General features: G+C 43.5%; 114 protein-coding genes (2 of these 114 cut by a window edge). 71 read left to right on the forward strand and 43 right to left on the reverse strand.

What is annotated here, in order from left to right; translation table 11 throughout:
* Nucleotides 1–1,012 carry the 3' portion of a PDDEXK nuclease domain-containing protein gene (locus L3V25_RS05060; protein WP_237294411.1) on the forward strand. The gene continues 41 nt to the left of window position 1, outside the view, so only the last 1,012 of its 1,053 coding nucleotides appear in the window; its start codon lies beyond the left edge, outside the window; it ends in the stop codon at nt 1,010–1,012.
* 128 nt (nt 1,013–1,140) lie between these two features.
* On the opposite strand, the gene L3V25_RS05065 is transcribed toward L3V25_RS05060, so the two are convergent.
* The 3 genes from L3V25_RS05065 to norV are packed head-to-tail and all read right to left on the reverse strand — an operon-like array spanning nt 1,141 to nt 4,089.
* The gene (locus L3V25_RS05065; RefSeq protein ID WP_237294412.1) at nt 1,141–1,308 is read right to left on the reverse strand and encodes a hypothetical protein; all 168 of its coding nucleotides are present in this window, start codon (nt 1,306–1,308) and stop codon (nt 1,141–1,143) included.
* A gap of 19 nt (nt 1,309–1,327) precedes the next feature.
* Nucleotides 1,328–2,503: an NADH:flavorubredoxin reductase NorW gene (norW, locus tag L3V25_RS05070; RefSeq protein WP_237294413.1), complete on the reverse strand. Its 1,176-nt coding sequence runs from the start codon at nt 2,501–2,503 to the stop codon at nt 1,328–1,330.
* Nucleotides 2,503–4,089, reverse strand: a complete 1,587-nt coding sequence (gene norV, locus L3V25_RS05075) for an anaerobic nitric oxide reductase flavorubredoxin (RefSeq protein WP_237294414.1) — start codon at nt 4,087–4,089, stop codon at nt 2,503–2,505. Before norV ends, norW begins: the two co-directional genes overlap by 1 nt.
* Before the next feature lie 237 nt (nt 4,090–4,326).
* On the opposite strand from norV, the gene norR reads away from it, so the two are divergent.
* The 4 genes from norR to L3V25_RS05095 all read left to right on the forward strand — a co-directional run bounded on the left by norR (nt 4,327) and on the right by L3V25_RS05095 (nt 8,656).
* Nucleotides 4,327–5,892: a nitric oxide reductase transcriptional regulator NorR gene (norR, locus tag L3V25_RS05080; protein WP_237294959.1), complete on the forward strand. Its 1,566-nt coding sequence runs from the start codon at nt 4,327–4,329 to the stop codon at nt 5,890–5,892.
* Nucleotides 5,893–5,972: 80 nt separating this feature from the next.
* A complete protein-coding gene (locus L3V25_RS05085; protein ID WP_237294415.1) occupies nt 5,973–6,350 on the forward strand; it encodes a DUF1971 domain-containing protein in 378 nt (125 codons plus the stop codon).
* 144 nt (nt 6,351–6,494) lie between these two features.
* The gene (locus L3V25_RS05090; protein WP_237294416.1) at nt 6,495–6,965 is read left to right on the forward strand and encodes a Dps family protein; all 471 of its coding nucleotides are present in this window, start codon (nt 6,495–6,497) and stop codon (nt 6,963–6,965) included.
* Between the two features lie 227 nt (nt 6,966–7,192).
* Nucleotides 7,193–8,656, forward strand: a complete 1,464-nt coding sequence (locus tag L3V25_RS05095) for a DASS family sodium-coupled anion symporter (RefSeq protein WP_237294417.1) — start codon at nt 7,193–7,195, stop codon at nt 8,654–8,656.
* Nucleotides 8,657–8,804: 148 nt separating this feature from the next.
* Here L3V25_RS05095 and L3V25_RS05100 read toward each other — a convergent pair whose 3' ends face one another.
* From L3V25_RS05100 to L3V25_RS05130, 7 genes are all read right to left on the reverse strand, one after another.
* On the reverse strand, nt 8,805–10,544 hold the full coding sequence (locus tag L3V25_RS05100; protein WP_237294418.1) for a GNAT family N-acyltransferase: 1,740 nt from the start codon (nt 10,542–10,544) through the stop codon (nt 8,805–8,807).
* A gap of 89 nt (nt 10,545–10,633) precedes the next feature.
* On the reverse strand, nt 10,634–11,098 hold the full coding sequence (locus L3V25_RS05105) for a YHS domain-containing (seleno)protein (RefSeq protein WP_237294419.1): 465 nt from the start codon (nt 11,096–11,098) through the stop codon (nt 10,634–10,636).
* Entirely contained in the window at nt 11,095–11,853 is a 759-nt protein-coding gene (locus L3V25_RS05110; RefSeq protein ID WP_237294420.1) for an NRDE family protein, read from the reverse strand. The genes L3V25_RS05105 and L3V25_RS05110 overlap by 4 nt, the downstream gene beginning before the upstream one ends.
* Nucleotides 11,854–11,886: 33 nt before the next feature.
* The gene (locus L3V25_RS05115; RefSeq protein WP_237294421.1) at nt 11,887–12,444 is read right to left on the reverse strand and encodes a DinB family protein; all 558 of its coding nucleotides are present in this window, start codon (nt 12,442–12,444) and stop codon (nt 11,887–11,889) included.
* 78 nt (nt 12,445–12,522) lie between these two features.
* On the reverse strand, nt 12,523–13,683 hold the full coding sequence (locus L3V25_RS05120) for a D-alanine--D-alanine ligase (protein WP_237294422.1): 1,161 nt from the start codon (nt 13,681–13,683) through the stop codon (nt 12,523–12,525).
* A gap of 1 nt (nt 13,684) precedes the next feature.
* Nucleotides 13,685–14,314 (reverse strand): VTT domain-containing protein, encoded by a 630-nt coding sequence (locus tag L3V25_RS05125; protein ID WP_237294423.1) that lies wholly within the window; start codon nt 14,312–14,314, stop codon nt 13,685–13,687.
* Between the two features lie 192 nt (nt 14,315–14,506).
* Entirely contained in the window at nt 14,507–14,815 is a 309-nt protein-coding gene (locus L3V25_RS05130) for a DUF4870 domain-containing protein (RefSeq protein ID WP_237294424.1), read from the reverse strand.
* A gap of 134 nt (nt 14,816–14,949) precedes the next feature.
* On the opposite strand from L3V25_RS05130, the gene uvrD reads away from it, so the two are divergent.
* The 3 genes from uvrD (at nt 14,950) to pfkA (ending at nt 19,341) form a co-directional block, all read left to right on the forward strand.
* Nucleotides 14,950–17,121, forward strand: coding sequence for a DNA helicase II (gene uvrD, locus L3V25_RS05135; protein ID WP_237294425.1), 2,172 nt, complete (start codon nt 14,950–14,952; stop codon nt 17,119–17,121).
* A 33-nt stretch (nt 17,122–17,154) separates the two neighbouring features.
* Complete coding sequence (gene fieF / locus L3V25_RS05140; protein ID WP_237294426.1) at nt 17,155–18,054, forward strand: CDF family cation-efflux transporter FieF; 900 nt, start codon at nt 17,155–17,157, stop codon at nt 18,052–18,054.
* Nucleotides 18,055–18,378: 324 nt separating this feature from the next.
* Nucleotides 18,379–19,341, forward strand: a complete 963-nt coding sequence (gene pfkA / locus L3V25_RS05145) for a 6-phosphofructokinase (RefSeq protein ID WP_237294427.1) — start codon at nt 18,379–18,381, stop codon at nt 19,339–19,341.
* A 134-nt stretch (nt 19,342–19,475) separates the two neighbouring features.
* On the opposite strand, the gene tpiA is transcribed toward pfkA, so the two are convergent.
* Entirely contained in the window at nt 19,476–20,249 is a 774-nt protein-coding gene (tpiA, locus tag L3V25_RS05150; protein ID WP_237294428.1) for a triose-phosphate isomerase, read from the reverse strand.
* A gap of 193 nt (nt 20,250–20,442) precedes the next feature.
* On the opposite strand from tpiA, the gene L3V25_RS05155 reads away from it, so the two are divergent.
* A complete protein-coding gene (locus L3V25_RS05155; RefSeq protein ID WP_237294429.1) occupies nt 20,443–20,793 on the forward strand; it encodes a 5-carboxymethyl-2-hydroxymuconate isomerase in 351 nt (116 codons plus the stop codon).
* A gap of 24 nt (nt 20,794–20,817) precedes the next feature.
* The gene (locus L3V25_RS05160) at nt 20,818–21,249 is read left to right on the forward strand and encodes a DUF805 domain-containing protein (RefSeq protein WP_237294430.1); all 432 of its coding nucleotides are present in this window, start codon (nt 20,818–20,820) and stop codon (nt 21,247–21,249) included.
* A 53-nt stretch (nt 21,250–21,302) separates the two neighbouring features.
* Here L3V25_RS05160 and L3V25_RS05165 read toward each other — a convergent pair whose 3' ends face one another.
* From L3V25_RS05165 to glpX, 3 genes are all read right to left on the reverse strand, one after another.
* Entirely contained in the window at nt 21,303–22,637 is a 1,335-nt protein-coding gene (locus L3V25_RS05165; protein WP_346656331.1) for an MATE family efflux transporter, read from the reverse strand.
* Between the two features lie 29 nt (nt 22,638–22,666).
* Nucleotides 22,667–23,293 (reverse strand): metalloregulator ArsR/SmtB family transcription factor, encoded by a 627-nt coding sequence (locus L3V25_RS05170; RefSeq protein ID WP_237294431.1) that lies wholly within the window; start codon nt 23,291–23,293, stop codon nt 22,667–22,669.
* 175 nt (nt 23,294–23,468) lie between these two features.
* Nucleotides 23,469–24,476, reverse strand: coding sequence for a class II fructose-bisphosphatase (glpX, locus tag L3V25_RS05175; RefSeq protein ID WP_237294432.1), 1,008 nt, complete (start codon nt 24,474–24,476; stop codon nt 23,469–23,471).
* Nucleotides 24,477–24,797: 321 nt separating this feature from the next.
* Here glpX and zapB point away from each other — a divergent pair, with 321 nt between their 5' ends.
* Entirely contained in the window at nt 24,798–25,040 is a 243-nt protein-coding gene (zapB, locus tag L3V25_RS05180) for a cell division protein ZapB (RefSeq protein WP_237294433.1), read from the forward strand.
* Nucleotides 25,041–25,134: 94 nt separating this feature from the next.
* Here the strand turns inward: zapB and rraA are convergent, their stop codons facing one another.
* The 7 genes from rraA to priA form a co-directional block, all read right to left on the reverse strand.
* Nucleotides 25,135–25,665 carry a ribonuclease E activity regulator RraA gene (rraA, locus tag L3V25_RS05185; protein ID WP_237294434.1) on the reverse strand — a complete coding sequence of 177 codons (531 nt, stop codon included), beginning with the start codon at nt 25,663–25,665 and terminating at the stop codon, nt 25,135–25,137.
* Between the two features lie 126 nt (nt 25,666–25,791).
* Nucleotides 25,792–26,700 (reverse strand): 1,4-dihydroxy-2-naphthoate polyprenyltransferase, encoded by a 909-nt coding sequence (locus L3V25_RS05190; protein WP_237294435.1) that lies wholly within the window; start codon nt 26,698–26,700, stop codon nt 25,792–25,794.
* Between the two features lie 106 nt (nt 26,701–26,806).
* Nucleotides 26,807–28,144 (reverse strand): HslU--HslV peptidase ATPase subunit, encoded by a 1,338-nt coding sequence (hslU, locus tag L3V25_RS05195; RefSeq protein WP_237294436.1) that lies wholly within the window; start codon nt 28,142–28,144, stop codon nt 26,807–26,809.
* Nucleotides 28,145–28,248: 104 nt separating this feature from the next.
* Complete coding sequence (gene hslV / locus L3V25_RS05200; protein WP_237294437.1) at nt 28,249–28,767, reverse strand: ATP-dependent protease subunit HslV; 519 nt, start codon at nt 28,765–28,767, stop codon at nt 28,249–28,251.
* A gap of 294 nt (nt 28,768–29,061) precedes the next feature.
* Complete coding sequence (locus L3V25_RS05205) at nt 29,062–29,640, reverse strand: SPOR domain-containing protein (RefSeq protein ID WP_237294438.1); 579 nt, start codon at nt 29,638–29,640, stop codon at nt 29,062–29,064.
* 173 nt (nt 29,641–29,813) lie between these two features.
* The gene (gene cytR, locus L3V25_RS05210) at nt 29,814–30,818 is read right to left on the reverse strand and encodes a DNA-binding transcriptional regulator CytR (protein ID WP_089124981.1); all 1,005 of its coding nucleotides are present in this window, start codon (nt 30,816–30,818) and stop codon (nt 29,814–29,816) included.
* Between the two features lie 258 nt (nt 30,819–31,076).
* Nucleotides 31,077–33,278: a primosomal protein N' gene (gene priA / locus L3V25_RS05215; RefSeq protein ID WP_237294439.1), complete on the reverse strand. Its 2,202-nt coding sequence runs from the start codon at nt 33,276–33,278 to the stop codon at nt 31,077–31,079.
* A gap of 273 nt (nt 33,279–33,551) precedes the next feature.
* Here priA and rpmE point away from each other — a divergent pair, with 273 nt between their 5' ends.
* Nucleotides 33,552–33,770: a 50S ribosomal protein L31 gene (gene rpmE, locus L3V25_RS05220; protein WP_237294440.1), complete on the forward strand. Its 219-nt coding sequence runs from the start codon at nt 33,552–33,554 to the stop codon at nt 33,768–33,770.
* 161 nt (nt 33,771–33,931) lie between these two features.
* Entirely contained in the window at nt 33,932–35,191 is a 1,260-nt protein-coding gene (locus tag L3V25_RS05225) for a malic enzyme-like NAD(P)-binding protein (RefSeq protein WP_237294441.1), read from the forward strand.
* 135 nt (nt 35,192–35,326) lie between these two features.
* Here L3V25_RS05225 and metJ read toward each other — a convergent pair whose 3' ends face one another.
* Entirely contained in the window at nt 35,327–35,644 is a 318-nt protein-coding gene (gene metJ / locus L3V25_RS05230) for a met regulon transcriptional regulator MetJ (protein ID WP_237294442.1), read from the reverse strand.
* Between the two features lie 317 nt (nt 35,645–35,961).
* On the opposite strand from metJ, the gene L3V25_RS05235 reads away from it, so the two are divergent.
* The 3 genes from L3V25_RS05235 (at nt 35,962) to metF (ending at nt 40,698) form a co-directional block, all read left to right on the forward strand.
* Entirely contained in the window at nt 35,962–37,128 is a 1,167-nt protein-coding gene (locus tag L3V25_RS05235; protein ID WP_237294443.1) for an O-succinylhomoserine (thiol)-lyase, read from the forward strand.
* Entirely contained in the window at nt 37,129–39,540 is a 2,412-nt protein-coding gene (locus L3V25_RS05240; protein ID WP_237294444.1) for a bifunctional aspartate kinase/homoserine dehydrogenase II, read from the forward strand. It abuts the gene before it with no gap.
* A 270-nt stretch (nt 39,541–39,810) separates the two neighbouring features.
* Nucleotides 39,811–40,698: a methylenetetrahydrofolate reductase gene (gene metF / locus L3V25_RS05245; protein ID WP_237294445.1), complete on the forward strand. Its 888-nt coding sequence runs from the start codon at nt 39,811–39,813 to the stop codon at nt 40,696–40,698.
* A gap of 55 nt (nt 40,699–40,753) precedes the next feature.
* Here metF and L3V25_RS05250 read toward each other — a convergent pair whose 3' ends face one another.
* The 3 genes from L3V25_RS05250 to argE all read right to left on the reverse strand — a co-directional run bounded on the left by L3V25_RS05250 (nt 40,754) and on the right by argE (nt 45,802).
* Nucleotides 40,754–41,335, reverse strand: a complete 582-nt coding sequence (locus L3V25_RS05250) for a PadR family transcriptional regulator (RefSeq protein WP_237294446.1) — start codon at nt 41,333–41,335, stop codon at nt 40,754–40,756.
* A 179-nt stretch (nt 41,336–41,514) separates the two neighbouring features.
* Nucleotides 41,515–44,145 carry a phosphoenolpyruvate carboxylase gene (gene ppc / locus L3V25_RS05255; protein ID WP_237294961.1) on the reverse strand — a complete coding sequence of 877 codons (2,631 nt, stop codon included), beginning with the start codon at nt 44,143–44,145 and terminating at the stop codon, nt 41,515–41,517.
* A gap of 502 nt (nt 44,146–44,647) precedes the next feature.
* Complete coding sequence (gene argE / locus L3V25_RS05260; protein WP_237294447.1) at nt 44,648–45,802, reverse strand: acetylornithine deacetylase; 1,155 nt, start codon at nt 45,800–45,802, stop codon at nt 44,648–44,650.
* Nucleotides 45,803–46,092: 290 nt separating this feature from the next.
* Here argE and argC point away from each other — a divergent pair, with 290 nt between their 5' ends.
* From argC to oxyR, 8 genes are all read left to right on the forward strand, one after another.
* On the forward strand, nt 46,093–47,094 hold the full coding sequence (gene argC / locus L3V25_RS05265; RefSeq protein ID WP_237294448.1) for an N-acetyl-gamma-glutamyl-phosphate reductase: 1,002 nt from the start codon (nt 46,093–46,095) through the stop codon (nt 47,092–47,094).
* Between the two features lie 5 nt (nt 47,095–47,099).
* Nucleotides 47,100–47,882, forward strand: a complete 783-nt coding sequence (argB, locus tag L3V25_RS05270; protein ID WP_237294449.1) for an acetylglutamate kinase — start codon at nt 47,100–47,102, stop codon at nt 47,880–47,882.
* An 84-nt stretch (nt 47,883–47,966) separates the two neighbouring features.
* Entirely contained in the window at nt 47,967–49,199 is a 1,233-nt protein-coding gene (locus tag L3V25_RS05275; RefSeq protein ID WP_237294450.1) for an argininosuccinate synthase, read from the forward strand.
* Between the two features lie 186 nt (nt 49,200–49,385).
* Nucleotides 49,386–51,260: an argininosuccinate lyase gene (gene argH / locus L3V25_RS05280; protein ID WP_237294451.1), complete on the forward strand. Its 1,875-nt coding sequence runs from the start codon at nt 49,386–49,388 to the stop codon at nt 51,258–51,260.
* 333 nt (nt 51,261–51,593) lie between these two features.
* Nucleotides 51,594–51,833 carry a DUF1656 domain-containing protein gene (locus tag L3V25_RS05285; protein ID WP_237294452.1) on the forward strand — a complete coding sequence of 80 codons (240 nt, stop codon included), beginning with the start codon at nt 51,594–51,596 and terminating at the stop codon, nt 51,831–51,833.
* Between the two features lie 82 nt (nt 51,834–51,915).
* Entirely contained in the window at nt 51,916–52,773 is an 858-nt protein-coding gene (locus tag L3V25_RS05290) for an HlyD family secretion protein (protein ID WP_237294453.1), read from the forward strand.
* Nucleotides 52,774–52,785: 12 nt separating this feature from the next.
* Nucleotides 52,786–54,894, forward strand: coding sequence for an FUSC family protein (locus L3V25_RS05295; protein WP_237294454.1), 2,109 nt, complete (start codon nt 52,786–52,788; stop codon nt 54,892–54,894).
* Nucleotides 54,895–55,261: 367 nt separating this feature from the next.
* A complete protein-coding gene (gene oxyR, locus L3V25_RS05300) occupies nt 55,262–56,155 on the forward strand; it encodes a DNA-binding transcriptional regulator OxyR (RefSeq protein ID WP_237294455.1) in 894 nt (297 codons plus the stop codon).
* Between the two features lie 94 nt (nt 56,156–56,249).
* Here the strand turns inward: oxyR and L3V25_RS05305 are convergent, their stop codons facing one another.
* Entirely contained in the window at nt 56,250–58,820 is a 2,571-nt protein-coding gene (locus L3V25_RS05305; RefSeq protein ID WP_237294456.1) for a PBP1A family penicillin-binding protein, read from the reverse strand.
* A 256-nt stretch (nt 58,821–59,076) separates the two neighbouring features.
* Here L3V25_RS05305 and pilM point away from each other — a divergent pair, with 256 nt between their 5' ends.
* The 12 genes from pilM (at nt 59,077) to trpS (ending at nt 71,122) form a co-directional block, all read left to right on the forward strand.
* Entirely contained in the window at nt 59,077–60,093 is a 1,017-nt protein-coding gene (gene pilM, locus L3V25_RS05310; protein ID WP_237294457.1) for a type IV pilus assembly protein PilM, read from the forward strand.
* A complete protein-coding gene (locus tag L3V25_RS05315) occupies nt 60,083–60,682 on the forward strand; it encodes a PilN domain-containing protein (RefSeq protein ID WP_237294458.1) in 600 nt (199 codons plus the stop codon). The genes pilM and L3V25_RS05315 overlap by 11 nt, the downstream gene beginning before the upstream one ends.
* The gene (pilO, locus tag L3V25_RS05320; RefSeq protein ID WP_237294459.1) at nt 60,682–61,266 is read left to right on the forward strand and encodes a type 4a pilus biogenesis protein PilO; all 585 of its coding nucleotides are present in this window, start codon (nt 60,682–60,684) and stop codon (nt 61,264–61,266) included. Before L3V25_RS05315 ends, pilO begins: the two co-directional genes overlap by 1 nt.
* On the forward strand, nt 61,266–61,772 hold the full coding sequence (locus L3V25_RS05325) for a pilus assembly protein PilP (RefSeq protein ID WP_237294962.1): 507 nt from the start codon (nt 61,266–61,268) through the stop codon (nt 61,770–61,772). The genes pilO and L3V25_RS05325 overlap by 1 nt, the downstream gene beginning before the upstream one ends.
* Nucleotides 61,773–61,809: 37 nt before the next feature.
* The gene (locus L3V25_RS05330; protein WP_237294460.1) at nt 61,810–63,612 is read left to right on the forward strand and encodes a type IV pilus secretin PilQ family protein; all 1,803 of its coding nucleotides are present in this window, start codon (nt 61,810–61,812) and stop codon (nt 63,610–63,612) included.
* Between the two features lie 241 nt (nt 63,613–63,853).
* A complete protein-coding gene (gene aroK, locus L3V25_RS05335) occupies nt 63,854–64,372 on the forward strand; it encodes a shikimate kinase AroK (RefSeq protein WP_089124957.1) in 519 nt (172 codons plus the stop codon).
* A 24-nt stretch (nt 64,373–64,396) separates the two neighbouring features.
* Nucleotides 64,397–65,479, forward strand: coding sequence for a 3-dehydroquinate synthase (gene aroB / locus L3V25_RS05340; RefSeq protein WP_237294461.1), 1,083 nt, complete (start codon nt 64,397–64,399; stop codon nt 65,477–65,479).
* 238 nt (nt 65,480–65,717) lie between these two features.
* Nucleotides 65,718–67,154, forward strand: coding sequence for an AAA family ATPase (locus tag L3V25_RS05345; protein WP_237294462.1), 1,437 nt, complete (start codon nt 65,718–65,720; stop codon nt 67,152–67,154).
* A 96-nt stretch (nt 67,155–67,250) separates the two neighbouring features.
* Nucleotides 67,251–68,072: a Dam family site-specific DNA-(adenine-N6)-methyltransferase gene (locus tag L3V25_RS05350; protein WP_237294463.1), complete on the forward strand. Its 822-nt coding sequence runs from the start codon at nt 67,251–67,253 to the stop codon at nt 68,070–68,072.
* Between the two features lie 390 nt (nt 68,073–68,462).
* Complete coding sequence (rpe, locus tag L3V25_RS05355; RefSeq protein WP_237294464.1) at nt 68,463–69,134, forward strand: ribulose-phosphate 3-epimerase; 672 nt, start codon at nt 68,463–68,465, stop codon at nt 69,132–69,134.
* A gap of 93 nt (nt 69,135–69,227) precedes the next feature.
* Entirely contained in the window at nt 69,228–69,926 is a 699-nt protein-coding gene (locus L3V25_RS05360) for a phosphoglycolate phosphatase (RefSeq protein WP_237294465.1), read from the forward strand.
* 179 nt (nt 69,927–70,105) lie between these two features.
* Nucleotides 70,106–71,122: a tryptophan--tRNA ligase gene (trpS, locus tag L3V25_RS05365; RefSeq protein WP_237294466.1), complete on the forward strand. Its 1,017-nt coding sequence runs from the start codon at nt 70,106–70,108 to the stop codon at nt 71,120–71,122.
* A gap of 82 nt (nt 71,123–71,204) precedes the next feature.
* Here the strand turns inward: trpS and L3V25_RS05370 are convergent, their stop codons facing one another.
* Entirely contained in the window at nt 71,205–72,776 is a 1,572-nt protein-coding gene (locus L3V25_RS05370; protein ID WP_237294467.1) for a long-chain fatty acid--CoA ligase, read from the reverse strand.
* A 347-nt stretch (nt 72,777–73,123) separates the two neighbouring features.
* On the opposite strand from L3V25_RS05370, the gene L3V25_RS05375 reads away from it, so the two are divergent.
* The 4 genes from L3V25_RS05375 to L3V25_RS05390 all read left to right on the forward strand — a co-directional run bounded on the left by L3V25_RS05375 (nt 73,124) and on the right by L3V25_RS05390 (nt 77,203).
* Nucleotides 73,124–73,702, forward strand: coding sequence for an aminodeoxychorismate/anthranilate synthase component II (locus tag L3V25_RS05375; protein ID WP_237294468.1), 579 nt, complete (start codon nt 73,124–73,126; stop codon nt 73,700–73,702).
* 222 nt (nt 73,703–73,924) lie between these two features.
* Nucleotides 73,925–75,136, forward strand: a complete 1,212-nt coding sequence (locus L3V25_RS05380; protein ID WP_237294469.1) for an aspartate aminotransferase family protein — start codon at nt 73,925–73,927, stop codon at nt 75,134–75,136.
* A 134-nt stretch (nt 75,137–75,270) separates the two neighbouring features.
* On the forward strand, nt 75,271–76,299 hold the full coding sequence (astA, locus tag L3V25_RS05385) for an arginine N-succinyltransferase (protein WP_237294470.1): 1,029 nt from the start codon (nt 75,271–75,273) through the stop codon (nt 76,297–76,299).
* A gap of 106 nt (nt 76,300–76,405) precedes the next feature.
* Nucleotides 76,406–77,203, forward strand: a complete 798-nt coding sequence (locus L3V25_RS05390; protein ID WP_237294471.1) for a DUF1338 domain-containing protein — start codon at nt 76,406–76,408, stop codon at nt 77,201–77,203.
* 72 nt (nt 77,204–77,275) lie between these two features.
* Here L3V25_RS05390 and spoT read toward each other — a convergent pair whose 3' ends face one another.
* From spoT to L3V25_RS05430, 8 genes are all read right to left on the reverse strand, one after another.
* On the reverse strand, nt 77,276–79,417 hold the full coding sequence (gene spoT, locus L3V25_RS05395) for a bifunctional GTP diphosphokinase/guanosine-3',5'-bis pyrophosphate 3'-pyrophosphohydrolase (protein ID WP_237294472.1): 2,142 nt from the start codon (nt 79,415–79,417) through the stop codon (nt 77,276–77,278).
* Nucleotides 79,418–79,442: 25 nt separating this feature from the next.
* Entirely contained in the window at nt 79,443–79,715 is a 273-nt protein-coding gene (gene rpoZ / locus L3V25_RS05400; protein WP_027696467.1) for a DNA-directed RNA polymerase subunit omega, read from the reverse strand.
* 122 nt (nt 79,716–79,837) lie between these two features.
* A complete protein-coding gene (gene gmk, locus L3V25_RS05405) occupies nt 79,838–80,461 on the reverse strand; it encodes a guanylate kinase (protein ID WP_237294963.1) in 624 nt (207 codons plus the stop codon).
* A 213-nt stretch (nt 80,462–80,674) separates the two neighbouring features.
* On the reverse strand, nt 80,675–82,030 hold the full coding sequence (locus L3V25_RS05410; RefSeq protein WP_237294473.1) for a Na+/H+ antiporter NhaC family protein: 1,356 nt from the start codon (nt 82,028–82,030) through the stop codon (nt 80,675–80,677).
* A gap of 236 nt (nt 82,031–82,266) precedes the next feature.
* A complete protein-coding gene (locus L3V25_RS05415) occupies nt 82,267–83,007 on the reverse strand; it encodes a DsbA family protein (RefSeq protein WP_237294474.1) in 741 nt (246 codons plus the stop codon).
* A gap of 46 nt (nt 83,008–83,053) precedes the next feature.
* Entirely contained in the window at nt 83,054–83,548 is a 495-nt protein-coding gene (locus L3V25_RS05420; protein WP_237294475.1) for a protein disulfide oxidoreductase, read from the reverse strand.
* Nucleotides 83,545–85,665 (reverse strand): protein-disulfide reductase DsbD domain-containing protein, encoded by a 2,121-nt coding sequence (locus L3V25_RS05425; protein ID WP_237294476.1) that lies wholly within the window; start codon nt 85,663–85,665, stop codon nt 83,545–83,547. Before L3V25_RS05425 ends, L3V25_RS05420 begins: the two co-directional genes overlap by 4 nt.
* Nucleotides 85,666–85,742: 77 nt before the next feature.
* A complete protein-coding gene (locus tag L3V25_RS05430; RefSeq protein ID WP_237294477.1) occupies nt 85,743–86,147 on the reverse strand; it encodes a hypothetical protein in 405 nt (134 codons plus the stop codon).
* A 228-nt stretch (nt 86,148–86,375) separates the two neighbouring features.
* On the opposite strand from L3V25_RS05430, the gene rhuM reads away from it, so the two are divergent.
* A complete protein-coding gene (rhuM, locus tag L3V25_RS05435; protein ID WP_237294478.1) occupies nt 86,376–87,401 on the forward strand; it encodes a RhuM family protein in 1,026 nt (341 codons plus the stop codon).
* Nucleotides 87,402–87,482: 81 nt separating this feature from the next.
* Here the strand turns inward: rhuM and L3V25_RS05440 are convergent, their stop codons facing one another.
* Nucleotides 87,483–88,349 carry a YicC/YloC family endoribonuclease gene (locus L3V25_RS05440; protein ID WP_237294479.1) on the reverse strand — a complete coding sequence of 289 codons (867 nt, stop codon included), beginning with the start codon at nt 88,347–88,349 and terminating at the stop codon, nt 87,483–87,485.
* Between the two features lie 175 nt (nt 88,350–88,524).
* Between L3V25_RS05440 and rph the strand changes: the two genes are divergently transcribed.
* The 3 genes from rph to L3V25_RS05455 all read left to right on the forward strand — a co-directional run bounded on the left by rph (nt 88,525) and on the right by L3V25_RS05455 (nt 91,485).
* Nucleotides 88,525–89,253 carry a ribonuclease PH gene (gene rph, locus L3V25_RS05445; protein WP_237294480.1) on the forward strand — a complete coding sequence of 243 codons (729 nt, stop codon included), beginning with the start codon at nt 88,525–88,527 and terminating at the stop codon, nt 89,251–89,253.
* 158 nt (nt 89,254–89,411) lie between these two features.
* A complete protein-coding gene (gene pyrE / locus L3V25_RS05450) occupies nt 89,412–90,053 on the forward strand; it encodes an orotate phosphoribosyltransferase (RefSeq protein ID WP_086960370.1) in 642 nt (213 codons plus the stop codon).
* 226 nt (nt 90,054–90,279) lie between these two features.
* Nucleotides 90,280–91,485, forward strand: coding sequence for an aromatic amino acid transport family protein (locus L3V25_RS05455; RefSeq protein ID WP_237294481.1), 1,206 nt, complete (start codon nt 90,280–90,282; stop codon nt 91,483–91,485).
* A 193-nt stretch (nt 91,486–91,678) separates the two neighbouring features.
* Here L3V25_RS05455 and crp read toward each other — a convergent pair whose 3' ends face one another.
* The 6 genes from crp to L3V25_RS05485 form a co-directional block, all read right to left on the reverse strand.
* Nucleotides 91,679–92,311: a cAMP-activated global transcriptional regulator CRP gene (crp, locus tag L3V25_RS05460; RefSeq protein ID WP_017025416.1), complete on the reverse strand. Its 633-nt coding sequence runs from the start codon at nt 92,309–92,311 to the stop codon at nt 91,679–91,681.
* A 241-nt stretch (nt 92,312–92,552) separates the two neighbouring features.
* A complete protein-coding gene (locus L3V25_RS05465; protein ID WP_237294482.1) occupies nt 92,553–93,422 on the reverse strand; it encodes a phosphoribulokinase in 870 nt (289 codons plus the stop codon).
* Between the two features lie 81 nt (nt 93,423–93,503).
* Nucleotides 93,504–93,719 (reverse strand): YheU family protein, encoded by a 216-nt coding sequence (locus tag L3V25_RS05470; protein ID WP_089124935.1) that lies wholly within the window; start codon nt 93,717–93,719, stop codon nt 93,504–93,506.
* A gap of 26 nt (nt 93,720–93,745) precedes the next feature.
* Nucleotides 93,746–94,729 carry a DUF3187 family protein gene (locus tag L3V25_RS05475; RefSeq protein WP_237294483.1) on the reverse strand — a complete coding sequence of 328 codons (984 nt, stop codon included), beginning with the start codon at nt 94,727–94,729 and terminating at the stop codon, nt 93,746–93,748.
* A 14-nt stretch (nt 94,730–94,743) separates the two neighbouring features.
* The gene (locus L3V25_RS05480) at nt 94,744–95,205 is read right to left on the reverse strand and encodes a TIGR02444 family protein (protein WP_237294484.1); all 462 of its coding nucleotides are present in this window, start codon (nt 95,203–95,205) and stop codon (nt 94,744–94,746) included.
* Nucleotides 95,205–97,112 carry an ABC transporter ATP-binding protein gene (locus L3V25_RS05485; protein WP_237294485.1) on the reverse strand — a complete coding sequence of 636 codons (1,908 nt, stop codon included), beginning with the start codon at nt 97,110–97,112 and terminating at the stop codon, nt 95,205–95,207. The genes L3V25_RS05480 and L3V25_RS05485 overlap by 1 nt, the downstream gene beginning before the upstream one ends.
* 192 nt (nt 97,113–97,304) lie before the next feature.
* Here L3V25_RS05485 and kefG point away from each other — a divergent pair, with 192 nt between their 5' ends.
* From kefG to slyD, 4 genes are all read left to right on the forward strand, one after another.
* The gene (gene kefG, locus L3V25_RS05490) at nt 97,305–97,901 is read left to right on the forward strand and encodes a glutathione-regulated potassium-efflux system ancillary protein KefG (protein WP_237294486.1); all 597 of its coding nucleotides are present in this window, start codon (nt 97,305–97,307) and stop codon (nt 97,899–97,901) included.
* Between the two features lie 14 nt (nt 97,902–97,915).
* Nucleotides 97,916–99,706 carry a glutathione-regulated potassium-efflux system protein KefB gene (kefB, locus tag L3V25_RS05495; protein WP_237294487.1) on the forward strand — a complete coding sequence of 597 codons (1,791 nt, stop codon included), beginning with the start codon at nt 97,916–97,918 and terminating at the stop codon, nt 99,704–99,706.
* A gap of 29 nt (nt 99,707–99,735) precedes the next feature.
* Nucleotides 99,736–99,972 carry a YheV family putative zinc ribbon protein gene (locus L3V25_RS05500; RefSeq protein WP_237294488.1) on the forward strand — a complete coding sequence of 79 codons (237 nt, stop codon included), beginning with the start codon at nt 99,736–99,738 and terminating at the stop codon, nt 99,970–99,972.
* Nucleotides 99,973–100,116: 144 nt separating this feature from the next.
* Nucleotides 100,117–100,683 carry a peptidylprolyl isomerase gene (gene slyD, locus L3V25_RS05505; RefSeq protein WP_237294489.1) on the forward strand — a complete coding sequence of 189 codons (567 nt, stop codon included), beginning with the start codon at nt 100,117–100,119 and terminating at the stop codon, nt 100,681–100,683.
* 89 nt (nt 100,684–100,772) lie between these two features.
* Here the strand turns inward: slyD and L3V25_RS05510 are convergent, their stop codons facing one another.
* Nucleotides 100,773–101,003 (reverse strand): SlyX family protein, encoded by a 231-nt coding sequence (locus L3V25_RS05510; protein WP_237294490.1) that lies wholly within the window; start codon nt 101,001–101,003, stop codon nt 100,773–100,775.
* A gap of 342 nt (nt 101,004–101,345) precedes the next feature.
* Between L3V25_RS05510 and fkpA the strand changes: the two genes are divergently transcribed.
* The 23 genes from fkpA to rplE form a co-directional block, all read left to right on the forward strand.
* The gene (gene fkpA, locus L3V25_RS05515; protein WP_237294491.1) at nt 101,346–102,143 is read left to right on the forward strand and encodes an FKBP-type peptidyl-prolyl cis-trans isomerase; all 798 of its coding nucleotides are present in this window, start codon (nt 101,346–101,348) and stop codon (nt 102,141–102,143) included.
* Nucleotides 102,144–102,348: 205 nt separating this feature from the next.
* Nucleotides 102,349–103,071 carry a transcriptional regulator gene (locus L3V25_RS05520; protein WP_089125045.1) on the forward strand — a complete coding sequence of 241 codons (723 nt, stop codon included), beginning with the start codon at nt 102,349–102,351 and terminating at the stop codon, nt 103,069–103,071.
* Between the two features lie 29 nt (nt 103,072–103,100).
* The gene (gene tusD, locus L3V25_RS05525; protein ID WP_237294964.1) at nt 103,101–103,487 is read left to right on the forward strand and encodes a sulfurtransferase complex subunit TusD; all 387 of its coding nucleotides are present in this window, start codon (nt 103,101–103,103) and stop codon (nt 103,485–103,487) included.
* Nucleotides 103,487–103,840 carry a sulfurtransferase complex subunit TusC gene (gene tusC, locus L3V25_RS05530; protein ID WP_237294492.1) on the forward strand — a complete coding sequence of 118 codons (354 nt, stop codon included), beginning with the start codon at nt 103,487–103,489 and terminating at the stop codon, nt 103,838–103,840. The genes tusD and tusC overlap by 1 nt, the downstream gene beginning before the upstream one ends.
* A 14-nt stretch (nt 103,841–103,854) precedes the next feature.
* Nucleotides 103,855–104,136 (forward strand): sulfurtransferase complex subunit TusB, encoded by a 282-nt coding sequence (gene tusB, locus L3V25_RS05535; protein WP_237294493.1) that lies wholly within the window; start codon nt 103,855–103,857, stop codon nt 104,134–104,136.
* Nucleotides 104,137–104,323: 187 nt separating this feature from the next.
* On the forward strand, nt 104,324–104,698 hold the full coding sequence (gene rpsL, locus L3V25_RS05540) for a 30S ribosomal protein S12 (protein WP_004399892.1): 375 nt from the start codon (nt 104,324–104,326) through the stop codon (nt 104,696–104,698).
* A 113-nt stretch (nt 104,699–104,811) separates the two neighbouring features.
* Complete coding sequence (gene rpsG, locus L3V25_RS05545; protein WP_045957025.1) at nt 104,812–105,282, forward strand: 30S ribosomal protein S7; 471 nt, start codon at nt 104,812–104,814, stop codon at nt 105,280–105,282.
* Between the two features lie 168 nt (nt 105,283–105,450).
* On the forward strand, nt 105,451–107,547 hold the full coding sequence (gene fusA / locus L3V25_RS05550) for an elongation factor G (RefSeq protein ID WP_237294494.1): 2,097 nt from the start codon (nt 105,451–105,453) through the stop codon (nt 107,545–107,547).
* Nucleotides 107,548–107,697: 150 nt separating this feature from the next.
* Nucleotides 107,698–108,882, forward strand: coding sequence for an elongation factor Tu (gene tuf, locus L3V25_RS05555; RefSeq protein ID WP_119297235.1), 1,185 nt, complete (start codon nt 107,698–107,700; stop codon nt 108,880–108,882).
* A gap of 495 nt (nt 108,883–109,377) precedes the next feature.
* Complete coding sequence (gene rpsJ, locus L3V25_RS05560) at nt 109,378–109,689, forward strand: 30S ribosomal protein S10 (protein ID WP_017026395.1); 312 nt, start codon at nt 109,378–109,380, stop codon at nt 109,687–109,689.
* Nucleotides 109,690–109,702: 13 nt separating this feature from the next.
* Complete coding sequence (rplC, locus tag L3V25_RS05565) at nt 109,703–110,332, forward strand: 50S ribosomal protein L3 (protein ID WP_027697927.1); 630 nt, start codon at nt 109,703–109,705, stop codon at nt 110,330–110,332.
* A gap of 16 nt (nt 110,333–110,348) precedes the next feature.
* Entirely contained in the window at nt 110,349–110,951 is a 603-nt protein-coding gene (rplD, locus tag L3V25_RS05570) for a 50S ribosomal protein L4 (RefSeq protein ID WP_237294495.1), read from the forward strand.
* Nucleotides 110,948–111,250, forward strand: a complete 303-nt coding sequence (gene rplW / locus L3V25_RS05575; RefSeq protein ID WP_027697925.1) for a 50S ribosomal protein L23 — start codon at nt 110,948–110,950, stop codon at nt 111,248–111,250. Before rplD ends, rplW begins: the two co-directional genes overlap by 4 nt.
* 15 nt (nt 111,251–111,265) lie before the next feature.
* Nucleotides 111,266–112,090, forward strand: a complete 825-nt coding sequence (rplB, locus tag L3V25_RS05580) for a 50S ribosomal protein L2 (RefSeq protein WP_017026391.1) — start codon at nt 111,266–111,268, stop codon at nt 112,088–112,090.
* 19 nt (nt 112,091–112,109) lie between these two features.
* Nucleotides 112,110–112,388 carry a 30S ribosomal protein S19 gene (gene rpsS / locus L3V25_RS05585; protein WP_004398469.1) on the forward strand — a complete coding sequence of 93 codons (279 nt, stop codon included), beginning with the start codon at nt 112,110–112,112 and terminating at the stop codon, nt 112,386–112,388.
* 10 nt (nt 112,389–112,398) lie between these two features.
* Nucleotides 112,399–112,731, forward strand: coding sequence for a 50S ribosomal protein L22 (rplV, locus tag L3V25_RS05590; RefSeq protein WP_027697924.1), 333 nt, complete (start codon nt 112,399–112,401; stop codon nt 112,729–112,731).
* Nucleotides 112,732–112,751: 20 nt separating this feature from the next.
* The gene (gene rpsC / locus L3V25_RS05595; RefSeq protein ID WP_017026389.1) at nt 112,752–113,453 is read left to right on the forward strand and encodes a 30S ribosomal protein S3; all 702 of its coding nucleotides are present in this window, start codon (nt 112,752–112,754) and stop codon (nt 113,451–113,453) included.
* An 11-nt stretch (nt 113,454–113,464) separates the two neighbouring features.
* Nucleotides 113,465–113,875, forward strand: a complete 411-nt coding sequence (gene rplP / locus L3V25_RS05600; protein WP_027697923.1) for a 50S ribosomal protein L16 — start codon at nt 113,465–113,467, stop codon at nt 113,873–113,875.
* The gene (gene rpmC, locus L3V25_RS05605) at nt 113,875–114,066 is read left to right on the forward strand and encodes a 50S ribosomal protein L29 (protein WP_017026387.1); all 192 of its coding nucleotides are present in this window, start codon (nt 113,875–113,877) and stop codon (nt 114,064–114,066) included. The genes rplP and rpmC overlap by 1 nt, the downstream gene beginning before the upstream one ends.
* Nucleotides 114,066–114,320, forward strand: a complete 255-nt coding sequence (rpsQ, locus tag L3V25_RS05610; RefSeq protein ID WP_237294496.1) for a 30S ribosomal protein S17 — start codon at nt 114,066–114,068, stop codon at nt 114,318–114,320. Before rpmC ends, rpsQ begins: the two co-directional genes overlap by 1 nt.
* Nucleotides 114,321–114,485: 165 nt before the next feature.
* On the forward strand, nt 114,486–114,857 hold the full coding sequence (gene rplN / locus L3V25_RS05615; RefSeq protein WP_017026385.1) for a 50S ribosomal protein L14: 372 nt from the start codon (nt 114,486–114,488) through the stop codon (nt 114,855–114,857).
* Between the two features lie 14 nt (nt 114,858–114,871).
* Nucleotides 114,872–115,186, forward strand: a complete 315-nt coding sequence (gene rplX / locus L3V25_RS05620; protein ID WP_027697921.1) for a 50S ribosomal protein L24 — start codon at nt 114,872–114,874, stop codon at nt 115,184–115,186.
* 14 nt (nt 115,187–115,200) lie between these two features.
* A protein-coding gene (rplE, locus tag L3V25_RS05625) for a 50S ribosomal protein L5 (protein WP_027697920.1) crosses the window boundary here: on the forward strand, nt 115,201–115,343 show its 5' portion. It continues 397 nt past the right edge of the window; the window shows 143 of its 540 coding nt (coding positions 1–143); the start codon lies at nt 115,201–115,203; its stop codon lies beyond the right edge, outside the window.

Here is a 115,343-nt window from a genome sequence, read left to right on the forward strand (position 1 = left end):
CAATATTCGTGAGTTGCTTAATCAAGGCCGCAAACAAGCGGTTCAGGCAGTCAACACCGCTATGGTACAGACCTATTGGGAGATTGGTCGTTTGATCGTCGAAGATGAGCAGCAAGGTGAGGCTCGTGCTGAATACGGTAAAGCGGTATTAAAAACACTTTCCACATCACTGGCGGCAGAGTTTGGTAAGGGTTTTTCAGTTCGTAACCTACGAAATATGAGACGCTTCTTTCAATGTTTTCCAAATCGGCAGACACTGTCTGCCAAATTAAGTTGGTCACATTATAGTAAGCTCATCACCATTGAAAATGACCAAGCACGCCTTTGGTATCTTAAAGAATCTGTAGAGCAAAATTGGAGTGTTCGAGCACTCGAGCGGCAAGTGGGTAGTCTTTACTACGAACGTTTATTAGCAACGCAATCAGGCAGGCACGATATAAAACCAGTGCTTGATGAAGCCCACCAAAAAACAGCAGAGTTAGCGGTAAGCCCTAAAGACTATTTACGTGACCCGTACATTTTAGACTTTCTAGGTCTACCAAGTGAGGGGTTGCAAGAAAGCGAGCTTGAACAAGCCCTCATTGATAACCTCCAAAAATTCTTACTGGAACTCGGTAAAGGGTTTGCCTTTGTTGAGCGTCAGCAGCGTATTAGTACCGATGATGGTGACTATTACATTGATCTGGTGTTTTACAATTTCCATCTGAAATGCTTCCTGTTAATTGATCTGAAAATGCACAAATTAACTCATCAAGATGTTGGGCAAATGGATATGTACGTGCGCATGTATGAAGAGAAAAGACGTAGACAAGATGACAACCCAACCATAGGTTTAATTTTGTGTACCGAAAGCAATCATACTGTCGCTAAATACTCAGTATTAAACGATAGTGAACATTTGTTTGCCTCTAAGTACATGATGGAACTACCAAGTGAAGAAGAGTTACGGGAGCAGCTTGAAAAAGAACGTCAGCATTTGCTCGATCAAAACCAAAATCGTTCAAAGCCATAGTCGCTAAAGGTAGTAATCATTCAAGCAATAAGGGGTAGGATAGATTCAGCCCTGATATTTCCGAACGATGTGAATACGATACAACATAAATTGACTGCTTATGCTGTATCGCGATAGTAAAAAAATACTTACTTGGTTGTTATTTGATAATACTCACAAGCTAGCTCATGGTGGAGTGGGGAGGATTCGAGTTCGCACTCTCTTGGCTTATGCAGCGTTCGGCGGCTCACCATGTTCACTGACCATTTAGCCCATGATGTTTGCAGTTCATTGATATAATGATTTATCAGTTTCATATCTCCTCCCTCGCTCTACCTACACTAATGCTGGTAATGTTTTGAGCATTTTCAACGCATTACTCATGTGGTTTTGTGTGGTGACAAAGCCCACTAGTTCATCATTGTCATCAAATGCACGGGCGGTGATGCCTTCCTGATCTAATTCAATCGACCACTTTGGTACGGATTGACCAGTTTGCCCGGCTAATTGAATAGGCAAATTAGGCGTTTTTACTTTTATCAGCATGGCCGGCAATTTTAACGTTGCGGCTGGGCCTGCTGTTTGTAATAAGCTATTGGATTGTAATAAGACTTTAGCTAATACGTTGGCGCTTAATAAGGTTGGCTGTAGATATGAGAGGACTTTGTTCTCAATTTGAGCACAATCACCAAGTGCATAGATATTAGAATCAGATGTTTGTAATTGACGATTGACTACGATGCCTTTATCTACCGTTAAACCAGTCTGTTGTGCTAGTTGGATATTGGGCTTGAGTCCTGAAGCTGAAATAACACTATCGACAAGAAATTGTTCACCAGAATTGAGAATAACCTCTATGCCAAACTCCGTTTGTTCGAGTGCTTGCACGGTATTATTTAAATGTAACTTCACGCCACCTTGGATTAACTTTTTCTGTAACGGCGCAGAAATAGCGTCTGGTAACATGGTTTGCATGACGCTGTCGCAAGGGTCAACAACCGACACGGTTTTACCTGATGTTGAAAGATCCATCGCCAGTTCAGTGCCAATTAAGCCCGCACCAATAATGAGTACATGCTCTGCTTGGTCCAGTTTATGCTGCGCTGCTTGATACTCGATACGGCTATTGAGTGTTATCACCTCTTTAACCGCTGAGCCATTCATCGCTGGAATGAAAGTTGAAGCGCCGGTCGCCAAGACCAGTTTGGAATAGCTAAGCACATCCCCTTTGGTTGTTGTTACGTTTTGTGCATGGCGATCAATCGTTTCCACTTTGGTTTGGGTATAGATTGTGATCTCATTATCTTGAGCGAAGCTATTTGCAGCTTGGCGGATAAGCGCATCGGCATTGTGTTTGTTGGTAAATACATGACTAAGATCGGGCTTATTGTAGTCATGCCCATCATCAGCGGTAATCACTGTAATTGGGGTTTGTTTATCTGAACGGCGTAATGCCTTCACTAATTGATAGGCAGCGAAACCACTGCCTATGATCATAATTGGATTACTCATTACGCCACCTGAGATTGGTTATCTTTGTCGATATTGTTGCCTAATGTGCTGGCGCAAGGTTCAAACACTTCTTTACCAATACCACATTCAGGGCATAAGAAGTCTTCAGGTACTTGTCCCCAAGCGGTTCCAGGTTCAACGCCTTGGTTGGGCTCACCGAGTTCAGGCTCATAGATCCATTGGCAAACGGTGCATAACATCGCTTGCTGATCTTCGGCTGACGAATTTGTGCAATTCACTGACTCGACAGTAGTCGGTTCGATTGCAGGCTCATTTGTAGCTTCAATCACATTGGCAGCTTGAGTAGGATTAACCGGTTGAGCAACCGCTTTATTTGTCATGATATTGGTGACGTTCTTAGGCGCAGAATGACTCACATTGGATAGATCATGCAGTGCCCATTCTTTTGCTATTTGACGGCCATAATCACGACACTCTTTCATAGCTTTGCCATCAGGGCGCCATTTGGTTTTCTTGCTAATTGCGGTTTCAAAGCCACAGTCCATCAAGCGGGTGTGGATACGGTCAACTGCACCGCCATTCCAGCCATAGCTACCAAATGCCGCCGCTTTTTTATTCTTAAAGCGTAATCCTGTGATTTCTTCTAGCATGCCAGCGACTTTAGGCATCATGACGTTGTTCATGGTAGAAGAGCCAACCAAGATACCTTTTGAACGGAATACATTAGATAAGATTTCATTTTTATCGTGCAAAGAGACGTTAAACACTTTCACCGCCACATTCGGATCTACATCATTAATGCCTTGAGCAATAGCATCAGCCATCATGCGTGTGTTGTTCGACATTGAGTCATAAAATAAAGTGATGCGATCTTCCTGATAGTTATCAGCCCACTCTAGGTATTGGTGAATAATTTGAGTTGGGTTATCGCGCCATACAATACCGTGAGCGGTTGCGATCATATCAACGGGTAGCTCTAGGCTAAGCACCTCTTTGATTTTAGAGGTCACTAATGGGCTAAATGGTGTCAGAATGTTGGCGTAATAACGTAAACATTGCTCATAAAGCTCAACCTGATCGACTTCATCATTAAATAGATGTTCATCACAGTAGTGCTGACCAAATGCATCGTTACTAAATAGCACGGCATCTCCGGTCATATAAGTCATCATGCTATCTGGCCAATGCAGCATTGGAGATTCGACAAATACAAGTGCTTTGCCATTGCCTAAATCGATGCTGTCTCCGGTTTTAACTACATTAAAGTTCCAATCAGGCTGGTGGTGGTGACCGGTAATCGAATCAACGGCATTCTCAGTACAATAAATTGGCGTGTTAGGGATTTTGGCTAATAGCGCGCCTAAAGCCCCGGCATGATCTTCTTCAGCATGGTTGATAACGATGTAGTCAATCTGGTTAAGATCAATTTCCATTTCTAAGTTTTGGACAAACTGCTGGCTAAAACGATGATCGACGGTATCGATTAAAACGGTTTTTTCTTCTTTAATTAGGTAGCTGTTATAACTGGTGCCACGTGTGATTTTATATTCTGTACCATGGAAATTTTGTACTTCCCAATCACGTTGGCCAACCCAGTGGATATTATTTTTAACATGAATAGACATAAAACGACTCCTAAGTATGAATTCTAAATTTGGATAAAAAGTAAATGAATAAATTTCTTACTCATACTAATGCAGCATGCGTGCCAACTTTTAAATGCATTACTTTTCAAGTGTTTATGTTTTTAAGGTTGTTTTCATTGTCATAATGACAGTATTTGTTTTGTGTCAAAAAGACATTTTATGTGTCATATTGACATGGCGATTAAAGAAAGTAAGAAAATTAAAGAGAGCAGGCAAATGCAGAAGTTTCATTCACAAATAACGCAACTCGCGCTTGATTTGACGCTAGGAATTTCCAATCAAGACCGTTTTGATCGTCTTCTAGAAGTATTAAGGAATATTTTAAATTGTGATGCAGCGGCATTGCTTGCTTATCGAAATCAACAGTTTGTGCCATTAGCGATTGATGGTTTATATGATGAGGTGATGGGGCGACGATTTAATCTTGATGAACATCCTCGTTTAGAAGCGATTGCACGAGCGGGGGATGTGGTTCGTTTTCCTGCCGATAGTGATATTGCTGACCCTTATGATGGGCTGATCCCAAATAAAGGGGATAAGTTACACGTCCATGCCTGTGTTGGATTACCGCTAATTGCACATGGCCATTTGATTGGGGCGCTGACGATTGATGGTTTTGATGCTCATCAGTTTGACACTTTCACTGATGGTGACTTACGAACCATTAGTGCGCTGGCAGCCGCGAGCTTACATACCTCCTTATTAGTGAAGCAATTGGAATCACAGGTGGTGAATACCAGTGATGCGGATTCTCATATCACCAAAGAAATGAATTTAACTGAGGAGATGGTTGGTCAGTCGGGCGCGATGATGGATTTAAGGATGCAGATCCAAGCGGTGGCGAATACCGACCTCTCGGTTTTGATTATGGGAGAAACGGGGGTTGGTAAAGAGCTTGTCGCGACCGCTATTCATAATCAATCGAATCGTGCCAAGCAAAATTTGGTGTATTTAAACTGTGCGGCTTTACCTGAATCAGTGGCGGAAAGTGAGTTGTTTGGCCATGTAAAAGGGGCCTTTACTGGCGCGATTAGTCACCGTAAAGGCAAGTTTGAATTAGCCGATAATGGCACGCTATTTTTAGATGAGGTGGGGGAGTTGCCTTTAGGACTGCAATCCAAATTATTGCGAGTATTGCAATATGGCGATTTGCAGCGAGTCGGCGATGACAGTGTGCTTAAAGTGAATACCCGCATTGTGGCAGCAACCAATCGAGACTTGCATCAAGATGTAGTGAACGGCAAGTTTCGGGCGGATTTATATCACCGCTTGAGTGTTTTTCCTATCCATGTTCCGGCGCTTAGAGAGCGAACTGGGGATATTACCTTGTTGAGTGGCTTTTTTATTGAAAAGTGCAAACACAAACTGAATTTGAATCACCTAAGTATCTCCCCTGCGGCTTTGCAGTTATTGGGGCAATATAGTTGGCCGGGTAATATTCGTCAGCTTGAGCATGCTATCCACCGTGCGGCCGTATTAGCAAAAACAGAAAATAATCAGTCTAGCCCGATTAGTTTACAGCCTCATCATTTTGAATTGATACAAGCAGAATCCACCTCACCACAAGGTATTGAAAATCAAAATCAGCTAGCGGATACCGTTAATTCTGATATAGCTAAGGACTACACCTTGGGTCTAAAAGCAGTGACTGAAACATTTCAAGCGCAAGTGATCATGGATGCACTAAACAATAATCAGCAGAACTGGTCAGCTACGGCTCGTGAGTTGAAAATAGACAGTGGTAATTTGCATCGACTAGCCAGGCGCCTAGGATTAAAGTGATAGTATTGCCATACTCAATAAAATACGTTCACTAAACTGCGATACCTACCATGATATTAATAGGTACCTAAGGGGAATATATGAGCCATTTAGTCATTCCAAAACATTGGAAAATCCGACGTTCTACTCACTTTTTTACTAAAGATAATATACCTAAAGCGTTACTGACTCATCACAATACCGCAGAAGGTGTGTTTGGGCAGATCTGTGTCATGCAAGGAACGGTTACTTTCTATGGGTTTGCAAATGAAGAAGCCACTGAGCCAGAACAAGTGGTGGTGATTAATGCCGGTTCGTTTGCCACAAGTCCACCTCAATATTGGCATCGTGTTGAACTCAGTGATGATGCTCAATTTAATATTAATTTTTGGGCTGAAGAAGAAACTGGTAATAAAGCTATGTTTAAAAGCTCAAGAATTCATAGCAAACCAATCGATGGGTTATTAGATAGTGAGTAGGTGGTTTAATCATTTCTGAATAGTTAATAGTTTATACCTATCAAATCGATATATTCAATCCATTAGCCCTTATTAACTGTGAGGGATATTCTATATCCATAGCAAAGTTAATGTTAATCACTACTCACGACAAGAGAGGCGATAATGGAAAAGAATATGATTGGTTTGAACAAACAACAAACGGCAACATTGGTGGATGATCTCAACCAACTATTGGCAGATTACCAAATTCTCTATACCAATGTACGTGGTTATCACTGGAACATTAAAGGTCGTGATTTCTTTGAATTACATGCAAAATTTGAAGAGATTTATAACGACTTGGTTGTGAAAGTCGATGAAATTGCTGAGCGTATTTTGACACTAGGTGGAACGCCGGTTCATGCTTTCTCTCGTTATTTAGAGATGTCAGATCTGGAAGAAACCTTGAATGTATCGAATGGTACTGAAGCGGTGGGCAATATTTTATCGGCTTACCGAGTACTCCTGACTAAGCAGCGTCAAATTGTGAAAACCGCTGCTGATGTTGACGATGAAGGTACCGTTTCATTGATGAGTGACTATATCAGTCAACAAGAAAAAGAAAGCTGGATGCTGAACGCTTACCTTCAATAACAACAGATAAGCGACAATAAATGAATGGGAGCCCAAGTTTGAATACTTGGGCTTTTTTTGTATGTAAATTAACCACAACAAAAGAAAGGTTAAAGTGATCACATTTATGAAACAATAAGTTACACCTTGATCACGAACTGTTATTTTCGGGGTTCTCTTTCAACAAGATATGATTTAAAACAGCAGCATAATCAGTTGTATAAAACGCATCATAAGGTGACGAAGTTATGTCAGTATTAACAAAAGAAGAATCAATCCCTGGCGGTTCGCGTTATGTAGGTTTAATTCTCGGTCCTTTAGTTCTTATTTTAACGCTTATCTTTCCCGCACCATTTGAAGGTTTAACCGAACCTGCTTGGCGTATGATTGGCTTAGCGACTTTTATGGCTATTTGGTGGGTAACCGAAGCCGCGCCAATTCCAGTTACGTCATTTTTACCGATTATTCTCTCTCCGTTACTCGGTACGGCGGATATTAAAACCGCCACCGCAGCCTATGCCAATCCATTAATTTTCTTATTCTTGGGCGGCTTTATGCTGTCGATTGCGATGGAAAAATGGAACCTGCATAAACGTGTTGCCTTGATTGCGATGTTAGCGGTGGGCAATAAGCCGGCGTCTCAAGTCGGCGGGTTAATGTTGGTGACGGCTTTTCTTTCGATGTGGATGAGTAACACCGCGACTGCGGTGATGATGCTGCCTATTGGTATGTCGATTATCGGTATGGTGTGCGGCGAAAAAGGCGATAAAAACCCTCAGTTTGCTAGTGCCTTATTATTGGGTATCGCGTACTCCGCTAGTATTGGCGGGCTTGCCACTTTAATCGGTACACCGCCGAATGCTTTGCTTGCTGCATATTTATCGAGCTCTTATCAAATTGAACTAGGGTTTGGTCGTTGGATGATGGTCGGTTTACCACTGACGATTGTGATGTTAACACTCGCTTGGGTATGGCTCACTAAGGTGTCTTATAAGCTACCGAATGAACAAACCGGTGATGCGCGTGGTTTATTGAAAGAGCAATTGCATTCTCTAGGTAAGCTAAGCAAAGGTGAAAAATGGGTTGCGGTAATCTTTGTTGGTGCGGCGGTTAGTTGGATTATTCGTCCACTGCTTGCGAAATGGACTGGTTTGCCAATTAACGATACCAGCATCGCGATTTTTGCTGCTCTATTGTTGTTCGTGATCCCAGTGAACGTGAAAAAACAAGAGTTTGTTCTCGATTGGGAAAGCACGAAGAAACTACCTTGGGGCGTACTATTACTGTTTGGTGGTGGTTTAAGTTTAGCGGCGCAGATTAAATCGTCTGGTTTAGCGGACTTTATCGGCGATAGCTTAGGTGCAACGAGCGGCATGCCGATTATTGTGGTGATGTTAATTGTCACCGCGGCAATAATCTTCTTAACCGAAGTCACCAGTAATACCGCCACGGCAGCAGGCTTCCTACCGTTACTAGGTCCAATTGCCATTGCGATGGGGGAAGGCCCGATGATGCTAGCCATCCCCGCAGCACTGGCCGCGAGTTGCGCCTTTATGATGCCAGTGGCCACACCACCAAACAGCATCGTATTTGCTTCCGGTCAGCTTAAAATCAAAGAGATGATCCGTGCGGGCTTTGCGTTGAATATCATGGGTATATTTATTATTACCGCATTGAGTTACACACTGGCCGCTTGGGTGTTTGGGATGTAGGGAAACGTTGCTCGAGCGCTTTGCTTCTTGGGCGCTACGCTGCTCGTAACTCGATGATGCTGTAGTGATTTAACTAAGCCGATAAATGTCATTGTTATCGGCTTTTGTCTTTTCCAAGAAACGAGCGACGAGAAACGGAGTGCTCGAGTTACGCCTTATGTTTTTTCAAATACCCCGCGCTTTCCTCTTTCCCCATATATTTCGCCAAAGTACGCTGTGGCACTTTACGTAGATCAACCACAATTAAGCCATCAAGTGCATCATTAAAGTCTTTGTCGACATTAAAGCTGATCAACTTGCCATTTAGGTTGAGGTATTGTTTTAGCAATACGGGAATGCTTTTTTGCCCTAAACGAGTGAGGATTTTAGAGAGGAGTTGAATATCTGCGAGTGACGACAACATGTCAGCTCGCCAAAAGCTTTTCTTACTTTTTTTAAGTGGGTTACTGGCTTTGACTAGTGTAGCGTTGTCTTTATCGAAATGATGCATCTCAAGAGTCGATACCATTAATTCACGTGCTGTGGGGCTGTATTCACTACTAATGCTTACCGGGCCAAATAAGTGAGTATATTGTGGATTGCGGTAGGCGTAAGTGGCAATGCCTTTCCACAATAACAGTAATGCAGTCAGACTACGTTGGTAGGGTAAGTCGATCACTGAGCGGCCCATTTCAATCGCGTGACCAAATTGATGGATCAGGGTTTCATCAAATTGGAATAGGGTGCGAGAGTATAAACCTTTGACGCCTTTATTTTTCAGTATGCGGTCGGTTAATCCTAGTCGATACGCGCCGACTAATCGCTGGGCCTCGTTATCCCAAATGAATAGGTGTTGGTAGTAGTGGTCAAATTCATCTAGGTCACATTCTTTGCCTGTGCCCTCATTAACTAGGCGAAAGTTCGCTTCCCTAATTCGACCAATTTCCAAGACGATGTTTGGGATTTCTTCAAACTCGGCACAATAAACATCAAAGTTTTTAAAGTTTAATAAGTGGGCTGACTTTGGTAGTCCGTGAATATCTGAGATCAATCGATCCTGTAAGATCGGCGCGATCACCGGTGTTTGATGAGGCAAACTAGGGGCTTGATGTTCAGCTCTAGGCGCGAGTAAGTATGTATTTAATCTTAGATAATCAACGATATCTTGCTCGCTCGATAAGCTATCAATTTCTTTTCGATCAATCAGATCACCAATTGCAATATCGATCATTTGATTGGTTTTATTCAGCATTTCGCGGCCTAGCATGGCAGTTCGCAAGTAGGGATGAACCATGCCCGCCCAATAAAAAGATTTACTATTGTGGCCATTGATATGCATGGCAAGCGCGTTGGCATTACTACGTTTGATCAATTTGGCGACTGAACGACTCCAAGGTTTGTCATTGAGTTGACCTTGTTCGTCAAAGCTTGAGACTTCTCCGGCAGGAAATACCAATAATACGCCATCATTATGTAGGTGTTTCAAGCCTTCACGTAGTGCTTTGATATTGGCACTAACGGCATTTTTTCCTTCAAATACATCGACACTAATAAAGAGTGGCGCGAGTTCCGGCAATCTCTTTAAAAATTGATTGGCCAGTACTTTTACATCAGGGCGAACTTGCAACAACATTTCTGCCAGTATCACGCCTTCCACTGCGCCGAGTGGGTGATTGGCGACGATCACTAAAGGCCCTGTCGCCGGAATATTACTAAGGTGACCAGAGGCAACCTGATATTGCACGCCGAGCTTTTCTAAGGTGTGGCGTAAGAAGCTTTTAGTGTCGAGATCTCTTGGCAATTCTTGATAGTAGGTATCTAAAGTGTGCAGTCCAGTGACTCTTTCTGCCGCGCGCTCGAGTAGGCGAAAAGGGGTCACGCTGGGTAAACGAAAAGGACTAGTTTGCATATTGAGCTCCTAGATAACGACTATCTGTTCCATGATTGAGATAATTTACTGGTTAGATCTTGCAGTTTTTTTACAGCGTATCCCTTTGATTAATCCAAAATGGTCGGCCAGTTTTGATCGGCGGCTTTGATGAAGCTGTCTTTTTTAGGTAGCCAAGTATCTTGCACGCTTTGGTCGTAGTTGATGTATAGCTTTCCTTGATGGATAGTCCATTGGTGTGGATCGCCCGGTGCCAATTGATTTTTTTCACCGACCGCCCAAGCGCAGTAACCGCCGTATTGAGGCGCGTATTTCTCAGGATCATCGGTAAACATGTCGAGATGTTCTTTGCTGGTAAACCACCATTCTGCACCTTGGTATTTCGCTTTAAAGTTACTTGAGCCTTCCACCGCTTTACCTTCGGTAAAGTAGGCCACCGTGTCATAGCCTTCGAGCGCTTTATTGCTGAAAAAGCCAGTATAAATTGGGTCACTTGCGGCGATTGCTTGAGTGCTAAACAAAGCCTGGCAAGCGAGTAATAGAGCAAATGTTAGCGTTTTCCAATAAGCTTTCATGCTGGTATCTCCGTCTTTATGATTCTTGGTTCTGTCAGACTATGTATCGCTTGAGACTGACATGGTGAACCGGGTTGGTAATCCATGGTGATGCGGTTAGCTTCGACATGGATCATGGTTAAGCTGACGGTTTGGGCGTCATCACGATGCATGCATACCGAGTGCGCGCCTGCTTGTGGCGAATGGCTCTTATGGTAGTCCCGCAATTGATTGAAGCTAGGCTGCGTCTGATGCTTAATTTGATGTTTGGCTTGATGGTTGAAGTGTGCCACTCGCGCAGCTTGCACTTGCTCAAATTCAAACGAAGATGAGGTGATCGGGCTCGATTGCTCGCGCTGTAACACTTCAATTCCATCCCAGATAATCGCGGGTATCTGGCAATTTGGTGTCAGCTTTTCAGGATCAAAAATTAATAAGCTAAATGGTGGGTAGTCGCTCCAATTGATGGTGGTTAATTGCTCAACGACTTGTGCGTAATTTTGACAATAAGCCAATTGGCGCACCAGTTGTCCACGGCTTTGTTTGGCTGAATTTGGGGTTTGTCCTTGATAAAAATTCAGTAAGCACAGGCTTAAACCGTAATTATTGATGGCCACCCAAGTGCCTTGTCCATCTGGGTCGATAGGCATTAACGCCACGCTATCTTGTTTGCTGAAAGCTTGAGGCGGTAGTGCGATGGAACGAGTTTTCTGTTCATCACGATTAAACAGTATTTGATAGCCACTCGATGTGACTCGCCAAGTTAAGGTACACATTAGCTTAGTCTCCTCATTAGCCTAAACTCCTCATTAACATAGACTCCTTAAATAACTGGCGGTCGCTGGCGCATAAGAAAAAATGTCGTCGGTTTGAATCTGGCAAGCTTCGGCGTTGACTCTCATTACCGAAAAGTGGTGCGTAGTATGGCTCGACACAAACAGCAACTCTCGCTCTAGACTAGAAGCCATCTGACATATTTGTTGTTGATAAATCGAGGTTTCACTTTTGATGGTGACCGGCGTTGTTAAGTCTTGTTCGTCTAGCGCGAGCAACCAACGCTTAATTGCCTGTAACTCATCAATCCCTACCTCTCGCTGAGTTTCAACTAAGGCCCCACGACGACGTTGATCGTAATCGATAACCCCTTGCTGTTGTTGATAGTTCATCAGGGCAAAGTACATATCATTAATATGGCGTAAGTGAGCCCCTATGCTGCTTTGCACATAAGGCGTGGCGATATAGATATATTGAGCGTTATCAAGTTGGCCAAGTAGCTGCAGAGCTTGCTCAATCCCTTCAAGGTTGGCACTCACTAATGGATGGTGAGCATTGTGATTGTCTGGTGATGCTGCCATAGATGTCGACATTCCTTACCTTCTTACTCTCTGTAAAGTGTTTAAGCTGGGTGTGCTTAAAGCCCTTGATTCGTTTTTTAATCCGTTTTTTTAATCAGTAGCTGGGTAGTGTTTAATCAATTGTTTTTCTTGCTTTAACGCGCGGAACAATTCGCGAAACGTAGGCACTTTATGTCCGGCTTTTCGTTGCAGTGCGCCAATTTCATATAAGCAGCGGTATTGATAAAGCAAGGTAGAAAAAATCTCTTTGAGTGGAGTGTTACTGTCCCAAATGTGTCCGGCTTCGCTGCTCGCGCCATTCATTTCTAAAATATCGAAATCCTTGCCTTGCATCAGCGAGTCAATGTCTTTGAATTTCACATCCAAACGACCAAAGTGATAGCCGGGGTAGTCATCAAAAATCTGGTCTAATTTTTCAGCGAGCGCATCGGTAATATAAGCGTTGCCATTTTTGAAAATGCAGCCACGACTATGGCTACCGGCAAAGGCGAGTTGGAAAGGTTTGCCATGATCCAAAACCTGTTCGAGCTGATCTTGATGGCGAGGTAGATATAAATGCGCAAGCTGACTGGCGCGTGGATCCTGTTCAATCAATTGACGCAGAGTGTGCTTTCCGGTGCCGACTACTACTGGTGAATATTTAAGGGTAATAGAAAATACTTTGCCTTTGGCTTGGTTGGGGTAGCGGATATAAAACAGCCCAGCTTCGGCTTGATAAAGGGATTTTTTTTGCAGCATGTAGCGAGCATGATCTGGGAAAGAGGCGATGTATTGTTGAAGCTCTTGATCGGATTCCACCAATTGTACGCCGACCCCACGGCAACCTTGATCTGGCTTGGCAACCACTGGGTAGTCTAACCCTGCGTTAATCATGGCTTGTTTGGCTTCTAGCCATTGCGCTGATAAGGATGAACGCTCTGATTCGGCTTGCTTGGTTAAGGTAACAAAAGGCGGGATCCATTGTTTGGCGTAATCGCCCGCCAGTTCTAAAATCTCTTGTTTCGATTCACCGACCATACCGCTGAGTTTGATGTGTGGGTTGGCGACTAAAGGCAGACGAAAATCACGATATTTCACTCCATACCATAAGCTTTGTAAAACCACTGGTGTATAGAAAAACCAAGTTGGCCAAAACTCAAATCGAGAAACCGCCTTACCCGAATCATCCATTGTCGGCATGCCTTGATTGGGTAACGCTGGTGATGGCTGCCTAGTTAATGTCTCAGTTCGATCTTCAGGAGTTGCGTACATATTAAAGTTTCCCTTTTGAAATGCGATGGGATTGAGAGAGTTCGGACAGGCTGCGATTTGAGCCTTGTTTATTACGAAATTGCTTATTGCGATGAAATGAGCGTCCCGCAATACGGTTTACTCCCCACAATAAAATTAATGCGATTGGGCCAAGCAACCATTTCAGTGGATGTTGTTGTAAATATTCGGTGCTACCGACTTGGTAAATGATGCCGAAGACTAACGCTGTCCATGCGGCCGTCGCCAATAACACCGCAATCAAGAATTGATGGAATGGAATGCGAAAGTAACCACATAAAGTAAAGCTGACACTACGTAGGCCGGGAATAAAACGTATGATGACAATGTTGATAATGGCGTGATGTTTTAATCGGCGTCTGGCTTGACGTAATAATGGCATACCCAATAGACGGTAGCGCAGAGCACGCCAACGTCTAGCCCATACTCCAAAGGCATACAACAACGCATCTCCACTGGCGATACCTACAAAGATGGCCAATAACGCCGCTTCAAAAGACATCGAACCTTGGCTTGCCATTACCGCGGCAGTGACAATCGCCAGGTCTTCTAACAAATACGACAACAACACGATGCCAATAAAGGCCATCCATGTATTTTGTTGTATTAGCATTATGTAGTCTTCCATTCGCACCACGTACCTAGTCTGTTTGCTTAATAAAACATCACTAATAAAGAACCCATGACGCGCATTTAAATTTCAATTTTGTTCTGTGAATTTGTTAATGCGCTGAATTTTTTAAAATATTTTATGGTTGCACCTGCCTTGATTATTGAGGATTTAAGCTGCAAAACGATGACAGGGTTATTTAATCAGTCGTAGATTAATCGGCACTTGGTAAGCTTTGCCTTTTAAGCAAGAAGCCATGCCGAGTAAGCAGAAAACCAAATGAATGGCACCGAGCAGAGTGAACAGAAGTTTGCTACCAATAAATGATGCTGCGATAACCGCTAGCCACAATGTAATCCCCCAATTGAGGGCTTCTTTGGCTTGTTGCTTGATGAAGGCATCTTCCCGTTTGAAGATTAAGAAAAGTACCCCAGATAATATGCTAAAAAATACGCTCAGCAGCCAAACGATAGCGGCAGTCACCATAGATTTATTCGCTTTCATAGGATTTCCTTTTATCCAAAGGCTATTTTTAGTGTAGTTGCCAATGGTAAGAATGAAACCTCGTCATACCCCCTAATATCCTGTGATAAGTTGGTGTATACTCGCTTTTATGTATAAATAACCAGTAGATAACGATGGATCCTTCTTTATTACTCGACGGTCTTAATGACAGACAACGTGAAGCGGTAGCCGCTCCATTGGAAAACTTACTCGTATTGGCGGGCGCAGGCAGTGGTAAAACCCGCGTGTTGGTCCATCGAATTGCTTGGTTATTATCGGTAGAACAAGCATCGCCGTTTTCGATCATGTCGGTGACCTTTACCAATAAAGCGGCTAAAGAAATGCGCGGCCGAATTGAAGAGCTGATGATGGGTACATCGTCGGGCATGTGGAATGGTACTTTCCACGGTATTTGTCACCGTATTCTGCGCGCTCATTATATGGATGCGAAGTTACCGGAAGATTTTCAGATCTTAGATTCGGAAGATCAAATTCGCCTGTTGCGCCGTTTGATCAAAGCGCAAAACCTCGATGAAAAACAATTTCCTGCCAAGCAAGCCAGCTGGTGGATCAACGGTAAGAAAGATGAAGGTTTACGCCCGAGTCATATCGATACTTATCACGACCCAGTTGCCAAAACTTATCTGCAAATTTATCAAGCGTACCAAGAGGCTTGTGACCGTGCCGGTCTAGTCGATTTTGCCGAAATCTTACTGCGTTGCCATGAATTACTGCGTGATAAAGTGCATGTTAGAGAGCATTATCAAGCGCGCTTTAAGCACATTTTGGTCGACGAATTTCAAGATACCAACAACATTCAATACGCTTGGCTACGCATGATGGCTGGGGCGGATTCGCATGTGATGATTGTCGGCGATGATGATCAGTCAATCTATGGCTGGCGTGGCGCGCAAATCGAAAATATTCAAAAGTTTTTACGTGAATTTCCCGGCGCACATACCATTCGCTTGGAGCAAAATTACCGCTCGACCAAAAACATCCTGAATGCTGCCAATGAGCTTATTAGCAATAATACTGAGCGCATGGGCAAAGATTTATGGACCGATGGTAATGACGGTGAGCCGATCTCTTTGTATTCGGCTTATAACGATTTAGATGAAGCGCGCTTTGCGGTTAATAAAATTAAAGAATGGCACGAAAAGGGTACGCCTCTAGTCGATTGTGCCATGTTGTATCGTAACAACGCCCAGTCTCGTGTATTGGAAGAAGCGTTAATTCAAGCGCGCCTGCCGTATCGTATTTATGGCGGTATGCGCTTCTTCGAACGTCAAGAAATCAAAGATGCCTTGAGTTATTTACGTTTGATGAACAATCGCAATGATGATGCCGCGTTTGAGCGTATTGTGAATACTCCCACTCGTGGACTCGGCGATAAAACCTTAGAAACCATTCGTATGACGGCGCGTGATCGTGGCACTACCTTATGGCACGCCGGCGTTCAATTAATTGATGAAAAAGTATTATCTGGCCGTGCGGCTAGCGCGTTTAGCCGTTTTATTGAGTTAATCAATGCGATGGAAGATGACACCTTTGATTTAGCACTACATGAGCAATTTGACCATGCGATTAAATCCTCCGGTCTATTTAGCATGTATGAAATGGAAAAAGGCGAGAAATCCAAAGCACGTATTGAGAACTTGGAAGAATTGGTCACAGCAGCGCGTCAGTTTGAAAAGCCGGAAGAAGCCGATGATATGAGTATGTTGTCAGCATTCTTATCGCACGCTGCACTAGAAGCCGGTGAAGGACAAGCGGATGAGTTTACCGATGCCGTACAGTTAATGACGCTGCACAGTGCCAAAGGTTTGGAGTTCCCATTAGTGTTTATGGTGGGCGTTGAAGAGGGCATGTTCCCTAATCAAATGTCGGCCGAAGATGCCGCGCGTTTAGAAGAAGAGCGTCGCTTGTGTTATGTCGGCATGACGCGCGCAATGCAAAAACTTTATATAACTTACGCCGAAATGCGCCGAGTGTATGGTCAAGATAAGTACCATAAGCCATCGCGTTTTATTCGTGAAATTCCAGAAAGCTGTGTTGAAGAAGTCCGCATGAAAGCGCAAGTGAGTCGCCCGGCGACCTCGGGTCGATTTGGCGCAACCGCGGTCAAAGAAAACTTTAACAGCACCGGCTATTCATTAGGTCAGCGAGTGAAACACGCCAAATTTGGCGAAGGTACCATCATCAATTTTGAAGGCAGCGGCGCACAAAGCCGAGTACAAGTGGCCTTTAATGGTGAAGGTATTAAGTGGTTAGTTACCGAGTATGCTCGTTTAGAGACGCTTTAGTAGATGCATCAAAAATAGGTTGCTTAAACAGACATGGATAAAACGTATTCTAAATTAGTCAACTCTGCCGCGTGGGCAGCCATGGTGATCGCGACTATTTTGCTACTGGTGAAATTGGTGGCGTGGTGGCAAACCAACTCAGTGAGCCTATTGGCTTCATTGGTTGATTCATTATTAGATATGGCCGCTTCACTGACTAACTTATTGGTGGTGCGTTATGCGACTCAACCGGCGGATGACGAGCATCAATTTGGTCATGGTAAGGCAGAGTCATTAGCCGCATTGGCACAAGCGATGTTTATCTCCGGTTCAGCGTGTTTCTTATTGTTGAACGGGGTCGACCGTTTTTTCCGTCCGCAAGAATTAGTCTCGCCAGAGCTTGGGGTATGGGTCAGTGGTTTTGCTATCTTGTTAACTTCAGGGCTAGTGCTGTTTCAAAAACACGTAGTACGCAAAACCGGTAGTCAGGCAATTGCTGCCGACTCATTGCATTATCAAACCGACTTATTTATGAATATCGCGATCATGATTGCGCTGGTATTAAGTTGGTATGGCTTAAAACAAGCCGATGCGGTGTTTGCCGTGGGGATTGGTTTGTACATTCTGTATAGCGCTTATCAAATGGCGCAAGAGGCGGTGCAATCATTACTGGATCGTCAGTTACCGGAAGAAGAAGTCCAAGCGATTCATCTGGCTTGTGTGTCAGTAGAAGGGGTACTAGGCGCGCATGATCTACGTACGCGTATGTCAGGGCCGGTACGCTTTATTCAAGTGCATATTGAGCTTGATGATAACTTACCTCTGGTTGAAGCGCATCGCATCTCAGATGAAGTAGAAGGTAAATTAGAAACATTATTTCCTCATTCAGATGTACTTATTCACCAAGATCCAATATCAGTGGTTCCTGACGCAAAATATCAGCCGTTAAATTAGCCGAAATGCGGTGAATAACATAAAATTATGTGACTTAGCTCATTATTATTGAGACAATTTAATGGTTAATGTCTATCTTATAGGCAGATAAAAAACAGTTGATAGTGATATGAATCAACATCACTAAGCGTCAAGCTTGTATATTATGCTTAGTATTTATTGAGTTGTGTTGTCGTTAACACGTATTGCTTGAGAGTCGAGCAATCGTGAGTTAACGAAGATTTGGATTGAGTCACACCGAAAAGTATTAGGCTAGAAAAAAACATAGCCAGTTTGTGTGACTGAATAGAAGAATTTGTTTTTTTACTTTTTTAGAGGGTGATCATGGTTAAGAAGATCGGTGTTTTAACAAGTGGTGGCGATGCACCAGGCATGAACGCAGCAATTCGTGGTGTAGTACGTACTGCGCTAAGTAAAGGTATTGAAGTTTGTGGTATTTACGATGGCTACCTTGGTCTTTATGAAGGTCGTATCGAAAACCTAGATCGTTCAAGCGTTTCTGATGTGATTAACCGTGGTGGTACTTTCCTAGGTTCTGCACGCTTCCCTGAGTTTAAAGAAGTGGCAGTTCGTGAAAAAGCGATTGAAAACCTAAAAGCACACGGCATTGAAGCGCTAGTGGTTATCGGTGGTGACGGCTCTTACATGGGTGCGAAAAAACTGACTGAAATGGGTTACCCATGTATTGGTCTACCAGGCACAATCGATAACGATATTGCTGGTACTGACTACACCATTGGTTACTTAACGGCATTAAATACTGTTATTGATGCGATTGACCGTTTACGTGATACCTCTACATCACACCAACGTATTTCGATTGTAGAAATCATGGGTCGTCACTGTGGTGATTTGACTTTGATGTCTGCCATTGCCGGTGGTTGTGAGTACATCATCACTCCTGAGAATAATTTAGACAAACCAGCATTAATTCAAAACATCAAAGATGGTATTGCGAAAGGTAAAAAGCACGCGATTATTGCTTTAACTGAATTGCAAATGAATGCTGATGAGTTAGCGAAAGATATCGAAAAAGCAACAGGTCGTGAGACTCGTGCAACGGTACTTGGCCACATTCAACGTGGTGGTCGCCCAACAGCATTTGACCGTGTTCTGGCTTCTCGCATGGGTAATTATGCGGTTCACCTATTGGTCGAAGGCCATGGTGGTCGTTGTGTTGGTATCCAAAAAGAAGATCTTGTTCATCACGATATTATCGATGCGATTGAAAACATGAAACGTCCAGTTCGTACTGATCTTTATAAAGTTGCTGAAGAATTATTCTAATTCGTTAGTAATAATTTGATTGATAAAACCGTTGGCGAAAGTCAGCGGTTTTTTTATGCTCTCGAAACTCGAAAAACGAAACAAAAAAAGGCTGGCACTTAGGCCAACCTTTGGTGTTTTTTAGCTAGAAGCGATTATGCTTTTTTTGCTTCAGCAGCGGCTTTAGCGATAGCGGCAAAGCTTTTCGCGTCAAGTGCTGCACCACCAACTAGAGCACCGTCGATGTCTGGTTGTGCAAAGTAAGCTGCTGCGTTTTCTGGTTTAACAGAACCGCCGTATTGGATCACAACGTTTTTCGCAACTGCTTCTGATTTCTCAGCAATGTGAGCACGGATTTGAGCATGGGTGCGTTGTGCATCATCAGCTGTTGCTGCTTTACCAGTACCGATAGCCCAGATTGGTTCGTAAGCGATGATTGCGCCTTCAAGAGCATCAACACCTAGAAGGTTGATTACTGCGTCGATTTGACGAGCACATACTGCAACAGTTTCGCCAGCTTCGTTTTGTGCTTCAGATTCACCGATGCAAAGAACAGGTGTTAGACCGTTCTCTTTTAGGAAAGCGAATTTCTTAGCAACAAACTCGTCTGATTCGTTGTGGTATTCACGACGCTCAGAGTGACCGATGATGATGTGAGAAGCACCGAATTCTTTCAACATAGCTGGAGACATGTCACCAGTGAAAGCACCGCTGTTGTTCAGGTCAGTGTTTTGAGCACCAAGAATGATCGCGCTACCCGCGTCAGTTAGTGTACGCTCAGCAAGATCGATGAATAGTGCTGGTGGCGCTACTGCAACGTCGACGCCTGTTACGCCTTCAAGTTCAGCATTTAGACCAGTTAGCAAATCAACAACCATTTCTTTGCTGCCGTTTAGTTTCCAGTTACCCATAACTACAGGATGACGCATAGGATGATCTCCATTTAATTTAAGTGTCGAAATATTTTAACTACCAAAGAATATAACAGAATAATGTGATGAGATCATGATTCTCATCATGTCAAAACGATCAATAATGATAGTCTAGCTCACCAATGCTTTCTATGAGAGCTAACTATCAAAAATAGAGTAATTTGAGCGGTTATTAATTTAAGGAATTTACATGCCAAATGTTGTGATGGAATACTCTCATTCAATTGAAGAGCGAGCGAATGTGCAAGCACTATTGGAAGATCTACACCAAGTGACCATTAAAAGCGGTTTATTTGAGGCTAGGGATGTAAAATCGAGAACTTTAAGAACCCATCACTGGCTGATCGGAGATTTGGATGACAGCGTTGGTTTTATTCATGTTACGGTTGAATTGCTGGATGGGCGTAGTGATGAACAAAAACGAGCGTTATCAGAAGCCTTGATGCAAGCGTTACAAAATAAGGCGGCTTTTGTGGCTAGTTTAACGGTGAATATTCGCGATATGGATCGTAGTTGCTTTCAAAAAGTGACTAATTTTTAATTAATTTCAAAGGTTATTGTAGTTATGACAATCAAACATTGGCTTCTTTCTTTCCAAGGTCGTATTGGACGCCAGCGTTTTTGGATGTGGAATTTATTTTACTACCTAGTGATGCTCGCTATTATTGGCATTGCGGCACAAAATCTATTTGGTAGTTTTACCGGCGTGGCGATTTTTATTATGAGCGCCGCTCTACTGGTGCCAGATCTAGCGGTAACCGCAAAGCGTTGGCATGACCGCAATAAATCGAACTGGTGGCTGTTGATGCATGTGCCTTTGATTGCTGGCCGTTTAATGGCACCAATTGGTGGTGCTGAAACCCTTGAGCCATCAATGATGCAAACGTCGGTATCGATAGTGGCAATTGTTTGTGGTGTTTGGATGCTAGTTGAATGTGGCCTGCTAAAAGGAACTCAAGGTGATAATCGCTACGGGCCTGAGCCGACAAAGAGTTAATCTCACTTTTAAGCTCAAATACTTTACCATTCAGTTATTACCTACAGCTCGGCTTATTCGCTTGAGCTGTGGGTAATTTGCTTAAAGCTTTTACGAAAAATCAGCCAAGCATTCAACCCTGCCAATAAGTTCCCCAACAAAGCACCGATAAATAAGCCTTCAATGCCTCCGAGCTGTGCACCTAGCCATAAGCAAGGCAAGAAGAAGACAAATAAGCGCAGCGCCGAAATCCATAACGCAGAATAAGAACGACCAATCGCGTTAGATATCGACACCATCAACATACACACACCTAACGAACCAAGACTTAACGGCACGATAGTAAGATGCCAATGCAAAATATGGGTCACCTGTTGATCGCTGGTCATTAAATTCGCTAAACCATTGGCGGCCAAAAAGGTGATAAGCGCGATGGCTAATTGGAATATTAAGATAAAGCGAATCGCAATTGTGGTGAGTTTTTTAATATCGTCATATTGCTTCGCACCTAGTAGCCTACCAACCATAGGTGGCATCGACATAGTCAGTGCTAACACGCCAACGATGGCGAAAAACTCATAACGAGAGCCGATTGCCCATGCTGCGACCGCGGTAGTACCAAAGCTGGCTAATAACTTAGTGGCAAGCATCGAGGATACGGGTGGCAGTAGTTGGCTTACCATTGCCGGCCCCATAATGTTAGTGAGCGAGCCAATACTGCGACGAATATTTAAGTCGCTCCAGTCAAATTCAATCCAACCTTTGGCCCACACTTTGGGCATCACCACGATCAAACCAATCGAAAAAGAGAGCAATGTTGCAATCGCAGCCCCATTGATTCCGAGATCGAAAGTAAAGATGAATAGAGGGTCGAGTGCCATATTGAGCAGACTGGTCACCATCATCATACTACCCGGCAAAATCGTATTGCCGTTAGCGCGACATAAGCTATAAAAGAAATACAGCAAGGCGCCACACCACGCGCTGAGAAGCCAATAAATCCAGTAACTATTTACGATAGGGTGAATGGTCTCAGGGGCACTTAATAAGTCGAGAATGGGATTACGTAAGCCGTAAATAATTAAGGAAAATAAGGCGATACCTACGCTGCCGATAGTGACGACTAGCCCGCCTAACTGTTTAGCATAGCGAAAATTATTTTGCCCGAGCGCTTTTGAAATCACAGCGGTAGTGGCGATCCCTAACCCCACTTGTAAGCCAATAATGACCATTTGGATTGGTTGGGTGAAGCCTTGTGCTGCCAGCGGTAAAACCCCCAACTGACCGATAAAAGCACTATCGACCAATTGAAAGCTCATAAGCGAGAGCACGCCAAATAGCATCGGCCAGGTTTGCTGAAATAGTTGACGAGCAAGCGAAGGAGTCGGTGATGAAGTCACGAAAATAATGTTCCTAATTAAGGCGTTTAATGATGAGGTTAATCACCCTTGAGTGGGGTAATCAGATAACAGCAACGGTGCGATCCGGCAATAATATGCTCTTGGCGAACCACTTTACACTCGTTTTCTAATAAGGCTTGGAAGATATTAAGCTCCGACTGACACAGCGCTGGGCATTGTTTCGCGGTATGGCAAATTGGGCAATGGTTTTCAATCAGTTGATATCCAGCTTCTGTAGTTTCAAGCTCCGCCATGTAGCCTTCTTGCTCTCGTAATTGAACTAAAGTTTGCAGCTTTTGTTCGGTACTAGAGCATTGGGATAAATCTTGCTGATAGCGCTGGAGAATTTTTTCTTCTCGCTGGGCGGTGACTTTTTCAATCCCTTGTGGACCATAAGCTTGACCAATCGCGCTGATGATATCAATACTCAGATCTTGGTGGCGATCGATAAATTGATCATGACCTTTTTGAGTTAAAGACCAGTGACGGGCAGGGCGCCCTACTTTGACTTTGATATCAGAGTAGTTCAATAAGCCTTCATCTTCTAACGCTTGTAGGTGTTGGCGCGCACCCATGCTGGTGATCGACAGTTCATCGGCCAGTTGGCGTGCGGTAATTTTTCCTTCACGCTTTATTTTGTGGAGAATTTTATCGCTGCTTTTCATTAATTGCCTTTGGGGGCTGTGTATTGCGCCGCGTTCTTGAAGTCACTTGGCTATATGATGGCGCAAAAATTAAATAAAGCAAATGCTTAACATATTCAGGAAGTCATTTGTGAAGGCAATAAAAAACGCAACCCGAAAGCTGCGTTTATAAGCTACATGAACAGTTAGATTTGAATTATAAGATGTGCTGTCTTACTTCGTCATCTTTACGCTCAAGGTAGTGAATCGACTTGATGCGACGAATAGTTCGGCTCTTACCACGAATCACTAAGGTTTCTGTGGTCGCGATGTTACCGCTACGAGTGATGCCTTCAAGTAGGTCACCTTTGGTAATGCCGGTTGCCGCAAAGACCACGTTATCGCTACGCGCCATATCATCCATTTTTAAGATAACGTTGGCTTGTACGCCCATTTCAGCGCAGCGTTGTAATTCTAATTCACCGTGAGTACGGTTTTCTGGCGTATCGCCTTTTACTTCATGACGAGGTAATAGACGACCTTGCATGTCACCATCGAGTGCACGAATAACAGCAGCCGATACCACACCTTCTGGCGCGCCACCGATGCAGTACATCATGTCGACTTCGCTATCTGGCATACACGTTAAAATAGACGCGGCAACATCACCATCCGGCACGGCAAATACGCGTGCACCCATTTGTTGAATTTTAGCGATAATCTCGTCATGGCGAGGTTTGGCTAAAGTGATAACCGTTAATTCATTAAGTGGCTTATTAAGTGCTTTTGCCACATTTAGAATGTTATCTTCTACCGATTTAGAAAGATCCAGACAACCTTTTGCACCAGGGCCAACTACAAGTTTTTCCATGTACATGTCGGGTGCTTTTAGGAAGCTACCTTTTTCGCCGGCTGCCAGTACCGCTAACGCATTCGACTGGCCCATTGCGGTCATGCGAGTGCCTTCAATTGGGTCAACGGCGATATCTACCGCATCGCCACCTAGGCCAACTTGCTCACCGATATAAAGCATAGGCGCTTCATCAATTTCACCTTCACCGATAACAATTTCACCGCTGATTTCTGTGTCATTCAGTAGGGTACGCATTACGGCTACTGCAGCGCCATCGGCTGCGTTCTTATCGCCTCGGCCTAACCATTTATATCCGGCAAGCGCAGCACCTTCTGTAACTCGAGAAAATGCCAATGCTAAATCGCGTTTCATACTGACTCCAAATAAAACAAAGGGAAGAAAATTATGCGGCGCATTTTATCACAGCCAGAACGGTAACGTTTGCTTTTTTGGTTGAATCATTATCAAGCCTAGTTATAGAGGCAGTCATAGAGCCCAGTAAAGGGAGTGAATATGCGGGCTAATGTCATAATTGAGTTAGCTTTGCTGTTTTTTTGCGCAACCGAACAAAAATAGTTAAATAAGACGGTGGCGCTTACAACGAAGCTGAGTAGAATGAGGGTAACAAACGTGATAGGGCGTGACCTTGAGTTAGCTTTATTGCTCACCATGATCATTTAATAGGTATCAGAGATGTCTTTCGAAGTATTAGAACAGCTAGAATCAAAAATTCAAACCGCGGTAGATACTATTGCATTATTACAAATGGAAGTTGAAGAGCTTAAAGAAAAGAATGAGCAGTTGGCTTCAGAAGCTGGTCAACTACGTGAAGGTCGTGAAGAGTTAGAGCAACAAACTCAAGCGATGCGCCAAGAGCAACAAGCATGGCAAGAACGCATCCGTAACCTACTTGGTAAAATGGATGACGTTGAATAATTGATACTATTATCGTTTTAGATAGCAGTATAGAAACAAAAAAACAGAGCCGATTGAGCTCTGTTTTTGTTTGTGAGTACCCGATGTGTTGAGATTAATCGTTTAAAGGCTCAACGTCGTCTAGCTCTTCATCTAATTCTAGATCAACATCTAGCGGTTCTTGAGAAATGATCACACCAGTATTGTCGGCATAAAGGTAATCTTCTGGTAAGAAGGTCACCCCACCAAAGTTTACCGGTACATCCACTTCACCGATGTTGTTTTGAGTCGCTCCCACTGGAATCGCTGCAATGGCTTGAATGCCAATTTCCATTTCTTCTAAATCATCAATTTCACGAACACAGCCGTAAATCACTAGGCCTTCCCAGTCATTTTCTTCTGCTAACGCTGCAATCTCTGCATCAATCAGTGCGCGACGTAATGAACCGCCCCCATCAATTAATAACACTCGACCAGTACCATCTTCTTGTAAAATAGAGCGAATAATGCCGTTATCTTCAAAGCATTTCACTGTAGTTAGTTGGCCTGCGAATGAGGTTAAGCCACCAAAATTACTGAACATAGGCTCAACAACATCAACTTGGTCTTGGTAAATATCACACAGTGCAGAGGTATTATATTCCATAGTGGTTTTCTCTTTGCTTGCGGGGGATGTTTAGGAGTATATCGCTACATTATGGCTTTGCAATGACAAAGGACAATTTCCTGAAAAGACTTTGATCTTATCAGGATAATCGTCCAGATCAGGAGGTTATTGGCCTACAACCATAACAATTGAAAATACGATATTGGTGATAAAAGCGCATTTCACCATATCCGGCAACATAGGCACAAATTGCTTAGCTTGCTGAATATTCCAGATGGTTTTGCCGTGTTTGACTATCAGCAATAGTGGTAACAGCATAAAAATATTGAGCCAGATCGGTTGAGTGTGCATGACTAGGTAAATTGCCATAGTAAGCCAACCGAAAGCCAATAAGCCTAGGTGATAACATTTGGCTTTTTCAATGCCGATACGAACCACTAGAGTGCGTTTGTTGCTTACCGTGTCATTTTCTACATCACGCATATTGTTGATATTCAATACACCCATAGAGAACAAACCAGAGCCAATTGCAGGCAGTAGCAAGGCTGGTTTAACCGTACCGGTATGCAAGAAGTAGGTACCTAAAATGGCTAATAAACCAAAGAAGATAAATACCGAAATATCACCAAGACCGATGTAGCCATAAGGCTTGCTGCCCATGGTGTAGGCGATGGAGCTAATAATCGACAGTAAGCCTAAAAAGATGAAAGCCATAATACTGGTTGGGCTCTGTAAGGCATAAAACACCAAGGCCAAGCCGCTAACAATAATAAAAACAATATTAAGCGCGATGGCTTTTTTCATTCCCGCTTGGGTGATCATGCCTTGTTGCATACCGCGAATCGGGCCAATACGGTTTTCATTATCGGTGCCTTGGGCTGCATCACCGTAGTCATTAGCAAGGTTAGATAAAATTTGCAGTAGGGTTGCCGTGAGTAATGCCAAAAGAGAAATCGCAAGAGAAAAATGGTGGTCGGCATAAGCAAGGCTACTTCCTGTTGCAATCGCAGCGATAGCAAGCAGTAAGGTTTTGGGTCTAGCGGCATCAAGCCAAATAGCAAAGGATGATTTCATAGTCTTATACAGTTAAGGTGAGTGTTCCAATTATATCAAGTAGTTGTCACAAATAACAAAAGCCCGCAATGGTGCGAGCTTTTGGTTTGTTTTATTTAAGACTAGTTTACAGGATAAAGCGACTTAAATCTTCATCTGCAACAAATTCACCTAAGCGTTGTTTGACGTAATCACCATCAATTGAGATCTTCATCCCAGGGTTATCGGTAGCATCAAATGAAATATCATCCATTAAACGCTCCATCACCGTATGCAAACGACGAGCACCGATGTTTTCAGTGGTTTCGTTGACTTGCCATGCCGCTTCAGCAATTTGAGTAATCCCGTCTTCGGTAAATTCAATTTCAACATTTTCCGTTGCCATTAATGCGCAGTATTGCTCAGTTAATGACGCATTTGGTTCAGTCAAAATACGCTTAAAGTCATGGCTGCTTAGTGCTTCTAATTCAACACGAATTGGCAAGCGGCCTTGTAATTCAGGGATTAAATCTGAAGGGCGAGCCACTTGGAAAGCGCCTGATGCCACAAACAAAATATGATCAGTACGAACCATACCGTGTTTAGTTGAAACCGTGCTGCCTTCGACGAGTGGAAGTAGGTCACGCTGTACCCCTTCACGAGATACATCACCGCCGCCACTTTGATCAGCACGTTTACAAATCTTATCGATCTCATCAATGAACACGATACCGTTGTTTTCAACGTTGAAAATCGCTTGTTCTTTGAGATCTTCTTGATTAACCAGCTTGGCCGCTTCTTCTTCCGTTAATGCTTTGAAGGCATCTTTAATCTTCATCTTGCGGCTTTTCTTAGTATCGCCAGCAAGGTTTTGGAACATGCCTTGAAGTTGATTAGTCATTTCTTCCATGCCAGGAGGCGCCATGATTTCCACGCCCATTTGTGGCGCTGCCACATCAACATCAATTTCTTTATCGTCTAATTGGCCTTCACGTAGTTTTTTACGGAATACTTGGCGAGTATTAGAGGTACTTTCTTGTGACTTCTCATCTTGTCCCCAACCTTCGCGAGGTGGTGGCAGTAAGGCATCAAGAATACGCTCTTCCGCTTGTTCTTCGGCGCGGAATTGTACTTTTTCCATTTCACGTTGGTGAGTCAGTTTGATCGAAACATCCGTGAGATCGCGAATGATAGATTCGACTTCTTTACCCACATAACCCACTTCGGTGAATTTGGTGGCTTCTACTTTAATGAATGGCGCATGAGCTAATTTCGCTAAGCGGCGAGCAATTTCTGTTTTACCTACACCGGTTGGACCGATCATTAAAATGTTTTTTGGGGTCACTTCAGCGCGTAGATTTTCATCCAGTTGCATGCGACGCCAGCGGTTACGCAGTGCAATGGCTACCGCACGTTTCGCTTTATCTTGACCAATAATGTGTTGATTGAGTTCATGAACAATTTCACGAGGTGTCATCTCAGACATAACGTTATCCTTTTACCCTATAAGTGAGCCATGAGTGTCAGTCATGGGTGGTAAATCTTTTATGGCCTTGAGCTCGAGCGCGAAATACAAAGGCCAAGAGAGATTTATAATTCTTCGATGGTGTGGTGATGGTTGGTAAACACACAAATATCGCCAGCAATAGTTAATGCTTTTTCAGCGATGTCGCGCGCTTCAAGGTCGGTGTTTTCAAGTAGAGCGGTTGCCGCTGCTTGAGCAAAGTTTCCGCCAGAACCAATTGCGATTAAATCATTTTCAGGCTGAACCACATCGCCATTACCTGTGATGATCAAAGATGCGGTCTCATCAGCGACCGCCAATAATGCTTCTAGCTTACGTAGCGCACGATCACTACGCCAATCTTTAGCCAGCTCTACAGCCGCTTTGGTTAGGTGACCTTGGTGCATTTCTAGCTTACGTTCAAAACGTTCAAAAAGCGTGAATGCATCAGCGGTACCGCCAGCAAATCCTGCTAACACTTTATCATTGTATAAACGGCGAACTTTTTTCGCGTTGCCTTTCATGACAGTGTTGCCTAATGAAACTTGGCCATCACCAGCGATGACGACTTTATTGTTGCGGCGTACAGATACAATAGTAGTCACGAGAAACCTCTTAGTTATTCTGCTGTTTTAACAGATATGAGGTTAGGACAAAAAGAATTCAAGAGAAAGGGGAATAAAATGTCGAGGAGTCGTTAAGAATATAGGAAGCTTTTAAGGAAAGTATTTGCTGCTCACTAAAGCAGAACCGAGATGCGAGGACGCTGCGCTCGGGAGCCGAAAAGAACGCTTGACGCCAATAAGGCAGCGCTCAAAAATTCTCGGCTCTCGGCTCTCGGCTCTCGGCTCTCGGCTCTCGGCTCTCGGCTCTCGGCTCTCGGCTCTCGGCTCTCGGCTTTACTGCAACGTATCCTTCATGATAATACAAGGCTCAATTTTAGCGCGCTGTAGTACGTGCTGCTCTTTTACTGCATCACGTTTAAAGGTATATGGGCCAAGAATAATGCGGTACCAGCTACTACCTTCTAGCTTAACTACTTTACTGCTTAAGCCTTGGAACGCGATGTTAGCTTTGCGCTGCTCGGCTTGAGATGACGTTTTGTAAGCGCCACATTGCATGATGTATGGAATCTTAGGTACTTCAACTTCTTTAGCTTGAACTTCAATTTCACGCTTCGGTAAGCTTTCCATGTAATCCCATTTCTCTTGTGGTGGCGGTGGGATCACTTCGGTGTTTTTCGGTTTTGGTGCTACATTCACTGGCACGTTATTGGTTGCCGGAGCGGCTGGCTCTGGATCATTACTTAGCACTGACAATAAATAGATCAATCCAGCGAGTAGAAGCACGGCAATAATCGCGGCTTTCCACGGAATAGCACGAGGTGCCGGCTTCTTTTTTTGAGCCGGTCTTCTTTGGTTTCTATTGTTTTTCTTATTTGGAGTTGGACTCTTTCTTACGTAATCTCGGTTAGCCACGGTATTTTCAATAACTCAATAGAATAAAAAAGGAGCTACATGTTAATGCAGTTTTTTAACCAATACTATTATTAATCCTGTAAGAAGATAGCCACGGCCTTAGTTGCTGAATCAGCAGCGCGGTTGGTGATGTGGATTTACCTCGCTGCTGTTCCAATTACGCGACTCTAATTTTAACTTCTTGGTGGCGCGGCACTATTTCGGACGACAAGGTTAGCTTCAAGTAATCGTGAACCTGCACGAACCTCTCTGCCTTTTAATATCTCTAATAACATTAGCATCGATTGTTTGCCGATCTCATAACGGGGTTGAGCAATAGTGGTGAGCGGCGGATCGCAGTATTGAGAGAATTGGATATCGTCAAAGCCAACAATCGAAAGGTCTTGTGGCACTCGGAAGCCTTGTTTTTTCGCTTGTTGAATAGCGCCGATAGCCATGCTGTCATTGTGACAAAAAATCGCAGTCGGAGGCTCTGGCAGCGAAAGTAATTTATTGGCAGCAGTGACACCTGATTCTAATGTGAAGTCGCCATGAACTTGGTAGTTAGGATTCATCTCGATTCCGGCACGACGTAGGGCTTGTTGAAAACCTTGATGGCGGAATTGGCAAAGTGAAGCTTCAGCAGGGCCAGACATTTCAGCGACTTTCTTATGACCCATTTGAGTAAGGTAGTTCACTACATCAAACGCAGCCGTTAAGTTGTCGATATGTACGGTTGGTAACTCTAATTCTGGGGCATACTCACAAGCCATCACTAAAGGAGGGAGATTTTTTTGCTCAGGTTTACTGACATCAAAAGGAACATCTGTGCCGAGCAGCAACATACCATCGGCTTGCTTGGTGAATACCAGATTCACAAAACTGCTTTCACGTTTGAGTTGCTGGCCACTGTCACCGAGTAGGACTAAGTAATTATGTTCCGCTGCGGTATCTTCTATGCCACGAATGATTTCGGTGAAGTAGGGATCACAAATATCCGGCACAATTACAATAATGGTTTTAGATTCATTACGTCGTAGGTTTCGTGCTAAAGAATTGGGTGAATAACCTGATTCTAATACCGCATCTTCGACACGTTTGCGTGTTGCATTGGAGACTTTCTCAGGGTTCATTAGCGCACGGGAGACCGTTGCTGTTGATACTCCGGCTAGTTGGGCAACCTCCTTCATTGTCGCCATAAGTTTTCCTCTCTTTCACTTTTTTATACCCAAAATGGGTAAGCCAAAAACGCTTATATCAAAAACAATGAGCATATAAGCAAAATGTGAGGAGTCATCCTAAGTTAGGTTTTATTCCTCAGCAATAACGACTTCTTAATGTTATCCAAACATTTTATGTTCTAAATTAGTTGGTTAATAGGTCGCGTATGATAAATCTTACATTATGTTGGTGATATGCATCACAGAGAATGGTTTTACTTTTCTGTGTTTACTCACTTAACTTAAATCTTGTGGCTCGATATCCATATTCCAGCGCACTTTTTTGGCGAGTGGCAATAATTGAATCGCAGGTTTAGATGAACCAATAAGACGCTGCATTTGACTACGCGTCGTCACTTGTAGCATCAGTTGCCAGCGATACTTACCAGCACGTTTAGCCAGCGGGGCAGGCATTGGACCCAGTACCATGCATTGCTCATCATAAAGCGGGTTGGCTTCAATAGTGTGGCGTATTTGACGTAAAAAGGCCTCAACATCTTCATTATTGTTGCCTTCTGCGCGAAATAGCGTCAAAAAGCTATACGGTGGCAGCTGCGCCATTTTGCGTTCTTGCAACGCGGTTTGAGCAAAGTGTTGGTAGTCTTTATGCAGCAGTGATTGCAATAACGCATGCTCAGGATGGTGAGTTTGCAATAACACTTCTCCGGGTTTACTGGCGCGCCCTGAACGGCCTGCCACCTGAATAAATAATTGGGCAAGGCGCTCTGATGCTCGGAAGTCACTACTATAAAGCGAGCCATCAACATCCAATAATCCCACTAGGGTAACATCGGGAAAATGGTGACCTTTGGCTAGCATTTGTGTGCCAATGAGGATTTGATATTCACCATTACGAATCGATTCTAGCGCGCTTTCTAGACTACCTTTGCGACGAGTACTATCACGGTCAATTCGAATGGTTTTAAATTCAGGGAACAGTAATTCTAATTGCTTTTCGAGTTGCTCAGTGCCTACGCCAACCGAAACCAGTTGAGTGGATCCACAACCTTGGCATTGCTGAATCACTGGGCGTTGTGAGCCACAATGGTGACAGCGAATTTCTTGACTACCTTGGTGGAAGGTGTAGTAAGCATCGCAACGTTTACATTCGGCCAACCAGCCACATTCATGACACATTAATGCTGGGGAGAACCCACGGCGGTTTAAAAACAGCATCACCTGATTGCCGGCATTAAGATGACGTCGCATTTGAGCGATTAATGGTGCCGACAAACCGCCTTCTAAATACAAACCTTTAATATCCAGAACATGATGTTTGGCAGGCTGTGCATTACCAGCGCGCTTGCTTAACGATAAGTAATGGTATTTACCGGTTTTGGCATTATGTAAGGTTTCTAATGCTGGCGTGGCTGAGCCAAGTACGACTGGGAAGTTTTCTTTGTGGCCGCGCATGACTGCCACATCACGAGCGTGGTAGCGCAAGGTATCTTGTTGCTTATAAGAGGCATCATGCTCTTCATCGACAATAATGATCCCGAGATTGGCAAATGGGGTAAATAATGCCGATCGTGTGCCAATAATAATGCCCGCTTGTTTGTCGCGCGCGGAAAGCCATGCATTTAAACGTTCAGTATCATTTAAGCCCGAGTGCATCACTTCAACCGGCACATTAAAGCGGCGTTTGAAACGGTTAATGGTTTGTGGCGTTAAGCCTATTTCCGGCACTAGCACTAATGCTTGTTTACCTTGTTCAAGCACAGGTTTGATAATGCTTAAATAGACTTCGGTTTTACCTGAGCCGGTTACCCCATCAATTAAAAAACAGCCAAATCCCGGATGGTTATTAATACTGGCCACCGCAATGGCTTGTTCTTCATTTAAGTGCGGCTTGTGTTGCTCGTTTTCTAATTGTGTCGGCCATTTGGGTTGAGCGGGCTGAGTGTGTTTTGCTTCAATCCAGCCTTTATCTTGCAGCGTTTTTAGCGTGGCACTGCTAATTTCCTCATCGATCATTGCTTGATGGGGAAGCGGGCCGTGATCTAGCATGCGTACCACTTTGGCTTGCAAATGCGCGCGACCAAACCCTGCGGCTAATTGGTTTTTGCCTGCTTCGGTAATGTGCCACTCTTTGAGGCTAGTAAAATCAGCCTGCTTACCTTTTTTAAGTAATGACGGCAAAGCCATTGCTAGGGTGTCGCCAAGTGGATATTGATAAAACTGACTACACCAATGCAATAGTTGATAGAGTGACTTTGGCCAGACAGGCTTGGCATCTAAGCAGGCCTTAATCGGTTTTAATTGCTCAACCGGAAAATCAGAATGATCGACAATTCCCACCACAATACCAATTAAGGTTTGGCGGCCGAAAGGCACAGAAACGCGGCCACCAATCACGGGAAATAAATAATTAGGAATAAGGTAGTCAAAGCACTTATCTAAAGGAACAGGTAGGGCAACTTGAGCAATATTTGGCTGCATAAGTAAGAAAATTGTCCTTGAGACAGTAGGGTAAGACAAACGAAAGGCTATGATAAAACAGTCGTTATCGATATAAAACTGAAATATTGTAGAAAAAGGGAGCAAATGTGTTGATCGATGGGGCTGGATTCACTATTATACTGCGCCTCTAACGATGTATATTTTTACATCATTTTTTAGTAACAACGTATGGTGTCTGACTGCTTCGATACTCGCAAGAGAAATTTGAAGTAAGAATCGGATAGCGATACGGACCAATAAAAGGTTTGTCCTATGAAAACTGGTATCCACCCAGAATACAAAGCTGTAAACGCAACTTGTTCTTGCGGTAACTCTTTTGAGTTCAACTCTACGCTAGCAAAAGAATCTATCCACCTAGACGTATGTGACAAATGTCACCCGTTCTACACTGGTAAGCAACGTATCGTTGATACAGGCGGCCGTGTTGATCGCTTCAACAAGCGTTTTGGTGCACTTAGCAGCAAAAAATAATCTTCCGCTAAACTATTTTAGTGAAAGACAGAATTTGAAAGGGATGCTTCGGCGTCCCTTTTTTATTGTCTTAAATTAACGATATTGACTACCAAGTTAACTTTTGATCCTTTAAAATTACTCTCCCCCCTACTAAATAGAATAATTAGGAAACCCTCACTATGTCTGATGATCAGCAACAAAATGATTTTCGCCAAAAAGCACTGGATTACCACGCTCAACCTACTGCAGGTAAAATTGCCATTGCTTTAACTAAACCAGCCGATACGGCGGAAGATCTAGCTTTGGCTTATAGCCCGGGCGTTGCTGAACCGGTACGTGAAATCGCCTTAAACCCTGATAATGCTTATAAATATACTGCCAAAGGCAATACGGTTGCGGTTATTTCAAATGGTACGGCTATTTTAGGTCTAGGTAACTTAGGTCCATTGGCATCAAAACCTGTGATGGAAGGTAAAGCATTATTATTTAAGCGCTTTGCTGGCTTAGATTCGATTGATATTCAAGTAAAGCACCGCACTATCGATGAGTTTGTCGATACAGTTGCTAACATCGCGGATACTTTTGGTGGCATTAACTTAGAAGATATTAAAGCGCCAGATTGTTTTGAGATTGAGCGCCAGTTAATTGAGCGTTGTGATGTGCCGGTTTTCCACGATGACCAACACGGTACGGCGATTGTTACTGCCGCGGGCATGCTAAATGCCATTGAGCTACAAGGCAAAAAACTGTCTGAGTGTAAAATTGTTTGTCTAGGCGCTGGGGCTGCAGCCGTTGCCTGTATGGAGCTATTAATCAAATGTGGCGCATTACGTGAAAAAATCTACATGCTAGATCGTAAAGGCGTGATTCATACTCGTCGTGATGACTTGAATGAATACAAGCAATTGTTTGCCAACAACACAGACATGCGTACCTTGGAAGATGTGATTGCAGGGGCGGACTTATTCTTAGGGGTTTCTGGTCCAAATCTTCTACCACCAGAAGCACTAGTATTAATGGCTGATAAGCCTGTGGTATTTGCTTGTTCAAACCCAGATCCAGAAATTAAACCTGAACTAGCGGCAAAAGTACGTAATGATTTAATTATGGGTACTGGCCGTAGTGATTATCCGAACCAAGTAAACAACGTTATTTGTTTCCCATTCATTTTCCGCGGCGCATTAGATGTTCGTGCCAGTGAAATTAATACTGAAATGAAATTAGCGGCAGTGGAAGCGATTCGTCAATTAGCCAAACAAGAAGTGCCAGCAGAAGTTCTAAAAGCCGCTGGCGTTGAGTCATTATCATTTGGCCCAGACTACATCATTCCAAAACCAATGGACCCACGTCTGCTTTCTGAAGTAGCAGGCGCAGTCGCTCGCGCAGCAGTGGAGTCGGGCGTTGCTCGTATTGAATTGCCAGAGCAGTATAATAAATAAGGTTTCTAGGACGCGAGTTCCTAGTTTCTAGAAAAAGCAAAAGCTCGATCGCTGTATACGATCGAGCTTTTTTATGTTCGCTGTTTATTTAAGGCTTTAACCTAGGGACTAGGAACTCGTACCTAGAAACTGCTCTTAATCATCAAACGCTTCGAATTCAATACCCATTTCGGTCATTAAGCGTTTTACTTCTGCCGGAATGTCATCTGGGCGATCTTTACGTAAATCTTCATCAGTTGGTAAAGGTTGGCCAGTATAAGCATGTAAGAATGCTTCACACAGTAGTTCACTGTTGGTCGCATGGCGCAAGTTGTTGACTTGGCGGCGAGTGCGTTCATCGGTTAATACTTTAAGAACTTTTAATGGGATAGAAACCGTGATCTTTTTAACTTGCTCACTTTTCTTTCCATGCTCTGCATATGGGCTAATGTACTCACCGTTCCAATCTGCCATCACGCACCTTCGTTGTTTAATATCTGTAATTTTAGTGGCTAAGTGCTAATTTTAGGGGCATTTACTGCCGAAAGTAAAGACATTTAGATGGCTGGAAGTCTTGACGTCCTACCCAGCGAGGGATAAAGTACCGCTATATCTTATTTTCAGCCATGACATTGTAGGTGGATTTACATACTTAGGTATATGATCCTGACTACTTTAAGCAGTAAATAGTGTCAGTTTTTTAAATTGCGTTTGTGCAAATAGCGCTTTGGAAAGATTTTAGTATAGTGGTTCTATATTGATTGCGATTGCAAAAGGAAAGGAATACGCCAATGAGTTCAAGAAAGCCAGCAACTGTCGCCGTTCGTACCGGTATTGAATCAGATAGCCAATATCATGCGGTGGTTCCACCGATTTATTTATCGACCAACTATGGCTTTCCGGCTTTTGGTGAAGTGCCTAAGTATGACTACACTCGCTCTGGCAATCCTAACCGTGGTTTGCTTGAGCAAGCGTTATCTGAGCTTGAAGAAGGTGCAGGAGCGGTGATCACTAACTGTGGTACTTCTGCACTGAATTTATGGGTATCGGCTTTTATTGGCCCCGATGATCTGATTATTGCTCCGCATGACTGTTATGGCGGCACTTACCGCTTATTTAATACTCGAGCACAAAAAGGCGATTTTAAAGTTCAGTTTGTTGACCAATCCAATCAAGCGGAATTTGATGCCGCTATCGCGAAAAAGCCAAAACTGATTTTATTAGAAACGCCATCCAATCCATTAGTACGTGTGGTCGATATTGCTAAAGCCTGTGCAAAAGCTAAGCAAGTAGGCGCATTAGTGGCGGTTGATAACACCTTCCTGACACCGGTATACCAAAAACCATTAACCTTGGGCGCAGATTTTGTTATTCACTCCACGACTAAATACATCAATGGCCATTCCGATGTAATCGGTGGCGTGATTATTTCGAAAGACCCTGAGCATGTAGAAACGCTTTCATGGTGGGGTAACTGCATTGGCGCAACCGGCACACCGTTTGATAGCTACATGACATTACGTGGTTTAAGAACCTTAGCAGCGCGTATGCGAGTACATGAAGAAAGTGCACAAGACTTATTGGCCTACCTACAAGAGCAACCATTAGTCGGCACTATTTATCACCCGAGCCTACCGGAGCATCCGGGGCACGATATTGCCAAAGCTCAGCAAAGTGGGTTTGGCTCTATGCTGAGCTTTGAAATCAATGGCAGCATGGAACAGTTAAAGACCTTTGTTGGTCAATTAGAATTATTCTCTCTGGCTGAATCGTTAGGCGGAGTAGAGAGCTTGATGTGTCACCCATCATCGATGACCCATCGAGCGATGTCAGATGAAGCACAAGCAGAAGCGGGAATTTCACCGTTATTACTGCGTGTTTCTGTTGGATTAGAAGATAGTCAGGATTTAATCGCTGATTTAGAGCAAGCTTTCAAAAAAGCACAAGAGGTAGCGTAAATGACATCTGCTCGTCAGTTACACAAATTTGGTGGTAGCAGTCTGGCCAATCCAGAGTGCTACAAACGAGTCGCCAACATCTTAAAAGAATATTCATCTCCAGCTGATTTAGTTGTGGTATCGGCTGCCGGTAGTACGACTAACCGATTAATCGAGTGGATTGCTGCGCTAGAAAAAGATGGCCGTATTGCGCATGAAATATTGCAGGAATTACGTCAATTCCAAATTAATCTCATCGATGAGCTGCTGCCAGAAGAAAAAGCGCAGCCATTGCTTGATCTTGTGAATCAAGAGTTTATGGCATTGGGTGAGATTAATGGCCCTGTGACGGAAGTCATGCGAGCTAGCATTCTCGGCCACGGTGAAGTTTGGTCATCTCGTTTATTAGCCGCGTTACTGTCTCATCTTAATATGGAAGCGGTGCAGCTTGATTCGCGTGATTTCTTACGAGCTGAGCGTGGCGCACAACCCGAAGTGGATCGTGGTCGCTCGTTGCCTCTTCTAAAAGAAAAATTAGCTCAACACGGAAAGCTACGTGTGGTGATCACTGGTTTCATGGCTCGTAATGATGTAGGTGAAACCGTACTGCTTGGCCGTAATGGTTCCGACTACTCTGCTACCGTGATTGGCGCATTAGCTGAAGCATCTCGAGTCACGATTTGGAGCGATGTGGCGGGTGTATATAGCGCCGACCCTCGTAAGGTCACAGATGCTTGTTTGCTGCCTTTGCTTCGTTTAGATGAAGCTAGTGAATTGGCCCGTTTAGCCGCGCCAGTATTACACAGCCGTACCTTGCAGCCAGTTGCTCAAAGCGCCATGGATTTAAGCCTACGTTGTAGTTATCAACCGGAATCTGGCTCTACCCGTATTGAGCGAGTATTGGCATCAGGCCGTGGGGCGAAAATCATTACTTCGCTTGATGAAGTACTACTGATTCAAATTCACTTTGGTGCTGGGCATGATTTTACCCGTTTAGAATCAGACTTAATGCGTTCGTTAACACGAGCACAATTGCAGCCATTGGCGATGCAGTCTCAGCCAGATCAAGGTTTAGTGTCTTTAGCGTATACCGCTGAAATTGCCGCAAGCGCGATGACTTATTTACAAGACACCGCAGTCGGTGCAGAAATCAAATTGCGCGAAGGTTATTCGATGGTCGCAGCGGTTGGCGCTGGGGTAACGATTAACCCAAATCATTGTTATGGTTTCTACCAGCAACTAAAAAATGCACCAGTAGAGTTTATTTCTGAAGCCGATTCTGGTTTAAGCCTAGTGGCCATTTTACGTAAAACTAATGTTGCTGAGCTGGTGGTTGGTGTTCACTCTCAACTATTCCAAGCACAGAAACGAGTGGCGATTGCCTTATGTGGTAAAGGTAATATCGGTTCAAGCTGGTTGGAATTATTTACCGAGCAAAAAGCGGAACTCGAAAAGCGTCGCGGCATGAGTTTTGATTTAGTTGCGGTAGTCGATAGCCAAACCTATTGGCTGGATTTAAATGGTATCGATCCTACTCAAGCATTAACTCGCTTTGAAGATGAGTCGGTGGCGAATGATGGTCAAGCTTGGTTGCATACCTTAGCGCATCAAACCGATTATCATGAAGTAGTGGTAATGGATGTAACTGCTAGTGCTGAACTGGCAAGTCAATACGAAGCGATTGCCGAGCATGGTATGCATCTGATTTGTGCCAATAAAGTCGCCGGTTCTGCTTCAACGCAAGACTACCAACGTGTAGTCAATGCCTTTGATAAAACTGGTCGCCATTGGTTGTATAACGCGACGGTAGGTGCAGGTTTACCGGTTAACTATGCGATTCGAGACTTACGTAATAGTGGTGATCAAATTACCGCGGTATCGGGCATCTTCTCGGGCACATTATCTTGGTTATTCCAACAGTTTGATGGCTCAGTACCTTTCACTGATTTAGTGGATTTAGCCTGGCAACAAGGCTTAACAGAACCAGACCCTCGTTCAGACCTCGATGGTTCGGATGTGATGCGTAAGCTAGTGATTGTGGCGCGTGAATCGGGATTAGAAATTGAACCTGAAAGTGTTAAAGTAGAATCACTGGTTCCTGATGAGTTAAAAGATCTTTCAACTGATGACTTTTTTGATAAAGGGAAAGTGTTGAATGAGCTGTTATCTGAGCGTTTAGCTAAAGCTCAGAAACAAGGTAAAGTGTTGCGTTATATTGCTCGCTTATCTCGTGATGGCAAAGCCACGGTTGGCGTCGAAGCGTTATCTCCCGATCATGCATTAGCTAACTTACTACCTTGCGATAACGTATTTGCGATTGAAAGTAAGTGGTACAAAGATAACCCGCTAGTGATTAAAGGCCCAGGTGCTGGAAGAGAAGTCACCGCAGGCGCATTGCAATCGGATCTAAATCGTTTATCTAATTTGATTTAGTCGCTGGGTATAACACTATTAAATCAATAACCTATTAATGCCACTTCAGTAATGAGGTGGCATTTTTTGTATTTGAGAGTTATTCAGCATTATTATGAAGAAAATTCATGATAATAGGATTGACTTTATATCCTATTCAATTCATTCTGTAGACATATAGACGTCTAAATGACTTCGCTAGTTTTTAATTTAGGTACGATAGAGATAAGGATGCTTTTCAGATTCGTACTTTTTAGGTGAGTTAAGTGGCTTGTCCACAGGGAGTAAAACATGAGTTATTCACACGCAGGCCATATTGATGCGCTAAACCATAATATTGCTGATCTAGAAGGCAAGATTAATGTTTCTTTTGAATTTTTCCCACCAAGCAGTGAGAAAATGGAAGAAACTCTGTGGAATTCAATTCACCGCTTAAAGACCCTCCAACCTAAATTTGTTTCAGTAACATACGGTGCCAACTCTGGTGAGCGAGACCGTACTCACTCGATCATTAAAGAAATTAAAGATCAAACCGGCTTAATTGCCGCGCCGCACTTAACTTGTATTGATGCTTCTCGTGATGAACTAAAAGAGATTGCGCAAGATTACTGGAATAACGGCATTCGCGATATCGTTGCTCTGCGTGGTGATTTACCGCCAAATGGTGGCAAGCCGGATATGTATGCGTCGGATTTAGTCGAATTACTGAAAGGCGTGGCTGATTTTGATATTTCAGTGGCCGCTTACCCAGAAATTCACCCAGAAGCGAAAAATGCTCAAGCGGATTTAATTAACTTAAAGCGTAAAGTTGATGCCGGGGCGAACCGCGCGATCACGCAGTTTTTCTTTGATGTAGAAAGCTACCTACGTTTTCGTGACCGTTGTGTAACGGCAGGCATTGATGTGGAAATTATTCCAGGCATTCTACCGGTTTCGAACTATAAGCAAGCGAAGCGTTTTGCGGATATGACTAATGTACGCATTCCAAGCTGGATGGCGAAGCAATATGAAGGGCTAGATGATGATCCGGTGACTCGTCAAATGGTCGGTGCTAGTCAGGCGATTGATATGGTAAGAACGCTCAGCCGTGAAGGGGTGAAAGATTTCCACTTCTATACCCTAAACCGCTCTGAAATGACCTATGCGCTTTGCCACACACTCGGTGTACGTCCGCGCTAATTGTTCTTATCTGTTTCAACGCATTAAGATATAAACCACAAAGGCTTACTGACTTTCAGTAAGCCTTTTTGTTATCTGTTGGTTCGATAGTATTAGAAGTTGGAAAGGTTTCGAGCTGTTGCTTTACTTCGCTTGCCCATTCAATCCAAGTTTGTCTCTCCAAAATATTACGTCTTAAAATTAAGTGCTCTAACTTGGCATGCGGCTCAAGGGATTCTGGGTTGTGGTAAAACTGGCTTTCGAGTTGCTGATAATGCTGCAACAAGCTTTGCGCTTCAGGGAGCAGAACATCTAATTGCTGAATAAAGCTGTCTACTGATTCAACGCTGCAAGCCATTAATTTAGCCGAGAACTCATCACGAGTCGCGGTATAAGGGGTAGGTTGATTAAACCAAGCGGTTAATTTTGAGCGCCCTAATGGCAAGATGGTATAGATTTTCTTATCAGGCTTGCCGACTTGAAGGTGAAGCTCTGATGTTACCCATTCTAGCTGAGTCATTTTGGCTAGCTCACGATACACCTGCTGGTGGCTAGCTTTCCAAAAGTGTCCAACGTTATGAGAAAACGCTTTGCTGATGTCGTAACCGGTCGCCGGCTCTCGACTTAAGATAGTTAAAATAACGTAGGGCAGTGACATGTCAGCTTCTAAGTTTACTAAGTAGATAACCAAGATAGCGTAATTTCATTCATTTATGTACTGATGAAAAAATTAATCTTATTTAAGGTGAAGTGACACAAAAAGAGAAGCCGCACTTAATTATTAAGCGCGGCTTCTTAAATTGAAACACGATTTAGTGGCTAAACTAGTGTCAGCGATTAACCCGTGTTACGCATACCTGCTGCGATACCAGCAATCGTTAGCATTAACGCTTCTTCTAGTTCAGAAGATGGGTTGTCGCTTTGACGAGTACGGTATAGCAACTCAGCTTGTAGCATGTTCAATGGCTCAACGTAGATGTTACGTAGGCGGATTGACTCTAAGCCCCAAGGGTCGCTTTGCATCAGGTTCTCGTTATTTTCAACGTTTAGAACCGTCACGATATCTTTTTGCAACTGCTCACGTAGACGCTCACCAAGAGGCCATAATGACTCATTGGTTAGGCGCTGATCGTAGTAGCGTGAAATATCAATATTACACTTCGAGTACACCATCTCTAACATACCAAGGCGTGTTGAGAAGAATGGCCATTCACGACACATGTCTTCAAGCATTGGCTGGTGGCCTTGCTCAATCGCATGTTGAATCGCTTCACCGGCACCTAGCCACGCAGGTAGTACTAAGCGGTTTTGGCTCCACGAGAAAATCCATGGAATCGCACGTAAGCTTTCAACGCCGCCATTTGGATTACGTTTTGATGGACGTGAACCTAAAGGCAGTTTACCCAGTTCGAGCTCAGGTGTTGCTGCGCGGAAATAAGGAACAAAATCCGGTTCGCCACGAACCACCGAGCGATAAGCTTCACAAGAAACATCTGAAAGCGTATGCATCATTTCACGCCACTCTTGCTTAGGCTCAGGAGGCGGAAGTAGGTTTGCTTCTAAGATTGCGCTGGCGTATAGGTTAAAGCTGTTCACCGCCACATCAGGCAAGCCTAGTTTAAAGCGGATCATCTCACCTTGTTCAGTTACGCGTAAGCCACCTTTTAAGCTGCGAGGCGGTTGAGAAAGTAGTGCGGCATGCGCTGGTGCGCCACCACGACCAACCGTACCACCACGACCGTGGAATAGCGTTAAGTCGATGCCTTCTGCATCTGAAACTTTAACCAGTTTATCCATCGCATCGTATTGTGCCCAACCTGCTGCCATTACACCGGCATCTTTAGCTGAATCCGAGTAACCAATCATCACCATTTGGTGGTTATTGATAAAGTTACGATACCAATCGAGTGAGAACAATTGCTTCATTACCGCTTCAGAATTGTTCAAGTCATCTAAGGTTTCGAATAATGGACAAACATCCATGCGGAATTTGCAGCCCGCTTCTTGCAAGATGAGGTGAACAGCTAGTACATCTGATGCGGTACGTGCCATCGAAATAACATAAGCGCCAAATGCTTCACGAGGGTGCTCTGCCATGACGCGGCAAGTATCGAGCACTTCTTGTACTTCTGGTGAAGGCTCCCAATTACGCGGCAATAGTGGGCGTTTTGAGCTAAGTTCTTTAATTAAGAATTCAACTTTTTCCTCTTCCGTCCATTGGTCGTACTCACCAATTTCTAAGAAGCGTGTCATTTCAGTGATCACATCTGAGTGACGAGTACTTTCTTGACGAATATCCAAACGGACTAGGTGAATACCAAAGGCTTTCACACGACGTAAAGAATCGAGTAGTGAGCCTTCTGCGATGATGCTCATGCCACATTCGTGTAGCGATTGGTAACATGCGAGTAGTGGGTCCCAAAGCTGCTCAACTCGTTCTAGAATTGGCAGATTAGGCACTTCAGTACCATTGATGCGTGCATCTAATACGGTACAAGTATTGTTTAATAGAGTACGTAAGCGCTTCAGAATTGCACGGTATGGTTCATGCTCTTCGCCAGATAATTCACGTACCGTATCGTTACAAGCGGTCATTGACAGCTCGGTAATCAACTCTTGAATATCGGTTAGATATAAATCAGCGGCTTTCCAGCGAGACAATAGCAATACTTCAGCAGTGATTGGGTGAGTAACATTTGGGTTACCATCACGGTCACCGCCCATCCAAGATGAAAAATGTACAGGGCTAGCATCAATAGGAAGCGCTTCTCCGGTGAAGTTTTTCACACGGTCATTGAATTCACGTAAGAACTCAGGCACGGCTTGCCATAATGAGTTTTCAACAACGGCAAAGCCCCATTTTGCTTCATCGAGCGGGGTTGGGCGTTGCTGACGAATAACATCAGAGTGCCAAGATTGCGCAATCAAACCTTCTAGGCGACGCTCGGCTTTCAGACGTTCGCGAGTAGAAAGATCACCATGTTCTAATTGCGATAAGCACTTATTAATTTTGACCAATTTGTTGATCATAGTGCGGCGAGCAATCTCTGTCGGGTGGGCGGTTAGCACCAATTCGATATTCAGTTCTTTGATTGCTTGTGCAGCGTCTTCTTTGCTGATGTCATTAGACGCTAACTTACCAAATAAAGTGTTGATCGCATCAGGTTCACATACTTGTTCTTCACAGTGGCGAGAAATAGTATGAAATTGCTCTGCAATATTGGTTAAGTTAAGAAATTGGCTGAAAGCATGTGCAACAGGCGTGAGTTGTTCGTTAGGTAGGTTTTTGATTTCTTCGATTAAGCTTTCGCGGTCTTCCTGACTACCAGCGCGTGCTGATTTGGAAAGCTTACGAATGGTTTCAACTTTATCAAGAATAGCATCACCATGAGCTTCTTGAATGGTTGCGCCGAGTAAGTCTCCGAGCATGCGAACATTGCCCGTTAAAGCGGCATATTTTTCATTCATCGTCGTTTCACCTTGTAATTTAATTACATCCATTTAATTCTTTATACTCATCACAACATGAGTCTGTCGCCTAAGTTTGTATAGGAAAAGCTTGATAACAAAGCATGAAGTTGTTGTTAGTAGTTGTTCTACCTACAAAATTCATTACACCGTTAGCGAGGTTTTCAACAAGCTATGGAGATTCGTTGCTCGTTGCGATTAGTATAATCACTACAATCTATCGAAAATATTTGCACTGAGTCAAATATTTGCCGCCTTCATGAAAAAATAATACAAATATCATTGACCTAAATCAGTTATCAATGAATGAGTAAAGCGAGTTTGATTGCAGTGTGAAACCTTTGTTACTTATACCATATTTGATTTTTTCGGCCGCATCCCAATGGTTTGAATGCGGCATGATTCATTATTTCAACTTGTCAGATTGTATCCAATTTACTCTAGGTACTTATTTTCTCAAAGCAGCTGCTTATGCAAATACCTGTCTATTTAAAACACCTTTCTATTGAAAACAATAATGACGCATCGACTTGGATAAAATATTAATCGTCGGGTCGATAAACTCAAATGCTAAGAATTCATCCGGCTGGTGGGCTTGGTCAATGGAACCCGGCCCCATGACCAATGTTGGGCAAACTTCTTGTAAGAAAGGTGCTTCAGTACAGTAGTTGACCGTTTCTGACGGCATTTGAGTCAGCTCTTCCATACTCTTGATGAAAGGGTGGTCATGTTGGCATTCATAACCAGGAATTGGTTCGTGCAATGGTTTGATTTCAATGCGCTCTGGCCACTTGGCTTGTACTTCTTTCAGTGCCGCTTGCAACATGTTATTCAAACCATCTAGGCTGATCCCCGGTAGTGGGCGAACATCATAATGCAATTCACAACAACCACAGATACGGTTAGCACTGTCGCCACCATGAATATGACCGAGGTTTAGAGTTGGAGTTGGAATTTCAAAGCCCGGGTGGTGATATTCTTTTATTAGCTGGTTACGTAGCTGCATTAATGCAAACAGTACCTCGTGCATAATTTCAATTGCATTCACGCCGAGAGCCGGATTGGATGAGTGTCCAGAGTGACCGGTAACGCGAATTGCATTGGCGACATGGCCTTTATGTCCGCGAATTGGTTTAAGGCTGGTTGGTTCACCAATGATGCAATAGTCCGGCTTATACGGCGCGTCGCCATTTAAGCATGATTCTGTAAAGTGGCGAGCACCCAACATGCTAGTTTCTTCATCGCAGGTTGCCAGAATATAAAGCGGTTTGGTTTGGTTTGCCCAATCGACTTTTTTGACCGCTTCAATAATAAAGGCGAAAAAACCTTTCATATCGGCAGTGCCTAATCCGTAGAATCGATTGTTATGTTCGGTTAGGGCGTGTGGATCAAAGTTCCAGCGGCCTTCATCAAAAGGCACGGTATCAGAGTGACCAGACAGCAATAGCCCACCTTCACCTTGGCCTTTTTTGGCGATCAAGTTGTGTTTGCCCGGCGCAACTTCAATCACCTCAACGGCAAAGTCGAGATCTTTTAACCATTGCGCGAGCTTGGCGATCACTTCGGTATTCCCTTCATCCCAAGTGGGGTCGGTAGCACTAATTGAAGAGGTAGAGATCAATCCGCGATAAACATCTAAAAATTGAGGTGTGCCCATAAAAACTCCATTTCGTGTGATGGCTTTGCCTGTATGCTAATGATAAAAGCCATTGTGGTTGATAACCGGGCTATTGACAAGAAGCTTATAAAACGATAAAACACATATTAAATCATTATTTGTGAATAAAAAATCAAATAATAAGGTTTTTTTAGAGTGGATAGTCATATTTTTGCGCTTGATAAAGATTTGTTTTCAGCATGAAATGTCTCAATGACGTCACGAATTCCACTTAAACAAATATAAATATCGCGCAAAGCAAACAGCACAAAACAAACGGATAGGTGAGTATGCTAAAAACAGTCATTATTGGAGCAAGTGGTTACACCGGTGCAGAGTTGGCCTTGATGGTCGACAAGCATCCTGAACTGACTTTATCTGGTTTATATGTATCAGAAAATAGTGTCGATGCTGGCAAACCTATTTCTCAATTACATGGCAAATTACATGGACTGATTGATCTTGCTGTGCAACCGCTAACCTCACCTCAAGACGTCGCGCAACAATGTGATGTGGTTTTCCTTGCCACTGCTCACGAAGTTAGTCACGACCTCGCGCCGACTTTTCTTGCTAATGATTGTGTTGTTTTGGATTTATCCGGTGCGTACCGAGTTAAAGCTGATGGTTTTTATCCTCAATATTATGGCTTTGAACATACAGAATCTCAGTGGCTGGACCAAGCGGCTTACGGCTTAGCAGAATGGAATGCTTCTCAAGTTGAACAAGCGCAATTAATTGCCGTTCCTGGCTGCTACCCAACGGCATCTCAACTGGCGATTAAACCGCTTATCGAATCACAACTTCTCGATTTAAACCAATGGCCAGTCATTAATGCCACTAGTGGCGTGACAGGAGCGGGCCGTAAAGCCTCCATGACCAACAGCTTTTGCGAAGTTAGCTTACAACCTTATGGTGTATTCACTCACCGTCACCAACCTGAAATCGCCTCTCATTTAGGTCGTGATGTAATCTTTACCCCGCATCTTGGCAATTTTAAGCGTGGTATTTTAGCCACTATTACCATGAAGTTAGCCTCTGATGTGACTGACGAGCAAATTGAACAAGCCTTTGAACAAGCTTACCAAGGCAAGCCTGCGGTTCGTTTACTTTCTGATATTCCTCGTTTGCAAAATGTCGAAAACACGCCGTTTTGTGATATTGGTTGGAAGCGTCAAGGTCAGCATCTTATTGTGGTTTCAGCGATTGATAACCTATTGAAAGGCGCATCAAGCCAAGCGATGCAATGTTTGAATATTCGTTTCGGTTTCCCTGAAATGACGGCTTTAGTGTAAGGATAATGACCATGGCTCCTTTAGTGATCAAATTAGGTGGCGCGGTATTATCCGATTTGGATACCTTAGCTCAATTATTTGGTGCAATTCAGCAATATCAAAACGAAGCACAACGTCAAATCGTCATCGTACATGGTGGTGGCTATTTGGTAGATGAGTTGATGGCAAAGTTGCAGTTTGAAACAGTAAAAAAGGATGGCTTACGAGTCACACCTTTTGAGCAAATTGATTATATCGCAGGGGCGCTAGCGGGGACGGCGAATAAGCTGTTGCAAGGGCAAGCGATGAAACTTGGCCTGAATACCGTTGGCCTGAGTCTTGCGGATGGCGGTTTATGTAAAGTGACTCAGTTATCCGATGAACTCGGTGCAGTCGGTGAAGCATCAGCCGGCGATGGCACTGTGTTGAAATCAATATTAGCAACCAATGTGTTGCCTATTATTAGTTCAATTGGTATTACTGTTGAAGGTCAGTTGATGAATGTTAATGCTGACCAAGCGGCGGTTGCGGTCGCCACTTCATTGGGAGCAGAGTTGGCTCTACTTTCTGATGTTGCAGGCGTACTCGATGCGGATAAGCAACTTATTGCACAACTAGACCAATCACAAGTTGATCAACTGATTGAACAGCAAGTGATCACCGATGGCATGATAGTAAAAGTGCAAGCGGCATTAGAAGCGGCCAATCAACTAGGTCGAGCGATTGAAGTGGCAGGTTGGAAAAGTCCTGAAAAGCTAACCCAACTTTTTGCTGGTCAAAGCATAGGAACACGTTTCTTGCCTCAATGAGGGGAGAAGCAAAATAAATTATCCACGGAATTCACCCAAACATGATTCCAGGGAAGGCTATAAAATAAATTTTGGAGAAGTAACATGGCTAAATTAAGCGTCGATAAAGCAAGTATCAACAAAGTAGTTGTCGCATATTCGGGTGGGTTAGATACCTCAGTGATCATTCCATGGTTAAAAGAAAACTACGATTGTGAAGTAGTGGCGTTTGTGGCCGATGTGGGTCAAGGTGATGAAGAGTTAGTCGGCATTGAAGAAAAAGCCATCGCATCAGGGGCATCAGAATGCTACATCGCTGACCTGAAAGAAGAGATGGTTGCTGATTACATCTACCCAACCCTAAAAACTGGTGCTTATTATGAAGGTAAATACCTACTAGGTACTTCAATGGCACGTCCAATCATTGCAAAAGCGCAAGTAGAAGTGGCGCGTAAAGTCGGCGCAGATGCGTTATGTCACGGCTGTACGGGTAAAGGTAATGACCAAGTTCGTTTTGAAGGTGCGTTTGCAGCACTCGCCCCAGACCTACATGTGATTGCACCTTGGCGTGAGTGGGATCTTGTAAGCCGTGAAGAATGTTTAGACTACCTAGCTGAGCGTAATATTCCTTGTACCGCTTCTCTAACCAAAATCTATTCACGTGATGCTAACGCATGGCACATTTCAACCGAAGGTGGCGTGCTAGAAGATACTTGGAATGCACCAAATGACGATTGCTGGGCATGGACAGTGGATCCTGAACAAGCACCAGACCAGGCAGAATACGTAACCCTAAAAGTTGAAAAAGGCGCAGTCGTTGAAGTCGACGGCCAAGCACTTTCTCCTTACCAAGCTCTAGTTGCGCTAAACGAGAAAGGCGTGAAGCACGGCGTTGGTCGTATTGATATCGTTGAAAACCGTCTAGTCGGCATGAAATCTCGTGGCTGTTATGAAACTCCAGGAGGCACTATCATGATGGAAGCGCTTCGTGCGGTTGAGCAATTAGTATTGGATAAAGCGTCTTTTGAATTCCGTGAAGAGCTGGCAGTAAAAGCGTCTCATCTTGTTTATGATGGTCGTTGGTTTACTCCACTGTGTAAATCACTATTAGCGGCAACTGAAGAGTTAGCGCAAGATGTGAATGGTGAAGTGGTGATCAAGCTTTATAAAGGTCATGCAATCGTGACTCAGAAACGTTCTGATAACAGCTTGTACTCTGAAGAATTTGCCACCTTTGGTGATGACGAAGTTTACGACCAAAGCCACGCAGGCGGATTCATCCGTTTATATTCACTATCAAGTCGCATTCGTGCGCTGAATGAAGCGAAGAAGAAATAAATACGAATATCGTAACTCGAATGCTCGTGACTCGGAAAAGAAACGCCTAGTGACGAGCATTTAGAGGTTCATAGTAAAATTAAATATAATAATAAATCATGGATAATCGAGAAGCGAAGCGCTCTAGTAACGAGTAACCTAGTGTTCGAAAATCGATAAATACAATGGATTAGCAGGAGATTCACAATGGCATTATGGGGCGGAAGATTTACCCAAGCGGCAGACACTCGGTTTAAGCAGTTCAATGATTCATTGCGCTTTGACTACCGATTGGCTGAGCAAGACATTGTGGGGTCGATTGCTTGGTCTAAATCTTTGTTATCGGTTGGCGTCTTAACTGAACAAGAGCAGCAGAAATTAGAATTGGCTTTGAATGAACTCAAACTTGCGGTAATGGAAGATCCTGAGCAGATTTTAAAGTCGGATGCGGAAGATATTCATAGCTGGGTTGAAACGCAACTAATTAGCCGTGTCGGGGATTTAGGCAAAAAGCTACATACTGGCCGTTCGCGTAATGACCAAGTGGCCACCGATTTAAAGCTTTGGTGTCGCCAACAAGGCCATCAACTATTAATGGCGCTCGATCGCCTGCAATCACAAATGGTTTCGGTTGCTCGTGAACATCAAGCGACGGTACTTCCTGGTTATACGCACTTGCAACGAGCTCAACCTGTGACATTTGCGCACTGGTGTTTGGCGTATGTTGAAATGCTTGAGCGTGATTATTCTCGTTTAGACGATGCGATTAAGCGTCTTGATACTTGTCCATTAGGTTCCGGTGCTTTAGCGGGTACAGCTTATCCTATGGATCGTGAGCAATTGGCTCATAATCTTGGTTTCCAACGCGCCACTCGTAACAGCTTGGATTCGGTGTCGGATCGTGACCATGTGATGGAACTGATGTCGATTGCTTCGATTTCGATGTTGCACCTGTCACGTCTTGCTGAAGATATGATTTTCTACAACTCAGGTGAGTCTGGTTTTATTGAATTGGCCGATACCGTGACTTCCGGTTCATCATTAATGCCGCAAAAGAAAAACCCAGATGCGCTTGAGTTAATCCGTGGTAAAACCGGCCGTGTTTATGGTTCGCTTGCCGCCATGATGATGACAGTCAAAGCACTACCATTGGCTTATAACAAAGACATGCAAGAAGACAAGGAAGGGCTGTTTGATGCGCTTGATACTTGGAATGATTGCATGGAAATGGCTGCATTGTGTTTCGATGGTATTAAAGTTAATGGTGAACGTACGCTAGAAGCCGCCAAGCAAGGTTATGCAAACTCAACTGAGCTTGCTGACTACTTAGTTGCAAAAGGTATCCCATTCCGTGAAGCGCACCATATTGTCGGTGTTGCGGTTGTCAGTGCGATTGAACAATCTTGCGCACTCGAAGAGCTATCACTTGAGCAGCTTAAAGCCTTCTCACCTGTGATTGAATCGGATGTGTATGACATTCTTACCATTGAATCTTGCCTAGAAAAACGTTCAGCGTTGGGCGGCGTATCACCGAAACAAGTGAATTATGCGGTGACTCAAGCGCAGAAACGTTTGGATGAGCGTGATAATTCTGGTGTGACGGTTCGCGCGGCACGTCTAACCGATATTGATGCACTTGAAGGCATGGTGGCGTATTGGGCAGGCTTAGGGGAGAACTTACCTCGTAGTCGTAATGAATTGATTCGTGATATTGGCTCGTTTGCGGTGTCTGAGCATCATGGTGAAGTCACCGGTTGTGCGTCTTTATATGTTTACGATTCCGGTTTAGCGGAGATTCGTTCACTAGGTATTGAAGCCGGTTGGCAAGGGCAAGGCCAAGGCGCAGCGATTATCAAACACTTGGTAGATAAAGCGCGTCAAATGGCGATCAAAAAGGTATTCGTGTTAACTCGAGTACCTGAGTTCTTTATGAAGCAAGACTTCATTCCAACTTCGAAAACATTGTTACCGGAAAAAGTATTAAAAGACTGTGACCAATGTCCTCGTCAACATGCTTGTGATGAAGTGGCACTAGAGATTAACTTGAATGAACAAGTGATCATGAAGGTAAGTGTTGCTTAGAAACAAACAATAAACTGTAGTTTTAATACACAGATCTGACTGTTTTTTGCACTAAATCTGTGTGGGTTATGTAAAAAAACAACTAACCCTTGTTTGGTCTTTGGCGTATAATCGACCCCAAGCTAGTTTATCTGCTTGGGGTTGTTTGTACTTTATGTAAACACTTTTCTAATTATCCCCTACTAATTTATGAACTAGTCGCCATACTATTTCTCTTCTGGCATCTAATCGCTTAAACGCTAATATCATAAAAGGACATTATGTTTGCGTTCACTCTATGGTGAAACGTTGGCGTACTCGATTTTATGGTTATGACTTTTCAAAGGTGTGCGTTTGAACGTTGAATTTCTTCAAGTAGGTCTTCCTATCTCCGATTTAATCGTCGGGGCTTCACTGTATTTTCCGCCAATATTTAAAGCCTTTTTACTGGGTATGTTGTTGTGGGGAGTGATTCATCGGTTATTAAGAAACTGGATGTATTCTGGTGAGGTCTGGCACCCAACGTTAATGGATCTATCCTTATTTGTGTTATCCGTCTTCGTCGCTTTAATCCTGATCATGCGGCTGACATGATTGGTATATAAAGAATACGGGTAGTGCTTAGTAATTTTATCTAGAACTCTAATCAAAAAAGGTCAATCGACCTAGGTAATGTATGAAATTTAAAACGTTAAGATATTTTTCAACTGTTGCTGTGTTTGCCGTAGCCTTGTGTGCTGCTTGGTGGATGTGGAACTACTATATGCAATCACCTTGGACTCGTGATGGTAAGATCCGTGCTGATGTAGTGGATATTGCTTCTAGCGTCAATGGTACTGTGGCTTCGTTGCATGTTGAAGATAATCAGTTTGTCAAAAAAGGCGACTTGCTGATGACCATCGACCCGGAACCTTTTCTGATTGAAATTGATGAAAAAACAGCGGCGTTAGAGACAGCGCAAGCCAATGCAGAAAATGCTCAGCGTGAGTACACTCGCCGCCGTAATATGAAACAAAGCACTATTTCTAAAGAAGAATTAGAGTCAGCCGAAAGCAACGCCAAAGCAACTGCAGCGCAATACAAATCGGCTCAAGCGGCACTAGCCAAAGCAGAGTGGAAATTAAGAGAAACCAAAGTATATGCACCGGTTGATGGCTATATTAGTCACTTAAAAGTGCGTAAAGGCCGCTATGCCATTTTAGGTATTCCTTTGATTGGTCTTATTGATGCTAATTCATTTTACGTTCAAGGTTACTTTGAAGAAACCAAGCTCAAGCATATTCAAGAAGGCAGCCAAGCAGATATTACTTTATTCTCTTCAAATCAAAAATTAACCGGAAAAGTGGAAAGCATTGGTCGTGGTATTGTCGATCAAAGTGAAGCCGCTTCGCCTGAACTTCTTGCCAATATCAAGCCAAACGTACCTTGGGTACAGCTCGCTCAACGTGTTCCCGTGCGTATTAAGCTGACCGATCTACCAAAAGATCTACGCTTAATTGCCGGTACGACTTGTAGCATTTCAATTCATTATTAATTTGAGTGAATTATGAGCTTTCATTGGTTAGATTGGTCACAAACCCCATGGGGAAAGGCAACGGCTCCTCAATGGCGATATGCGATTCGTAATGCGCTGGCATTAACGCTGGCTTTATATGTGGCGTTTGTGCTCGATCTTGAGCAGCCATATTGGGCATTAACCTCTGCGGCAGTCGTGAGCTTTCCAACTTTTGGTAGTGTGATCAGTAAAAGTTTGGGGCGGATATTTGGGAGTTTATTAGGGGCTTTTGCGACCTATCATATCGTTGGTCATACTTTAAATGATCCCTGGCTATTCACTTTCTACATGTCACTGTGGATGGCTATCTGTACCTATATAGCCAGTCATTATGAAAACAATGTGTCTTATGCTTTTCAGTTAGCAGGCTACACAGCGGCCATTATTGGCTATACCACGGTTAACAGCACCGATACTCATATGCTGTTTGAAATTACTCAGGCGCGTGTGTGTGAAGTGGTTGTCGGTATTTTGTGTAGCGGCGTGATGATGATGATCTTGCCGAGTACTTCCGACGGTGTGACATTAATTAGTACCTTGCGGCAGATGCAGTCTCAGCTATTAGAGCACTTTGAATTATTGTCTCACCCGGAGTCTTATCACCCGGATGCTCATAATAAAGATCTCCATGACAAGATCCGCCTTTCTCATGAGACAGTGATTGGTAAAATTCTCTCCATGAACTTATTGCGTGTGCAAGCTTATTGGAGCCATTACCAATTACGTTACCAAGACAGCTACCTTAATCATTTATTGCAGCAACAACTGCAGATGACCAGTCATATTTCTAGCTTGCGTCGAATGCTGGTGAATTGGCCGAATCCGCCCGAAAATCTGTCGAGTGTTTTGCTAGAGATCCAGCAAGGTTTACAGTCTGGTCTGCTAAACCAATACAGCCTAGCGCAGAAATTAGCGTTAATTAAACCCACGCGTGACGATGATTTTCGTCATCATGCCTTCTGGGTTCGCTTGTGTCAGTTTTGTAAGTTGTATCTACGTTGTGCCGATACCTTACATTCAATTGAAAATATGTCTCCTGGCCATCAGCGCTCTTTAGGGGTAGTCCCGAAACGAAGCCGAATTCGTCGTCATACCGATAATACCGAAGCTTTATACAACGGGTTGCGTACTTTTGTATGTTTGGTTACCTGTAGCTGGTTTTGGATTAACTCTCAATGGGATATGGGGGCAGGAGCGGCGACTCTAGCCGCAGTGAGTTGTTTATTAAACTCTACCAGCCCAGCGCCTATGGTCGCGATCACTACCATGTTCCGTTCGGTGCTATGGCTATGCGTGGCGGTATTTATTTTGAAATTTGGTATTTTATTGCAAATTAGCACCTTTGGGCCATTCGCCATCTTATTGATCCTGACTGTCATCACCATGGAGTTAAAAAAGCTTCAATCGGTTAGAAATGCAGGTTTGTGGGGGATCTTGATTGTGTTTATGGGGACCTTTATTGCGATCACTAACCCGCCGACGTATGACTATCAAAGCTTTGTGAACACTTGCGTCAGTATGATTGTTGGGATCTTATTCTCAGCGGTGGCATTTCATGTCTTTAAGCCAAGCTCAGACCGTCGTAAAGGCTTGCGTATTGCCAAATCATTAAGACGTGATGTACTGACTCAGTTAAGTTCTCGCTCAGGGATGGATCACTATGAATTTGAATCTTTGGTGTATAACCGAGTTAACCGTTTGAGCCAAAGTAAAGACCAATGTACTCGCTTAGGCTTATTGCGCTTGGGAGTCGTGACATTGAACTGTCAGCATGCCGTTTATCAACTAAAAACAATGCACTCAGCAAAAGCGGCTGAAACATTGCAAATGGTTGAAAGCAACCTATATCAAGTCTATAAATCGATGAAGATAAAGCAGGCTTGGTTTATCGCTCATAATTGGGAGTTCCACTATTCCCATGATGAAGTGCAATTGCAGCAATCACTCAATTCATTAATGCAATTAAGTGAATCATTAGCAAGCGAAGGACAAATAGCATTATCTGGTGTGGTTTGGCGTTTGTATTGTAGTTTGCTGCAATTACAACAAGTGAATGTGGCCGATGATGGAAAAAGTTTGGAACTTAAGACTCAATCGTGAGTCTCAATAGATACCACTGCTTTTTCTTAATTTGAATCCTGTGATTAAAATTTAAGATGACCCCGCTTCGGATTAGAATGCGGGGTTTTTTGTTTTTTAATCATTTATATTTTTACCAATCAGCGTTCTTCGACCAGTCCTGTTTGAGATCGTCATTTGAAAAGTAGCAAGCGGCATGCCATCCATCTTGGATTCTAGATATCTGTTTGATTAAATTTTTCATTACTTACCTCGAAAAAAAAGAGGCCAAAGGGGTAGCCTCAAAGTAGTGAAGTGCGGTTGTCGGGGTTATTATCATCAAAAATCTTTGATAGCCCCAATCGTTTAGTGCTATTGTTTTGATAGTTTTTTACTATGGAGTTGTTGTGTGAATATCCGTGATTTTGAATATTTAGTTGCACTAGCGGAACATAAACATTTTCGTAAAGCGGCGGAAGCCTGCTTTGTTAGTCAGCCGACGCTGAGTGGCCAAATTAGAAAAATGGAAGATGAGCTAGGAACGTCGTTACTTGAACGTAGTAGTCGCCGAGTCCTATTTACCGATTCTGGTTTGCAGTTGGTGTCTCAAGCCAAGCGCGTGCTAGCAGAGGTGAAGACTTTTATTGATATGGCCAGTTTGCAAGGTAAGGAAATGAGTGGGCCGCTGCATATTGGCTTTATTCCAACGATAGGTCCTTATTTGTTGCCACGCATCATTCAGCCGTTAAAAAAGGCTTTTCCCGATCTCGAATTATTTTTGCATGAAGCTCAAACCAATCAATTAGTCAGACAGTTAGAAGAAGGGCGTTTAGATTGTATCGTGCTTGCTTCGGTGGCGGAGACTCAGCCTTTTATTGAGCTAGATATACTTGATGAACCACTCATGATGGCGGTGCCTGAAGCGCACCCATGGGCTGAAAAGACAGAGTTAGAAATGGAGCAATTAAAAGGCCATACCGTACTCTCTCTTGGTGATGGTCATTGCTTACGCGATCAAGCTTTAGGTTTTTGTTTTGCTGCGGGCGCTAATGATGATGATCGTTTTAAAGCGACCAGTTTAGAAACCTTGCGAAACATGGTCGCAGCGGGTGGTGGCGTGACTTTATTGCCACAATTATCCGTTCCTAAAGAAAAGATTAAAGACGGCGTGTGTTATTTAAAAGCGATTAACCCTACGCCTAGTCGTAAAGTAGTGCTGGCTTATCGACCGGGTTCGCCATTAAGAAAGCGTTTTGAGCAGCTTGCTGAATTTATCTCGAAGACGGTTAATCTCAACGATTAATAGAACATAAACGAAACAAAAAAGAGGCCATCGAATATCGATGGCCTCTTTGTTATGTAGACTTTTTGCTATTTAGAATCGTTTAAAGCAAGACTTAGAATAAGCTATCGCCATCTTCATCTTCAGAATAGAGATCGGTACCTTGATCTTCTACTACTGATTCGGTTGGCTGAGTACCCGCTTCAAAGTATTCCCACATTGAAGAATCATCATTTTTATCGGTGAGTAAGCCACTGTCGCGGTCAATACGCACACGAATGATTCCTGGTGGTAGTTGTTTTTCTTGCTCAGGTACATCTTTCAGGGCAATTTTCATAAACTCAACCCAAGCTGGCTGAGCGGTTGTTGCGCCTGATTCGCCACCGTTATATTGCTCTTTGCGATCAAAGTTTGCGTTAGCGGCGGTATAACCAAGTGGACGGTTAGCACCATCAAAACCAACCCAAGTACTGGCAACAATGCCCGGAGCGTAGCCGTTATACCAAGTATCGACTGAGTCGTTGGTGGTACCGGTTTTACCACCGATATCGCGGCGTTTTAATGCTTGTCCACGCCAACCTGTACCGTTCCAGCCAGTGCCGTTACTCCAAACACCGCCACCCCAAATGTTGCTGTACATCATTTCACGCACGAGGAATGCAGTTTGTGGTGAGATGACTTTTTCAGCGTATTTAGGTTGTTCTTCGGTGCCTTGGTCATCGATCACAACAGGCTCATGTGAACAGTTTCTTTCACATACTTTAGTTGGGTTTGAACGGAAAACCAAATCACCGTATGGGCTGTTAACGTGATCAATATAGTAAGGTTCTACGTAGTAACCGCCATTGGCAAATACTGCAATACCTTGTGCCATTTTGATTGGCGTTAAGCTACCCGCACCCAGTGCGATAGTTTCTGAATGCGGCAGTTTTTCCGGATCGAAACCAAAGCGAGGTAGGTAGTCTAGTACATCATCTAGGCCAACACGGCGTAGTGTGCGTACTGCCATTACGTTTTTCGATTGGGCTAAACCACGACGTAACATGGTTGGGCCTAAATACACCGGTGGTGAGTTCTTCGGACGCCATGCAGTGCCTTGACCTTCATCCCATTGGTTAATCGGTGCATCGTTAATTAAGGTGGCTAAGGTTAAGCCTTTATCTATTGCAGATGAGTAGATGAAAGGTTTAATACTTGAACCTACTTGACGCTCTGCCATTGTGGCACGGTCAAATTTACTGTGCACAAAGTTAAAACCACCAACCAATGATAGTACTGCGCCGTCATCAGGGTTTAATGCGACAAAAGCAGTATTCACAATTGGCACTTGGCTTAGCTGCCAGGTGGAGTTAGCAATTGGATCAACGATTTCTTCTTCTTCGGCATTTGCTTGTTGGTCTAAAGCATTTTCCGTTTCTTCTGCCGCTGGTTTTTCTTCTAAAACGCCCATTGGACGAACCCAGATCTGCTGACCGATTTCTAGCATGTCAGCCGCTTTAGATGGCGCTGGGCCTTGGCGTTTATCGTTATAGTATTTACGCGCCCATTTCAAACCGTCCCATTCAATGGTTTGTTCACCACGGTTTTTGATGTACACGGTAGCAGAGCGTTGAGAAATACCCGTCACTAGAGCAGGGTGGATCAAACCAAACGTTGGCTTGCCTTTTAGGTACTTATCCATTTGCTCTTGAGTAAAGGCGGTTTCTTGTGGTTTCCAAGCCACGGCTTCAGCACCACGGTAGCCATGACGCTCGTCATAGTTAAGTAGGTTACCAATCGCGGCTTGGTTAGCAGCTTCTTGCAAGTTAGATTTCACCGTAGTGTAAACCTGCATACCTGAGCTATAAGCTTCTTCACCGTAACGTTTTACTGCCCAACCACGTGCTAATTCAGCAACATAAGGGGCATTCACTTCAATATGTGCACCGTGATATTTACCATCAATCGGTTCTGCATCAGCAGCATCAAACTCTTCTTGAGTGATGTACTTCTCTTCTAGCATACGAAGCAATACAACATGACGACGAGTCTTGGCACGATCAATCGAGTAGATAGGGTTCATGGTCGATGGCGCTTTAGGAAGACCAGCAATAATTGCCATCTCACCTAAGGTTAAGTCTTTCGGTTCTTTACCAAAATAACTTAAAGACGCAGCACCTACACCATAAGAGCGGTATCCCAAATAAATTTTGTTGAGGTACAACTCTAGGATTTCTTGTTTATTCAGAACTTGCTCAATGTGAATCGCGATAAAAATCTCTTTGATTTTACGCATGATCTTTTTGTCATTCGACAAGAAGAAGTTACGCGCAAGCTGCTGAGTAATGGTACTCGCACCTTGTTTCGCTGAGCCTGAAATTGCCACTACGACTGCGGCACGCACAATACCAATTGGGTCAATACCATAGTGTTGGTAATAGCGGCTATCTTCCGTTGCGATGAAGGCTTCTTGCATTTGCAGCGGAATATCATCGAGCTTAAGAGGGATGCGTCGTTTTTCACCAAACTGAGCAATTAGCTTTCCATCTTGGCTATAGACTTGCATTGGGGTTTGCAGTTGTACGTTCTTCAAAGTTGCAACGTCTGGGAGCTGAGGTTTTAGGTAGTAATAGAACCCAAAAATTGTTGTCACTCCAAGAATCATGCAAACAAATGAAAAAATGAGCAATGGCTTTATGAACTTCACCGGATATTCCCTGATTGAGTAAGGATGTGTCGATATAAACACCTGTACAGTAGGTGCACATATTAGCATATCGCTAAAAAAATGCGTTCTTAACTTTTTATTTTAATAAGTGATGTCATTTCAATAAGGGATGTTATTTCCATCAATGATTTGAATTTTAGTAAATCGGCTTATCGGTTTATTAAGTAGTTAAGTGCGCTTATTTATTCATCCAACCTTTGTTGAGGAGCGATTCCTCTAGCTGGAGCCTAGCAATATGGGTAAATCTTTCGTCACGGGCATCGATATTGGTCACCATAGTATTAAAGCTGTGGTTATGAAACCCGCTGGAGAACTGTTTGAACTGGTGAGTTACAAAGAAGTGCCAGCAACGGAGGCTATTTTTTCAGATAACCATACCTTTGATCATCAAGAGATTGTCAAAAAATTAAAAGAGTTAAAAAAACAGCTGCCAATGATGGCCAGAAATGTTGTGTTATCCGTGCCAGACAATGCGGTAATCAGTAAAGTTCTGCATATTGATAGCGAACTAGAAGAACGAGAAAAAGAATTTGCTATCTACCAAGTGTTTGGTCAGCAATCGCCCTTTCCGGTAGAAGATTTAAGCTTAGATTATGTCAAAGTGGAATCGGATACCTTAAAGCGAGCACCTACTTCGACCTATCAAGTTTATGCCACTCGTAAAGAAGTGATAGAAAGTCGCATGGATGCGGTAAAAAAATCCGGCTTCAAACCAATTGTGATGGACATCCAAGCCCATGGCCTGCTTCGAGTATGGCAATTGGCGACTCAAGTTGACCCGACAAAGCAAAGTTGGTTGTTAGTTGATATTGGCCATAGTCAAACTTCACTGTGTATTGCGCCGAATAATCGCCCTGCTTATTACAAAGATATTCCTTTTGGTACGCAAAACATCAAGCCTTCTCCGGCATTAACCCTCGATAGTGACTCACCAAGCGTTGAGCTGAATCAGCAAGATGAATTTATTGCCGAATTAGCGGAGCGTTTAACTCGTCAGCTTAGTATGTACGGCTCGGTTAACCAGCAGCAAAAAATTGAAGGGATTTGGTTAACTGGTGGTGGCGCAACCTTAGCAGCGATTGATGAGTATTTATCAGAAAAGCTCGACCTTGCTGTTGAAGTACTTGATCCATTAAAGCTGCTGCAAGGCAAAGTGAAAAATAATATTCAATCAGAAGCATGCACCTTTAGCGTGGCGGCTGGATTAGCCATTCGCGGCATTCAATGGCAAGGAGGAAAGCATGTTGCATGATATTAACCTGCTGCCATGGCGTGAAGAAAAGCGTCAGCAATATAAGCAACGCTTCTATGGAATGGTGGTTTTAGGGATCTTGGCCGCATTGATGCTGCAATGGTTTGCCAGCTTATATATCGATCATTTAAAAGATCAGCAAAAGAGTCGTAATCAACAACTACAAACTTATATCAGCAAACTTGATAAAGAATTAGTCAACTTAAAAGAAATTGAAGCCAAACATAAGTCGATATTAACGCGTTTAAGGTTGGTTGAGTCGCTGCAAAATGAGCGTAATAAAACCACTGATTTTATGAACCTTATGCCGGAGTTAGTTCCAGAGGGCGTCTATGTCGACAAAATTAAAATGAGTGGCAGAGAAGTAGAGATGGCAGGGGTGAGTGATAGCACCGCTCGTCTGGCGACCATGTTGGATAATTTCGAAAACTCTACCTGGCTCGTTGATGTGGAAATGCATTCCATTATTTCTGGCAAGGTATTGTTTGGTAAAAAGTTTCAAAGTTTTAAATTGTCATTTCGCTTTGAAGAAGAACAACCGGAACAAGCGAACGATGGGCAGACTATTGCTAAACAAGGAGGTCAGTAATGGTCGATTTTCGAGAACTTGATTTTGAAGATATGCCGGAATGGCCATTACTTCCTCAGTTATTAGCGATTGGCGCATTGGTGATCGTGCTGCAAGTTGTTGGCGCTTGGTTTTATTTATCGCCACAGCAAGATGAGCTTGAGCAGATTCGTCAACAAGAGGTCACGTTAAAAAGTTCTATTCGCATCAAAGCCGCCAAAGTGGCAGCACTACCGCAGCTACAAGCGCAGCTCGATGAATTGAATACTCGCTATCAATATTTATTAAAGCAGTTGCCGGTTCAAAAAGAGCTCGCGAGCATGCTGTCTTCAGTGAACGATATTGGTATTAAAAATGATTTGAGTTTTACCCGTGTTGATTGGGGCGAAAAGCAAGTACAGGAGTTCTTATATCGTCTGCCACTGAATATTGAGCTTACCGGTGCTTATAACGATATCGCTCAGTTCTCTGAAGCCGTTGCTAAATTGCCACGGATTATCAGTTTACACAATGTGGAGTGGCAACGCGTGAGTCAAGAAAGTAGTACGTTGCACTTCCGTGTTCGTGCTTATACCTACCAGTTTAAGCCGGAGGATGGTCAATGATGAAGCCAAGTTTGACGATGCTTTCTGCATTGGTACTAGTCGGTTGTCAGCAATCCAATGATTCGATCCCTAATTTTATTTCTCAAGTGGAAAATCAATCACGTAAAGAAATTGCCCAGCTGGAGCCGGAGAAACCGTTTAAAGCATCGCAATATAGCGGTATGAGTTTACGAGCACCTTTTAGCTTACCTGCTGTTGCGGTGGCCAATCAGCCTCGAACGAAGCAAGACTGCTGGCAACCGGGGTTACGTAGCAAAACGGGCCAGCTTGAACAGTATCCGTTAGAGCAATTACACCTTCGAGGGGTAATGGGTAGTAAAGATGATATTTCTGGTTTAGTGCAAACGCCGAAAGGCACTTTAGTGAAGGTTCAACCTGGAGAATATGTTGGGTTGAATAACGGCAAGGTGGCTCAAGTGACCCCGAAATTTATTTTAATCAAAGAGACACTCCCAGATGGATTGGGGTGTTGGCAGCAGCGAAACGTTAAGTTAGCGCTGAAGTAATCACAACGACGTGAAGATAATAATTGAGTATTAAATTATGCATAAAGGATTAACGCTGACAGCTTGGACTCGCCAATTCACTTTGATGTCGACCATTGCTTGTACACTTCTTTCAGGACCAACTGCCGTTGCTGCGACAACCTCTTCTAAGACTTCTAGCTCGGCGACACAATCAGAGCAAGGGTTGAGTAATAAATTTGTTGGCCTCGACTTTCGTTTAAATAAAGAAAAAGAAGGGGTGATTGTCGTCAAGTTAGGCTCTTCTGCCTCAGCGGTAGATATTAAGAAAAACCCTCAAGGTTTAGCCATTGATTTAATTCATACTCAAGTCAGCGATGATGATTTGTATGTGATCGACGTGAAAGACTTCTCTACGGCAGTCAAAACCGTTGAGGTATTTCGAGAGGAACCGAACACCCGTCTACAAGCTTTAATTTCTGGTGACTTTACCTATGACTATCGTTTGAAAGGTAAGAATTTAGAAATTATCGTGACAGAAGTGAAGGCTAAACCTAGGTCGGTAGCAGCCAAACAAACAACGGCCTTAGATAAAGAAAACAAAGTCATTTCGATTAACTTTCAAGATATTCCAGTGCGGAACGTATTACAGTTAATCGCTGATTATAACGGTTTTAACCTCGTGGTTTCAGACTCAGTGACTGGCAACTTAACACTTCGCCTAGATGGCGTACCTTGGCAGCAAGTGCTGGATATCATCCTGCAAGTGAAAGGCTTAGATAAAAGGGTCGAAGGTAATGTTGTTTTAGTGGCGCCAAAAGCCGAATTGGATGCCCAGCAAAAGCAACGTTTAGAGCAGGCTCGTATGGAAGAAGAACTTGGCGATTTAAGCTCTGAGTTGATTCAAGTTAATTTTGCTAAAGCCTCGGATATCGCTGGGTTAATTGGTGGTGAAGGTGAGCTCAGCATGTTGTCGAGCCGCGGTAATATCACAGTCGATGAGCGAACAAACTCATTACTCATCCGCGATCTGCCAAATAATATCGACATCATTAAAGGCATTGTTGAATCATTAGATATTCCGGTTAAGCAAGTGCAAATTGAAGCACGTATCGTGACGGTCAATGAAGGTAATATGCAAGATCTAGGGGTTCGCTGGGGGATTGCGGAAACCAATGGCTCTTTTTCAACAGGCGGCTCAATAGAAAGTACTGTTGGTCAAGCTGGTATTGCTAATGGTGGTAATGGTATTGATTTTACTGGTAATGGTGATAGTACTGTCGGTATTGAAGATTTCCTTAATGTTAACTTAGCCGCGACTAGCTCTAATGCATCGAGCATTGCTTTTCAGGTGGCAAAGTTAGGCTCTGATACTTTGTTGGATTTAGAGTTATCGGCATTACAAGCTGAATCAAAAGCAGAAATTATCTCGAGTCCTCGTTTGATTACTACCAATAAACAACCCGCTTATATTGAGCAAGGTACCGAAATTCCTTATTTAGAGGCGGCATCAAGTGGCGCGACTTCAGTCAGCTTTAAAAAAGCGGTATTAAGCTTGAAAGTAACACCGCAAATTACACCGGATAATCGCTTAGTACTTGATTTAAGTGTGACTCAGGATAGACCTGGGGCGGTGGTGAAAACTGGTGACGGTGAAGCGGTGGCTATTGATACTCAGCGCATCGGTACTCAGGTATTAGTTGATAATGGTGAGACGGTAGTGCTTGGTGGTATTTACCAACATTCTGTGCAAACCAGTGTCGATAAAGTGCCACTATTGGGAGATATCCCATATTTAGGAGCACTATTCCGCCGTAGTTATGAGAATCATGGCAAAAGTGAGTTATTGATTTTCGTGACACCAAAAGTAGTCTTACAGTAGTGAGGTCGGTGCTTTGCAAGCGATCTGGTTCATTAAAGAATCAAGATAAATGCATTGTAAGCAAAATTAAAGTTGCATTAGTGGCACCATACTTAGATAATTTCGGGTCTGATCACGAATTATCTGTGAGGAATTAGGTGCCACAATGATATCTAATGAGGCTTTTGCACGCATAAAGCAAACCTCATAATAGAATATCGGATGGCAATTTCATTAAATTAACGTTGAATTACTGCTAAACATGGCCGAAAAACGCAATATTTTTCTTGTTGGCCCAATGGGTGCCGGCAAAAGTACAATTGGTAGACATCTAGCTCAACAGCTGCACATGGAGTTCTTAGATTCTGATACGGTTATTGAACAAAGAACTGGTGCAGATATCAGTTGGGTATTTGATGTTGAAGGTGAAGAAGGTTTCCGCGTTCGCGAAGAAGCTGTCATCGATGACTTAACTCAAGAGCAAGGTATCGTACTGGCAACAGGCGGTGGCTCAATTAAGAGCAAAGATAATCGTAATTACTTATCTGCACGAGGCATTGTGGTTTACCTTGAAACGACAATTGAAAAGCAATTGGCTCGTACTAATCGCGATAAAAAACGCCCTTTATTACAAACGGGTGAGCCGCGTGAAGTATTAGAAGCTCTAGCTGCTGAACGCAATCCTCTATATGAAGAAATCGCTGATTATACTGTGCGCACTGATGATCAAAGCGCTAAAGTAGTGGCTAATCTTATTGTAAAAATGCTAGAAGAAAACTAGCCGATAGCTTAGGAGACCCAAACCATGGAACGGATTAATGTGGATCTTGCTGAGCGAAGCTATCCTATCTCTATTGGCGCTGGATTGTTAACCAATCCAGCGCTTTTCTCACATTTAAAAGCCAATCAAAAAGTGGTCGTGATCAGTAATGACACGGTTGCGCCTCTGTACGCTGATCGTTTAATTCAAACATTGACCAGCCTGCAATGCCAAGTTGATTTATTAACTCTGCCAGATGGCGAGCAATATAAATCGTTGGAAACCTTTAATACCGTTATGAGTTTTCTGCTTGAAGGTAACTACAGCCGTGATGTTGTACTAGTGGCGCTTGGTGGTGGTGTGATTGGTGATTTAGTTGGCTTTGCTGCTGCTTGTTATCAGCGTGGCGTTGACTTTATTCAGGTGCCAACCACATTGTTGTCACAGGTTGATTCATCTGTTGGTGGAAAAACTGCGGTTAATCATCCACTCGGTAAAAATATGATTGGGGCTTTTTACCAGCCGAAATCAGTGATTATTGATACCGATTGTTTGGATACTTTACCTGAGCGTGAGTTTGCTGCAGGTATGGCCGAGGTGATTAAATACGGCATTATCATTGATGGTGATTTCTTCACTTGGCTTGAACAGAATATGGCCAAGTTAGTCGCGTTGGATAATCAAGCTTTGTGCTATGCGATTGCACGTTGCTGCCAAATTAAAGCTGATGTGGTTGCGGCTGATGAAAAAGAATCCGGTGTACGTGCTTTGCTTAACCTTGGTCATACTTATGGCCACGCGATTGAAGCTGAAATGGGGTACGGCAACTGGCTACATGGTGAGGCGGTTGCTGCTGGCACCATGATGGCGGCTCATACGGCTTTGCTTCGAGGGCTAATGAGTTCAGAGCAAGTTGAACGAATTCAGCGTATTTTGGTCGAAGCTAAGCTTCCTATACACACTCCAGAGACTATGACTTATGAGCATTTTATTAAACATATGATGCGAGATAAGAAGGTTTTAGCCGGTCAATTGCGTTTAATTTTGCCGACTGGAATAGGTTCATCGGAAGTGTTAGGAAATACTGATGAAGCCATAATCAGACAAGCAATTGAAGCTTGCCGATAGCGCCATATTTAAATGAATATAATGCCACATATTAGATGGCAAATAATTTGGGAATCAACGTAGTAGAACCTCTATTGCGTTGATTTTCCTGTTTATAATACTGAAAATGATATTAATCATGGCAGTTGGGTAGTTTTTCCATAAACTATTCATTTATTGTGTTTTTTTTTGACATTTTTTATTTGATAGCGTGCTATTTATAGAGCATTCCTATTTTGACGTATTTAAGAGGCTAGTAATGAGCATGACTCATGATGGTGCACATATGGTGCAATTAGAATCGCAAACTGACATTCTTGATGGTTTGCAAATGTTTACTCGCCTTGATTCTAACGTAATCTACGTTGAGGGAGAGAAAGGTTCTGGTAAATCGTGGCTTGCACAACGCTTCCTTAATACCGATAAAAAAATTCAAACATTATCTTTTCTAATTTGTTTACCGACTCAAACGGCGGAGCAACAACGTAGCGTACTTCTCGGTCAGCTGTTGTCGGATAGTTTTTGTACTGGCGAAGAAACCTTACTTGAGAGCTTATCGGTATTTCGCAAAGACCAAGACTGCAAGGCGACGATTATTGTTGATGACGCAAACTTGTTAGCGGAACACTTACTCGATGAGCTGGCACAGCTAGTATTGGCTGCACAACAAAATCCATTATGGCAAATCAGTGTTATCTTGTTTACAAAACCTAACGAGATTGATGAGTCATCATTAAATACCGATCCGAAACCAGAATTTAAGCGTTTAACGATCTCTCCGTTAACCGATAGCGAAGCGACGGATTTTATCGATCAATTCGTTATCCCAGTCGCCCATATTGACTCTGACAAGAAAAAACAAGCCATTCATCGCGCTGCTCAATCTGTCGTTAAATACCCAGCTAACTTATTAGCATTATCTGAATCGCATAAAAAACCGGTGGTATGTTGGGTTAAGCGTTCGTTGATTGCCTTAATTATTATTTTGTTGGCTCTAGGTGGTTGGTCTTGGTGGACCAGTTATCAGGCTCGAGTTCAAGATCAGCAAACGGAAACGGATGTCATTGAACAAAATGAAGTTAAGCAAGATGCGGCAGATACACTTCCAAATCAAGTTAGTTCAGCAACGGATACCACATCAGGTGCGCAATCGACATTAGATGCCGAACAACCTCAAGAAGACGATACGCTACCGCAGGCGGTGACGGATAAAACGTTAACCGTAGGCGATGAGTCTGATTCTGAACAAAAACGTGTGGTGGTGCCTTCAAAGGTTGTCGATGCATTGCTGGATGGCGACTCACCGAAAGATGCCAAAGTGTCTAATGATGAAGTGACATCCGCTCAAGCTTCATCGGTTCAAAATACGGGAAGTTCATTGAAAGATGATCAGCTTACGTTAGCCGATGATGCGTTATTAGCATTACCTGCTGAGCGTTATACCTTGCAATTAGCGGCAGTCACTAAGCAAGAAGAAGCGGTTAACTTTATTAAGATGTATGACCTAGATGGTCAAGTTCGAGTTTACCGCACGCTACGTAATCAGCAATCTTGGTATATCGTGACTTACCAAGACTTTGCTAGCATCAAGGAAACCCGAGATGCGGCTCAAGAACTATCATTAGCGCTACAAAAAGAACAACCATGGCCTAAATCGATAGCGCAAGTTCATCAAGAAATTGAACGAGCGAAATAGCGCAGACCCTAGCGCGGAAATATGTTACATTCCTCAGCCCATCAACAATTTCGATGGGTTGGTGAAAACACTTGTGGTCGGTGAGTAGTAAAATAAATGAAGAAGCAGCGAGCTTTCCTCAAATGGGCAGGCGGTAAATACGGTTTAGTTGAAGACATTCAACGTCACCTACCAGAAGGTAGAAAGCTAGTTGAACCTTTCGTCGGAGCGGGTTCGGTATTTTTGAATACCGACTATGACCAATATCTATTGGCCGATATCAATCCAGACTTAATTAATCTGTATAACTTATTAAAACAGCAACCTGACTTGTTTATTCAAGAGGCACAGCGTTTTTTCACACCTGAATATAACCGCAAAGAAGTCTACCTAGGCGTACGCGCTGACTTTAACCAGAGCCAAGATACTTTTTTCCGCTCTCTTGCTTTCCTATATATGAATCGATTCGGTTTTAATGGTTTATGCCGTTACAACAAAAAAGGTGGCTTTAATGTGCCTTTTGGTTCTTATAAAAAACCTTACTTCCCTGAAAATGAAATGCTGAACTTTGCTGAAAAAGCCAAGAAGGCGACATTTGTGTGTGAAGGCTACCCACAGACGTTTGCCCGAGCGCGCAAAGGTTGTGTGGTGTATTGCGACCCTCCTTATGCTCCATTAGCTCAAGCGAGTAACTTTACTTCTTACGCTGGTAATGGCTTTTCATTAGACGACCAAGCAGAATTAGCCAGTATTGCCGAGCACACCGCCGTGCAACGCGATATCCCAGTACTGATTTCCAATCACGATACCGCATTAACTCGCCGCCTATATAAAGGTGCTCAGTTGAACGTAGTGAAAGTAAAACGCACCATCAGTCGCAATGGCGCAGGCCGTAACAAGGTTGATGAGTTATTGGCGCTGTTTGAAGCGAAGGGGTAGTTTCGGTACTCGGATTCTCGGTCGTTTCACTTCTCGTTGCTCGAAATTTGTTGTGGGTGACGTGTAGCGTGTAACGAGGAAAAGCGTGGTAACCTGTTGTTAACTCGCGACACAGAATGAAGTATTCACGCCTCTCGCTACAGCCTTTTCGTTTCTTTTTTTCTCTTACTGCTCTTTCTCTCAACTCGAAACACAGTGTTCACGTATCTAGTCACTTCTTTCTGTGTCTTTGCCGAGTTACGAGCAGCGAAGCGCCCGAGCCACGAAACTCGCTCAATAATACCGTGACCATCAACTCGTAAACTACCTCTCATCTTGTATATAAACGTTTGCTTGGGTAAACTTGCGCCAATTTCATCCCATTGATTTAGGCCATACTCGGAGTTAGCCATGAAAGACTTTCTGATCGCACCATCCATCCTCTCTGCTGATTTTGCTCGTTTAGGCGAAGATGTCGAAAGAGTATTAGCCGCGGGTGCTGATGTTGTTCACTTTGATGTGATGGACAATCACTATGTGCCTAACCTGACTTTTGGCGCGCCAATCTGTAAAGCGTTGCGTGACTACGGGATTACTGCGCCGATTGATGTTCACTTAATGGTAAAACCTGTCGATAGCATCGTGCCTGAGTTTGCAAAAGCGGGCGCATCGATGATCACTTTCCACATTGAAGCTTCTGAGCACGTTGACCGTACTTTGCAATTAATCAAAGAACACGGTTGTCAGGCAGGGGTAGTGTTTAACCCAGCAACGCCGCTTCATCACCTAGATTACATCATGGATAAAGTCGATATGATTTTGTTGATGTCAGTAAACCCAGGCTTTGGTGGTCAATCTTTCATTCCATCTACGTTAGATAAGTTACGTGAAGTACGTAAGCGTATTGATGCAAGTGGCCGTAATATCCGTCTTGAAATTGATGGTGGTGTGAAAGTGGATAATATCCGTGAAATCGCTGAAGCGGGTGCAGATATGTTCGTGGCAGGCTCGGCAATTTTCAATCAACCTGATTATAAAGAAGTGATTGATCAGATGCGCGAAGAACTTGCGAAAGCAAAATAACGCTAAATGCCCCTAGGTAACTAGTGGTCGATATCAAAAGAGGCTTGAGATACACTCAAGCCTCTTTTTTGTTTGAATGGAAGTGTGTTGTAAATGGAAGCTGTGAAGACCCTACAAGATATTCAATTAATCGCATTTGATTTAGATGGCACTTTACTTGATAGCGTACCTGATCTGGCGGTTGCCGCCGATCAAGCCGTACAAAGCTTAGGTTTTCCATCGGTAACCGAAGAACAAGTTCGAGATTGGGTTGGTAATGGCGCAGACATACTGATTGGTCGCGCGCTAAGTCAGAATATTAAAGTTGATCCATCATTAGATGCGGATTTGCTGAAACAAGCGCGTGTGCGTTTTGATGAGTATTATCACCAAGGTGGTCATCGATTAAGTCATTTATATTCTAATGTAACATCGACATTGAAGGCCTTGCATCAAGCTGGCTATAAAATGGCGATTGTCACCAATAAGCCTTCCGCTTTTGTGCCAGATATTTTGCAGCAGCATGGCATTGCCGATCTGTTTGTCGATGTGATTGGTGGTGATGACTTCCCCAATAAAAAGCCAGATCCGATGGCGCTAAACTGGTTATTAGAAAAGCATCAAGTCAGCGCACAGCAAATGCTGATGGTCGGCGATTCAAAAAATGATGTATTAGCTGCGCAAAATGCCGGTTGTCATAGTTTTGCACTGACTTATGGCTACAACCACGGTGAGCCAATTTCTGACTCAGCCCCAGACTACGTTGCAGATAATATTGCTGAGATGCTAGATGTGCTGAGTGTTTCTCAATAATTGTGGTTATTCGAACAATTAGTCCGATAAAACGCTAGTCAAACCGAGCTAGATCAGTAAACTGAAATGCCTGTTTATCTTTCATTTAATTTGAATGCAAAGAGACAGGCATTATTTTTAATTTCAGCCCAGTATTCGATGATGAGTATTAATAGGGGCGACAGTAAGGGAAAAGAAACATGAGCAAACCCATAGTATTAAGTGGTGTTCAACCATCTGGTGAACTGAGTATTGGTAACTACTTGGGTGCTCTACGTCAATGGCAACAAATGCAAGATGACTATGATTGCCAGTACTGCGTTGTTGACCTTCATGCAGTTACGGTTCGTCAAGATCCTAAAGCTCTGTATGAAGCGACATTAGATGCATTAGCAGTTTGTCTTGCGGTTGGTGTTGATCCTAAGAAGAGCACGTTATTCGTTCAGTCACATGTACCGGAACATGCTCAACTAGGTTGGCTTCTTAACTGTTATACCCAAATGGGCGAATTGAATCGTATGACTCAGTTCAAGGATAAATCACAGCGTTACGCTAATGATGTCAACGCTGGGCTTTTTGCCTACCCAGTATTAATGGCGGCGGATATTTTGCTGTACGGTGCTCACCAAGTACCGGTCGGTAACGATCAGAAGCAGCACCTAGAGCTAGCCCGTGATATCGCGACTCGCTTTAATAATGTGTATAGCCCTGAAAATCCAATTTTCCAAATTCCAGAGCCATACATTCCACAAGTGAATGCTCGCGTAATGAGCTTGCAAGATGCGACTAAGAAAATGTCTAAATCGGACGATAACCGTAAAAACGTTATTACCATTTTAGAAGATCCAAAGTCGATTCTGAAAAAGATCAATAAAGCGCAAACCGATGCTGAAACGCCACCACGCATCGCGCATGATGTGGAAAATAAAGCAGGCATTTCAAACTTGATGGGACTGTACTCGGCAGCAACGGGTAAATCTTATCAAGAAATTGAAGCGCAATATGCTGGCGTTGAAATGTACGGCCCATTTAAGAAAGATGTGGGTGAAGCGATTGTTGCGATGCTTGAGCCGATTCAATCTGAATACAAGCGTATCCGTGAAGACCGCGCTTATATGGATCAAGTGATGAAAATCGGTGCTGAAAAAGCCTCAGCAAAAGCTGCAGTGACGTTAGCGAAAGCTTACCAAGCAGTAGGGTTTGTGCCTCGCGGCTAAATTCGATATTAGGTCTAGAGATAAAAACCGCTGGAGTTGATACTTTCAGCGGTTTTTTTGTTTTTATGACTTTTGGTCTTTCCTATGAGGTACGTAATTCTCGACGCAGCACTTTACCAACCGTTGATTTTGGTAGCTCCTCAAGGAACAAAATCTTACGCGGGATCTTATAGGCCGCTAAATTTTCACGGCAATAAGCCTCAATGTCTTTTTCTGTCAGTTCGCTGTCTGGTGTGGTGACTATGTGAGCGACAACTTTTTCTCCAGTTTTTTCATCTTCAGCTCCAACAATGGCGGCTTCAATGATCTCTGGGTGCTGACACAAAACTTCTTCAATTTCATTTGGATAAACATTAAAGCCCGAGACGATGATCATATCTTTCATTCGGTCGACGATTTGAATCGCGCCGTTTGGCAGAATAAGTCCAACATCTCCCGTTAGAAAGTAGCCATTAATAATGCTCTTTTCGGTATCTTCAGGGCGATTCCAATAACCTTTCATTACCTGTGGGCCTTTAATGACTAATTCACCGACTTCGCCTTGCGGTAAAGGTTGATTGTCTTCATTCCACACTTGTATATCGGTATCGCAAAGAGGCGTGCCCACACTACCAGGTTGCTGCTGGCCAAATTCATTTAATGTGAGAACTGGGGAAGTTTCAGACAAGCCCCAACCTTCGGTGATGGTGCAACCGGTGACGTCTTTCCATAAATTAAAGGTGGAACTATTTAACGCTGAGCCACCAGATATCGTTAGTTTAAAGTTTGAAAAATCTAAATCTTTAAATTCAGGGTGTTGGCATAAACCGACAAAGAGGGTGTTGATGCCGGACATGCCAATAAATGGCGTCGATTTTAGTGTCTCAACAAAGCCGGCAATGTCTCGTGGGTTTGGAATTAAAGTATTGGTTACGCCCAAACCAAATAGCGCGACCATATTTACGGTAAATGCATAAATATGGTAAAGCGGCAGCGGACAAATAAAGCTGCCACCGTCTAGTGGAGGGAGTTGCTCTAGTCGCTGTGCCATTTGAGATGCGTTGGTTAATATATTGGCATGGGTAAGGCTGGCACCTTTTGCGACACCAGTTGTGCCCCCTGTATATTGCAATACCGCAATATCATCCGGCTTAGCTTGAAGAGGTAGTCGCTCAGGTAGTGATTTCCCTTGCTCAAGCAGCGACATTAAGTCGAAGTATTGATGGGTTGATTCGGCCACTTTTAGTAAATCGGCCGCTTTGGTGACAATCACTTGTTCGATGCCAATTTTATCTTTAATCGCTTCATATTTTGGCAGTAAATCTTCGAGAATAATTAATGCCTTGGCACCAGAATCATTAAACTGATGATGCATTTCTCTTGGGGTATATAAAGGATTGGTGTTGACGATAATTAAACCCGCTTTAAGTGCACCGTAAGCGACAATCGGATATTGAGTTAAATTGGGCAATTGGATCGCAATGCGATCACCGGCCTGTAGGCCACTTTGGTGCTGTATCCACTGGGCAAAGTAGGTAGAAAGTTGCTCAATTTCAGCATAACTATGGCTTTTTCCTAAGCACTGGTAAGCTTGTTTGTCTGGTGCACTTAAGCAAGTGCTTTCAATAAATTGAACAAGATTTTGGTGTTGTAAAATAGATTGCCAGTTGCTCATTGACGCCTTCCTTACTGAGGGTATTTAGACCACTTACTTATTTAGACTAGTATATACCCGTCGTGCTTGAAGCAGCAGATTTGTTGACGATGTTTATTCGCTTCACTGCAACTCCAATGACTTTGGATACAATTGATTACGTATTATTAACATATTTATCACTAAGTATTGGGTTAGAGATAAAAATAATGTGGAGTTAAACACGTGTTTGAAGAAAAATGATGGTGTTTTTATGAACGAAATCATCTTGTAGTGGGGAAAATTATTAACTTTCTAGTGTGAGAAGCTTGCCTTTATTTGTCGCTATTGCAGAATAGCCACTTCTAATTTGGTATTAAGAACTCAAGATGCTGCTGATTATTGATAATTACGATTCCTTTACCTACAACCTCTACCAATACTTTTGTGAGTTAGGGGCTAAGGTACAAGTAATACGTAACGACGAAATTGATATCGCCGGTATTGAAGCGCTTAACCCTAGCCACTTAGTGATCTCTCCGGGACCATGTACCCCCAATGAAGCGGGGATCTCTCTACAAGCCATTCAACATTTTGCAGGTAAGTTGCCAATATTAGGCGTTTGCCTAGGCCATCAAGCGATCGCACAAGCGTTTGGTGGTGAGGTGGTAAGAGCAAGACAAGTGATGCATGGCAAAACCTCGCCGATCGTTCATACCGGACAAAGCGTGTTTCGTGATTTACCCAATCCTTTAACCGTAACTCGTTATCACTCTTTAGTAGTTGAAACGACCAGCTTGCCTGAGTGCTTCGAATTGACCGCATGGACCACATTAGCCAATGGTGAGCTCGATGAAATCATGGGTTACCAGCATAAAAGCTTGCCGATAGAAGCGGTGCAGTTTCACCCTGAGTCGATTAAGACCGAAGGCGGCCATCAAATTTTAGCTAATTTCCTTCAGCGATAAATCCTGCCTAAAAGTTACAAAAACGTTAATTGTTCCACAACCTTGCGATTTAGATTTTATCCTATTCTAGAATTCCACTATCCTCTAAAGTATATACCTGATCAGCTGTTCAGGAATGTTCTTGTTTGAATAAATATTTATAATAATTAAATAAAAAGTCATTGATGCGTTTCATCTAGTTAGCTAGATTAGTAGTAGGTGAATAAACGAAGAGGATTAGGGATGTCAGTCGATACGCAAGTGCAAAGAAGTTGGTTTGAAGATGTGATGGTACCTTGTTACAACCCGATGGAAATGATTCCAGTGCGCGGGCAAGGTTCTGTGGTTTGGGATCAACAAGGAAAAGAATACATCGATTTCGCTGGTGGTATTGCGGTGAGTTGTCTTGGTCATTGTCATCCGGTGATGGTTGAAGCATTAACAGAGCAAGCCAATAAAATTTGGCATTTAAGCAATGTCATGACTAATGAGCCTGCATTACGTTTAGCTAAGAAACTGACGGAAATTAGTTTTGCTGAAAAAGTGTTTTTTGCCAACTCTGGCGCAGAAGCGAATGAAGCTGCATTAAAACTGGCTCGCCGTTGGGCAAAAGAAACCCATGGCGAAGAAAAAAGTGAAATCATCGCCTTTACCCAAGGTTTTCATGGCCGTACCTTCTTCACGGTAACCGTTGGTGGTCAGCCAGCCTATTCCGATGGCTTTGGCCCTAAGCCGGGCGGTATTACCCATATTCCTTATAACGATCTTGAAGCATTAAAAGCACACTTATCGGATAAAACCTGTGCCGTGATGATGGAACCTCTACAAGGTGAAGGTGGGGTCGTTTCTCCGGATCCTGAGTTTGTACAAGCGGTGAGAGATCTTTGCGATCAACACCATGCGTTATTGATCTTTGATGAAGTACAAACGGGTAACGGTAGAACCGGTCACTTCTATGCTTATCAAGAACTTGGCGTGACACCAGATATTCTATCTACCGCAAAATCGCTTGGCGGTGGTTTCCCAATTGGCGCAATGCTTACGACTACTGAATTAGCCCAACATATGAAGGCGGGTGTTCATGGCTCAACCTATGGCGGCAATCCATTAGCGTGTGCGGTTGCTGAAGCGGTCGTTAATCACATTAGTCAGCCATCAGTGCTACAAGGCGTTGCTGAGCGTGAGCAATGGTTAAAACAAGGTCTATCGGCATTAAACGATAAGTACGGTTTATTTGCAGATATTCGTGGTAAAGGTTTACTGATCGGTGCCGAACTTAATAATGAGTGGAAAGGCCGAGCGCGCGATATTTTAGTAGCGGCAGGTCAACACGGCTTATTGCTGTTAGTGGCTGGTGCTAACGTGGTGCGTTTTACGCCGTCTTTAGTGATCACCCAAAAAGAAATTGAGCAAGGTTTGGAGAAACTCGATCAAGCGATCGCCTCACTGGTTTAATCGTCTTTCGACCACTTAACTTCTACCATTCATCTACTAGGGCAGCTCAGGTTGCCCTATGATTTATTATGACTCTTATACTCAGGTGACTTTATATTCTAAAAGAGTCACCCTGAATTAAAGGAGGAGGCAATATGATCATCGTTCGCCCGATTCAATTGTCTGATTACGATGCGCTGTATCGCTGCGCCGAAGAGTCTGGCCATGGTTTTACTTCACTACCGCTTAATCAAGAGATCCTGACTCGCCGTATTGAAAATTCACAGCAAAGCTTTTTAAAGCCCTCACAAGACGGTCAATTTACCCGCCAAGATGAAAGTTATCTTATGGTGGCAGTTGATAGTGAAAGCAATGAAATTATTGGCACCACTGGCATTGAAGCATCGATTGGCTGGGATGTGCCGGCTTATAGTTATCACATTAGTAAGGTCGTTCACAGTTCAAACCGACTGAAAGTGCGCAATGAAGTACAGGTACTGACCTTAGGTAATAACTACACCGGCAGCAGCGAACTCTGTACTTTATTTTTACGCCCAGAGTACCGCCAAGGTCTTAATGGTCGATTATTATCGAAGTGTCGCTTTCTGATGCTGGCACAATTCCCCGAACGCTTTTCTGACACCATTATTGCTGAAATGCGTGGTGTGAGTGATGAACAAGGTAATTCTCCTTTTTGGCAGTGGCTCAAACAGCATTTTTTCTCGATTGATTTCACCTTGGCCGATTACTTAACTGGCATTGGTAGTAAAGGTTTTATCGCCGACTTAATGCCTAAGCTGCCGATTTATGTCAACTTACTCAGCCCTGAAGCGCAAGCAGTGATAGGTAAGGTTCATCAGCAAACCGCTCCGGCATTAAAGTTGCTGGAACGTGAAGGGTTTTCTTGCCGTGGTTATGTCGATATCTTCGATGCAGGACCTACCGTTGAATGCGATCGTGAGCGTATTCATTCGGTGCAGCAATCGCTTCTCACCAAAGTAGAAGTGCGTGCTCACTCTTCTTCACAGCAGTACCTTATCGCTAATACGAAACTACAAGACTTTAGAGCGACACTCGCGAAAGCCGCTTACGATTCTGAGCGCAATACGATGTATCTTGCACCAGATGTGGCAGAACTATTATTGGTAGAAACCGGCGATAGCTTAAGAGTATTAGCTCAATAATAACCGCTGGGCTTTGTGAGTTTTTTGAAAGATATTAATACGTTAAATAATAGACGCTAGAACTTGAACTATAGTTAATTGAGTTATGTTTATTGGAGAGGAAGCCATGGTAACGGTCGAACAATTATTTGAGCAACTTTGGCAAGACTACGCCAAACGCTTGTGTCCTTCGGCATCAAAAGTTCAAAAGCTATTGAGCCAAAAAAGCGATAAATTAATCAATGACCATATTGCGTTGCGAACCTTTGCAGGCAGTAAACTAGGTTTGCCTCAACTGGCTAAGCATTTTGTGCAGCTTGGCTATCAACCTGCCGGAGAGTACCATTTTGAAACGAAAAAGTTGTACGCCCAGCACTATCAACATCCCGATCCTTTGTTCCCAAAAGTGTTTATTAGCGAATTATGTTTAGACCAATGTTCAGACACGCTTAACCAAATCGTCAATAAACTGCTTCATGATCTACCAAATCAATATAGTGACGATGCGAGATTCTTATCTCAAGGGCGGCCTTGGCGTGTCAGCAAAGAGGATTATCAAACTCTAGCGCAAGAAAGTGAGTACGCCGCTTGGGTTGCTGCCCATGGCTTTGGGGCGAACCACTTTACCGTGAGCGTTAATCATCTAGCGGGTTTTCTCGACCTTGAACAAGTGAATGATTTCTTAGTGTGGCATAACTTTGAAATGAATCATGCTGGTGGCGATATTAAAGGCAGTAAAGAGGTAGGCTTACAGCAGTCGTCTACTTTAGCGGATAAAGTCAAAGTTGAATTTATCGATGGTGAGTTGGAGATCCCTGGTGGATTTTATGAATTTGCTAAGCGCTTTGAAAAAGAAGATGGAGAGTTGTATCAAGGGTTTGTTACTGCTTCCGCGGATAAGATTTTTGAAAGTACTAATATGTAAAATATGAAGTTATATACTCGTTTCCTGTTACTCGAAAAATTAATCTTTTTCGAGTAACAGGGAACGTGATCTCTAGTTACGCGCTCGACGAACTCTTAATGCATGCGGCATCACACGGATACGTCGCATAATTTCAGCAAGATGCACACGGTCTTTGGCGGTCAATAATAACGTGATGGTATACAAGCGACCATCACGTTCTTCTGTGGCAATGCCATGAATATTCGAACCAGTAGAAGATACCACATTAGTCAAATCCGCTAGCGCACCTTGACGGTTTTGCATGTCGACTTTTAACTCAGTAATGAATTCTTGTTCAAAATCTTTTGACCACTCAACTGCCATATAGCGTTCTGGCTCTTTTTGATAGCCACGAACATTCGGACAAGTTTCACGGTGGATCACTAAGCCACGGCCCGGTGAAACATGCGCAATAATGTGATCATCTGGAATCGGGTGACAGCATTTCGCGTAAGTCAGCAAGATACCTTCAGCGCCACGAATCGGCAGTTTCTTTTTCTTCGAATGACTCTCAGAGTTGGCTTCATCTTCAGAAACAGGTAGTTCGGTTAACTCATCGGCATCACCGAGTAAGCGGCGTGCAATCACGATACTCATCAGCTCACCTAAACCAATCGCTGCCAATAACTCATCGAGTGTTTTCAGTTTAAGATCGGAAAGTACGTGAGTAATGTTGCCTTCGCTAATGTCGCTGATAGACAGATCACCTAGTGCGTGATTTAACAAGCGACGACCTAGTGCCACCGATTCATCACGACGCATGGTCTTCAATACTTGGCGTATCTTAGTGCGAGCGCGAGAAGTCACCACATAGTTGAGCCATGCCGCATTCGGACGAGCGCCCGGCGCACTGATGATTTCAATGGTTTGGCCATTTTTCAGTGCTTTGCTCAGTGGGTACGGATTACGATCAACGCGCGCACCTACACAAGTGTTACCAACATCAGTGTGTACTGCATAGGCAAAATCAACTGCGGTTGCGCCTGCCGGCAATTCAATGATGCGACCTTTTGGCGTAAACACAAAAATCTCATCAGGGAATAAATCGGACTTAACGTGCTCGATAAACTCAAATGAGTTACCCGCACTTTGTTGTAATTCAAGTAGGCTTTGCATCCAACGCTGCGCTTTAATTTGCGCGGTAGTGCCGGAGCTATCGCCATTGGCTTTGTATGACCAGTGTGCCGCGACACCTTTGTCAGCCATTTGATCCATATCTTCAGTACGAATCTGCACTTCAACCGGTACCCCGTGTGGGCCTACCATTGAAGTATGTAAAGATTGATAGCCATTGGCTTTTGGTACCGCAATGTAGTCTTTCATGCGGCCAGGGCGTGGCTTATACAGGTTATGTACCTGACCTAATACTCGATAGCAAGTGTCTGCGGTATCGACAATCACGCGGAAAGCATAGATATCCATAATGGTATGGAAACGCTGCTCTTTGGTGCGCATTTTATTGTAAATAGAGTAAAGGTTTTTTTCTCGACCGAGTACGCGAACTTGCAAACCAGCTTCTTGTAAGCGGCCTTCAATTTCACTGTGAATACGTTGGATCATTTCTTTACGATTGCCACGCGCGGCTTTGACGACTTCTTTTAAGACGCGGTAGCGATTAGGGTACAAAGCTTCAAAACCGAGTTCTTCAAGTTCAGTTTTTATATTGTGGATACCTAAACGGTGGGCAAGGGGAGAGAAAATTTCAACCGTCTCACGTGCGATACGGCGACGTTTATCTGGGCGTAATGCGCCAAGGGTGCGCATATTGTGGGTGCGGTCAGCCAGCTTAATTAAAATCACGCGAATGTCTTGCACCATGGCTAAGATCATTTTGCGGAAGTTTTCAGCTTGAGCTTCTTTGCGATCGCGGAATTTGAGTTTATCGAGCTTAGAGACACCATCGACTAATTCAGCCACGGTTTCACCAAATTGAGCAGCAAGCTCTTCTTTAGTGACTTCGGTATCTTCAATCACATCATGCAATAACGCCGCCATTAAGGTTTCGTTATCAAGGTGCATTTCCGCCAGAATACGGGCGACCGCAACGGGGTGAATGATGTAAGGTTCGCCGCTTGAACGACTTTGACCTTCATGAGCCTCTTTTGCAACCAAAAAGGCTTCACGCAGAGTCTCAATTTGAGACTCTGGCAAATATTCTTGGGCAACGGCCTTTAAACTTTCAAATAAGTACAATTGTTATACGCCCAGAATAGAGAGATTAACGGTGGTGAACGATGCTGCTTACTGCTGCTAATTCTGCCGCGTCTTGCTCTTGTTGTTCTTGGCGCTCACGTGCGTCTAGTACTTCTTTAGTGATCAAGCCTTCTTCGATTTCGCGTAGTGCGATAACGGTAGTCTTATCATTTTCTTCAGGAACCAATGCATCTTTGTTGCCAGTTTGCATTTGACGAGCGCGGCGAGCCGCAATTAGGACTAGGTCGAAACGATTACCGACTTTTTCAACAGCGTCTTGGACAGTTACGCGTGCCATGGTTGACTCCAATTAGTGAATTTTATTTAGAATGACGGGAAATTATACAGCCTTACTGCTAGAGATTCTAGCAATAAGATGGCTGGGTAATTATTTGTGTATTTTGAGAGAAAAACTCTCGATTATTCAGCCAGTAAGGCTTTCAACATGCCGTTATATTTAACCGCTTGTTTGTCGTGTCTTAGACGCTCAGCACGAATAATGGCTTTAAAGTCCATTAACGCGGCGTCAAAGTCATCATTGATGATCAGATAATCATATTCATCATAATGAGAAATTTCAGATTTTGCTTTGCTCATGCGACCGGCGATCACTTCTTCGCTATCTTGACCACGAGTATTTAAACGGCGCTCTAATTCACCATTTGACGGCGGCAAAATAAAGATACCTTTGGCGTGTGGCATTTGAGTGCGAATTTGACGCGCGCCTTGCCAATCGATATCTAAGAAAATATCGATGCCTTTATTTAGGTTTTCTTCAATCCACACACGAGAAGTGCCGTAATAATTACCAAACACTTCAGCATGCTCAAGAAATACGCCTTGTTCCATTAACTCAACAAAGTGCTGCTTTTCAACAAAGTGATAATGAACGCCATCTTCTTCACCCGGACGTTTTTCACGTGTGGTATGTGAAATAGAGACTTTCATTGCGTAGTTAGGGTTTCTTTCTAACATTGCAGAGATGAGGCTAGATTTACCCGCACCACTCGGTGCAGAAACAATATAAAGGGTACCTTTACCGATCATTATTCATTCACTTTTGTTGAGGTTTATCGTTACCATTTTAGTCAACTCGGCGATTTAGCCAAAGCATTAAAAACAATAAGGATAAAAAAGGGGAGCGAAGAGTAGCATAAGGGATAGGGAATTTGAATCGATAAGCGCCTGCTTTGCAGATAAAATTAAAGCCACTTGGGTATAAACACAAGTGGCTTTAACCAGTATGACAGAGACGTTTTAAGCGTGACGGTTTTTCACAAATACCGCAATGATCGCGCAAGCCGCCAAAATAAAGCAGTAGAAAGAGTTCGAGACAATTTCTAGCGGCGATAATTGAAATACCGAGCCGAGTAATAAGATCTGTGCGCCATAAGGTAAAAGACCTTGCGTGACACAAGAGAAAATATCCAACAAACTTGCCGAGCGTTTGGCGCTTACGCCATTTTGGTCTGATAATTCACGCGCCACACTGCCAGAAACGATGATGGCTACCGTATTGTTAGCAGTACAGAAGTTGGTGAGAGACACTAGAATGGCAATGCCCAGCTCACTGGCTCTTGAGTTGGCTTTGGCAGAATGTTTTGCGCCGAACTGATGAATGATACGGCTTACTAGTTGTGTCAAAAAGGCTAAACCACCTTGCTGGCGCATTAGTTCACTTAGGCCACCAATTAACATCGATAATAAGAAGATTTCTTGCATGTTACCAAAGCCAGCATAGATATCTTTGCCGAGTTGACCGAATGCGTAATCTGGCACTGAATATAAGCTCACCGCACCGGCGAGAATAATGCCCAAGCTTAACACCACAAACACGTTCAGACCTGAAACCGCTAAAACCAAAATGGTGAGATAAGGTAGGATTTTCAGCCATTCAATATCACCTGTTGCTGGCGTTTGAGTGGCGGTGCTGCTTAAAGCAAAAATGACAATGGCGATTAACGCTGCTGGAATGGCGATTTTGACGTTTTCACGGAATTTATCTTTCATCTCACAACCCTGTGAGCGTGTTGCGGCAATGGTGGTATCAGAGATAATCGATAAGTTATCACCAAACATCGCGCCACTTAATACCACACCAGCAGTTAGTGGCATGCTCATGCCTGCGGATTGCGCGATGCCGACTGCCACTGGCGCAACGGCAGCAATGGTGCCCATCGACGTACCCATCGCAGTGGCAATAAAGGCCGAGATTAAAAAGATGCCCGGTAAGATCATGCTGGTTGGCAGCAAAGATAAACCAAGGTTCACCGTGGCATCTACCCCACCAGAGGCTTTAGCAACCGCGGCAAAAGCGCCTGCAAGCAAGTAGATCATACACATGGCAATGATGTCTTGATGACCGACACCATTTAAAAACTGCTCAATCGCTTTATTTATTTTTTCTTTGCTTAATAGAATCGCCACCACAATGGCTGGCAATGTCGCTATCGGAGCAGGTAGTTGATAAAACGCAAAATCAACGCCTTGAATGGTTAAGTAGGTACCGACGCCAATGAATAATGTCAGGAAGACACCGAGAGGTAATAGTGCCAATGCGGAGGGTGCCGGACGATGAGATGGAACTGATTTTGATGATTCAGGGGCAGACATAACACACCAGTATTAATAAAGATCGATTAATGAAGATCGAAAACAAAATAGGCCGCGCAGAGTAAAGCTTGTACAGCGAGATGTCAACGTCTAGACGTCTAAATGTCTGTTGTAACTATTTCTGAATTGAGTTTGAAATAGGAAGCTAAAACCAAAAAGGCGACTGGATAGCCGCCTTGTTTTACAGATAGTGGGCTTAACGAGTAATAGACTCTTCTAGTTATCCGCAGCAGAGGTTATTTAGCCAATTGCGCTTGGATAATCGGCTCTAGTTTTTCAATTGGTAAATATCCCGGGATCACTTCATCGCCAATTAACATTGCAGGTGTACCTTGTAAGCCAAGTTGAGCAAACAGTTGGTAGTTCTTGGTCACTTGCTGTTGCGTTTTCTCGATCGCTTCTAGTAGCTCTCGGGTATCAGTTTTCTTCGCCACTTGAAGTAGTGACGCAGGATTGTGACTACCCGGCTTTTTGACTAATAACTCACTGACTTCGGCAAACTTGCTTGCTTTATTCTGCCAAGTGTTTAGCGCATAAGTCGCCGAGTTTTGCTCACTATTGATTTCTTTTAGTGGTACTAAAATATCCACGATTTTGAGTTCTGGATACTTCTCCGCTAATTGTTGTAATACTGGCGTGAGTTTTTTACACCAAGGGCAGCTGTAGTCAGTAAAAAAGGCAATCGTCAGTTTTGGGTCTTTCGCGCCATAAGACGGTTGGTCCGGGTTGTTGTAGATATAGTCATTATTTTGCTGTAGTACCGCATCAAATTGGTTTTGCTGATGGACATAACGTTGCAAGCTTTCGTGTAAGCCATCTACTACCTGAGGATTGTCACGCAGCAGTTGATCGATTTCATTAATTTTCTGCTCAGTCTCTTGTGGTAGTGTTGCCGCTTGTAGTGTGGTTGTTGTTAAGCTCATCATGAGTAGGCTAACCCAAATTAAAGCGTGTTGTTTGATAGTTGTTGTCATCATATTTCCTAAAAAGAGTTCTTAAATAACTGGCTAGAAAGCGGTTGGCTTAACTCATCCATAGTCGAGCAAGTAAACCGATTGGCGAGGTAAAGCCGGTGGTGATGTGTTTGATTTCACCATTGCGCACGATAAAAATTGTCGGGGTAACATTGACTCCCCATTGCTGGCCGATTTGGCTGCGTGGATCGTTAATGTTGGCAAAGCCCAATTGTTTATATTCAAAGTAGCGTTGCAGCTTGTGGGATTCACCGGATGACAAGGAAACGCCGACAGTAGGGTAGTAATCACTTACCCAGTTAACACTTGGCGTAACGAATTGACACACCGAACACCAACTAGCCCAGAAGTACACCACCACTGGTTGTTCTTGGCTTAGTGCCTCAATATCGACCCATTGTTGATTGATATCTTGCGCCTTGAGGTTGAAACTGGCTTGTGTTGGTACCGACTGGCTACGCCACAGATCGACCGCAACGGATACCACAACCAGCAAGACTAGGTACTTGAATACCCCAATTAGTTTTGATTTTATCGACTTCATTGAACCCCTCCTGATGCCTTTTCGATGGCTTGCATAACATCATTACTGGAGTAGATCACCGGCAGTGCAATACCTTGTGGCGCTTGGGGGCCATAGACAATATTAAACGGTACACCAAAGCGATTATAGGATTGTAAGTATTCACTCACTTGCGGGTTAGGTACTGTCCAATCACCTTGCATGCGTACAATCTTGTCTTGTTGCAATGCGTCATAAACCGGTTGTTGCAGCAGTACGCCGATCTTGTTGGCTTTACAGGTTATGCACCAATCTGCCGTCACATCGACAAACACGGTATTACCTGCCGCGACTTGTTGCTGGATCAGCTGAGTATCTAGCGGCTGCCAGCTTAGCTCGGCCGGTAATGGTGAACGCCAATAATCCGCGGTTAGAGTCGCAATGAATAAGATCACCGATGAAGCAATTAAAGCGATACAGCTGGTGATCGCTACCGCGCGTCCTCCAAATACTTGAACGCTACGCCAAATCAGAACCACTAAACCGAAAGCACTGATTGCCCATAACAATCCGGTCGATAGATGGGAAGAGAGCAAGCTAATCAGCCACACACAAGTCGCCAGCATCATCAAACCAAAAATGATTTTAAGGCGATTCATCCATTTACCCGGCTTTGGCAGTTTTAAGGCAAGTGAAGGACGCAGTGCCACCAGCAACCAAGGTAGTGCCATGCCGATGCCTAGTCCGGTAAAAATCAGAAATAAAGTCGCCCAAGAAGCGCCAAGTGCAAATGCTACAGCAGTGCCAAGAAACGGCGCAGAGCAAGGCGTGGCCAGTAAAGTGGCAAACATCCCTTGAATAAAGTGACCCGAGTGTTTGTTACTTCCCTTGGTAGCCATCCAGGTACTCATCGATGAAGGTAAACGCAATTCAAATAAGCCCAGCATATTGGCGCCAAAAATTGCCGTCACCAATACCATCAAGCCAAGAAAGCCTGCGCTTTGAAATTGAATCCCCCAACCAATCGATTGACCAGACCATTTGAGTATCGCCAAGCTGGCGGCAATTAACCAAAATGAGCAGATAATACCCGCTGCAGAGGCTAAAAATTGCATCCTAACCTGTGATTTTTGTTGGCGTTCAGCGCTTAATACTGAGGTAAGTTTCATGCCTAACACAGGAAGTACACACGGCATCACATTAAGAATTAAGCCACCCAGCAAAGCAAATGCAAACATGGTTAATAATGATGAACGGGTACTTGCCTCGCTGACACTACCATCGGTTAAAGCAATGGTTTGTTCGGCAATAAATTGCTTATCGACGATGGTGACTTGTACAGATTCCCCGCTCAAATCCGGCTCGCCTAACCAGTTAGACACATCAAACCAAGCGGTTAACTGATTGCCATCAATCGAAAGCCTAGGATGAGAAAAGCTGCTGTCTGCGACATTTTCTGCCTTTCCATCAATAAACAAATCCGGCTGCTGCCAACCTTGTTGACTGGTGAGGGTGACTTGCAGCTTATTGCTGGTCGCATCCCATTTTGCTTGGGTATCTGCCAGCATTGAGGAAGCTTGCGGCACTAAACTCATTGCTTGAGCATAACGACGCATGGCATCCGGATCGGCTTTTAACTCCGATGGTGTGAAATTTAGCTCTAACGGATAGTCAGTGATCACGCACACGGTTGAGCAAGACGATAAGCTTAAACTGGCCTTAAAGTTGACCGGCTGGTGGCGATCTTCGATTTTGATTGAAAGTGGAAATACCACATCATGCTTATAGCCTAAGGTTTCAATGCCTAACACATCGAAGCGCTGCGGATAAGGCCATTGCCAATCAACATTATTAATATTGCTAGAGGTTTGCCAATTAAGCTCTGGTGACACGCCACCTTCGCCCGGAGAGCGCCAATAAGTTTTCCACTCATCGGCGAGTTTGACTTCAATAAAACCGGCAGCGTTATTGTTGGCATCAACCTGTCCGGTTAACACAAATTGCACCTCAACCGGAGGATGTTGTTCGGCCTTTATCCAACCGGTTGTCAGCGGCGCGGCGGTGACATAATTGCTGAATAATACGAATAGCCCTAATAGCCCCAAACTTAATTTGGCAAGCTTAGGCTGAAGGCGTGTGAATACAGTAAAAAGTTGCATTGGTATTCCTAAAATGAAAATAACAAAACCTGCTCTCTTAATAAAAGAGAGTGATGATAAGAGTTAGTCGTTATTACTCATTCTTGGAAAGTACAAAGCTCTAAGTGACGTCGCCGTTTAGGGACGGGAGGTTTATGAAATATTCGATGGGATGTGAGGCTAAACCACAGGAACGCAGCAATCATTAAGCTCGGTAGTAGGCTAGTTATCACCACACTATCGAGTTGGTGAAAATGAAATTGCAGCAGCTTTTCTGATAAGTGGCATTCGCTCACTCCATCCGATTTAGCCTTATTCTCAATATTATTATCAGCAAATGAAGTGAAATTTGGAGCGACACTACTCGATTGAGAAGCCGACACTGAGCAAGCCGCCGACAACACATTCATATTTTTCATCAGGCACACTAAAACCACCCACAGCACAAGAATTAGCGCCCAGCGAGTTGAGTTAGCAGTACGAAGATGATGCAGTGTTTTCAAACCGTGCCTTTGTGAATGATGTTATCTAGCTACTAGAAAGACAGATGATGATGCTTTGAGTTTCAATCGGCACCTGTTTGATTGTAACTAGGTGTGAATAGGAAGTGAAAAGTGCGTCTTAGTAATATTGGTAAATAGGTGAGGCTAAAATACTTTTCTTGCTTACGTAACTACCATACGATGGGGTGAGATAAGTAAGCCCTAGCAATGATACATAAGGTCAATTGAATGACAGATAATATCCCTCAAGCTCCACAAGGAGAGTTTATTCTTTTCACTAGTGTGGATGGTCAAACTCGTGTTGAGTGTCGTTTTGAATCCGATACATTATGGCTATCTCAAGCCATGATTGGTGAGTTGTATGGGAAAGCCAAATCAACCATTAGTGAGCATATAAAAAATATCTTTACTGAAGGTGAGTTGGACGAAAATTCAGTTGTTCGGTTATACCGAACAACTGCCTCGGACGGGAAGTCGTACAATGTACAATATTTCAGCCTGCCTTTGGTTATCGCAGTAGGCTACAGGGTTCGTTCACAACGTGGTACGCAGTTTCGTCAATGGGCGACAGGGGTATTGAAGGAATACCTTATTAAAGGCTTCGTAATGGATGACGAACGCTTGAAGAATCCACCAGTTGGCTCATCTGCTGTTCCTGATTACTTTGATGAAATGCTGGAACGCATTCGCGATATTAGAGCCAGCGAACGACGAGTTTATCTGAGGGTGAAGGAGATCTTCACTATGGCGGCGGACTATGAGCCATCCAATCAGGAGACTAACCGCTTCTTTCAAATCATACAAAATAAGCTGCATTATGCTTCTACTAAGATGACCGCTGCCGAGCTTATCGCTAGTCGTGTGGATGCTAATAAACCAGATATGGGTCTAACCAGTTATAAAGGTGATGAAGTTCGCAAGACAGACATAACTATTGCCAAAAACTATTTGTACGAAGATGAAATTAAAGAGCTGAATCGCATAGTAAATATGTGGCTTGATTTTGCTGAAGACCAAGCGCTTCGTCGTAAGCAGGTGTTTTTACAAGATTGGGCTGAAAAGCTTGATCAATTTTTAAGCTTCAATGATCGTGAGGTTTTAAGTGGTGCAGGGAGCGTTTCTAAAAAGGCCGCAGATGATAAAGCCAAATTAGAATTTGATCATTTTGCAGAGCAACGACGCCGTTTGAAGGAAGCCGAAGGTAGAAAAGTCAATATAGCAGCACTCAAAGCGATAATTAAAAAAGATAAGTAAACGTTAAAGATAATTCATTAAAAAAGCCCTGCATTTATAATGAAAAACAGGGCTCTAAGCGTCTTTTAGAACAGAATCAATCTATTCAATATTCTGAATCTGTTCTCTCATCTGCTCAATTAACACTTTCAACTCAACACCAGAAGCCGTCACATCTGTACTAATTGACTTAGACGCTAGTGTATTCGCTTCACGGTTGAATTCTTGCATCATGAAATCGAGTTTACGGCCACAAGCGCCGCCTTTTTTCATAATGTTGTTGGCTTCTTTGACGTGTGAATCTAGGCGATCGAGCTCTTCGGCTACGTCTGATTTTTGTGCCAGTAAGATAAGTTCTTGTTCTACGCGTGAGCTGTCTAGTTCGATCTTAGCTTCTTCAAATTTATTCAGTAGGCGATCGCGTTGCCATTGTAGGATCTCTGGCATGCGAGCGCGTACTTTGGCGGCTTCTGCGGTGATCGCTTCTAGACGTTGGTCGATCAGTGCTTTCATATTGGCACCTTCACGGCCACGCGCTTCGATGAAATCAGTCATCGCATCTTCAAATGCTTCAAGTAATTCTTTTTGAATCGCATCCATATCTTGCTCTGGTGCTTCCATTACACCCGGCCAGTTCATCACTTGGAATGGGTTAATGCGAGAGTCTTCACCAGTTAGAGACATGATTTGGTTTGCCGCTTGAATCACTTGCTTAGCAAGATCTTCATTAATATTAAGAGCACTTTGCGCTTTGGTATTGGCTTCAAAACGTAGGTGACATTCTACTTTACCGCGGGCTAAACGCTTACGAAAACGCTCACGTAAGATTGGCTCTAAACCACGAAATTGTTCTGGTAGACGGAAGTAAGTTTCTAAGTAGCGTTGGTTTACACTGCGGATTTCCCACACTGCGTTGCCCCAATCAGATTTGATTTCTTTACGGGCATAGGCGGTCATGCTGTAGATCATTGGAGATTACCTAATCTAAATTGTGTGATGATTTTTCTGTGGTGAATATTATCACAGTCTAGGACAAGGTGGTTTGTTTAATCCAAGCGGTTCTATTAATCGTCGTTAAGATCGCTTTTTGACGACAAGATCGTTATAATCTCGCCCAATTCTATCGCTAATCAGGTATTTCTTTATGTCTTCAACTTTACGCCCAAACTCACGCGCAGCTGATCAAGTTCGTCCGATTAAAATGACTCGTAACTATACGGCTTATGCTGAAGGTTCAGTATTGGTTGAGTTTGGTAACACCAAAGTATTGTGTAATGCCAGTGTTGAAGAAAAAGTACCAGGTTGGTTAAAAGGTCGTGGTAAAGGTTGGGTAACTGCTGAATACGGTATGTTGCCACGTGCAACCCATACTCGTAACCGTCGTGAAGCGGCAAGCGGTAAACAAGGCGGTCGTACTATGGAAATCCAACGTTTAATCGCGCGTAGTTTACGTGCGGTTGTCGATTTGGATGTACTAGGCGAAATGATGATCACGGTTGATTGTGACGTGATCCAAGCCGATGGCGGTACGCGTACTGCTTCTATCTCGGGTGCAAGTGTGGCACTGGCAGATGCAATCCAATCATTAATGGCTTCAGGTAAATTGAAGAAGAACCCGATGAAAGGCCATGTAGCCGCGGTTTCAGTTGGCATTTTAGGTGAGCACGCCTTATGTGATTTAGAGTATGTGGAAGATTCTGCTGCCGATACTGATATGAATGTGGTGATGACCGAAGAAGGTAAGATGATTGAAGTTCAAGGCACAGCAGAGGGCGAAGCGTTCTCCCGCCAAGAATTGAATCAGTTATTAGATTTAGCCGAGAAAGGCATTAACGATATTATCGCAGTCCAGAAAGCCACTCTGGCGGAATAAATAATAATACGTGACTCGGAAAAAACGTAACTCGTTTCTCGGAAAAGCTCATCGTTTAATGGGTATCTTCTTTTTCGAGTAACGAGAAGCAAAGCGCTCTAGCTACGATGTTCCGAAATCAAAAAACTATATCACCAACACGATAGTCGAGATATTTTATGAAAGCATATCAACGTGAATTTATTGAGTTTGCCCTTGAGAAACAAGTTCTTAAATTTGGCGAATTCACATTAAAGTCTGGCCGTACTAGTCCGTATTTCTTTAATGCGGGTTTGTTTAATACCGGACGTGATCTTGCACGCCTAGGTCGTTTTTATGCCGCAGCTTTGGCTGATTCTGGTATTGAGTTTGATGTGCTATTTGGCCCTGCGTACAAAGGGATTCCAATTGCAACGACTACAGCGGTTGCGCTTGCTGATCATCACGATATTGATACGCCATATTGCTTTAACCGTAAAGAAGCGAAAGATCATGGTGAAGGCGGTAATTTAGTGGGTAATCCATTAGAAGGTCGTATTATGCTGGTGGACGATGTGATCACAGCCGGTACCGCGATTCGTGAATCAATGGAAATCATTAAAGCTAATGGTGCTGATTTGGCTGGTGTTTTAGTGGCGATTGATCGTCAAGAAAAAGGCAAAGGTGAATTATCTGCGATTCAAGAAGTCGAGCGTGACTTTGGCTGCGCAGTGATTTCGATTATCAGCCTAGGTGATCTAGTGACTTACCTTGAAGAGCAAGGTAATAACGAAGCGCAACTTGAATCGGTAAAAGCTTACCGCGCACAATACGGTATCTAATTTGTCTTGATATCGACAAACCGCATTTCAATGAACCCAGAGTGAGAGATTACTCTGGGTTTATTTTTATTTACAGTGTGTAATTATATTTTTACACCATAATAAAAGTCCGTTTTGAGTCAATATTGTCGAATGTTTAATCGATATTTTGAACTATCACCTCGATTTACTTCTGATAAGTGGTAATGTGTCAGCTTATTCTTCCAATAAATAAAAGAAAAAGCAGATGAGCAGTTCAAAGATTCTAGGCAGTACTTTGATTATTGCTGGCACCACGATTGGCGCTGGCATGTTGGCATTACCTATTGCTTCCGCAGGGTTAGGTTTCAGCACTTCTTTAATCATCATGATTGGTATGTGGGCGCTGATGGCCTATACCGCATTGCTGATGTTAGAGCTACATCAACATGCTGATTACGATGCCACCCTACACACTTTAGCTAAACAGTTTTTGGGTGACAAAGGTAAATGGATCGCGACGTTTGCCATGCTGTTTCTTTTCTATGCGCTATGTGCCGCCTACATCGCTGGTGGTGGTGGTCAGTTTAATGAGAAATTACATAACTGGTTTGCCATTGATGTTTCCAATGGTATCGGTACGCTGATTTTCACTATTATCATTGCAGCGATTGTGACGTTTGGTACTCAGTCAGTAGATCGAGTAAACCGCGTACTATTCACCTGTAAATTGATTGCGATGGCGGTCATGCTGTTCTTCTTAACGCCGAATATTCAATCGGTTCATCTACTTAATATGCCATTAGAAAAAGGCTTGATTGTTGCTGCATTGCCAGTGATTTTCACTTCTTTTGGTTTCCACGGTAGTATTCCGGCGGTAGTGCGTTATTTGAATCTTGATATGAAAGCCTTGAAGAAGGTCATGGTTTTCGGCTCGTTACTGCCGTTAGTAGTTTACATCTTATGGCAATTGGCCACGCTCGGTGTGGTTGATCAAGCAACTTTATCTCAAGCGGGTGATGTGACAGCCTTAGTCGGTACTTTATCGCAAGTGATTCATAGCTCAGCCATTTCGCAAGTGGTCTCCGTATTTGCCGACTTAGCATTAATCACTTCTTTCTTAGGTGTGAGTTTAGGATTATTTGAGTTCTTAGGTGACAGCTTAAATAAAAACCAAAGCAAAGGCGGCCGTGTTGGTATCGCGTTAGTGACTTTTGTTCCACCACTGTGTTTTGCGTTATTTTACCCGCAAGGTTTTATCATGGCTCTAGGCTATGCAGCGATTGCCTTAGCGGTTTTAGCCATCTTACTACCGGTTGCTATGGTGATGCGTTCTCGCGCACTCAACCAAGATAAGCAGGACTTCACCGTCTCTGGTGGTACACCAGCATTGATGGTAACGCTAGCGGCAGGTGTGGTGATTATTGTCGTGCAGGTGATGATTAGTCTTGGAGTGTTGCCGGCGATAGGGTAGCTTCGATACTCGTGTCTAGGGCGCTGCGCTTCTCGAAGCTAGGAACAGCAAAATTTCGGCTCTCGGCTCTTATCTTTTCCGAGCCACAAGCAGCGTAGCGCTCGAATAACGAAACTCGAATACTAAAAAAGCCACTGAACTTACCATTCAGTGGCTTTTAATTTTTTTACTCTACTAAACGCGATGTTGAATCTTAACGTGTTCCGTAGACTACGATAGTTTTACCGTGAGCAGAAATTAGGTTTTGCTCTTCTAGCATCTTCAAGATACGACCAACGGTTTCACGTGAACAGCCAACAATCTGACCGATCTCTTGACGAGTGATCTTGATTTGCATGCCGTCTGGGTGCGTCATTGCATCTGGTTGTTTTGCTAGGTTTAGTAGCGTTTGAGCGATACGACCAGTTACGTCTAGGAATGCTAAGTCACCAACTTTTTGGCTAGTGATTTGCAGACGTTTTGCCATTTGGGCAGAAAGGCGCATCAAAATATCTGGGTTAACTTGGATAAGTTGACGGAATTTCTTGAATGAGATTTCTGCAACTTCACAAGGAGATTTTGCACGAACCCAAGCGGTACGTTCTTGGTCTTCTTCAAAAAGACCTAATTCACCAATGAAGTCACCTTGGTTCAAGTAAGACAAGATCATCTCTTTGCCTTCTTCATCCTTGATTAATACTGCCACAGACCCTTTAACAATGTAATACAGAGTTTCGGCTTTCTCACCAGCGTGAATCAAAGTACTTTTTGAAGGGTACTTATGGATATGACAGTGAGATAGAAACCACTCTAATGTTGGATCTGTTTGAGGTTTACCTAGAACCATAATTTGTTACTTCCTCTACAAGGCTTGCTCAGTTTTGAGTCATTCATCCTGAGACCGGCTAAACTGGTCAAATAGAATAGGTGTTAATTGTTATTGCTGCAAGTTGTGTTGCAGTTGTGCATTTATACTACCCCTTTCTAGACCGGATTTCTTGACTTTGATCTGCTAACTATGGGGTTTTTCACTATTAAATTGTGTTCAAGGTCACAGACTAGGCACTAAGTGTGTTCTGAGTAACACTTTAGGCGATTTTGCCTGTTTCGATTAGCTGATGGAGTAGTGGTTGAATGATCAATTCCATCGCAAAACTCATCTTGCCACCAGGCACTACAAGGGTGTTATGACGCGACATGAATGAGCCTTCAATCATTGACAGCAGATATGGAAAGTCGACGTTTTTAATCCCACGCAAGCGAATCACCACAAAACTTTCATCCAAACTTGGTATGCCTTTGGCATTAAGTGGATTTGAAGTATCGACGGTAGGGACGCGCTGGAAGTTGATGTGAGTACGAGAAAATTGCGGCGTGATGTAATTTAAGTAGTCATCCATTGAGCGAACAATCGAATCCATCACCGCTTCTCGTGAGTGGCCACGGTCGCGAGTATCTCGGACGAACTTTTGAATCCATTCAAGGTTTACAATCGGCACCATGCCAATCAAAAAATCGACATGTTTGGAGACATTGACATCACCATCGACCACACCACCATGTAAGCCTTCATAAAACAATACATCAGTATTCTCTGGTAGCTCTTGCCATGGGGTGAAGGTGCCGGGCATTTGATTGTAAGGTACGGCTTCATCAAAACTATGCAAATAACGACGAACTTGGCCGCTGCCATTTTTACCGTATTGATTAAAGAATTCAGACAAAGCGGGGAAGTCATTGGCTTCTGGGCCAAAGTAACTGATGTGTTTACCTTGCTCTTTGGCTTTGCGGATCGCAACGTCCATTTCGGGGCGAGTGTAGCGATGGAAGCTATCGCCTTCTACCCAAGACGCTTTAATGTCCATCATATTGAACATTTTTCGGAAGGTTTCTGAAGTGGTGGTAGTACCCGCACCTGAAGAACCCGTTACCGCAATAATGGGATGTTTTGCCGACATGATAATCCTTTCTTTCGACTTATATTTTGAATGACAGTGTAGAGGAATGACTGGCAAGAATAAATAGGGGGCGTATTGAGCCTAATTCAATTCATTGATCGGTTTGATATCAACGCTTTCATGCAGCTCTGAAAAAACAATAGCCACACTGCCAGATTTTAGTTGTCCTTTGACTTGTTTTATCTTGGTCTCAAGTGAGGTTTCTTGCATACCGTAGTCGGTGCCCTCACGTAAGATAAACTCTTTTATGAGGTTCTCTAAGGTGTCGGGATCGATGTCTTGCCATGGAATGATCATTGATGTGGCCTTTAATTATTTGAATGCTAAAAACGTTGACGATAGCCAAGGGTCAGTGAGAAGTCAGCGGAATTATCGCTGTTGATGACATTTTCAGTAAAGGAGAACTCAACCGCTGCAAACCCTAAGTTATAACGATAACCGATAATCGGTTCAAAGCTAACCATGCTCAATTCATTCTCATCGTTATGAGTCGCGCCTTGTTGCATTCTAAATTCCGCTAAAATGGAATGTCGTTCATTGAATAGGTATTGATAGCTGATGCTACCATTGGTGGTGAATTCACGTAAGCTAAATAGATCAATACCATCGGTATCATGATGAACAAAGTTGACACTGGTATAAAAACGGTTGGCATCGGTTAAGTAAAACGAGTAGTTCAGTTGAATGGCTTGCTCAAAAGAAGATTGAGCGAAGTCACCATTAAATACCTTGTTGTAGTACAGCGCGCCCCCGAGTGATAGGGCTTGGCGTTTTGTCGAAAATACGGTTTTTTCAACATACAGGTTCAATGCATTATTTAATGTATCGCCCTGAAAGTCTTCCAGAGTACTGCCGTTTTTTTTGTTTTGAATGTAGAAACGGTCATTATCGACATCGTGTCGCCCGTTATCATCTAATCCGAGCGCATCATGAAACCCATTAACCAAACCATCAAGTTTGTTATTGCCGGCAAAGCGATATAAATAGTTAACGTCGACTTTCCAGTCATCGGCAGGGGCGTAGATAAAACCGACATTGACATCATTTTGGTAGTAGTCAGCGATGTAATCGGCTCCGTCAGCCCATACGCTGGATACTGTGCCTTGGCCATACACTTCAATCGTGCCTTTATTCCAACCAAAAGCATCACGGGTTTTCAGTGATAATCCCATCGCTTGAATGGGTGCTTGGGTTAAGGTTAATAGCGGTCCAAAGTCAGTATAATCTTCCGTGGTTGAGCTTGTCGCATGAGCTTGCAGTGCTAATAAACTGGATAGCATTAAGGTGGAATATTTTACCAGAGACATGGTTTTGGATGCCTTTACTTTTCAGTGTTATAAAAAACTTGAGATAACCGTTGAGCGCCAACTTTTTGACAATAGATATGGGTCATTGGTTGGCCTGTTCTTGGGGTTAAATCAAGCAGGTTAATACAATGCACCAAATCAGCTTGTTGCTGACGTTCTAATTGTAATTCAAATTGTAGCGATTCACGGTAAAGCGTATCCGGTAAATGAGGTTTCACTTTTCGTCGGTAGTCACGAAATTGTTGTAATAAGAGTTCGGTTCGCTCAATCGCACTATCTAATTGTAGCCACTGTTCTTCAGTTAGGCTTAACTCGTGTTCATCAAGCCATTTTAATAACAAGACTAGGTTGACCTTACCTTTATACCTATTTTGTAGCACTAGACAGGCTTCTTTAATTTCTCGCACACCATAATGCTGCAAACTAAATTGCCATAAGCGTTCGAAGGTTAAAGGTAAAGGTCTATATTGGCTCATTATTGATTAAGCGCTTCCAGTTCTTCTTGTAGTGCCATCCATTCCATTTCAACCTCTTCTAATTGAGATTTACTATTGGCTTGTAGCGTTAATACTTGGGTAAGTTTAGCCTTGTTTTCATCTTGGTAGAGTGACACATCGCCAAGTTGTTGTTCGGCATCGGCTAATTGCTCGCCTAGTTTGTCCATTTTCGTTTCGAGTTGTGTCAGCTTTTTGCGAATTGGTGCAGTTTGTTTGCGTAATTCAGCTTCTAGGCGTTTTTGTTCTTTACGTGCCGCGGCGCTATTTTGACTAGGCTCTGAGCTTGTCTCTGGCTGTGCATCTTTCTTATCTTGTTTTTGTTGCTCGGTCAGCCATTTGTAGTAATCCGCTAAGTCACCATCAAAAGGCACGACCTGTTTGGCATCGACAAGGTATAAATCGTCGGTGGTGGCACGCAGTAAGTAACGGTCGTGACTGACAATCACCATTGCCCCTTCAAAGGTTTGCAACGCCATAGTTAATGCTTGACGCATATCCAGATCAAGGTGGTTAGTCGGTTCATCGAGTAATAGTAAGTTCGGCTTTTGCCACACTACTAAGGCTAGAACGAGGCGAGCTTTTTCGCCACCAGAGAACGGTGCGACTTTATCGAGAGCTTTCTCGCCGACAAATCCAAAGCTACCTAGGTAGTCTCGTAATTGTTGTTCAGTATGATTCGGTGCAATTTGCATCATGTGTTGCAAAGGCGTTTCTTCAGGATGCAGAGTTTCTAATTGATGCTGAGCGAAGTAGCCGATTTTCACTCCTTGCGAGTAGGTTAAATCTCCGCTTTGTGGGGTGAGCTCGCCAGACAGCAATTTAATTAAGGTTGATTTACCTGCACCATTGCGACCTAGTAAGCCGATACGACTACCCGGGACGAGGTTTAAGCGAATGTGTTCTAGAATTAAGTTATCGCCGTAGCCTGCAGAGACTTGGTCCATCATCATGATTGGATTGGGCAGTGCGGCAGGCTCTCTAAATTCAAAGCTAAATGGGTTATCAAATTGCGCCGGCAAGACTTTCTCCATTTTCTCTAAGGCTTTAATTCGGCTTTGTGCCTGACGCGCTTTAGATGCTTTGTAACGGAAGCGGTCAATATAGCTTTGCATGTGCGACATTTGCTTTTGCTGCTTGGTATACATGGCTTGTTGCTGCATTAACTTTTGTGCACGCTGGGTTTCAAATGACGAGTAGTTGCCGGTGTATTCGTTGAGCAACTGGTTTTCCACATGAATGATGCGTCCTACGATAGGGTCGAGGAAATCACGGTCATGCGAGATTAAGATTAAGGTGCCAGGGTAGTTCTGTAGCCATTTTTCAAGCCAAAGTACTGCATCGAGATCTAAGTGGTTGGTTGGTTCATCGAGTAGTAATAAATCGGAACGACACAATAGAGCTTGAGCAAGGTTTAAACGCATACGCCAACCACCAGAGAACTGGGTGAGGTTCCATTGCATTTGATCTTGGCTAAAGCCTAAACCGTTTAATAATTCTGCGGCGCGGGATTTAATAGTGTAGCCACCAACGGTTTCTAACTTGCCGTGTAATTCCGCCACAAGGGTGCCATTGTCGGCTTGTTCTGCCGCGGCGAGATCTTGCTCTAATTGACGATATTCACGGTCGCCATCAATCACATACTCTAAAGCGGCGCGTTCTAGTGCTGGTGTTTCTTGAGCAACCCAAGCTAGTTCCCAATGGGCTGGCATTTGAAAGTTACCCGCATCAATTGATAATTCATTTTTCAGTAAGGCGAATAGCGTGGATTTACCACAACCATTTTTACCGACTAGGCCAACTTTATCGCCCGGGTGAATGGTCGCTGAAGCTTGTTCTAAAAGTGGTTTACCACCACGCAGCAATTGAATATCTGAAAATGTAATCATAGGAGTCTTATTTTAGGCATGAAAATGAGAAAATGCAGCGGCTTGAATATTAGGCGTTTCAAGGATAAATGTCGATTATTATACGATTTACGATATGATGATTAACAATCTTTGTCACAAAGACCTTAGGTGGTGAAAAGTGACAAAAGCGTGCACCTTTTGGTGTTAATAAAGGAATGTCAGGGGGCAAGGATGTCAGACATAAGCCAACATACTACTACATCCATCAACGATGACGAGCAAAGCATACAACAACCTCGCGTGCTGGTCATTTATGCGCATCCCGATCCTGATAATTCGATCGCCAACCAAGTTTTACTCAAAGCTGCGCAAGGGCTACCTCATGTGACGGTACACGATCTGTATGCCCATTATCCCGACTTTTTTATTGATGTTGCCGCAGAGCACAGATTGTTACTTGAACATGATGTGATTGTCTTTCAGCACCCCTTGTTTATGTATTCTTGCCCAGCTTTGATGAAAGAGTGGATGGATACGGTACTCGGCAAAGGCTTCGCATTCGGAAAAGGTCGCGCACTTAAAGATAAACACTGGCGGAGTGTGGTGACGACGGGTGGCTCTAAAGAAGCTTTCTCGGCTCATGGTTATAACCAATATCCTTTGGAACAAATTTTGCAGCCTTTTGAGTTGACCGCCAAGCTATGTCAAATGCATTGGCTTGAGCCTTTGGTTTTATATTGGGCAAGGAATGTTGAGCAAGCGGTACGCATTGAGCATGCACAGGCTTACCGCTCTTGGTTATTGCACCCACTTGAAAGTAGTAAATAGTACAGGGAAGAATTATGGCATCGACAATTGATTTTTTAGAAAGTGGCGTAGTGTTTCTAGCCGCTGCTGTGGTTGCTGTCCCTTTAGCGCAACGTTTAGGTTTAGGCTCAGTATTAGGCTATTTGCTGGCGGGTATTGTGATTGGCCCATGGGGGCTTGGCCTGATTAGCGACGTGGATAGCGTGATGCACTTTTCCGAACTCGGAGTGGTGTTATTGCTGTTTTTGATTGGTCTTGAGCTAAACCCCAAAAAACTCTGGCAAATGCGCATGCCGATTCTAGGTTTAGGTGGCGCGCAGGTGGTAGTGACAACCCTAGTGATTTCGATGATCGCCAATGCTTTTGGTGTGAGTTGGCAAAATAGCTTAGTGATCGGCATGGGGTTAGCGCTTTCTTCGACCGCAATCGCATTACGGGTTATTGAAGAACAAGGGTTAGCAGGAACGGAAACCGGGCAGTCTGGTTTTTCAGTGTTGCTTTTCCAAGATATTGCGGTCATTCCAATGCTGGCGGTATTACCATTATTAGCCGGTAATGTCGGCGGCGACTGGTTAGATGCGGTTTGGATGATTGGTGGGGTAGTCGGCTTATTAGTCGGTGGTCACTATCTATTACGACCAATTTTCCGCTATGTGGTGATGAGCCGAGTTCGCGAGTTATTTACGGTAGCAGCCTTGCTATTGGTGATTGGTATTTCGGTGATCATGCAGCAGCTTGGTTTATCTATGGCATTAGGCACATTCTTGGCCGGCGTGTTATTGGCAGAAAGTGAATATCGCCATGAATTAGAAAGTGCCATTGAACCATTTAAAGGGCTGTTGCTTGGCTTGTTCTTTATGTCGGTGGGCATGGCGGTTAACCTTGAACTGCTAACGCTTTATCCGATTAAAATTCTGGCCGCAGTAGTGGCATTGGTATCGATTAAAGGTTTTATTCTTTATCTACTCGCTCGTCTTATGGGCACTCGGGCAAAAGCACGTAGTCGTATGGCGGCAATTTTAAGCCAGGGCGGTGAGTTTGCTTTCGTCTTATTTACCGCTGCAAAAGGTCACGGCTTGCTCGGAGTGGAGATGAGCTCGTTTCTGCTAGTAGTAGTGAGCTTATCTATGATGACCACACCTTTGATATTACTTGCTCAGCAAAAATGGTTTGACCGCACCATTAACGTTAGCGATAACATGCAATCGGATGTGGTAGATGAAGAGCCGAAAGTCATCATTGCTGGCTTCGGGCGTTTTGGCCAAGTGGTAGGGCGTTTATTGTATGCCAATAAGATCCGTATCACGGTATTAGAAAGTGATGCCAGCCAAATTCAACTTTTACGTAAATTTGGCTACAAAGTGTATTACGGTGACGCCACTCAGCTTGATTTGTTGCGAGCCGCTGGCGCTGAAAAAGCCAAAGCCATCGCCATTTGTACCGATTCGCCGGATGAAGTATTAAAGATCGCGGAGTTGTGTAAACAGCATTTTCCGCATTTAAAAATTCTTGCGCGTGCACGTAGTCGGGTTGAGGCTTACCAATTGATGAATATTGGTGTGACATTATTTTCGCGCGAAACTTTCTTAGGCGCTCTTGATTTAGGACGACAAGTGTTAACTCAATTGGGCATGCACCCTTATCAAGCCAAGCGTGCAGAAGCGCATTTTAGAAAACTCGATACCACGATGCTAAAAGAGTTATTGCCTTTGCATATGGAAGATAAAGATATGGGTATTCGAGCTAAAGAAGCGCGCAAAGAGCTAGAAGAGATTTTTGACCGAGAGATGGAAAGCGATCGTCAGACTCAACAGCACTGGGACTAGCTCAACTCAAGTTATCAAATAGGATAGGTATGAAAACCAAGAAGAGATTTATTGCTGGCGCTAACTGCCCAAACTGCAAACAAAGCGATAGTTTACGAGTATGGGAAGAAAACCAAATTGAAGTGGTTGAGTGTGTGGAATGTGATTATGTGGAACAAAAGACACCACAAGCGGTAGAAACCAGTTCGGCTAACACTAGCTCCAATTCACCTAGTACCAGTTTGCCTAGTTCAGAACAATTAATTGGTATTTTTAAGCCAGAATAATGTTTGCTAAGCGCAAGATATTCATCAGGTTTGTAAAATAATCCTGGATTAGCGATTGAAATCTGTCTGGCTTATCCCCATTATCTTGCACATAGAGATTAAGTGCTCACACATTCTCACGCTTAATCTGAATTTGGAGCGAATATGAAAATTGAAAAGAACGTTGTTGTTAGCTTGGCATACCAAGTGAAAGTAGAAGACGGTGTAGTAGTAGACCAATCAACGGTTGAAGCGCCACTAGACTACCTACACGGTCACAACAACCTAATTACAGGTCTAGAAAAAGAGCTAGAAGGTAAAGTTGCTGGTGATAAATTCTCTACAACTATTGCTCCAGAAGACGCTTACGGTGAGCACAACGAAGGTCTAGTTCAACGTGTTCCTGCTAACGTATTCCACGGTGTAGATGAAATCGAAGTGGGCATGCGTTTCCTAGCGGATACCGACCAAGGTCAGATCCCAGTAGAAATCACAGAAGTTGATGGCGATGAAGTTGTGGTTGACGGTAACCACATGCTTGCAGGTCAAACATTAACGTTTGATGTTGAAGTTGTTGCAGTACGTGAAGCAACAGAAGAAGAAGTGGCTCACGGCCATGTACATCAAGCGGGTGGTCATCACCACGATCACGATGGCGACTGCTGTGGCCATGATCATGAAGAGAAAAAAGAAGGTTGTGATGGAAATGGCGGCTGTGGCTGCTCTCACTAATCTTTAAAAAAAACGCCAGCGTCTAACGTTGGCGTTTTTGATTATAGAAAGCAATTTTTTCTAGAAACAAATAAAAACAACAATGTGAATTAGTAATGCGGCGGTGGTGTTTCTTCCGATGCATCGGCCAAGTTTGAAGCATCCAAGTTTTTGACTTTTCCGACGACAAATTTCATTTGATCTTGCATGCGAGTAATCAACAATTGCTGTTGGCTCAAAGCATCGTTAAGTTCATTGATGGTTTGTTCTTGGAAAGCGACCTGACACTCGAGATCATCAATTCGTTGTTTTAATTCGTTTTCAAGATTATCTGAATGCATTTTATTCACTGTTAAGTTATTAAATCGACTGTACCCAAATTATACCTGAAAGATGTCACACTGTAGATCATTGATTGAGCCGTGGTATCGCGTAAATAATGTCACTTAAGTCGTGTTTTATTGAAACACAAAGTAATAAGCGGATTATTTTTATGGGTTAAGGCGGAACTTTGCTAAAAAAATACGGTCAGTTAACAATAGCTTAAATTAAGCACGTGATAGTGTTAATGTAGATCAATCGCACCTAGAGTGACTAGATATAGAACTCGAACGTTCTAACACATTGATAGAATAAATTTTTATACATCATAACGATGGTTTTCCATCATGCTGGAGAAGTTAATGAAACCGATTTTTAAAGTATCGTTGCTTGCAGCCACTGTTCTACTTGCAGTAGGTTGTCAGAAAGAAGAATCAAAAGATGCACAAACAACAGCAAAAGCTGAGCAGACACAATCTGCAGCTGCATCAACACTGTATAAAACTGATGATGAGAAAGCGGCATACGCAATCGGTGTTTCTTTTGCTAACTACCTAAATACTAGCATTGAGAAACCAGCAGAAATCGGTATCAACCTAGATAAAGATATCGTCTTAAAAGGTATCGAAGACGTATTTGCTCAAAAAGCAGGTATGACAGAAGAAGAAACGCATCAAGCACTACAAGCGCTAGATAAACGTGTTTCTGAAAAGATGCAAGCGCAAGCCGCTGAGAAATCTGCTGCAGCTAAAAAAGCGGGTGATGATTTCCGTGCAGAGTTCGCGAAAGAAGATGGCGTGAAGAAAACTGAATCAGGCATTCTTTACAAAGTTGAAAAAGAAGGCGAAGGCATTTCACCAAAAGCAACTGATACTGTAGTAGTGAACTACGAAGGTACTTTGGTTGACGGCACTAAGTTTGACAGCTCATACGATCGTAAAGAGCCTGCAACTTTCCCTCTTAACCGTGTTATCCCAGGTTGGACTGAATCAGTACAGCTAATGAAAGTGGGTTCTAAATATAAAGTTGTGATCCCGCCAGAGCTTGCTTACGGTGAGCAAGACACACCAACCATTCCTGCTAACTCAACATTAGTGTTTGAAATTGAGTTAATGTCAGTGAAATCAGCGGAAGCACCAGAGGCACCTGCTGCAAATTAATTGAACTAGATAGTTTAATTGAGGCTCATCAATACGATGGGCCTTTTTTTGTTTTGAACGTTTGAAAATACGCCCCATAATTTGTTCTAAATCATCATATTGAAGTTAGAGCCGTGCCTCTTTCAAATTTTCTGATAAACTTACGTTAATTTGTTTAATTGTTCGACAGTTTTAATAACGATTTTCTATCGGAGTAGAGGTGAGTGTGAGTCAGTCTGAAGTGGTACATTCGGAAGCATTGTTAGAAATGGAATCTGTCCATGTTATGCCCTTTACAGAGCACGATAAGATCATTTTGCATTCTTATGAAGCGGTAGTCGATGGTCTTGCTAGCTTGATCGGTAACTATTGTGAAATCGTGTTGCACTCGTTAGAGGACTTGAATACCTCGGCAGTAAAAATTGCTAATGGTGAAAATACCGGTCGTCAAGTCGGGTCTCCGATTACGGATCTAGCGTTAAAAATGCTAAAAGATATCGAAGGTTCGCAGCGTAATTTCTCTCGCTCTTACTTTACCCGTGCCAAAGGCGGTGTATTGATGAAGTCGATCACCATTGCGATCCGTAATGGTGAGCAGCGAGTGATTGGATTACTGTGTATCAATATCAATTTAGATGCGCCATTTTCTCAAGTGTTACACGCCTTTATGCCTACCGCAGAAGCTGAAGAAGCGGCTTCATCGGTTAACTTTGCTAGTGATGTTGAAGAGCTGGTGGATCAAACGGTTGAGCGCACTATTGAAGAAATCAATGCTGATAAGTCGGTATCAAACAATACCAAAAACCGCCAAATCGTGATGGATCTTTATGATAAAGGGATCTTCGATATCAAAGATGCGATCAATCGGGTAGCCGATCGTTTAAATATTTCGAAACACACGGTTTATTTATATATTCGCCAGCGCAAAATTGAGGACGGCGAAAAGTGAGTCAAGGTTTATCCTCGCCAGAAAAAGTGCTGACTTATAGTTTGTTAGTGAATGGCTCGGTCTATGGTAGTCAATCTGCGCTTAATGCTTATCAGTTTGCTTGCGCTTTGATTGAAAGAGGGCACCAGTTAGTCAGTGTGTTTTTCTATCAAGATGGGGTTCATAATGCTTCTAGCTTGGTTGTGCCTGCGAATGATGAATTTGATCTAGTCAAAGCTTGGCAGCAATTGAGTGAACAGCATGAGGTGCGTTTGGAGTCTTGTGTTGCAGCTTCATTGCGCCGCGGCATTCTAGATAGTAATGAAGCCGAAACGCATGAGCGAGATAGCAGTAATGTGGCTCAAGGTTTTGAATTGGCTGGACTAGGTGGGCTTGCTGAAGCCATGTTAGTACAAGATAGGGTGGTACAGTTTTAATGCGCTTAGGTTTTGTATTTCGCTCTCACCCTCATACGAGCGCAAAAGGCAGAGAAGGGCTGGATGCATTGTTAGCCGCTTCGGCTTACTGTGAAGATATTGATGTGTTTTTTATCGGCGCAGGGGTGACGCAGTTGCTTCCAGCGCAACAGCCGGAAAGCATTTTGTCTAGAGATCATATTTCAGCTTTTAAATTGTTGGATTTATACGAGATTGATAACATTTATACCTGCCAATCATCATTAAATGACTACCACATAAACTCAGACGACTTGCTGATTGAAAATAGCGCATTAAGCCAAGCTGAAATGGTAGAAAAACTCCAACAGTGCCAAAAGGTCCTGACATTTTAATAGGGCAAATAGACATGCTACATATTATAAAGAGCCAATCAGGACTGACAGATGCGATCAATTTGATCCAACCTGATGATGCTGTATTAATCGTTGAAGATGCTGTTTATGCTCTTTTTCGCCAATCAAGTCCATTAATTGGATTGAAAGATCAAAAAGATCGTTGCTGGGTGTTACAAGAGGATCTTGCGGCGCGTGGTTTGGTTGATTCAGCAAGTGTTTATGCTCAGTTAACTGATTTTAAAGGCTTTGTTTATCTTACCGAACAGCACACTCAATCAATAACTTGGGATTAATCTCAGTATTATTGACACTTTTCTTATTGCCAGAGAAAAAAACTCGGCAGCACGATTGTATATTTCTTGACACATCCCCCCTTGATGAATAAAATTTCGCGTCCTTATTTCTCGCTACATGCAAATGTTGCTTGGAATTAGGATTAGATTTTTCACAAGCTTATTTTCGTAAATCAGGAGCTATTTAATGGCAACTATTAACCAGTTGGTACGCAAGCCACGTGCAAAGCAAGTTGTTAAAAGCAACGTGCCTGCGCTAGAAGCGTGTCCACAAAAACGTGGTGTATGTACTCGCGTATATACTACTACTCCTAAGAAACCGAACTCAGCATTACGTAAAGTATGTCGTGTTCGTTTAACTAACGGCTTTGAAGTTACTTCATACATCGGCGGTGAAGGTCACAACCTTCAAGAGCACAGCGTTGTTCTAATCCGTGGTGGTCGTGTTAAAGATTTACCAGGTGTGCGTTACCACACCGTTCGCGGCGCTCTTGACTGTGCTGGCGTAAACGACCGTAAACAAGGTCGTTCTAAGTATGGTGTTAAACGTCCTAAGTCTTAATAGCTTTCTGTTTTAACAGAAAAGCGTTAAGTAAGGCCAAACACTAAAATTATATAATTTTGATGAAACTGAAAAGTTTTGGATAACCTGAAGAAGACAACGGAGAAACATCCATGCCACGTCGTCGCGTAATAGGCCAGCGTAAGATCCTTCCAGATCCTAAATTCAAATCTGAATTGCTGGCGAAATTTGTAAACATCCTTATGGTTGATGGTAAGAAATCAACTGCTGAAAAAATTGTTTACACTGCACTAGATACTATGGCTGAGAAATCTGGTAAAGATCACTTAGCTGTATTTGAAGAAGCTCTTGAAAATGTTCGTCCAGCGGTAGAAGTTAAATCTCGCCGTGTGGGTGGTTCAACTTACCAAGTACCTGTAGAAGTTCGTCCGGTTCGCCGTAACGCTCTTGCTATGCGTTGGTTGGTTGAAGCTGCGCGTAAGCGTGGTGAAAAATCTATGGCACAACGTCTTGCAGCTGAAATGCTAGACGCGTCAGAAAACAAAGGTACTGCTGTTAAGAAACGTGAAGACGTTCACCGTATGGCAGACGCGAACAAAGCGTTCGCACATTACCGCTGGTAATGTCTTTATAGTACTGCAAGGTTCCTTGCAGTACTTCTTTAGTTCCTATGCTTATGCTAGGAACTATTGTTATATCTAGAGCAAGAAAATATTAGTAAAGCAACGCTTTAACCGATATCTAAACTAGATATAGCAATAGTCCCTAAGTCTCTAATAAGAGGATTCACCGTGGCTCGTAAAACTCCTATTGAGCGCTACCGTAATATCGGTATCTGTGCGCATGTTGATGCAGGAAAAACAACCACAACTGAGCGTATTCTGTTCTACACAGGCCTTTCTCATAAAATTGGCGAAGTTCACGATGGTGCAGCAACCATGGACTGGATGGAGCAAGAACAAGAACGCGGCATTACGATCACTTCAGCAGCAACTACGACGTTTTGGCGTGGTATGGAAGCTCAGTTTGCAGATCACCGTATCAATATTATCGACACCCCTGGACACGTTGACTTTACAATTGAAGTGGAACGTTCTCTACGTGTACTTGATGGTGCGGTTGTTGTGTTCTGTGGCTCATCTGGTGTTGAACCCCAGTCAGAGACAGTATGGCGTCAAGCGGACAAATATCACGTACCTCGTTTGGTATTCGTGAATAAAATGGACCGTACAGGCGCAGACTTCTTGCGTGTAGTTGAACAGATCAAAGATCGTCTAGGCGCAACGCCTGTTCCTATTCAATTGAATATTGGTGCTGAAGAAAACTTCAAAGGCGTTGTTGATCTTATTAAGATGAAAGCTCTTAACTGGAATGACGCTGACCAAGGCATGACTTTCACGTACGAAGATATTCCAGCAGATATGCAAGAAATTGCCGAAGAATATCGTACAGAACTTGTTGAAGCGGCAGCAGAAGCAAATGAAGAGCTAATGGATAAGTACCTTGAAGAAGGTGAACTGACAGAAGCTGAAATCAAACAAGGTCTTCGTACTCGTACCCTTAATAATGAAATAGTATTAGCGACTTGCGGTAGTGCATTTAAAAATAAAGGTGTACAAGCTGTTTTAGATGCGGTGGTTGACTTCCTTCCTTCTCCAATCGATGTTCCTGCAATTAAAGGTATCGATGAAGACGAAAATGAAGTAGAGCGCCACGCAGACGACAATGAACCGTTCTCAGCGCTAGCATTTAAGGTTGCAACAGACCCATTTGTTGGTACTTTAACTTTCATCCGTGTTTACTCAGGGATTGTTGAAAGCGGTAAAACGGCTTACAACTCTGTGAAAAAACAACGTGAACGCTTAGGTCGCATTGTTCAAATGCATTCAAATAAGCGTGAAGAAGTGAAAGAAGTACGAGCGGGTGATATTGCAGCCATCATTGGTCTTAAAGATGTGACGACAGGTGAAACACTGTGTGACCAGAACCATAAAATTGTTCTTGAACGCATGGAGTTTCCAGATCCAGTTATTCAGATCGTTGTAGAGCCAAGCTCTCAAGCTGATCAAGATAAGATGACTATCGCTCTCGGTAAACTAGCAGCGGAAGACCCATCATTTCGCGTTGATATGGATGCGGAAACTGGCCAGACTCTGATTTCAGGTATGGGCGAACTACACTTAGATATCATCGTTGATCGTATGAAGCGTGAATTTAACGTGAATTGCAACGTTGGTAATCCACAAGTAGCTTACCGTGAAACAATTCGTGGTACGGCGAAAGCGGAAGGTAAATTTATCCGTGAGTACGGTGGTAAGGGGCAATACGGTCACGTATGGCTGAAACTTGAACCATCAGAACCTGGCGAAGGCTTTGTCTTCGTAGATGAAATTGCCAATGGTATTGTGCCGAAAGAGTTTGTCACTTCAATCGCGAAAGGGGTTGAAGAGCAGATGAATAATGGTGTACTTGCTGGCTATCCTGTTTTGGATGTCAAAGCTACACTATTTGATGGTTCTTACCATGAAACAGATTCAAGTGAGATGGCGTTTACAATCGCCGCCTCGATGGCTTTCAAAACGGGTGCACTTCAAGCGCAACCTGTTTTGCTTGAGCCTATGATGAAAGTTGAAGTAACTACTCCAGAAGACTGGATGGGTGACGTCGTTGGCGATATTAACCGTCGTCGAGGCATCATTGAAGGTATGGACGAGGGGACAGCTGGCCTGAAGATAATTCGTGCACAAGTTCCGTTGTCCGTCATGTTCGGTTACGCAACTGATTTACGTTCTGCGACACAAGGTCGTGCTTCTTACTCCATGGAGTTTAGTGAGTACGCTGAAGTGCCTAACAATGTTGCAAAAGCAATCATTGCAGAACGCGGTTAAGGTTGATTTGGCGATGAGTTTAATCACTGATCGCCTTATTAAACAATGAATCTATTGCGTTGATGAAAATTGACGCATAAAATAGCAAATTCTGGCGCGTTTTGACGCAAACTTTGTCAAAGCGAATCATAACTAGGAAGGAACACGATTGTGTCTAAAGAAAAATTTGAACGTACGAAACCGCACGTAAACGTTGGTACTATCGGCCACGTTGACCACGGTAAAACAACTCTTACTGCTGCTATCTGTACTACACTTGCAAAAGTGTACGGCGGTGTAGCTAAAGACTTCGCATCTATCGATAACGCTCCAGAAGAGCGCGAGCGTGGTATCACAATCGCAACTTCTCACGTTGAGTACGATACTCCAGCACGTCACTACGCACACGTAGACTGCCCAGGACACGCCGATTATGTTAAAAACATGATCACTGGTGCTGCGCAAATGGACGGCGGTATCCTAGTAGTAGCTGCGACTGATGGTCCAATGCCACAAACACGTGAGCACATCCTACTTGGTCGTCAGGTTGGTATCCCTTACATCATCGTATTCATGAACAAATGTGACATGGTTGATGATGAAGAGCTTCTAGAGCTAGTAGAAATGGAAGTTCGTGAACTTCTTTCTGAGTACGACTTCCCAGGTGATGATCTACCAGTAATTCAAGGTTCAGCTCTTGGCGCACTAAACGGCGAGAAAGAGTGGGAAGACAAAATCGTTGAGCTTGCAGAAGCACTAGATTCTTACATTCCTGAGCCAGAGCGTGCAGTAGACCAACCGTTCCTACTACCAATTGAAGACGTATTCTCAATTCAAGGTCGTGGTACTGTTGTAACTGGTCGTATCGAGCGCGGTATCCTACGCGTAGGTGACGAAGTAGAAATCGTTGGTATCAAAGACACTACAGTAACGACATGTACTGGTGTTGAAATGTTCCGTAAACTGCTTGACGAAGGTCGTGCAGGTGAGAACGTTGGTGCACTTCTACGTGGTACTAAGCGTGATGACGTTGAACGTGGTCAAGTATTGGCTGCTAAAGGTTCAATCAACCCACACACAACTTTCGAATCAGAAGTATACGTACTTTCGAAAGATGAAGGTGGTCGTCACACTCCATTCTTCAAAGGTTATCGTCCACAGTTCTACTTCCGTACAACTGACGTAACTGGCGACATTCAACTACCTGAAGGTGTTGAAATGGTAATGCCTGGTGATAACGTACAAATGACAGTTACTCTAATCGCACCAATCGCGATGGACGAAGGTCTACGTTTCGCTATCCGTGAAGGTGGCCGTACAGTTGGTGCTGGTGTTGTAGCGAAAATCATCGCTTAATATCAGACTCAAATCTGTATGAAAAAGGGGGAGCTTCGGCTTCCCTTTTTGTTGCCTACTGTAAAATGAAGAAATAAAATCATCTCGTATCTCGTATCTCGTATCTCGTATCTCGTATCTCGTATCTCGTATCTCGTATTATCTTTTTGCGATTAATTTTCGAACACCACTTGCATCCCATTATGTGATCTGTATAATGCACGGCTCTGGTTTAGCCAGTTGTGAACCAATGAGCAGCGAGGATTCGCGTTAGCACTCTTAATTCTTCAGGAATTATTCGGTGACTAGCCATAATGTATACTCAGCTTATGTTCGCAGTTAATAAAATTAGTCGTCTAGTTATCTAGAAATAGTTAAATAGTTTCTGATGAAATTAACTGACAATGTACCCAATAAGGGCACTACGGTTTCACATAAATCAATCGGCATTCCTGCGAATTTACGCAGTTGAGTGGCGATATTGTTTGTGTAATTAATTAATTGGAGCTCTGTCTCATGCAGAACCAACGTATTCGTATCCGCCTAAAGGCTTTCGATTATCGTCTAATCGATCAGTCCACTGCGGAAATCGTTGAAACAGCAAAGCGCACCGGCGCACAGGTTCGTGGTCCTATTCCACTACCTACTCGTAAAGAGCGTTTCACTGTTCTTGTTTCTCCTCACGTCAACAAAGACGCACGTGACCAGTACGAAATTCGTACTCACAAGCGTTTAATCGACATCGTTGAGCCAACAGATAAAACTGTTGATGCATTGATGCGTTTAGATCTTGCTGCTGGCGTTGATGTTCAAATCAGCCTAGGTTAAGGGAGAAGAAATAATGATTGGTCTAGTCGGTCGTAAAGTGGGTATGACCCGCGTATTTACCGAAGAAGGCGTTTCTATCCCTGTAACAGTTGTTGAGGTTGAAGCTAACCGTGTTTCTCAAGTGCGTACACTTGAAACTGATGGTTATGCAGCAATCCAAGTAACTGCAGGTGCTAAGAAAGCCAACCGTGTATCTAAGCCTGAAGCTGGTCACTTTGCGAAAGCAGGTGTTGAAGCAGGCCGCGGTCTTTGGGAATTCCGTTTAGAAAACGGTGAAGAGTTTGAAGTTGGCGCTGAGCTAAACGTAGAACTTTTCAATGAAATCAAAAAAGTAGACGTTACTGGTACATCTAAAGGTAAGGGCTTCCAAGGCGCTGTTAAGCGTTGGAACTTCCGTACTCAAGATATGACTCACGGTAACTCTTTGTCTCACCGTGCTCCGGGTTCAATTGGCCAATGTCAAACTCCAGGTCGCGTGTTTAAAGGCAAAAAAATGGCTGGTCACATGGGTGCTGAGCGTGTAACGACTCAAAACCTAGAGATCGTACGTGTTGACGCTGAGCGCAATCTGCTTCTTATTAAAGGTGCAGTACCTGGTGCTATCGGTGGCAACGTAATCGTAAAACCAGCTGTTAAAGCATAACGTCTAGGAGTAAGTAATGGAATTGATGGTTAAAGGTGCTGATGCACTAACTGTTTCCGAGACTACTTTCGGACGTGAGTTTAACGAAGCTCTTGTACACCAAGTAGTTGTTGCATATGCAGCAGGTGCTCGTCAAGGTACTCGTGCTCAAAAGACTCGTTCTGAAGTATCTGGTGGCGGCGCTAAACCATGGCGTCAAAAAGGTACTGGCCGTGCGCGTGCTGGTACAATCCGTAGCCCAATCTGGCGTACAGGTGGTGTTACTTTTGCTGCGAAACCACAAAATCACAGCCAAAAAGTAAACAAAAAAATGTACCGTGGTGCTATGAAAAGCATTCTTTCTGAATTAGTTCGTCAAGAGCGTTTAATCGTTGTTGATAACTTCTCAGTTGAAGCGCCAAAAACTAAAGACCTAGTTGCTAAGCTTAAAGATCTTGAGCTAAACGATGTATTAATCGTAACTAGCGAAGTAGACGAGAATCTATTCTTAGCTGCTCGTAACCTATACAAAGTTGATGCACGTGACGTAGCTGGTATTGATCCAGTAAGTCTAATCGCATTTAACAAGGTTCTAATGACTGCTGACGCAGTTAAGCAAGTTGAGGAGATGCTGGCATGATCAGTGAAGAGCGTCTACTAAAAGTTCTACGTGCTCCGCACATCTCTGAAAAAGCGACAATGGCTGCTGAAAAAGCAAACACTATCGTTTTTAAAGTTGCGACTAACGCAACGAAAAAAGAGATCAAAGCAGCTGTAGAAAAGCTATTTGAAGTTGAAGTTAAGTCTGTAAATACCCTAGTACAAAAGGGTAAGACCAAACGTCAAGGTATGCGTGAAGGCCGTCGTTCAGACGTGAAAAAAGCTTACGTTACCTTGAAAGAAGGTCAAGACCTTGACTTCGTTGGCGGTGCTGAGTAACAGGAGTAGTTAAAAATGGCTATTGTTAAGTGTAAGCCGACTTCCCCTGGTCGTCGCCACGTTGTTAAAGTAGTTAATGCTGACCTACATAAAGGTAAGCCTTACGCACCGCTTTTAGAGAAAAACTCTAAAAATGGTGGTCGTAACAATAACGGTCGTATCACAGTACGTCACATCGGTGGTGGTCACAAACATCACTACCGTGTAATTGACTTTAAACGTACTAAAGACGGTATCCCAGCGAAAGTTGAGCGTCTTGAATACGATCCAAACCGTAGTGCAAACATTGCTTTAGTATTGTATGCAGACGGTGAACGTCGTTACATCATTGCCCCTAAAGGCATTCAAGCTGGTGATGCGATCCAATCTGGTGTTGATGCGCCTATCAAAGCAGGTAACACCCTGCCGATGCGTAACATCCCAGTAGGTTCTACAATTCACTGTATTGAACTTAAGCCTGGTAAAGGTGCACAGCTAGCTCGTTCAGCTGGCGCATATGCTCAACTTGTCGCTCGCGACGGTTCATATGTAACTCTACGCTTACGTTCTGGTGAGATGCGTAAAGTATTATCTGAAGGCCGTGCAACTATCGGTGAAGTAGGTAATTCTGAGCACATGCTTCGTGAACTAGGTAAAGCTGGTGCTAACCGCTGGCGCGGTGTTCGTCCAACCGTTCGCGGTGTGGTAATGAACCCAGTAGACCACCCACACGGTGGTGGTGAAGGCCGTACTTCTGGTGGTCGTCACCCAGTTTCTCCTTGGGGTATGCCTACTAAGGGCTTCAAGACTCGTAAGAACAAACGCACTGACAAGTACATTGTACGTCGTCGTAACAAATAATCTATAAAGAGGAATCGCCATGCCACGTTCTCTCAAGAAAGGTCCTTTTATTGACCTACACTTGCTGAAGAAGGTAGAGAAAGCGGTGGAAAGCGGAGACAAAAAGCCTATTAAGACTTGGTCCCGTCGCTCAATGATCATTCCATCAATGATTGGTTTGACCATCGCTGTCCATAATGGTCGTCAACACGTTCCAGTATTCGTAACTGATGAAATGATCGGTCACAAACTGGGCGAATTTGCACCAACTCGTACCTATCGCGGCCATGCTGCAGATAAGAAAGCTAAGAAGAAGTAAGGAGTAAATAATGGAAGCTATTGCTAAACATAACTTTGCTCGCATTTCTCCTCAGAAAGCTCGCTTAGTTGCAGACCAAATCCGTGGTAAATCAGTAGACCAAGCTCTTGAAATTTTAACTTTCAGCAACAAAAAAGCTGCTGAGTTAATCAAGAAAGTACTTGATTCTGCGATTGCAAATGCGGAACACAACGAAGGTGCAGATATCGACGATCTTTCAGTCGCTAAAATCTTCGTAGATGAGGGCCCTATCATGAAGCGTATTATGCCTCGTGCTAAAGGCCGTGCGGATCGTATCTTGAAGCGTTCAAGCCACATCACTGTTGTTGTAGCAGATCGCTAAGAGACTAGGAGAGTAAGCAAATGGGTCAGAAAGTACATCCAAATGGTATTCGTCTTGGCATCGTTAAGCCTTGGAATGCTACATGGTTTGCTAATACCAACGAATTCGCTGACAACCTAGACGGCGACTTCAAGGTACGTCAGTTCTTAACGAAAGAACTGTCTAAAGCGTCTTTATCTCGCATCGTTATCGAGCGTCCTGCGAAGAGCATCCGTGTGACTATTCACACAGCTCGTCCAGGTGTTGTTATCGGTAAGAAAGGCGAAGACGTTGAGAAGCTACGCGCAGCTGTAGCTAAAATTGCAGGTGTACCAGCGCAAATTAACATTGCAGAAGTACGTAAGCCTGAGCTAGACGGTCAATTAGTGGCTGATAGCATCTCGTCTCAGCTAGAACGTCGTGTTATGTTCCGTCGTGCTATGAAGCGCGCAGTACAAAACGCAATGCGTCTAGGTGCTAAGGGTATTAAAGTAGAAGTAAGTGGTCGTCTAGGCGGCGCTGAAATTGCGCGTACTGAATGGTACCGTGAAGGCCGTGTGCCACTACATACCCTACGTGCTGATATTGATTACGCAACTTCTTCGGCTCACACTCAATATGGTGTGATCGGCGTTAAAGTTTGGATCTTCAAGGGTGAAATCCTTGGCGGTATGCCAGACGCTAACGCGGTAGAGCCAAAGGCTGACAAGCCTAAGAAGAAGCCACGTCAAAGCCGTAAGTAAGGAGTCGACTGATGCTACAACCTAAACGTACTAAATTCCGTAAGGTTATGACTGGTCGTAACCGTGGTCTAGCGAAAGGTACTGATGTAAGCTTCGGCGAATTCGGCCTTAAAGCTGTTGGCCGTGGTCGCATTACTGCTCGTCAGATCGAAGCGGCTCGTCGTGCAATGACGCGTCACGTTAAGCGTCAAGGTCAAATCTGGATTCGTATTTTTCCAGACAAACCTATCACTGAAAAACCTCTTGAAGTTCGTCAAGGTAAAGGTAAGGGTAACGTTGAATATTGGGTTGCCCAAATCCAGCCTGGTAAAGTGATGTACGAGATGGGTGGTGTACCTGAAGAGTTGGCACGTGAAGCGTTCCGCCTAGCGGCACGTAAACTGCCTATAAAAACAACTTTTGTAACTAAGCAGGTGATGTGATGAAAGCACAAGACCTACGCGAAAAAAGCGTTGAAGAGCTTAACGCTGAGTTATTGAATTTGCTACGCGAACAGTTCAACTTGCGCATGCAAGCTGCAACTGGTCAGCTACAGCAAACTCATACTCTGAAAGCTGTACGCCGTGATATCGCACGTGTTAAGACTGTTTTGACTAGTAAGGCAGGCGCATAATGAGCGAAACAACTCGTACGACTCAAGGTCGTGTAATTAGCGACAAAATGGACAAGTCTATTGTTGTTGCTATCGAACGTTTTGTTAAACACCCAATCTATGGGAAGTTCATCAAACGTACGACAAAAGTACATGCACACGATGAAAACAACGAATGTGGCCTAGGCGACAAAGTTGAGATTCGTGAGTGTCGTCCACTGTCTAAGAGCAAATCTTGGACATTGGTTAAAGTTCTAGAAAAATCGAAAATTTAATTTTTCCTTATTTTTTAGGCTTTTAAAGCGGCCCCAAAGTTTTTTTTGGGGCCGTTTATTTTTTGACTACCTTTCTTCTGGAAACGGTGGTACAATTCGCAGCCCTTATAAAGAGGCAGCCCGACCCGAGATGGGTCTAGTTTTAATATTTAGCGGAGCACTAACATGATCCAAATGCAAAGTACACTGGACGCAGCGGATAACTCCGGCGCTCGCAGAGTAATGTGTATTAAGGTTCTGGGTGGCTCTCACCGCCGTTATGCACATATCGGAGATATCATCAAAGTTACTGTTAAGGAAGCAATTCCTCGCGGTAAAGTAAAAAAAGGTGATGTTCTGAAAGCGGTAGTGGTGCGCACCCGTAAAGGCGTTCGTCGTCCAGACGGTTCTGTCATTCGCTTCGACCGTAATGCTTGTGTATTGTTGAACGACAATACTGAGCAACCAGTCGGTACACGTATCTTTGGTCCTGTGACTCGTGAGCTTCGTAATGCGAAATTCATGAAAATTGTGTCACTAGCACCTGAAGTTCTGTAAGGAGCGGCAATAAAATGGCAGCTAAAATCCGTCGTAATGACGAAGTAATCGTTCTTGCTGGTAAAGATAAAGGCAAGCGCGGTAAAGTAACTAAGGTTCTCGAAACTGGTAAAGTTTTCGTTGAAGGTATCAACCTTGTTAAAAAACACCAAAAGCCTCAACCGGCTCTAGGTCAACAAGGTGGCATCGTTGAACAAGAAGCAGCTATTGATGCTTCTAACGTTGCAATCTTTAACGCATCTACTGGTAAAGCGGATCGTATCGGTTTCCGTTTGGAAGAAGGCAAGAAAGTGCGCTTCTTCAAATCAAACGGTGAATTAATTAAGTAATTTGGAGTTCTACTATGGCGAAACTGCATGATTACTACAAGTCGTCTGTAGTCGCTGAACTGACCAAAGAGTTCAGCTACACAAGCGTCATGCAAGTCCCTAGGATTGAGAAAATCACCCTAAATATGGGCGTTGGTGAAGCAATCAACGATAAGAA

Source organism: Vibrio sp. CK2-1, from assembly GCF_021726515.1.
Classification (GTDB): domain Bacteria; phylum Pseudomonadota; class Gammaproteobacteria; order Enterobacterales; family Vibrionaceae; genus Vibrio.

Bases quoted from the DNA above. Each gene is read 5' to 3' on its own strand.
- rpoZ (WP_027696467.1), bottom strand. From the start codon at position 79,715: ATGGCACGCGTAACTGTCCAAGACGCTGTTGAAAAAGTCGGTAATCGT.
- pilO (WP_237294459.1), top strand. From the start codon at position 60,682: ATGGTCGATTTTCGAGAACTTGATTTTGAAGATATGCCGGAATGGCCA.
- norV (WP_237294414.1), bottom strand. From the start codon at position 4,089: ATGTCTATTCATGTTAAAAATAATATCCACTGGGTTGGCCAACGTGAT.
- L3V25_RS05240 (WP_237294444.1), top strand. From the start codon at position 37,129: ATGACATCTGCTCGTCAGTTACACAAATTTGGTGGTAGCAGTCTGGCC.
- metF (WP_237294445.1), top strand. From the start codon at position 39,811: ATGAGTTATTCACACGCAGGCCATATTGATGCGCTAAACCATAATATT.
- zapB (WP_237294433.1), top strand. From the start codon at position 24,798: ATGTCTTTCGAAGTATTAGAACAGCTAGAATCAAAAATTCAAACCGCG.
- L3V25_RS05510 (WP_237294490.1), bottom strand. From the start codon at position 101,003: ATGCATTCAGATAATCTTGAAAACGAATTAAAACAACGAATTGATGAT.
- L3V25_RS05100 (WP_237294418.1), bottom strand. From the start codon at position 10,544: ATGCAAACTAGTCCTTTTCGTTTACCCAGCGTGACCCCTTTTCGCCTA.
- L3V25_RS05370 (WP_237294467.1), bottom strand. From the start codon at position 72,776: ATGAGCAACTGGCAATCTATTTTACAACACCAAAATCTTGTTCAATTT.
- L3V25_RS05390 (WP_237294471.1), top strand. From the start codon at position 76,406: ATGGTAACGGTCGAACAATTATTTGAGCAACTTTGGCAAGACTACGCC.
- L3V25_RS05295 (WP_237294454.1), top strand. From the start codon at position 52,786: ATGAGCTTTCATTGGTTAGATTGGTCACAAACCCCATGGGGAAAGGCA.
- L3V25_RS05325 (WP_237294962.1), top strand. From the start codon at position 61,266: ATGAAGCCAAGTTTGACGATGCTTTCTGCATTGGTACTAGTCGGTTGT.
- L3V25_RS05090 (WP_237294416.1), top strand. From the start codon at position 6,495: ATGGAAAAGAATATGATTGGTTTGAACAAACAACAAACGGCAACATTG.
- rpmE (WP_237294440.1), top strand. From the start codon at position 33,552: ATGAAAACTGGTATCCACCCAGAATACAAAGCTGTAAACGCAACTTGT.
- L3V25_RS05350 (WP_237294463.1), top strand. From the start codon at position 67,251: ATGAAGAAGCAGCGAGCTTTCCTCAAATGGGCAGGCGGTAAATACGGT.
- L3V25_RS05455 (WP_237294481.1), top strand. From the start codon at position 90,280: ATGAGCAGTTCAAAGATTCTAGGCAGTACTTTGATTATTGCTGGCACC.
- L3V25_RS05475 (WP_237294483.1), bottom strand. From the start codon at position 94,729: ATGTCTCTGGTAAAATATTCCACCTTAATGCTATCCAGTTTATTAGCA.
- rplX (WP_027697921.1), top strand. From the start codon at position 114,872: ATGGCAGCTAAAATCCGTCGTAATGACGAAGTAATCGTTCTTGCTGGT.
- rpsC (WP_017026389.1), top strand. From the start codon at position 112,752: ATGGGTCAGAAAGTACATCCAAATGGTATTCGTCTTGGCATCGTTAAG.
- rplW (WP_027697925.1), top strand. From the start codon at position 110,948: ATGATCAGTGAAGAGCGTCTACTAAAAGTTCTACGTGCTCCGCACATC.
- L3V25_RS05485 (WP_237294485.1), bottom strand. From the start codon at position 97,112: ATGATTACATTTTCAGATATTCAATTGCTGCGTGGTGGTAAACCACTT.
- uvrD (WP_237294425.1), top strand. From the start codon at position 14,950: ATGGATCCTTCTTTATTACTCGACGGTCTTAATGACAGACAACGTGAA.
- rpsG (WP_045957025.1), top strand. From the start codon at position 104,812: ATGCCACGTCGTCGCGTAATAGGCCAGCGTAAGATCCTTCCAGATCCT.
- rplD (WP_237294495.1), top strand. From the start codon at position 110,349: ATGGAATTGATGGTTAAAGGTGCTGATGCACTAACTGTTTCCGAGACT.
- kefG (WP_237294486.1), top strand. From the start codon at position 97,305: ATGTCAGACATAAGCCAACATACTACTACATCCATCAACGATGACGAG.
- trpS (WP_237294466.1), top strand. From the start codon at position 70,106: ATGAGCAAACCCATAGTATTAAGTGGTGTTCAACCATCTGGTGAACTG.
- L3V25_RS05125 (WP_237294423.1), bottom strand. From the start codon at position 14,314: ATGCTAATACAACAAAATACATGGATGGCCTTTATTGGCATCGTGTTG.
- rraA (WP_237294434.1), bottom strand. From the start codon at position 25,665: ATGGAATATAATACCTCTGCACTGTGTGATATTTACCAAGACCAAGTT.
- L3V25_RS05190 (WP_237294435.1), bottom strand. From the start codon at position 26,700: ATGAAATCATCCTTTGCTATTTGGCTTGATGCCGCTAGACCCAAAACC.
- rpsJ (WP_017026395.1), top strand. From the start codon at position 109,378: ATGCAGAACCAACGTATTCGTATCCGCCTAAAGGCTTTCGATTATCGT.
- L3V25_RS05120 (WP_237294422.1), bottom strand. From the start codon at position 13,683: ATGTACGCAACTCCTGAAGATCGAACTGAGACATTAACTAGGCAGCCA.
- metJ (WP_237294442.1), bottom strand. From the start codon at position 35,644: ATGGCAGATTGGAACGGTGAGTACATTAGCCCATATGCAGAGCATGGA.
- L3V25_RS05155 (WP_237294429.1), top strand. From the start codon at position 20,443: ATGCCAAATGTTGTGATGGAATACTCTCATTCAATTGAAGAGCGAGCG.
- L3V25_RS05440 (WP_237294479.1), bottom strand. From the start codon at position 88,349: ATGATCTACAGCATGACCGCCTATGCCCGTAAAGAAATCAAATCTGAT.
- tusB (WP_237294493.1), top strand. From the start codon at position 103,855: ATGCTACATATTATAAAGAGCCAATCAGGACTGACAGATGCGATCAAT.
- rpsQ (WP_237294496.1), top strand. From the start codon at position 114,066: ATGAGCGAAACAACTCGTACGACTCAAGGTCGTGTAATTAGCGACAAA.
- L3V25_RS05415 (WP_237294474.1), bottom strand. From the start codon at position 83,007: ATGATGACAACAACTATCAAACAACACGCTTTAATTTGGGTTAGCCTA.
- L3V25_RS05065 (WP_237294412.1), bottom strand. From the start codon at position 1,308: ATGAAACTGATAAATCATTATATCAATGAACTGCAAACATCATGGGCT.
- rplV (WP_027697924.1), top strand. From the start codon at position 112,399: ATGGAAGCTATTGCTAAACATAACTTTGCTCGCATTTCTCCTCAGAAA.
- argH (WP_237294451.1), top strand. From the start codon at position 49,386: ATGGCATTATGGGGCGGAAGATTTACCCAAGCGGCAGACACTCGGTTT.
- cytR (WP_089124981.1), bottom strand. From the start codon at position 30,818: ATGGCGACAATGAAGGAGGTTGCCCAACTAGCCGGAGTATCAACAGCA.
- L3V25_RS05500 (WP_237294488.1), top strand. From the start codon at position 99,736: ATGAAAACCAAGAAGAGATTTATTGCTGGCGCTAACTGCCCAAACTGC.
- argC (WP_237294448.1), top strand. From the start codon at position 46,093: ATGCTAAAAACAGTCATTATTGGAGCAAGTGGTTACACCGGTGCAGAG.
- tusC (WP_237294492.1), top strand. From the start codon at position 103,487: ATGCGCTTAGGTTTTGTATTTCGCTCTCACCCTCATACGAGCGCAAAA.
- L3V25_RS05290 (WP_237294453.1), top strand. From the start codon at position 51,916: ATGAAATTTAAAACGTTAAGATATTTTTCAACTGTTGCTGTGTTTGCC.
- L3V25_RS05380 (WP_237294469.1), top strand. From the start codon at position 73,925: ATGTCAGTCGATACGCAAGTGCAAAGAAGTTGGTTTGAAGATGTGATG.
- L3V25_RS05375 (WP_237294468.1), top strand. From the start codon at position 73,124: ATGCTGCTGATTATTGATAATTACGATTCCTTTACCTACAACCTCTAC.
- L3V25_RS05465 (WP_237294482.1), bottom strand. From the start codon at position 93,422: ATGTCGGCAAAACATCCCATTATTGCGGTAACGGGTTCTTCAGGTGCG.
- norW (WP_237294413.1), bottom strand. From the start codon at position 2,503: ATGAGTAATCCAATTATGATCATAGGCAGTGGTTTCGCTGCCTATCAA.
- L3V25_RS05110 (WP_237294420.1), bottom strand. From the start codon at position 11,853: ATGTGTACCTTAACTTGGCGAGTCACATCGAGTGGCTATCAAATACTG.
- L3V25_RS05235 (WP_237294443.1), top strand. From the start codon at position 35,962: ATGAGTTCAAGAAAGCCAGCAACTGTCGCCGTTCGTACCGGTATTGAA.
- L3V25_RS05410 (WP_237294473.1), bottom strand. From the start codon at position 82,030: ATGTCTGCCCCTGAATCATCAAAATCAGTTCCATCTCATCGTCCGGCA.
- argE (WP_237294447.1), bottom strand. From the start codon at position 45,802: ATGGGCACACCTCAATTTTTAGATGTTTATCGCGGATTGATCTCTACC.
- rpe (WP_237294464.1), top strand. From the start codon at position 68,463: ATGAAAGACTTTCTGATCGCACCATCCATCCTCTCTGCTGATTTTGCT.
- L3V25_RS05275 (WP_237294450.1), top strand. From the start codon at position 47,967: ATGGCTAAATTAAGCGTCGATAAAGCAAGTATCAACAAAGTAGTTGTC.
- L3V25_RS05425 (WP_237294476.1), bottom strand. From the start codon at position 85,665: ATGCAACTTTTTACTGTATTCACACGCCTTCAGCCTAAGCTTGCCAAA.
- pilM (WP_237294457.1), top strand. From the start codon at position 59,077: ATGGGTAAATCTTTCGTCACGGGCATCGATATTGGTCACCATAGTATT.
- L3V25_RS05095 (WP_237294417.1), top strand. From the start codon at position 7,193: ATGTCAGTATTAACAAAAGAAGAATCAATCCCTGGCGGTTCGCGTTAT.
- ppc (WP_237294961.1), bottom strand. From the start codon at position 44,145: ATGAATGAAAAATATGCCGCTTTAACGGGCAATGTTCGCATGCTCGGA.
- fkpA (WP_237294491.1), top strand. From the start codon at position 101,346: ATGAAACCGATTTTTAAAGTATCGTTGCTTGCAGCCACTGTTCTACTT.
- crp (WP_017025416.1), bottom strand. From the start codon at position 92,311: ATGGTTCTAGGTAAACCTCAAACAGATCCAACATTAGAGTGGTTTCTA.
- priA (WP_237294439.1), bottom strand. From the start codon at position 33,278: ATGCAGCCAAATATTGCTCAAGTTGCCCTACCTGTTCCTTTAGATAAG.
- kefB (WP_237294487.1), top strand. From the start codon at position 97,916: ATGGCATCGACAATTGATTTTTTAGAAAGTGGCGTAGTGTTTCTAGCC.
- argB (WP_237294449.1), top strand. From the start codon at position 47,100: ATGACCATGGCTCCTTTAGTGATCAAATTAGGTGGCGCGGTATTATCC.
- rhuM (WP_237294478.1), top strand. From the start codon at position 86,376: ATGACAGATAATATCCCTCAAGCTCCACAAGGAGAGTTTATTCTTTTC.
- L3V25_RS05085 (WP_237294415.1), top strand. From the start codon at position 5,973: ATGAGCCATTTAGTCATTCCAAAACATTGGAAAATCCGACGTTCTACT.
- aroK (WP_089124957.1), top strand. From the start codon at position 63,854: ATGGCCGAAAAACGCAATATTTTTCTTGTTGGCCCAATGGGTGCCGGC.
- L3V25_RS05105 (WP_237294419.1), bottom strand. From the start codon at position 11,098: ATGAAAGCTTATTGGAAAACGCTAACATTTGCTCTATTACTCGCTTGC.
- fieF (WP_237294426.1), top strand. From the start codon at position 17,155: ATGGATAAAACGTATTCTAAATTAGTCAACTCTGCCGCGTGGGCAGCC.
- tpiA (WP_237294428.1), bottom strand. From the start codon at position 20,249: ATGCGTCATCCTGTAGTTATGGGTAACTGGAAACTAAACGGCAGCAAA.
- L3V25_RS05345 (WP_237294462.1), top strand. From the start codon at position 65,718: ATGAGCATGACTCATGATGGTGCACATATGGTGCAATTAGAATCGCAA.
- L3V25_RS05470 (WP_089124935.1), bottom strand. From the start codon at position 93,719: ATGATCATTCCATGGCAAGACATCGATCCCGACACCTTAGAGAACCTC.
- L3V25_RS05115 (WP_237294421.1), bottom strand. From the start codon at position 12,444: ATGTCGACATCTATGGCAGCATCACCAGACAATCACAATGCTCACCAT.
- rph (WP_237294480.1), top strand. From the start codon at position 88,525: ATGTCTTCAACTTTACGCCCAAACTCACGCGCAGCTGATCAAGTTCGT.
- L3V25_RS05250 (WP_237294446.1), bottom strand. From the start codon at position 41,335: ATGTCACTGCCCTACGTTATTTTAACTATCTTAAGTCGAGAGCCGGCG.
- rplC (WP_027697927.1), top strand. From the start codon at position 109,703: ATGATTGGTCTAGTCGGTCGTAAAGTGGGTATGACCCGCGTATTTACC.
- pyrE (WP_086960370.1), top strand. From the start codon at position 89,412: ATGAAAGCATATCAACGTGAATTTATTGAGTTTGCCCTTGAGAAACAA.
- rpmC (WP_017026387.1), top strand. From the start codon at position 113,875: ATGAAAGCACAAGACCTACGCGAAAAAAGCGTTGAAGAGCTTAACGCT.
- L3V25_RS05130 (WP_237294424.1), bottom strand. From the start codon at position 14,815: ATGAAAGCGAATAAATCTATGGTGACTGCCGCTATCGTTTGGCTGCTG.
- L3V25_RS05170 (WP_237294431.1), bottom strand. From the start codon at position 23,293: ATGAAAAGCAGCGATAAAATTCTCCACAAAATAAAGCGTGAAGGAAAA.
- aroB (WP_237294461.1), top strand. From the start codon at position 64,397: ATGGAACGGATTAATGTGGATCTTGCTGAGCGAAGCTATCCTATCTCT.
- rpsS (WP_004398469.1), top strand. From the start codon at position 112,110: ATGCCACGTTCTCTCAAGAAAGGTCCTTTTATTGACCTACACTTGCTG.
- L3V25_RS05225 (WP_237294441.1), top strand. From the start codon at position 33,932: ATGTCTGATGATCAGCAACAAAATGATTTTCGCCAAAAAGCACTGGAT.
- pfkA (WP_237294427.1), top strand. From the start codon at position 18,379: ATGGTTAAGAAGATCGGTGTTTTAACAAGTGGTGGCGATGCACCAGGC.
- L3V25_RS05160 (WP_237294430.1), top strand. From the start codon at position 20,818: ATGACAATCAAACATTGGCTTCTTTCTTTCCAAGGTCGTATTGGACGC.
- hslU (WP_237294436.1), bottom strand. From the start codon at position 28,144: ATGTCTGAGATGACACCTCGTGAAATTGTTCATGAACTCAATCAACAC.
- norR (WP_237294959.1), top strand. From the start codon at position 4,327: ATGCAGAAGTTTCATTCACAAATAACGCAACTCGCGCTTGATTTGACG.
- slyD (WP_237294489.1), top strand. From the start codon at position 100,117: ATGAAAATTGAAAAGAACGTTGTTGTTAGCTTGGCATACCAAGTGAAA.
- L3V25_RS05330 (WP_237294460.1), top strand. From the start codon at position 61,810: ATGCATAAAGGATTAACGCTGACAGCTTGGACTCGCCAATTCACTTTG.
- rplN (WP_017026385.1), top strand. From the start codon at position 114,486: ATGATCCAAATGCAAAGTACACTGGACGCAGCGGATAACTCCGGCGCT.
- astA (WP_237294470.1), top strand. From the start codon at position 75,271: ATGATCATCGTTCGCCCGATTCAATTGTCTGATTACGATGCGCTGTAT.
- rplB (WP_017026391.1), top strand. From the start codon at position 111,266: ATGGCTATTGTTAAGTGTAAGCCGACTTCCCCTGGTCGTCGCCACGTT.
- L3V25_RS05480 (WP_237294484.1), bottom strand. From the start codon at position 95,205: ATGAGCCAATATAGACCTTTACCTTTAACCTTCGAACGCTTATGGCAA.
- L3V25_RS05420 (WP_237294475.1), bottom strand. From the start codon at position 83,548: ATGAAGTCGATAAAATCAAAACTAATTGGGGTATTCAAGTACCTAGTC.
- L3V25_RS05360 (WP_237294465.1), top strand. From the start codon at position 69,228: ATGGAAGCTGTGAAGACCCTACAAGATATTCAATTAATCGCATTTGAT.
- rplP (WP_027697923.1), top strand. From the start codon at position 113,465: ATGCTACAACCTAAACGTACTAAATTCCGTAAGGTTATGACTGGTCGT.
- rpsL (WP_004399892.1), top strand. From the start codon at position 104,324: ATGGCAACTATTAACCAGTTGGTACGCAAGCCACGTGCAAAGCAAGTT.
- glpX (WP_237294432.1), bottom strand. From the start codon at position 24,476: ATGAAACGCGATTTAGCATTGGCATTTTCTCGAGTTACAGAAGGTGCT.
- L3V25_RS05315 (WP_237294458.1), top strand. From the start codon at position 60,083: ATGTTGCATGATATTAACCTGCTGCCATGGCGTGAAGAAAAGCGTCAG.